Source organism: Chryseobacterium phosphatilyticum, from assembly GCF_002899825.2.
GTDB classification, from domain to species: Bacteria; Bacteroidota; Bacteroidia; order Flavobacteriales; family Weeksellaceae; genus Chryseobacterium; species Chryseobacterium phosphatilyticum.
The window spans coordinates 791,987-907,329 of sequence record NZ_PPED02000002.1 but is presented as its reverse complement, the minus strand read 5'-3'; the positions used below and the strand labels follow the sequence as shown (position 1 = coordinate 907,329).

Here is a 115,343-nt window from a genome sequence, read left to right as displayed (position 1 = left end):
ATTCGTATAATTTGTACTTTTCAATCTTGGTAATAAGGATAGATGCATAACGTGGATTGGTTGCATAGCCCGCTTTTTTCAGACCATATGCCCACGCTCTGTAATCCTTCATATCCAGGTTGAAAAGATTTGCATAGTATTTTCTCGTGGATAAAAATATAGAATGGTCTTCGTAAGACTGTCTTGGATCTTCATACACACGGAAGCATTCATTAGGTGCATCATCTGTATGCTTCATTGTTTTACCGGTCCAGTCTTCTTTACATTTTATACCGAAGTGATTTTTACCTTCAAGCGCGAGTCTGCTCTGTCCGCCTCCGGTTTCCAAAAGTCCCTGAGCTAATGTGATAGAAGCAGGAATTTTATATTTCTCCATTTCTTCTACTGCATATTTAGCAAACTTTTGGATGTATTGATCTTCGGTTGCCCAGGTTTGGGCAGAAAATTTTGATAAAACTAAAAGGCTTATGGATAGGAAAAGTCTTTTCATGTTTTTCAATTTTACTTATATAATTAAATTTCTATTCTGTTTCTCTAAAAGCAGATTAGCCCCTTCAATCCCCTGTAATCCTCCAGTATGAAAGCATAAAACTCTGCTGTTTTCAGGAAAATAATCTTCTTCAATCATCTCAAAAATCCTTTGCATCATTTTCCCTGTATAAATCGGCTCTAAAGGAATGTTGTATTTATCTTTAAAATCATTGATAAAACGTACATTTTCATCATTTATTTTACCATAACCTCCAAAACCTGAATCTATTAGATTAAAATTCCGTTTTAAAGTTAATTCAAATATTTTATTTTCCAGTGAAGCATCGTCAACGACCTTAAATCCTATAACATTCTGATTATCTTCACAAAATTTTGAAATTCCGGCAATGGTTCCTCCAGTTCCTACTGCGGTGCAAAGATAGTCAAAATCTTTTGTTTGCTCATTGAGCATCATTTTTATGCCTTCTACAGCATCTTCATTGGTTCCGCCTTCAGGGACGATCAATGCGTCCGGAAACTCCTGTTGAAGGAATTCTGTCAGTTTTTCTTTGTGACGATACTCTTCCCGGGTGACAAATTTCAGGTTCATCCCGTTTCTTTTTGCAAAAAGTAAAGTAGGATTATCACGCCATTTATTTTGCAGCTCTTCTCCTCTGATGATTCCTAATGTTGGAATCCCAGCTACATTTCCTGCTGCCGAAACTGCTGAGATATGATTGGAGAATGCTCCTCCAAAAGTAATAATGTAAGGGTTTTCGGGATTTGTTTCCAGATAATGATTGACATTGTAAAACAATTTCCAGTATTTATTTCCGGAAATCTGAGGATGAATCAGATCTTCTCTTTTGATAAAGAGTTTTATGTTTTTTCCAATAGGTATTTCCTGTATCGGAATCGTTTCTGTCGGGGGTTGTAATAGCATCTTTTGTTGCTCATATTTATGACTGTAAAATTAACAAAAGATTTATTGGTGGGAGGTATTATAAAACAATGAAGAACTTTTTTATACTATTTTATAATTTTTTAACTACAAATGATACGGATTTACAGAGATCGTATGCGATCATAGTGATAACAATTGTGAAAACAATCTGTGTAATTTGTGTCTGAATTTTAGGTTTTGGCTAAAGCCAGATGGAATGTTTTTTAAATTTAATGGGCTAAAGCCCATTTCTATTGATGTAGCCAAGCCCTATTTAAATTTAATCCAATGTATTTATCATTCATATGTATTTTCGGAAACTCCATAATTTCCTGTTTCTGAGGTAATTCAAATCACGTTCTTTTGTATAAGCTTCCCTTTCGAAAGAGATTCTTTTATAGGCGAGATATCCGTCTTTGAGCTTAAAAAGCCAGTAATAATATTCAATGACGTAGAAAACATAAAAGAAAATAATAAGCATTTCCAGTTGCTGTCGCAAATGAATTTTTTCGTGATTGATCAATACATTATTTTCCTTATCTTCGGGTTTCCTAACAAAGATAAAGGGAAAGAGAGCAATGCCGTTAATTTTTAATCTTTTTAATGGCTTTTGGCATACAATTATCATAGTAACAAATATAAAAAGTTTTTTGACTAGCTTTTAACTTATGGCTCATTATGACATCAAAGAAGGTGAAGACTTTTACTATAATGAACAGGGATACAAGGTTTTTACAGAAAAATTCCATCTGAAAAGAGGGTATTGTTGTAAAAGTGGTTGCAGACACTGTCCTTACGGGTACGATAAAAAGACGGATACATTCATTAAAAATGATAAAAAAATTAAATAAAATGAAAAAATATATTTTTATTTTGTTGGCAGCAGCTACATTGGGATTAACTTCTTGTAGCCCTTTTCAGGTACGTTCAGATTATGCTGAAACTGCCAATTTCAATTCTTATAAAACATACAAAATAAGAATCGATGATCTAAAGTTGAATGATATTGATAAAGACAGAGTTTTGAATGAGTTGTCAAGACAATTGCAAAGCAAAGGACTTCAGTCCGGAGAAAACCCTGATCTTATTGTCAACGTAAAAGCTAATCACAAAAAAATCACAGATATCAATACAACCTCACCATATGGAATGTGGGGATGGGGTGGCCCATTCGGATGGGGAGTTGGTATGAACAGAACATGGACAAGCAATTATAATGAAGGAGCTTTAATTGTTGACCTTATTGACTCCAAAACCAATAAGCTGGTTTGGCAAGGTATAGGAAGCGGAGTTTCTGTAGATTCACCAAAAGCGAAGCAGAGACAGATTCCTGAAATCATGGCTGAGATCATGAAGAATTATCCGCCACAAAGGAAATAGATTTAAATCATTTATTAATATATAGATGCCGGTGCAATGATGTGCCGGCATTTTTGTTTAATGGGTTAAAGCCCATTTCTATTGGTATTGTCATTGATACTCTGCATGTTTAATGACCTTATCATTTATATTGATGCAATGCATTTAAAAATTAATGATAATGTCATTTTTTATTCATAAAAATATAGTAATCTTGCTTGAAATTATATTAATATGAAAAAAATTATTCTATTCTCTGTCTTTGCGGGACTTGCACACGCTCAGGCACCTGCAGGATACTACAATGCAGCCAACGGATTAAGTGGAGCTCCATTAAAAACTGCTTTAAGCTCTATCATTTCCAGTGGTCATCAGGATAAAGGATATAACGGACTATGGACAGCCTATAAAACGACAGATATTGACAAGGATTACGAAAATGACGGTTCAATTCTTGACATCTATTCAGAAAAACCTGTGGGAGCTGATCCTTATAAATATACCCCCGGATCTAATCAATGTGGCACATATTCTACGGAAGGAAATTGCTATAACAGGGAGCATGTGATTCCTCAAAGTTTGTTTAATCAGTCCTCTCCTATGGTTGCAGATATCCATTTCATCAGAGCAACTGATGGAAAAGTAAACGGAATGAGAAGCAACTATCCTTACGGAAAAGTGGGGAGTGCAACATTTACATCTAAAAACGGCTCCAAGCTTGGCAGTTCATCCTCGTCAGGATATTCCGGGACTGTTTTTGAGCCAATTGACGAGTTTAAAGGAGATGTAGCCCGAATGATTTTTTATTTTGTAACCCGCTACGAGAGCAAACTTTCTTCTTTTGCTTCGGGAAATATGTTAGGAAGCTCAGCATTTCCGGGATTACAAACCTGGGAGTTGAATACTCTTCTGGCATGGCATAATCAGGATCCTGTTTCTCAGGCAGAAATCAAAAGAAATAATGCTTCTTACACTTATCAGGGCAATAGAAATCCGTTTATTGATAATCCTGCCTATGTTAATCAAATATGGGGATCTCAACAGCCAACTGGTGATGCTCAGGCTCCGACAACAGCTACCGGCTTAAATGTAAGTGGAAAAACAGCCAACAGTATTTCCCTTTCATGGAATGCATCTACTGATAATGTAGGGGTTACTTCATATACCATTTACATGAACGGAAGTTTGAAAACTACTGCAAATACAACTTCAGCAACAGTTTCAGGATTGAGCCCTTCTACAACTTATAATTTTTATGTTGTTGCTAAAGATGCAGCCGGAAATTCTTCTTCTAACAGCGCAACAGTTTCAGGAACAACTAATGCGGGAACAACCACTCCGTCAACAGATTGTGCCAGTGAAAACTTTGAAACCATCCCGACAAGCAGTGTTTCTAATTACACCACCAGAACATGGACAAATAATGGAATTTCATGGAATGCCACGGATGCAAGAACAGATCAGACGATCAATGCAAAAGCCATTACTGTAAGAAACGGATCTTTAACTTCCGGAAGTTCAGGCAACGGTATCGGTTCTTTAACTGTAACAACACAGCTTAAATTTTCAGGAACTAACGGTACTTTTGACGTGAAAGTAAACGGTACTACAGTGGGAACAATCCCTTACAGTACTTCAGTAGCTACTACAACGATCAATAATATCAATATTTCAGGAAATGTAACAGTATCTCTAGTTAATACTTCAGCAAGCAACAGAGTAGCGATTGATGACCTGACATGGACGTGCTATTCAGGAGGAGCTGCCAGGCAAGCTCAAGCCATTGCCTCAGAAACGGCAACCCCGAATTTTAAAATCTCTCCCAACCCGGTTACAAATCAGGAAATAACAGTAAAAGGTGATATTCAGAACGTGAAAAAAGCGGAGATCTATACTCTGCAGGGAAAAGTAATGCAAACGATTCACCAGCCTTTTAAGAACGGAAATTCGATCAGAACTCAAAATCTTGGTCAGGGTGTTTATATCTTAAAACTGGATGGTGTTACTATGCAGTTTTTGGCTAAGTAAATCAAGAATATAATGAAATATAAAAAAGCTGGTCCTGAAAACAGAGACCAGCTTTTTTATATAAAGATTCATTGAGAGATTAATAACACTACTGAAGCATAGATGAACTATCAACATAACTTCGAATAGAATCATACTGCATTCATTTTCAATTTTCAACTATCCATTTTCAATTTACATCCTCTCTTTTTCTTTAATAATTTTTGACCAATCGGCAAACATTTTAGTGATGGTATTGGTATTGGTCAGACTAAAGAAGAACATTCCGATCAAAACAGTAAACCAGCAATAAATGAGTTTCACAGCATTTTTGTCTGTGATAAAATAAAGGATAAAAATGGTAAGAACTCCTACGAAAAAAGTAAACATCAAAGTATAAAGCAATACATGGATGATATACATATTAATTTTCAGCTTTCTGAAAACCCATCCTATTAATGAAACAGGTATTAAACATAGTAGCGGAAGAAACATAGCCATGAAAATAATCATTTCAGGATGTTCGGTCACTTCTCTTTCAAGGCCAAAAAAAGTATTAAAACTGAACTCCATCATATTGTTTTTCACTGTTTGCTATTTCCAGTAAAGTTTTGTCCTTATACCCTAATATTCCCGCCAATAATACATTGGGAAACTCATGGATTCCGATGTTGTAAAGATTGACGCTGTCATTAAAGAACTCTCTTCTGTCTGCTATTTTATTTTCAAGCTCAGAAACTCTTTTTTGTAGTTCCAGAAAGTTGTTGTTGGATTTCAAATCCGGATAGTTTTCTGAAACAGCAAAAAATGAAGACAAAGCCTTTGATGTCTCATTGGCTATTTCTGTTCTTTTATCTGAATTGGTAGCCGAATTATAGGATGTTCTAAGCTCTGTAAGACGGGTCAGTACATTTTCTTCGTAATTCATGAAATGTTTGGCAACGTTGACCAGATTGGGAATTTCATCAGCCCTCTGCTTTAGAACAACATCAATATTACCGTAGGCTTTTTCAACATTGAATTTCAGCATCACCAGTTTATTGTATAAGCTGATCAAAAAACTGATGATGGATACTCCCAGTACTATAAGTATTATAATTGCAACAGTCTGATTCATTATTGTATGAGTATATAGGTTATAATTAAAAGAATAATTGAACAAATAAACAAAAATGACCTCAGCAATGGCTGATATTTGTTCCACACATCAATTCCTGATGATGAGGTGATTCCCAATACTTTGTGATGATTATCTCTTCTGATAAACGGAACTCCGTTTCTGGCATCTGCATATCCTACCAAAAGCATTTTCTGGCCGTCCTTTAAGAGGGTTTCTTTGTACCTTTTGCTATTATTACTGCTGATATTGGTTTCCCCGAGAAGAACCAGTTCAATTCCGTCAGGTTCCACTTCTATAGTTCCTGTATTATCTTTTATCAGAAAGGGATTGCATTTTGTTTCCCGGTGAATGGTTGTATAGCTTACATCTCCTTCTGAATCCCTGTCAATATCTTCAATGGTATAATAATATCCGATACATGTTTCGTTCATTACCGGTGAAGATAAAGCGGTATTCATCACCAGAATGCCTTCCACTTCTACCAGTCCTTTGGCGATAGATTGTATTTTTGAGGTGGGAAGAGAAGCTTGTAGTTTCAGAAAACGTTTTGCAGATGTAGGTTTCAGGATAAGCAGCGCAACAATGGCAAAAATTCCCAGTGGAAGAAAAACAAAAATCCGTTCAGCATAGCTGTCGTAATTGGTATAAAAATCTGAAAGATATTCATGGAACGGCATTTTTTCTTTAAAGATCAGCCACAGGACAAAGTAGAGACAACAGAATGCAACGATTCCGATAATAAAAAATAATATTTTTCTGTTGTTTCTCATTGATTAATCCTGGTTATTAATCTTATGTTTTGTTTATCCAGATGTCTCAAATTACATTTTATTTTACTCATTAAATAACTTCAAATTGTTCTTTTCCTTCCGGAATATAAAATGAAATATCCAGCATCAGTTCTTCTCTGGTTTTAGGATCCACCAGATATAATGCGGAATCTCCGTTTAATCGTCTCAGAACCGCTGCTTTATCATGGGCATAGTATATCATCACGACATCCTGAGGCAAAGGCTGCACCTGCATTCCGGCATTGAATTCCTGCAGGAGTTCTTTAAATCTTCCTTCTGATTCTCCGGTTGAAAGATACATTGATTTTGCCATATTTTCTTCTCTGGCTGCAATCATCTTTTTATAGTCTTCATATCTCCCGCTCTGAATCTGTCTGATAATTTTATTGTAAGCCAGCTCAAGCTTTTCTCTGATATCTTTAACATCTTTAAGATTTCTTCCTTTCTGCCATGCATTTAGCATGTAAGGAACTTCTGCTTTAAAGGTTGCATTATGTCTGATAACCGGTAGTTTCTGATCTTCCACCGGTTTTGATTGATACTCGCCAAACTGACTGTCAAAAACGAAGTTATTGGTTACATCAAACAATTTTACATTAAACTTTAATTCGGCTTCTTTATCCAATTCGGTTTTCCCGGCTATGGGAAGGATTGAAGCTGTTACCGTTTGTTCTCCACTTTCAAGGATAGTATAGTTGATGGGAATCATCGTGGAAACCTGATGGATAATATTCATATGAATCACAGGATAATCATTCACACGGATCTCCAGCATACATGCGGAAGCACTGAAGTCGATGACGTAATAAGGTTGCTGCATAGCGGTTTTATAAGGTGTTTTTCTTAATGTAAAAGAGTCTTTTTAAGTTTAGTTTAGCTTAAAGAAATTTTATCCAGATCCGGATATCCAGATCCTTTCAGCAGATCTTTCCATTCTTTACTTTTAAAAACAAACAGGTTGCAGCGATATTCATCCGGTTTATTGTCTATCTGGGTTTCACAGTAGTAATAGACGACATCATTGTTTTTCCAGATGGCTATTTCCTGTTTCAGTTTATTGGGCGTCTGAATGATTTCATTGTCTTTTACTTCAGATTCAAAACTTTCATGTTGTGTTTCAAATATAGGTTTCTGAAGGGTTTGGTTTAAATTCTCAAAAAGAGCTTTCTTTTCATTCTCTGTATAAATATCGAGCTGATACATTCCAAGCTCATCATCTTTTTCATTGGCAAGCGGACCTATTTCATGATCTACTTTACCGAAATGCAAAAGTACTTTATTGGTGTTTTTACTGTTCTTTCCATCTAAACTTATTCCGTTAAAATGCAGTATTTTTTCTGTGGAAAATGCCAGTCTCTCATTTCCGATTAAAGTAATTTCATCGGTCTGAACGGTATCTTTGGTCGTTAATCCTCCGGATTTTAAGATATCATTAATATTCTGCCCCATGGTAAGAGATGCCAGGTTAAAGGGGCCTGTTTGCGTATCATTTCTGACCTCAGCCTGCGGGGCTCCGTTTTTTCCTTGCTGACCACATGATGAGAGTCCTAAGCACATGGTTGATATGATTACATATTTCAAATTTTTCATAGCATTATTTTTCATGAGTGGTTATAAAACTTTGTAACACTGTTTCGCGATCTTCCATATTTCCATAATGCATTCCTGTTTTCACAAAATACAAATTGGTTTCAACGCCTTTTGTTTCCTTCTGACCGATAGTGACTTTACTTTTAATTTGTTCTAATAAAATGTCAAAACCGTCCTTAGTAGCCTTCCAGTAATATCCGGAATAAGGCCATGCATTATCCGCTTCTGAGATTACTTTAGGTTCACCATATTTTTTCTTAAGCACAGTCATCAGAGCTTCACTTTCTTTGAAATTTTTGGTCACAATAAAATATCCCTGAAGTAGATTATCATTCTGATTATTAACAAGAAATCCGATCTCACTTTTGAGAAACTTTTTTTCCTTGGGATAATCTAATACAAACTGGACCTCTCCATATTTGTACTGATCTACCTTATACGTATTGTAATAAGGATACCCTGTCGTCTGTTCAAGATCAGTTTGTTTTGTTGTATTTTTAATCATCAACTCATTCGTTACCTCCATTTTCAGATCAGACAACTCTATTCTGGACTGGGAGTTGCAACAATTAAACAATAGTAATGTACTTATCAGTATTATATTTTTCATATTATCCTTCTTGAATGAATGGTATTTGTGCGGATATTCCTGTCAGTTTTTCTAATTTTTTAATCACATCAAATTCAGGAATTATCTCGTAGGTTTTATCAAAATCAACCAATTCCATTTTGCGGTCAGTTTCTAAAAATCCTTTTTTGATATACAATCCAACACTGGCTTTTACTACCACCGTTGCTATCAGCCCGTCAAATTTCACTTCCGGTCTGTAATATAATGTTTTTTGTGTACTGCTTTTCTGATCATAGACTAAATTCTGGCCAAAAGTAGCAGTAGCCTTTCCGGTTGCTTTTAATTTTCCTTCCGCGTAAGCCTCTGCAATGATGACTACAAATTTCGCCTTTACTTCAATACCTGCATCCAATTCGAGACCAATCTTGGTTGTTAACTTCCCATCTCCTCCGCCTGCATCAGAATTGGTATTAAAATTCAGCTTGGTTTGTCCGGAAATAGTTCCGAAAACTTTTAAATCCATGTACATATTTAAAGTGATCGGATGGTCGTCATCTGCCAGCCATGCCCTTACTTCATTCAGCACTTGTTTCGCTGCAAGATTGGCTGTACCACCACTCACTACTCCTACTCCTGCCTGTATGAGCATATCAAGCAGATCAATCGTAAGGTCTATACCAATCAGAGGATCTGCTTTAAAATACAGTTCCATAGCTGTTCCAATCGTTGGTAGCGGTTTTTTATTTTTCTGCCCTCTTTCCAATTGCCATTCTCCTCCAAAGCAAAAATTAGGAGGTTTCATTTCAATGGTTAGTGGAAGTTTACTGCTAAAACTCTTCTTTCTGATCTTCCCTTTGGTTTGGTCTGTAACTCCTTTTGAAAATTCTTTCAATGAGCTGAATACCTTGTAGAACCATTTTATTTTATCTTCGAACTTAAAAGTAGCATCAAAATGGCCATTATATTTATCACTGGCTACCCTGTCCCAATTGGCTTCCATGGTTACTCCAAAGTCTACAGCTGTTTCCTTATTTCTTTTTTCATTTCCGATTTTACCTGCTTTGCTCTGCATTTCCTGGTGTTTCTTGGGAGACAGATTCTGCCATTTAACACTCAGCTCATTGCTTAAATTCAGAAAAAAGTGAAAATCCCATTTGATATCGGGAAAAACATTCATTAAAACTGTTGTTTTTCCTGTATTGCTGTAAAATCTGCAACTATGAGCATGGAGATGGATTTTGTTTGGGGTGGTCCACTCCGGCCAGATATACTGTAAAGGTAGTGCATTAAATCTCGACAAATCTGAATATACCTGATAATTAAAAGACGGAGGGGCAAATTTTCTTTCTTTATCTCCTGCATCAATTACCTGCCCTATATCTACCAGTCTTATTTCCTTAGCATGAAGTGCTTTATTTCTGAAACATGCCTTGGTGTCAAAATCCGTTACTTCAATGGTAACATTTCTTTTGGTCGTAGCAGTGGGACCAATGGTATGGTAAATGATGGTATTGGCATCGTGAGGGAAATAATCAAAATAAATATCTACCCTACGGTTATTTTTATAATCTTTTTCGTCTTTGTATTTGATATTATCAGCTCCTTTTTTATCATCGGTAGGGTTTACTTCTCCTTTCCCCAGAGATTTAATTCTTTTAGGATCCAATCCTCCATCCGTAAAAAACTTCTTTACAATATCCGACCTTTTCTGGGAAAGAGTTTTATTATACTCCATTTTACCAATGACACAGGCGTACCCGTCTACTGTAATGGTAGAATGCTGATGTTCCAGTAAAAAACGAAGGATATTATTCAATTTTGTTTCTCCGTCCCCTTCAATAATTGCAGAATTGAATTCATAAAAAATGGTAGCATGGATGGTTTCCTTTGCCGCCGTATTTTTCACTCCTTTTCCGTTATCAAAAACAGTAATGGGCTTTTTAACCTCTCCATCTTTATCAAAAGTGACATCGGTAATTTTGATCATTTCAAATTTACATGGTTCATATCTTTCGAGATTTTTGTCGGGCATGTATACTTTGGTTGGAACTACATTCTGAGGCTGTTTCGGAGCCTGAGCTACCAATTGATTTTTGATTCTTAAAAACCGGGCGTGAATATCATCATTGTTATCGTCTACAATGTATTTCCCTTTGGAATCTTTTACTTTTACATATAGTTCTTCAACATCTTTAATGTCTTTGATTGCACTTTTCCATTGGGAAGTATTCTGGATTTTAACATTAATTTCCCCGTCATTTACTTCCACGTCATTTAATGTTCTCAACAGAAGATCATCATTTGATCCTCCTCCATGTCTTATTCTTCTGTATATTTCTATTTTCAGATCTTTTCTACCATTCAGGCCTTCTGTTCCCAGATAAAGATAAATAATATGTCCATAACTGAAATAGTACTCTTTTCGTACGTCTTTTCCGCCTTCTGTTGTACTCCATTTGGAATCTACAATTCTTGGTGGGCAGAATCCGAAAATATATTTTCCTACTTTGTTGACGGTATCAGGCTTTCCCCCTAAACTTGCCTCTACATAATAGCTAAGAATTCCACATTCTTTTTTGGTAAATTTATATTCAAAAACATAGCCTGCCGGCCTTCTCAGCTGCTCTATGATTGTTTTTCTTGAAGATTTTTGTCTGATCCAAACGACTTCTTTTTTCTTGTCTGCATCAGGAGTTCCGGGATACCATTCTGAAACGGTAAAACGGATGGGTTTTCCAGGTTCTACTCCAATAACATCCCCATTAGTGGCTACCACTTTTGCATTGTCAGCTCTCGGAGCAATATCTATTTTCTTTATTCCTTTATTGGCCATACAATCATTGTTTAAAAATCATCTGATGAGTCTTCATCATTTTTCTCTTCTTTACGCATCTCTTCAGCATCTACTAAAGGATTGATCTGTTGTTGTACCTCAGGATTGGCATTTTTGAAATTTTGCTGACTGGCTTCCGTTCTTTGCCCATGGTCTATAATTTCAATACAAGGGCTTCCTGCAACCGCGCAAATTGCTTTGCTATCTTCAACAATGATAAATCCACCGTTACTTAACTGTACTTTATCATAAAAATTCTGCCATTCTGTAACCATAATTTTACAAGGCGGTGGTGGCCCTCCGTTTTTTGTACAGTTACCGAACGTATTTTTTTCAAATGTGGCACCTCCTATTTCTTTCGTTGTAACGATCAGTTTTTTAGAGGCATCCTTATCATTGGCATATTCTTTCTGATGGGTTAGTACTTTGAGCTTATCCGGAGCTTGTCCGAACTGGCATTTGCAAATCGCGCCCTGTACTACAATATGTTTTTCTGCCATGGTTAGAATTCTGTTTTTTTTATGGGGTACAGGCTAAAACATAAGTTTGAAGCCAATACTGAAAGTTTATCTCTTAATTTAATTTTCATTTGGTTTGTTTTTTATTCAGATATTGTCGCAATAGAAACAGATATCTTCTTTTCTTCTCTTAATCTGATACTGCTTTCCAGATACATAGATGCGGGGAAGATTGTTTTTTCATCAAGGTAGTATCGCATTCTGAACTCACCATCATGGTTTATTACCGGATCATCATCGTCAATAATCATTGAGAAAGGTGCACCGTTCATAAAATCAGATACTGATCTTTCTTCATGCAATTTTCCGGTTCCGTCTATCCGGATCAGATCATGATCATCTTTGAGAGGGTCAAGCTCCAGTTTTATTTTATATTTTGGTTCTATCGGATTATCTGTGATCGGAAAGCTTTCAATTTCTTCTGTGTTAAAATTCTCTCCAAATTTTTGATAAATCCCATAGAATAATGTTCTGATGAAATAATCATTTTTAAGATAAAGATTAAGCGTTTCGGGAGCTTCCAGTACTTTTTCGATCTGTCTGCAATAGCGATCTACAGTTTCACCTTCGAATTCCTTATATATTTCTTCTTTTACTCCAGGCCACCTCTCCTTAAACACTGAAAGATTTTCTACGGTTTTAAATTTCCCCTGTTCATCGGTACTGATCAGCAAAGGATATAAAACTTTTGAGGTCTGATAGGCCAGCATATCTGCAATTTCATTCACTTCCTCTTCATTCAGGTACAGTTTGGAAATTCTGTCTATTTCAAAATAATGAAGTCCATTTTCACTCCGGATCCAACGCACGGATGCTTCATATTTCAGTTCGTTGTGGTGGTCTCCGTTTTCGATATTGATTACCGCTCCGTATTTTCTATATATTTTGGCAGGATTAAAGATCAGACTGTTAGTCCGCCCCAACGGTACTTTTTTATTCTGATCAGCCACCGCAGCTCTCGGGATGAAAATCTCCTTTTGTCCGGTCAGCTCAATCAGCACCATATCCCTTACACTGCAAAGATTATTGTGAAATAACTTCAAAGCATCTTTATCTATTCCATAAAGGGTAGCAATGCTTTTTAGGGTATCATTTTTCTTAACGGTATGTATATTGAATTTCTGCATAATTATCCTGCTTCACAACACATTGATTATATTTTTAATGTACCACCCTTTTTCTGTCTGATCTGGGATCCATTCCTATGGCATATCGGTCAGCAGACCAATGGAGGTATTTATTTCTTAAATCTCTGAGATCTTTCTGTTCTGCCAGTTCTCTTACATAGTTAGGGCTGGTTTTATTATTGTTATATTTTTTATCTAGATCGGCCACCCATTTGAAATCATAAGGTCTTCCATTTTTAAAAACATATTCCCTTAGTTTTTTTTCAACCCGAACCAGAAGCGTGTCTTTAGAAAAATCATAAGTCTTCTTTACTTTCGTCATGGATATCTGCTCACATTTCTCATTATTTGCTTTTTCTGTCATAAATGTGAGAGGAATATAGCTGTAAGTATGCAATAATTCTCTGACTCCCTTTAATGCAAAGTATGCATTCCCTCCAATGTAGGAGAGTTGATTTCTGTTATACCATCCTTCAGCAACCAGTCTGTCTTCAAGAGGTTTAAGATCCCTTTTATCGGTCCAGTCCGTTTCTATTTCTCTCACCCATTCTGTTTCGGATAAATAACTTCCTCCAATGTCTGAATGCACTCCCGGAAATGTTTTTTCTTCCCCATAAAAAACAGGAACCTGCTTTTTTCCTTTTGCATCTGTATCGTAAGCTACATTGGTCAAGTCAAAATTTTCCCTGTGTTCATCAGTTGCGATAAAGTGTACGATCTTCTTAGCTGAGGTTATATCATCAAGATGTAGCTCTTCTATATCATTACTAAAGTTAGGTTTTGCAGAAAAATTGGGGTGATATGATGATACGGTATCATAAATTCCCAAAAAACGAACCACAATTCGATCTACAGTAATTCCAGCCTCCATTAGCTTTAATCCCAAATGCCCTCTTGCAGGCAATTGGGTGATAGGTACTTCTTTTCCGTCATCATCACTGTAAAAGGTAACGCTTACTTTTCTTTTGGTATAGGTTTTCTTGTTGGCCGCATATTTTCTTTTATTAATTTCATAAACAAAGTTTCGGGCGGCAGCGGCTCCTCTGCTGAATCCAAAGACATCAAGTATCAGAGTTCGTACAGTATTCTTATTGCCTAGATTCTTAATTATATTTTTTGTCAACTCTTCACACCCCTTTCTTACTTTTCCACGAACTCCCGTATCTCCACTTCCAAAAGCAAAACCTCCATTAGTATCAGATTGGTAGTTTTCAGTTCCTATTCCCTCAATATAAATTGCGTAATCAGCTTTACAACATTCAGACATTCGTGCTATATTACTCCAACCATTATCATAACTGGTATCCTTCTTTTCACTGATCTGTCTTTGTTTCCATGTTTTAATGCCATTCTTCTTATAAATTTCAGTGTTATTTTCTCTCTCCTTAGTATTTATTTTATTATTTAAAGTACCATCGAAGAAAAGTCCAAAAATAGCATCAATTGATTCCTCCGTTTTTTCTTCAGGACTATAATTCCCAAAAATCACATTTGACATAAGCTTTTATTTATGTTATCTAACAGATTTGACGTACTTAGCCATCTGCTTTACAGGAAACTTATTATTATTTTGTTCTATATATACTTCCGGATCACTGCCGTTACTAACATCTATTACAATGTCAGTATTGATTTCTTTATTAAGCTGTTCAAAGGTTTTAAACATATCTGTTTTCTCAAAATCTAATGGAAGGAATGTACCATTAGAAATTTTACTGGTCTGTTTTATGTATTCAGGATTACCTGTAAATACAATCTGTGAGCTCTCTTTTTTTCCATCTTTATTCTTCCATTGAAAATAGAATAAATAGGGTACCGCTCTTTTTGCATATGGTAAACTCGGGGCTGAATTATCTTGCAGTGTACTTTCACGCTCTCCGTTGGCCATATAAAAATTTCTTTTTTCGAGAGTACTTCCGGCCGGTAAAATAAGTTTAGGACTCCAGTTCAGTTTTTCTCTGAATGTTTCATACAGTGTTGGATCTGGATAACCTTCTTCTTTTATTTTTTGGGTAATAGCAGGATTTACAATTCCCGGGTCATTGAGGATATCTTCTCTATAATTAGGTTCAAATACATATTTAAACTTATCATAAGCTTCTGCCTGCGTAATTTTTATTTCTTTTCCCTGAAAATGCCCTACTTCCACCTGATGTCCATCTCCATATAACCAAAGTATCAATTTGCCTTTTGGTCCCAGGCCAATGATAAAAGTATCGTAGGTTCCTTTTTTTAAGGAATCAAAATAAGTCTTACTGAACCCTTCATTAAATAATTGGGTAATTTTCTTGGTATCCAGCTCCCAATGGCCTGCATAGAATTTGTTTTCCGCCAAAGAATACCAGGTGAATTCTAAGGTATGAGGAACTTTTACAAGGTTATCAGTTCCACCGCCATATTTGCCGGGCTCTCCCCAGCCTCCGCCGGCAATTCCCCAGATATCAGAAAAAGGATACTGATAATCATCGGCGATCAATTCTCCGTAATAAGCCTGCATCGGGTATTCATTAGGAGCAGATAACGTTCCGGTCCATTTATATTTTTCTTCCATTTTTTTGTTTTGACAACTGATTAATGAGAAACTGCATACAATGAAAAGAATGAAGGTTTTCAATTTATTTATTCCCATGAGACATTATTTTTTTATTACTCGATAAAATAAGATTTTCTCTCTGTGCTTCCACATTTATTTTTTTCGCAATCTTTTCTACCTTTTTCCCAACGTTTAAGTGATAGGAATCTTTAACGGTAACCTGAATATTAGTCGCAGTTTTTCTGATCGCCATCTTAGAATAGTTTTGATTTTTCAGCACTATTGAATTCCACGATTTTTCCGCTCTGCATGGTCATATTTTCCAGTTCGCTGAACATGGATATTTCTCCTGCAATTTCATGAGAAGTCTCGGATTGTCTTTTAAACTCCTTTTCTACCATTTCGGTTCTGGTGTCCGAAGATTCCCTGATATCACCGGAAGCGGTTTGTACAATATCCTGTCCTGCCGTAGAAATAATATCATCATTGGCATTGCTCGTAATACTATTTCCTGCCCCGATTGAAATTTCTTTTCCGGCTGTAATATTGATATTTTCACCGGCATTTAATGTAAAATTCTTTGGGGCTTTCATATCAATATTTCCTTTACCATCCATGAAATACACATTTCCGCTTGGGTCAAGAATTTTTACACTTCCTTCCTCATCATTCATTAAAATCCTGATTCCACTTCGGGTTTGTATCGACTTTAAATGGTTATTAATGCCTCCTCCCAAAGCAACTCCTCCATGGAACATTCCTCCCATGACAAAAGGCCTGTCCGGATGGCTATGAACAAAGTTGACCATGACCTGATCCCCCACTTCAGGAATAGCTACATAACCTCTGTTCTGGGTAATCTGGTCTGTTCCTCCCGCGTCAGGGCTCATCATTCGGATAAAATGAGTGGTATCATTAGTTTGCCAATCGAATCTCACCTGAATTCTGCCTTGCTTCTCCGGGTCTGTATTTGAAATTACAGTTGCTGTCTGAGGTTCGGCTTTAGGAACGATAAATTCCGGTTTTGGAAGAAATCCTGTATCTGCTGCGATTCCTACAAAGCTTCCATGATAGTGACCTATGGTGTCGATCTCATGTTCTGATTCGGTGATCATGATTCTTGTGAAATAAGACGTCTCATTGGAATCCGGTTTACGCATTTGCATATCTACCACGCAACCTGGGTGAAGAAAAGGAACGGTTGTATTTCCTGAAACAGAAAAAACATTTACGGCCTCACTTCCTGATGCACTTTTCTGTGAATACTCCACATCAAGATGGGTCGAAGCTTTCATTGGAGCGACCTGTAGTGCTGGTGTTTTATAAATAGAATCGTTATGGCTATAGGCTGTTTTGGCAAGATCACCCACATGTTTGATAGGTGTTGATCCCGAAGTTAGCTTTTCGTTTTTGTTACTGTTGTAGCCATAGAATTGTGGTCTGGTGTGTACTGCTTTCAATTCAACCTTGATATCATTGGCACTACTTCCGTAAGTTAATATGATCGGTTTATTCTGAGGAGGAAGCTTTCCGAAATGCAAAACTTCGCCATCGTAATAAAACTGTTCACCATATGCTTCTGCCATTCTTGCCAGATAGTTATAATGGGTTTCATCATACTGACTGCTGTAAATGATCTGTGAAAAATTATTGGCATCAATTCTAATATCAAAACGGCTTTTATCAATTCCTTGTTTGATAACTTCTTCTGCGATAATTCCCATGTTTACGGGCTGATTTCCCCCAAAACTTTGAATATGAGGAGCTCCGTCAAGGAGGACTGTCGGGCTGTTTCCGGTGAGTACGATATTTCCCAGACTCATTTTTTCCTGACTGAATCCTACGCCGGTAATCACCCCAACGAAAGTTCTTTCGGGACTGTTGTCTACATCTTTATACGAAATAATGGCTGTTAGCCGTTTTCCCAGAAATTTATTGGCATCTTCCAATGAATGAGTCTGCCTGTCTCCCAAGGTATCGTGAGCCAATGTAAGCGTAAACTCGTGATGGCGTCTTGTACTTTGTTTAAGTTTAAAATGTTTATAGTATTTGATTATCTTTCCCTCTATGACAAGAGAGAGTTTTACCAACCGGTTGATTCCGGTATGATGATTTTCAGATATACCGTCTGCATTTTGCGTCGGACGAAAAGTCCCTGCATTATTTCCAGGTATGATTGACATATTGTGTAGTGATTTGTTAAGGTTTTTAATTTTTTAACGGATTTTAAACAAATAAAATTCCGGCAGAATCCGGCAGAATCTGGCTGTACAACAGGTAAAAAAAGACCGTCTTATGAGGACAGTCTTTTTATAATGTACTACAAAAGACTTAACTCATTGGCCAAAGTCCTTCATAGAATGAATTTCCATAACTAATGCTCTCGGCACTTACCACAAAACTGATCAGCATATTGTTGCTGTCTAATGCATCAAAATCTACTTCATGCTGGATCACATATCCGTTTTCCCATTTTAAAGTAATTAATGTTCCCTCCTCATGAGACTTGTTGAAATTAATTTCTCCGGTTGTAGGCTTGTATTTGCTGTTTAGTAAACTCTCTAAGACATCAGATTTTTCTGTTGCCTCAATGGTTACTTTAATAAGAGCATTTGACGGATCAGATGCTACACGTCCTGAAACGTCTGTAGCTCTTGATACGCTGTAATTAAGCTTTAATAATTTTTGTCCTTCACCTCCATTGAATTTTAAGATTCCTCTTGAATTTCCTGCCATATTCTTAAATTTTATTCTTTACTATTTGTTCCTTCCTGTAGGAATTATACAAACAAAGATAGACTTCATGTTCTAAACTGAAAAGTTTTTAAGCAAGAGTTTCGGAAATTGTAGTAATTCTACGACTTTTTAAATTCGGACATTGTTGTCAAAATTATAACTATCTCTTTTTTTTATCAAGTGTGCAAAAAAACATGTTTATAGACATAATACCCTATGATGATGACAAGGTTAACGATGAGCAAGACCATCAGCACTGATCCATATTTTCTTTTCCTGTCTATAAAACTTAGTGCAAGAATAAAGAAAAAAAGCAATATTGTATACACTGCCGGATACATCTGAAATGCTTCAGAAAACCTCCCTTCAAGTACAAGAACAACAGCCCTCTGCGCACCACATCCGGGACATTCTACGCCCAGAAATCTTTTACTGGGACAAGTCAGCATGAAGTCTTCAATATTCATTTTTGAAACTATTCGAATAATTCTTATAACTACGTTGAAATCTTTGCTCTTGTATATTGATGAGGGAAGAAGCACTCTTCATTCATTTCAAACGATCCCTGAACGGCAATATAAGGGTTTCTTAAAATCTCTCTGGCGATAAAAACAAGATCCGCATCTCCGTTTTGAAGAATTTCTTCAGCCTGATCAACCTGGGTGATAAGACCTACGGCACCTGTTTTCACAGAAGCCTGATTCTTTATCTGAGATGAAAAAGGAACCTGATAGCCATCAAAAACAGGAATCTTTGCTCCATGAATATTTCCACCACTGGAAACATCTACAAGATCAACATCATGTTCTTTCAGAACTTTTGCCAGAGCCACGCTACTTTCAATATCCCAGCCGCTTTCTGCATATTCGGTTCCGGAAATACGTACAAAGAGCGCTGTATTTTCGTTCAATACTTCATTGACAGCATCAACAATCTCGATTAAAAATCGTATTCTGTTTTCAAAACTACCCCCATATTCATCCGTTCTGATGTTGGAAAGTGGTGATAGAAACTGGTGAATCAAATACCCGTGCGCTCCATGAATTTCAATGATATCAAATCCTGCTTTAACCGCTCTTTTGGCCGCTTCTTTAAAATTCTGAACCTGCTTTTTTACCTCATCAGCACTCAAAGCATGCGGAATTCTTTCTGACGGGTGATAGGGAATGGAGCTTGGCGCAATGGTTTCCCAACCTTCTTCGATTGAAATTTGTTTATTATTCCAGGTAGAGCCTTTTCTACCTGCATGAGCCAGCTGAATACCTATTTTACTGTCAGAGTTTTCATGCACAAAGTTGACAATGCGCTGTAATTTTTCAGCCTGTTCATCACTCCAGATTCCCATGCAATGCTTGGTTATTCTTCCCCTCGGTTCTACCCCTGTTGCCTCTACTACAATCAGACCTGTTCCTCCCTGTGCCCTGCTTCCGTAATGAACAAAATGAAAGTCATTGGCTATTCCGTTTTCACATGAATACATGCACATAGGAGACATTACCCATCGGTTTTTAAGCTCTATATTTCTGAATTTTATTGGTGTATATAACATTTTTATTATTTTAAAAATTGGAATTTCCGGGAAGAAGAATAAATATTGCCCAACTCATTAAAAAGAACTACTTTTACGCCCCTTTTTTAGTCGACAATATATGAAAAAAGACATACAGATCAGTTACGAATATTTTAAAAATAGCAGCGAACTGAGCGATATAGAGAAAAAATTATTTGAAAGAGCCAAAGAAGCTCGCGAGATGGCATATGCCCCTTACTCTCAGTTTCTGGTAGGATGTTCTGTTTTGTTGGAAAACGGAGAAATCTATTCCGGAAACAATCAGGAAAATGCGGCGTATCCATCCGGTCTTTGTGCAGAGAGAACTACCCTTTTCTGGGTGGCAGCGAATTTTCCGAATGTGAAAATAAAAAAGATTTTTGTAGTGGGTGGTCCTAAAGAATTCCACGAAAGCAATCCTCCGATTCCTCCATGTGGAGCGTGTCGTCAAAGCTTAATAGAATACGAAACCAAGCAAAATGAAAACATAGACCTTTATTTCTCCAGCATGAATGAAGAAGTGGTGAAGGTTCATGCCGTGAAGGATTTGTTACCTTTTTATTTTGACTCCACCTTTTTGTAAAAATGAAAAAGCAAATTTCATGAACAAATAACTAGTGGTTTTATCATAACCACAGAATTTCTGTTTTGATATGGGATCAGCTATTGATCTTACGAATTTGTATTGATAATATTTAGTTTAGAACCTGTAGTAATGAATGCCACAGGTTTTTTTATTGGTGTTGGAAAAAACGCAAAGGCCTAATAAATAACAAGCGATTTTAAAACACAATAAAATCAAAGGTTTTTGTAAGAATTTTTATAGCCACTAATTCACGAATGATTTTATTTGTGTATTAGTGGCAAACACATAAAAACTCCCTATACTTTCTATTTATGGAATCTCCCAAATCTGCGAGAAAATAAAAAAACAGGCTTTACTGACTAAAAATAAATAACCAATTTGGATTACATAAAAAAGGTTGTCTTATTTCTAAAACAACCTCTTTACTTTTTTATATCACCGGTTAATCTTTATTTTCCTCCTCTTCATCATCTTCATATTGCTCCAGATAGTAGCTGAAAGTGAAATCTTCTACTTCTTCTTCCGCATCTTCCAACGTTGTAAGAAGGTCTTCAAAAATTTCTAACTGATCTACCGTCATATTAACAAATTCGATGTGGATTGGCATTTCCAGATCTCCGGTAATGGTATCAAAAAGCGCATCAAGATTATCTCCAAAATGTTCAGGAAGCTGAATTTTTTCCTTTAACTGGGCGTAAAAATCTTCATAATCGCCTATGTCTGTAAAATCTATATATATTGTCTTCATATCTTTCTTATTTCTTTTTAATTCTTGTTGTGGTCATTGCGAGGAACGTAGTGACGAAGCAATCTCAAAAAAACATCCATAATATTTTCGATGTCACTAGCCAAGTCCTCCATTCAGGATTCATGGCATTAATCAAATCTAACTTCTTTTGTCTTGAACCTGCTTTAATCTGTTTTTCCCTGGCTATTGCATCTCCTATTTCCTGAAAAGCCTCCCAATATATAAGTTTATACAAATTATATCTGGATGTAAAGCTTTTTGGAAAATGTGATTCTTTATGTTGCTGAACTCGTTTTGGCAGGTTTGAAGTAACTCCGGTATAAAGAGTTGTGTGGTTTTTATTCGTCATGATATAAATAAAACCTGCTTTTATTTGTTTTACAACATATTTAAAGATTGCTTCGTCACTACTGAACTACATTCGCAGACCTCAGTCTGTTCGCAATGATATTACTGTTTTTCAAAACTCTTATAATGGTTTTTGGTAAGATAAACCTCTCCGTTTCTGGTAAAAATAATTCTGTCTGCCTGCCTGCTTCCGCAATGGTAATTAACATCTGCTTCAAAATACTTTTCTCCATTTGGCAGTCTTCCTTCACGGTTTCCAAACCTATCTCCTCCAATAGCCTTTCCCGGGAGTACATCACAAAGATTTCCTTTTGAAGGATTCCAGCCTTGTCTTCTGGCTTCATTTTTTGTGATATAATAATCCGGTAACCTATAATTTTGTTTTACATAATTGATGACCGTTCTTTCTTCTGTCAGGATCTCAATACTCCCCTGATCTGCTGGGTTTCCGGTATCGGCTGAAGCATTTCCGTAATTTACATTTTCTGTTTGTGCACCCTTGGAATGGTCTTTTTTACCTGCAATAAAATTATTGTAAATGTACATTACAGACATTCCGAAAAGAAGCCCTAAACAGATGAAGAATACGGATCTTATTTTACCATTCATAGCAATATTTTCTTTGATGTAACAATGTCTCAGGAATGTAACAATTATGGATTGATGACCTGATACATTGCAGATTATCTATTTATCTTAGTTTCTCCACTCTTCAGGAATATCACAAACTGGAATAGGTTCCATTTTATGTTTTGCGGCTTTATGCATTCTGTCAAAAATCAGGAAAACTTCTTTGTCTCGGCCTTCATAATCTTCAGCTGTTTTGGTACCGTATTCTTTCTGAATCTTTTCAAGTTCAGGATAAGTCGCTCCAATCTGTTGTTCATCAGTTCTGTCTACATCCCAAAGTCCGTCCGTAGGAATAGCTTCCTGAATACTTTTGATCAGGTTTAATCCTTTCGCCAGGGTATAGACTTCAGTTTTATAAAGATCTGCAATCGGGGAAACATCTACTCCACCATCTCCATATTTTGTATAGAATCCGATTCCGAAATCTTCTACTTTATTTCCTGTTCCACATACCAGAAGACCGTTAAGCTGCCCGTAATAGTATAGGGTAAGCATTCTTAAACGAGATCTTGTATTGGCAAAAGCCAGTTTTTCGTTAGGATATAAATCATCCTGCACGTTAAATGTTTTATATAATTCTTCAAAAGCTGGTGTAAGATCTACAGACATGATTTCAACATTGGGAAATTTTGATTTCAGATCATTCATATGGTCTTTTGCACGGTCTACCTGATCCACTTTCTGACGAATCGGCATTTCGATAAGCAGGGTTTTCAATCCTGTCATAGCGGCCAATGTGGAAACTACTCCTGAATCTACTCCTCCTGAAACGCCTATTACGTAACCGTTAACTCTGGCTTTTGTTGCATAATCTTTTAACCAGCTTACAATATGATCTATTACTTTTTGTGTCTGCATTATTTATATTTTTAATCTATACCAAATTCTTTAGGGTATTTCACAACCCCTCTTATATTTTTTAATCCGTCTTTTACAAGCTCAATGGCCATTCCATTTTCTTCAGGAATTTCAAACGGAAAAGAAATCCCAAAATTACTTGTTTTTTCGTAACCAAACTTAGGATAATATTTTTCATGCCCAAGAAGGATCACAGATTGATATCCTAATTCCCTGGCTATCTGATGCCCATGAAGGATAAGTTGCCCTCCAATTCCCTTATTCTGGAATTCTGGTTTTACAGAAACAGGTGCTAAAGCCAATGATCCGAAAGATTCTGATCCATCTTCAATAGTAATTTTTGTAAACAGAATGTGACCTGCAACGTCTCCATCATTGTCTTCTGCCACTAATGATAATTCAGGAATGAACGCTTTGGAAGTTCTCAATTTTTCTACCAAAAACTGTTCGTGATGATCGCTATGTTCCATATTCCTGAATGCTTCTTCTATAATTTGAAACACTTTTTCGTGGTCTTTTTCTTCTTCTTGTCGGATTTTCATAAATATCAGATATATTTTTCACGTTTCAATTCATACCAAAAACATGATACTCCGGAGTCTTCAAACTCTCCCGTATTTTCAAAGCCTAGCTTTCTCAACATATGGTTGGATCCTGTATTTCCGGTATCTGCATAAGCATAAATAGTATCGGCTTTCAATTTATTAAAACCATAATCCAGAGCAGCTTTTGCGGTTTCCATAGCATATCCTTTACCCCAGAATTCGGGAATAAAACGGTAGCCCAGATCCAGGGTATTTACATGTCCGTTGATAGGCTGTCTTAATAACTTAAGACCACTCCACCCAATCATTAGTCCACTTTCTTTTTCAATGACGGCAAGCCTTCCCACTCCATTTTCTTCATATTGTTTCTGAATCATTTTGATGGTTTCTTTTGATTCATCAAGACTTGTTACCGGTTTGCCCAGATATTTCATGACGTCAGGATCGGAGTCCATCAGAAACATTCTTTCACAATCGGTATCCTCAAGTTTTCTTAAAATCAATCTTTCTGTTTCAAGTATCATAGTATTGTTTATTCTTCAGTTCCAAAAATCGTAATATCTGTTTTTGTTCCTTTTTTAATATCGGATTCCTTCATTTTATTTCCGCCAACATTCAGCGTTTGTAAAGCCGGGTTTCCGGAAATATCTATTTTTTGGATTTTATTGTGCTCTATATTCAGTTTTTTTAAATTTTTAAGCTGGGTGAAATCAATGGTTTTTAATTGATTTAAAGATAAGGTTAATTGCTCAATCCTAGGAGTAGCCTTCATTGAAATCGTTGCCAGAATGTTGTTATCTAAATATAATGAAGTCAGGTTTCTCAGATTTTCTGCTTTAAAAGAAGACATTTTGCATCCTGTACATGAAAATAATTCCAGCTTATCAAGATTTCCAATATTTATATCCGGAATCGTATTATCATCAAGTAAAACCATTTTAACATTTTTAAAAAGCCTTACATCCTCAGTAGAAGTAATTCCTTTTTGCACCAGAAATAAATTGGTAACCATTCCTGCCTCCATGGGTTCCAGGGTTCCGCTTTTATTAAGGTCAAAGTTTTCGAGAACTGCCTTTTCAAAATTTTTGTCTTTAAACTCAACCTTTTGACCGAAGAAAAAAGAAAATCCTGCAATAAGGCAAAGGGCTGTAAATATTTTCATTTTCATCTTAATTTGTCCTTTTAATTTTTATTTTTGTAACCTTAAATTCCATGTAAAAATAATGAAGATTTTTAGATTTATTGCGCTTTCTTCTGTTTTAGTTCTGGGACTAAACTCTTGTAAAAAAGACCCCAACAATCAATGGAAGGTAGAGATAAAAAATACTGCCGAAAAAGTTGATATAACTGATATTTCCAAAGAATTCTACAATCCCGGTATTCCGTTGGAGCAATTTAAAGCTCAATTTCCGTGGTTCCAGGGAACGGTTTCTGATGAAGATTTCAGTAAAAGAAGAATAGATGCAGAGGAAATAAAAATCTACAAAGAAGCCATCGGTAAAATTGATCAGGCTAAATTACAAAGTGAGCTACAGGGACTGTTCTCACACATTAAATATTATTTCCCTCAGTTTAAAAGTCCGAAAATATATCTGTTTTCATCAGCTTTGCAAATGGTACAGGATCCTATCATTTATGACCCGAAAGGAAATTTCCTGTTTATAGACATCACGGGGTTTATGGGAGATGGTAATCCTCATTACAAGGGATTGGAGCTTTATTTCCAGAAGTCAATGAATCCGCAGAATATTGTTCCGAAAGTTTCACAACTTTTTGCTGAGAATATCGTTACAGAATCTCCTGATCACCAGAAATTTATTGATCAGATCATTCTCAACGGAAAAGTAATGATTCTACAGGACGCCTTCCTTCCCGACTTTCCCGACTACCTGAAAATGAATTACACCCAAAAGCAATACGACTGGGCTAAATCCAATGAAGCCAACATCTGGAACTATTTTGTGGAAAGCAATTTGATTTTCGGAGATGATCCAAGATTGGGAGAGCGTTTTATTGCCCCGGGGCCATTTTCAAAATTTTATACTGAAATTGATAATGAATCGTCCCCACAAATTGGAATTTTTACGGGATGGCAAATCTGCAAAGCCTACCTGAAAGAGAAGCCTGAAACGAAACTAACTGATTTTCTGAAAATGGATGCGACCAACATCTTTAATCAATCCGGGTATAAACCTGTAACAAAGTAGACAACATCACATACCTATAAAAGACCTTTTGTATTGCAAGGGGTCTTTTTTATTTTCAACACAAATCAACATGCACATGGAAAATTTAATTAGTATTCGAAACTTAAATTACGGATTTACCAGTGATAAACTTATCCTAAAAAACATTGATCTTTCTGTCCCAAAAGGAAGTATTTTTGGTTTTCTGGGAGCTAACGGAGCCGGAAAATCAACTACTATGAAAATGCTGATTGGCAGTATTCCTGATGATCATAATTCTATTCAGATTTTTGAAAAAGATTTATCAGACCTATACCCGGAAGGGTTTCAAAAAATCGGAAGTCTGATAGATACTGCTGCATTTTATGACCATCTATCAGGATGGGATAACCTGATTATCATCTCAAGACTCAGAAACTTACCTGAATCGGAATGTGAAAGGGTATTGCATCTGGTGGATCTTTGGGAAAACAGAAAAATGAAAATGAAAAAATATTCCCTTGGAATGAAGCAAAGACTCTCAATAGCAATGACGATGCTTGGAAATCCCGATCTTTTGATTCTCGATGAGCCCGTAAACGGTCTAGACCCCAATGGAATGCTGGAAATGCGGGAATTATTAATCAAGCTTAACAAGGAACAAGGGGTTACTATTTTTATTTCGAGCCACCTGCTTCAGGAAATTGAAAAAATGATTACTCATCTTGCTATTATTTCTCATGGTGAAATACGTTTTACGGGAAGTATACAAGATCTTAACGAACTCTACAGATACAACCATATCCGAATTGGAATCATGAATGCAACTCGGTTTATTGCTGAAGTTCCTGAGAATTATTCTCCTAAAATTATCAATGACCACACCATAGAAATCACTGCAGAGTCTAAAGAAAATATTGCAGATCTTATCAAAAAGCTGGTTTTGGCTCAAGCCGAAATCTTTGAGGTAAAAAATAATGCGGGTCTTGAAGATTGGTTTATGGAAATAACAAAAAACTAAACACAGATGAAAAAATTATTAACCGCCATCGGTACAGAATGGCTAAAAACAAAAGGGTTGGGATTGACCTATATTGCCATTGTCCTTGGAACTCTAATCCCTTTTCTGAGCTTCATTCCTGGGTTTTTCAAAAAAAGTCTCATTATAGAAGGGACACTTAAGTATTCAATATTTGAAGATGCTATCGGTGGAGATGCCATCAAGTATTTTACATTTTTTATTTTACTGTTATTTGTCATTATTACAGCCAACAGAATAGCGCAAACCGATCATAAAAATAACGGTTGGCAACTGATGGAAACACAGCCGGTAAGCAGATTTCAATTGTATTTATCAAAATATATTATCCTGATATTTTTGTGTTTTATATGTATTGCTTCTTATTTTGGGTTCAATATCATTTTAGCCTTAGCAGATTATTATATACATCCCGATCCTGCCAAGCTCATGACTTTTGATATCATGTGGATGGTTGAGACCTTTATTAGAATTCTGATCACCATTTTAGGAATTGCAGCCCTTCAACTTTGTATTTCGGTTGCTTTTCAAGGCTTCATCTGGTCATTTCTCATTGGCTCACTGGGGCTGGCTTCCAATATCACTTCTCTTATACAGAAGCAGGCTTATTTTTTTAATCCATATAGTTCTCTGTATACGTTTTGGAATGCTCCTGAAATAAAAAACCTGAACAGCTTTATTTCTCATTCTGAATACATGAGCCTTTTCTGGATGGTCATATTTCTTGTTCTGGGCTATTTCTGGTACAGTAAAAAAGGATTTAAAAATGCATTCCTTAAAAATAAAAAGCAGATTTTTATCTCAGCTGCTGCCTTAATTATTGGCTCCGGATTGCTTTATATTTTCCAAAAGCCCAGATCATATCACAGCGATGGAACCGGAGTTGTTATCAAAGGAAAGCTGGAAACTGATCTCAAAATAGATTCTGTACGAATTTATTCCAAAGATTTTCACAAAAAAATTGGAGCCACAGTAGTCAAAAATAACACTTTCAACTGGCTGACCACACAGGCGCTTCCATTGGATGAATATATTCTGGAAATCGGAAATAAAAAAATAAATTTCATTATGGCCAGTGGGGACTGGTTCAATTTTGATCTCAAACTGAATAGTGTAAAGCTGGTATCTTACGTACAATCCAATAGAAAAGCTGATCAGGTCTACAAAAACAATGAAGCTTCTTTTGGATATGAATTCCAGTATGCATTGGAAAAACAAAATTATAATAATGATCCGGCCAAATTTTATGATCTCGCAGAATCTGACTGGAAAGAAAACAAAAGGATTCTCAATGTATTTGCCGATCCTGAAAACAATGCACTTTCAGAGGATTACAAAAGATATAAAAGAGAACTTATGTCTATTGAATATCTGAATGAGATCAATAATTATAGAAAAATGACTTCACTGACTGATTCAAAATTTGCCCCACCTGCATCTTTCCTTAAAGAATTAAATGAAAACATTCAGAAGCCAGGCCTTCTTTTAAGCAAAAATGATAATTACCTTCAATATAAACTGGATCAGTTATTGTCTGACAAAGACCAGATTTCCAATCCGGATAGTATTCTATTTGTAAAAATCGATCAGATGCCTGCAGGAATTTCCAAAGATCAGCTATTGTCAAAACATTTAACAAAGTCCATAGAGTTACAAACGGACAGTATTGCAAGAAACAAACTTTTTAATGCTGAAATCGGTAAAGTAAGTAATATTGATTACAAAAAAGCTCTTTACTCAAAACTTGACGAAATCAATAGGTCTCAGAAGGGTTCTGTATTTCCCGATATTGCTCTTCTTAATGATAAAGGGGTCATCCAAAAACTTTCAAAATATAAAGGCAAATATGTGATAATAGACTTCTGGGCAACCTGGTGTGGCCCGTGTAAACAGATTCGCCCTGTATTTGAGTCGAGAAGTTACCAATACAGACATTATGATAATATTCAGTTTATTTCTATCAGTCTGGACGAAGAACAATCCAAATGGACCAATTATTTAAAAACAAAAACGTCTAACATACCACAGTTCTGGCTTATGAATGCAGAGCAGTTTATGAATAAATACAAAATACAGTCTATCCCAAGATTTATTATTATTGATCCTGAAGGCAAAATTTTTAACTTTAATACACCATTTCCTGATGAAGATAATTTCGTAGAAATTTTAGATAAGCTCAAGAAGTATTAACTTTGCTGAAAATTTTAAATTGATATGAGAAAAACTCAGATTACGATAGATGTAGAGCTGGATGAAAACCACGTTCCTGAAAACATTACATGGAATGCTCAGGACGGAGGTATTGAAAAGGAAGAAACTAAAGCAACAATGATCTCTGTGTGGGATGATAAGGCTATGGAAGCGTTAAGAATTGATCTTTGGACAAAAGAAATGCCGGTAGATCAGATGAAGATGTTTATCCACCAGATCTTAATCTCTTTAGGAAGTACTTACCAGAGAGCAACAGGTGAGGAAGATGTAGCACAGTGGATGGAAGAAATTGCAGAGGAATTTGCGGTGAAATCAGCCATAAAATAAAATGTAAAACAATTTGAAAATGGAGTAATTTGAGAATTTGAAAATGAAGGAGCCATTTTTATTATGCTTGCAATTCTATTTTCAAATTATTTTATTTTCAAATTATCAAATTATATAAATATGAATTTTAATACAAAAGTAATTCACGGAGGGCAGCATCATGAATCTGCAACGGGTTCTGTCAATGTTCCTGTATTTTTAACCTCTACATTTGCACAAAAAAGTCCCGGAGTACATTCCGGATACGAATATTCAAGAGCTGCCAATCCTACAAGACAGGCATTGGAAGATTCTTTGGCAAGCATTGAAAACGGAGCGAGAGGCTTGGCTTTCGGTTCCGGTCTTGCAGCCATTGACTGTGTTCTGAAGTTACTAAATCCAGGTGATGAGGTCGTTGCTGTAGATGACCTTTATGGAGGTACCTACAGAATGTTTACCAGACTTTTTGAAAAATATCAGTTGAAATTTACATTCGTGAATTTTGATGATGTTGCTAAAATTGCTGACGTTATTACTGATAAAACGAAACTGATCTGGGTGGAAACTCCAACCAATCCGTTGATGAAATTAGTAGACATCAAGGCAGTAGTAGACATTGCTAAAGGAAAGGATATTCTGGTAGCAGTAGATAATACTTTTGCTACACCCTATATTCAGAGACCTATTGATTTAGGAGCTGATATCGTAATGCACTCTGCTACAAAATATCTTGGAGGTCACTCCGATGTTATTGCGGGAGCCCTTATTGCTAAAGATGCTGAATTGGGAGAAAAACTTCACTTTATTCAATTTGCAAGTGGTGGTATTTTAGGACCACACGATTCTTACCTTGTATTAAGAGGAATCAAAACGTTGGCATTGAGAATGCAAAGACATTCTGACAACGGTCTTGCAGTAGCAAAGTATCTTGAAACTCACCCAGCAGTTGATAAAGTCATTTATCCTGGATTAGAGTCTCATCCTCAATATGAACTGGCAAAATCTCAAATGAAGGAATCAGGAGGAATGGTATCATTCACTTTCAAATCCGGAAAAAAAGAAGATGCCATCAAATTTCTGGAGAAAGTAAGAGTATTCACATTGGCTGAATCTTTAGGAGGTGTGGAATCATTAGCAAATCATCCTGCATTGATGACTCACGCTTCTATTCCAGCAGAAAAACGTGCTGAACTGGGAATCACGGATGACCTGGTTCGTTTAAGCGTTGGAATTGAAGATGCAGAAGATCTTATTGCAGATTTAGAGAAAGCTTTTTCTTAACAAAATAAATTAATGAGAAGGGATTGAATAAAAATATTCCTTCTCATTTTATTTTACACCACCACATTATTATGAGAGATATACGAAAAGTAATCATTTCCGATTTGCCACAACTCGCAAGTTTATTTGACCAATACAGAGTTTTTTATCATAAAGAATCAGATATTCCTGCCGCAGAAAATTTCATCCGGGAAAGAATTGAAAACAAAGATTCTGAAATTTTTATTGCCGAAGAAGATGGTATATTAACGGGTTTTGTACAACTCTACCCTATCTTTTCTTCCACAAGAATGCAGCGATACTGGTTACTGAATGATTTATATGTCAACGAAAATCATAGAGGAAAAGGGTTTTCTAAAGTACTCATCGAAGAATCGAAGGACTTGTGCAGATCTTCCAAAGCCTGCGGAATTTTATTGGAAACAGGAAAAGGTAATGATATCGGAAATCAGTTGTATCCCGCTTGCGGATTTGAACTTTACGATTCCGTGAATTTTTATGAATGGAGCAATTCCTAAGTATCCTCAAACAAATACTAACTTATAACTCAAAAACAATATGTCAGATTTTCAAAAATACATTCAAAGATATTTAGATCAGATTCCAGCAGGAGATTGGTTGGCAGAACTAAAAAAGTCGGGAGAAAAAACCTTAGGTATTTATTCTAATCTTACAGAGGAACAATCACGTTTCGCCTATGCTGAAGGAAAATGGACACTGAAAGAACTTTTGCTTCACTTATCAGACTGTGAAAGGGTTTTTCAATACAGAATGCTTGCTTTTGCAAGAGGTGATAAAAACAATCTTCCGGGGTTTGATGAAAATGAATATGCTGAAAAATCATTCGCTGACAAAAGAACTTTAGAATCATTAATTGAAGAATATACACTGGTAAGAAAATCTACTCAGATTTTTGCTGAAACACTAACTCCTTCCGCTTTACAAACAACAGGTATCGCCAACGGAAATGAAGTTTCTGTAGAAACAATAGGAAAGTTGATCGTGGGCCACAATTATCATCACCTGAATATTATTGAGGAGAGATATTTATCCAAATTGGGATGGATGTAAATATAATTTTTTTAAATAGGCTGAAGTCCATCTCTATTGATGAAATGCACTTTTCATATTTAATATGAGACAAAATAAATCAAACATCAATTGGAACGGGCTTTAGCCCGTTTTTCAATAAACAAATCTTCTATTGGCTTTAGCCAAAACCTAAAAATACTTCAACATCCTATTTCATTTACAGGTTAATTTTTTGTCTAAAAAACCTAGATTTTCTACCTTTAACGACTGATTTGAATTCGAAACAATTATGGAGCATATTATAGAAGTCTTACAATCCGGTGGAACCATACTCTATCCTACTGATACAATTTGGGGGATTGGTTGTGATGCCACCAATATAGAGGCTGTCAATAAAATTTTTGACATTAAAAAAAGGGAAAAGAATAAGTCTATGATTATTCTGGTAGAGTCTGAAAAGAGACTTCAGGATTTGGTAGATGTTCCTGAAATGGCCTGGGAAATTATTGATCTGAGTGAAAAACCGGTGACTATTGTATACGATAATCCAAGAGGCCTTCCTAAAGAATTACTTGCTGAGGACGGAAGTATTGGGATCAGATTGGTAAAGAATGATTTTTGTAAAAAATTAATTACCAAGCTCAATAAGCCTTTGGTATCGACATCGGCCAACTTCAGTGGTGATAAAAGTCCTTTGAAATTTTCAGATATTTCTCCGGAAATGATCAAACTTGTAGATTATGCTGTAGAAGAAGACAGAGAAAAAGTTTCAAAATATTCAGGTTCTTCTGTGATTAAAATATGGGCTGACAACAGAATAAAAGTTCTTAGAGAATAATAAAATTCTGTTTTACCTGATTTATTTTTGAAGTCTTGCCAGTACATATCGGCAGGATTTCTTTTTTTAGTTTTATCTTTGCAAAACTTCAATTCATAAAATACATGCTATGAACCATCAAAAATTTGCTCAAACATGGGTAAATGCCTGGAACTCTCATGATTTGGAAGATATACTTTCACATTATTCTGAAGATATTGAAATTACGACACCGATGATCGTAATGGCTACCGGAGGCAAAGAAAGTTCATTAAAAGGAAAAGGTGCTGTCTGTGAATATTGGAAAAAGGCATTAGAAAAATTTCCGGATCTTCATTTCGATCTGATTCATGTAACAGCTGGGGTTGATTCTGTAGCATTATTTTATAAGTCTATTATGAACAAGCATGCTGTTGAAGTGATGTTCTTTAATGAAGAAGGACAAATTAATAAAATGTATGCCCATTATGATTAATGAGCAACATTGGTAGAAATTGACGCTATTATAAACGATGAAAATTAATCTGACTCAAAATAAAAATTTAAAACTTTTTAAAATAATTTCTGCAGCTGCAGAAAGGAATAATCAATCTGTATACATCGTTGGGGGTTATGTGAGAGATCTTTTGATGAAAAGAAAAGCTTCTACAGATATTGACTTTGTCACGGAACAAAGTGGTATTGAGCTTGCTCAAAATGTGGCTCAGGATATTGATCCTAAGCTGAAGGTTTCCGTATTCAAGACCTATGGAACGGCAATGATCAAATATAAAGATCTTGAGCTGGAGTTCGTAGGGGCAAGAAAAGAAAGTTATACCGAAAACAGTAGAAAACCTGAAGTAGAAGGTGGAACTTTGGAAGATGACCAGAAAAGAAGAGACTTTACCATCAATGCGATGGCTATTTCTTTAAATAAGGGTAATTTTGGCGAACTGATCGATCCGTTTAATGGCATTGAAGATCTTGAAAAAGAAATCTTAAGAACACCATTAGAGCCGGCACAAACTTATTCTGATGATCCTTTAAGAATGATGAGGGCGGTACGCTTTGCTTCCACTTTAAAATTCAATATTGAGGAAAATTCTCTGAATGCAATCAAACAGGAAGCAGAAAGAATTAAGATTGTTTCTATGGAAAGAATCATGGTAGAGTTTAATAAAATCATGCTTTCTGAAAAACCTTCTGTAGGATTCAAATTAATGGAACAAACCGGACTTCTAAAACTTATTATTCCTGAACTCATAGAGTTGAAAGGAGTAGAGGAAGTGGAAGGACAAACTCACAAAGATAACTTCTACCATACTCTGGAAGTTGTCGATAATATCTCTGAGAATACAGACAATCTTTGGCTGCGTTGGGCTGCATTACTTCATGATATCGGAAAAGCTCCTACTAAAAGATTTGTTGAAGGAACAGGCTGGACATTCCATGGGCATGAATTTTTAGGTTCAAAAATGGTAAAAACTCTTTTCCAAAGACTTAAATTGCCATTAGGAACTGACATGAAATATGTACAGAAAATGGTAAAGCTTTCATCCCGTCCTATTGCCTTAATTACCGATGATGCTTCGGATTCTGCATTGAGAAGACTTCTATTTGATGCCGGGGAAAATCTTGAAGAACTTTTTACACTTTGCAAGGCAGATATTACAACCAAAAATTCTAAAAAGCAGGAGAAATTTAAAAGAAATTTTGAATATGTGGCCGTTAAGATCAAAGAAGTGGAAGAAAAAGATCAGGTGAGAAACTTCCAGCCTCCTATCACAGGAGAAGAGATCATGGAAATGTTTAATCTAAAACCAGGCCGTGAGATTGGGATTCTAAAAGAAAAGGTAAAAGAGGCCATTCTTGAAGGCGAAATTCCTAATGAAAAAGAAGAAGCTACAAAATTTGTAATTGCTGAAGCTGAAAAACTAGGACTCGTAATACAATAGAATTAACACAAATAATAGTTTCGGCGGGATTTCATCCCGCCGAAATTATTTATGTCCTGATTACAAAATACTGAAAACAAAGCCGGCCGGTTTCTTCGAAACCGGCCGGAAAAAAACACAAATGATGAAAAAAATAAAAAATTATATAATGTACGCCGAAGCGTAATTTTTAATTTTTATAGAAACCGTTGGTACCGATTCCTGCATTAAAATTTGCCAATAAATTTCCTCCTGCAGTATCATAAACATACACTTTACTAGCTGTTGAGAAGCTTGCGTCAGAAGCATAAATTTTGTTATCAATGACATCAAATCCATATACATTACCAAATAAGGATAAAAGAGGTACATTGGGAACAACAGTAGAGTTCATACTCATTTTAAATACTGCTTTACTCCCTGTAAGAAGGTAGAATGTATCATTATCAGCTCTCAGCTTCAATCCCTGAGGAATTCCTGTAATAGTTGTTGTTGTATAAGTTCCCGCTGCAGAATTTATCTTATAGATATAAGAATCTGCATCATCAGAAGCCAGCACATATGCAATTCCATTATAAGAAATAAGATCTCTTATAATTCCTTTGCTCGGAAGAGTAATCGTTTGATCTGCTGTATTTGTAGACGGCTTAACTACCGTAACTGTATAACCCGTTGGATACGCAGCATATGGTGCTGTTGTAGCATACCCAACACCATCTGTCTGAACAATAATATTTCCTTCAGCAGCTACTATTTTTTCCGCATAACGAGGAAAATTAACACTGGTTACAAAAGCATTGTCTGAAACATTATAGACATTCACTTTTCTTACATTAGGAACTGTCGCAAAGTTGTTGTTGGTCACATAATATTTATCTCCTGAAAAAGCAATATATCTTGCATTATCAAGATTGGCAGTTACTGTCGCTGTCTTTTTGAAATTAGTACGATTAACGATATCAATCTTATTCGGAATGTTAGAAACCAAATAAGCGCGGTCTCCATTTAATCCTATACTTTGAAGGACTTTTCCAAGTTCTTCCTTATTGGTATTGGTATAGATATTATTATATCCGTATGTCAAAGTATTACTTAAAAAAGAAACATCTGCCGTTGGTGTTGTGAAACCTCCTTCATTAGCAATAAGGACTCCTTTTTCATAACTTGTAGGAAGATTTGTTTCTGTACCTAAGTCAATATCATTACTACAGGAAACACTGAAAAGTAATGCTGATAGTAATGCAAGGGGTAAAATTTTTCTGATATTCATATGCAATTAATTTATTTTAAAAGTTAATGTTTAAATTTATACTATAATTTCTTCCAGGAAGTGGATAATACCTCATAGTATAATAAGTTTTGTTAAAAATATTACTTATTTTAAAACCTAACGTATAATTTCTAAGAAATGTTGCTCTAATCCCGGTATTCATGACAAAATAAGCGTCTAAAGCCTGGTCTTTGATTTCATTAGAGTCTGTATAGGTCAGCCCGTTAAACATTCCTTGCACATATACTTTCACAAAATCATATTGATAGTCGATCCCCCCCACAAATTTATGGAAAGGCACATACATCAGTTGTTTTTGAATATCAAGATCTGTAGACCTGGTATAAGAATATCCCAGATTTGATTTCAAAAAGTGTTTTCCAAATCTTTTCTCATACTCAACCTGAGCTTCTACACCATAAGCTTCTACTTTATTGGTATTTGAGGCAGCATAGTACCACGCAGAAGTCGGAAGCCATCTGATCATATCTCTGATATCCATGTAATAAGGAGTAACGGATAGCGTAATATCTTTTACTTTAAATTGGTTCCTCAACTCCAGCTGATAGGAAGTTTCAGGTAATAGATCTTTATTTCCTCCCGGTTGCCAATATAAATCATTAAATGTTGGAGCTTTAAAGTTCCTCGAAACACTTAGTCCTACATGATACCACTGTGTGGCATTCCATTTTCCTGAAAAAGAAAATAAAAGCGGTGAGCTGATTTCTTCTACAAAATCCTTTCGTATTCCAGCTTCAAAGCGCAAATCTTTCGCAGCAAAATAGCGTATTAACCCGGCTACATAACCAGCATTTCTACGAACATCTCCAAGCATTGAAGTTCCTTCCCCATTTCCTTTATTCAACTGGTATTCTCCAATAATATTAAAGTTCCATTTTGGAGTAAGAAAATAATTAAAATCATTTTTCACAATATAGTTCTTTCCTACACCTCCACTGGTTTCCGGACCGTCAATATTACCATAATATTGAAAATTTTCTTCCGTATAGGCAGCTTTGAATGAATTGGTAAACCGTGTTGTATTCCAATCCCAGGAAACTAAGCTTCTGACATTTTGAGTTCCATATTTTGTACCCTTTTCTGTTTCAAAGAAAACCGGATAATGCTGCATCCCGTTAAAAAACTCTGAAATCCATGAAATCTGATGGTGGGGAGCTATTTTATATGCAGCAGATACATTAAAGTTAGTGTTATAATATTTCCCACTGTTATTGGTATACTTTCTTCCATCTTTCAGTTCAACCTTATAATCATTCTCACTTAAAGAATGATTTCCTGAAGCCTGAAAGCTCAATTTTTCGTTACTATATGAGCCTTTAATCAGGTTATTATAAGTATTAAAAGAAGCCACTTCAGAAAATAAAGAGCCATGAAACCCTTTATTAAAATCAAGATTATTATTAAGGTGAATACTCCCGCCAATAGCACCGGAGCCATAGATAACACTTCCGCCGCCAGCTTTTACCCCAATCTGGTCATATCCCAATAAGGCAATATTGTTGATATCTCCCTGTCCTAAAAAAGCAGAATTGATATTAATTCCGTTCCAGACAAAAGCAGTCTGTTGGGCAGTAGTTCCCCTAAAAGAAGGTGAAGAAACTGCACCACGTCCATTTTCCTTAATATAAACAGGAGACTGAAATCTTAGCAGTTCTGAAAGATTGGTTGAATTTTTCTCTGCCTCTTCAGTAGTAATGGTCTTTACAGGATGAAAAAGCTTGACTTTATTGATCTGACTGTCGAAGACATAAATAGTATCAATAGCTTTCTCTTGTGCAAAAAGAAAACAACCATAAGATGAAAAAAGCAGTACTAAAGATCTTTTTATACTCATACTCTTTTACTTTTCCTCCGAAAGCAATATGTTTTGGATTATAAATCTGGCAGGTCTCCTGACTTTCGCTTTCTGCACCTTCCCGTTTCTACACAGTGGCTTTTTACAGAAATTTTTATTGCGATTTACAGTTGCGGGGACAGTCCGGGAGTTACACCCGATTCCCTTTTCATTCCAATATACTGGAAACCAAATTTTTTGCAAAGATAGCTTTTTAAATGTATTGAACAAAAGGAAGAGGTAATGTAGAGATAACAGTTCAAATTTACAATAATATAGGACTACTTCTCTATAAAATAAACAGCTGCCTTCAATACTGAAAGCAGCTGTTTATTACAATATAAATGGTATTACATTATTTCCCGATAGCTTCTGTAATTGGGTTTCCAACATTTCCACTTGGGAATTGGATTTTCAATAGAGAAGATACCGTAGGTGCAATATCTGTCATATGATAAGCCTTATTACTTTCTCCATGCTGGATTCCCCATCCCATAAAGATCAATGGAATATGTGAATCATAAGAATTCCATACGCTGTGGGTCGTTCCCGTTTTTGAATATGGTGGTAGCATAGAGTCGTGAGAAATCAATTGAATATCACCGCTTCTTTGTCTGTTGATTCCATTGATAATTCTTTGTTTGATGGGCTCCGGAATGCTCGATTCCTGAACTTTATCCACAGAAACAGCATATAAAACAGTAGGATCTTTTTCAAGTTCTTTAACTGTAAAGTTTCTTACATCATCCAGTTCAAGCTTACTGTCTGCCAACACCTTTCTGTCAAAATAAATCTGATAGTTATCAATAGCATTGATCAGTTTATCTGCTCCGAACTTATCCTTCAATTTTTGGTTAAGATCCTTTTCTGCTCCTTCACCAAAGAAACCTGTTGTTATTTTATGTTCTTTAAGAAAACCTACCGAATGTGCTCCCCCATGATCAGCTGAAAGGAAAACGGTATATTCTCCTTTTCCTACTTTTGAATCAAGATACTTGAAGAATTCTGCCAAATCCTGATCCAGTCTGATATATACATCCTCTACCTCAATAGAGTTCGGTCCGAATTTATGTCCCGCATAATCCGTAGAAGCAAGGTTAATTGCCAGGAAGTCGGTAATATTGTCTCCGCCCAGTTTTTCACCCTCAACAGAAGCTTCCGCAAGCTTTAAGGTCAATGTATTTCCAAAAGGGGTATAACGAATGTTGTCTTTTTTAGTCTTATAATCCTGGGCCAGATTGCTATAAGGGAAAGTAGGTGTTTTGGAACTTCCCAGTAATCCTTCCCAAGGAGAATTATCCGGTGCACTTTCCGTATATTGATTAATTGGAAGTAAAGTATTCCAGCCATTAGCCACTAATTTTTCAGGCAGATTCTGAGAGTTGAATGATTTTACCCATTGAGGAAGATCATTCATATACCATGTACTGGTTATAAAGTTTCCGGTACTGTCATCAAACCAGAAAGCTCCGTTTGGCGTATGTCCTGCAGGAAGTATAGAAGCACGGTCTTTCAAAGATACCCCTATTACCTTTCCCTGGAAATTGGTAGCCAATCTCAATTCATCGGTTACAGTTGTAGACCAAAGGTTTTTGGGAGAATGGCTTCCTGTTCTGGTATTCGTTGTTCCCACCGGCTGAACAGATTCGTCTGCCGTACAATATACTCCTTTACCTGTTTCTTTATCCGTCCAGTCATTTCCGGCAATTCCATGGATTGCAGGTACTGATCCTGTATAAATACATGTATGTCCCAACGCCGTAATGGTAGGAACATAAGGAATGTGCACGTTATTTAAAGAATATCCGGTATTCAACAGCCTTTTAAATCCATCATTTCCATATTTACCGTAAAAACGATATAAATAGTCCCAACGCATCTGATCTACTACCAGACCAACGACCAATTTTGGTCTTTCCAATTGAGTATTCTTCTGTGCATTGATTGTAACTACGGACAGGAAAGTAGCTGCCGCAATTGAAATGTTCCTAAGCATCCAAGTAAAATTTTATTGATCACAAATTTAAGTGTTTTGAAAGTTTTGGCATATGAAATTTTATTTAATTTTGATATTTTACAAATTATCAACTGATTCTATTATGATTTTAGGGGTATATTGGTATTTTAAATTTCCGGAAAATTTATACCATTTCAAGTTTTTCAAGTTCTATGAAGGACATGGAGGCCATGCCGATAACGATGCTGAGCTGATAGCGAAAGTCCGGATTAATAATACCGATCATTTCATCCAAAAATTAGAGGATCTTAAATCAGAGTTTAAAAGAACCTTTTTACATCTGAGTATCGACGGCAATCAGTTTGTCATCAGTATAGGAGATCATCAGCTTTTCGATTATCATTTTCAGTTTGCCCTGAAAATAGAAGAATTATTAATTCGCGAAAATGCAAAGTTGCTGGATCAATGTACCCCTTTTAACATCCAGTTGGCTAAAAGTTATCTTCCTGAAAGGGAAGAATTCAAAAAAATCGATTATCATTTCATTCAGATAGTAGGTTCAGACTTCAAAAAAAATAACGCAGAGGTCCTTTCAATCAGAATTGATTGTAATCTGCCTTTAATCTCGAAAAAAGATTTCCTTCGGAACCTCGCTTCAATTTGCAAAGAAGAAAATATCAAGGTTTTCCATTATAACGATTATGACTTCAAGGATCAGTGCAATCTGATGTTATTTTTCACCAATGGCAGACAGTGCAAAGATAGCATCCAAACTATCGACATTAATTCGTTCGGAAATAAAGTAAGACATCTTACACAAAAATACACACTCCACTTTGGCCATTTTGGAGGCATGAAATACTATCCTTTGAACGGACCTTATATTGAGCTGGTGGAAGATGAGAACTATATTTAAGTTAATATTAAGCAATATTTTAACCCAATACTATGATTAAATTTAAATATGTAATTCTGTATGTAAAAGATGTGGAACAATCTATGAATTTCTATAAAAACACTTTTGAAGCCGAAATAAAATTCATTACCCCTGAAAAAGATTACGGAGAACTATCAACGGGGGAGACCAGCCTTTCCTTTGCTTCTATCAATCTGGCATCATCAAACATAAAAGCAGGGTTTGTGCACTCCAAGTCAGGAGAAAAACCTTTCGGAATAGAATTAGGCTTTACCACTGATAATGTTGAAGAATTGGTTGAAAAAGCAATCAAAAACGGAGCTACTTTATATGAAGATATTGCCGTAAAACCCTGGGGCCAAAAAACGGCATATATCAAAGACCCCAACAATTATCTGGTCGAAATCTGTACTGAAATACAATAGCATATATGGAAATAAAAAAACTACAAAAACTCACGTCTAACCCTTCTCTCAATTGGGGACACAATGGATATAATACTGACAGGATCTATACAGTCTCTTCTATTGAATTCTCCGGGTCTTTTGAATTTGTAATCAAAGAAAAACCTTTGTCTTATACCAAATTATGGAAAACCAACCATGAAGACCTCAAAGATCTGAATAACATTATTGAAAAAGGACACTCGTTTGGTGCCTACGTTGATGATAACCTTATTGGATGGATTATCTGTGAACAAAGGGTATGGAACAACAGCTTTTATATTGAAAACATTCTGGTTGATGAAAAATACAGAAGACAGGGAGCCGGTATATTTCTGATTAAAAATGCGATAAAAGAAGCAAGACATTTAAACTGTAGGGTTATTGAGCTTGAAACTCAGAATACCAACTACCCCGCCATACAATTCTACAGAAGAATGGGATTTAATATTACAGGGATCAATACAAGATTGTACAAAAATTCTGAAGAAATTGCATTATTTATGACATTGGATATGGAATAAAAAATGGCTTAAATATTCAAAATACCTCCAAAATTAAAACACTTGTAGGTGTCTTAATAATTTTATATCTTAGTAATCAACAAATTAAAACAAATTACTATGAAAAATTTAAAAAGATTAAAAAGAAGCCAGCTTGTTTTAATAAGCGGAGGTGATACACCGTACGCATTATGTGACCTTGATGGTAATTGTCCTCCAACAGCCGGCTCATACTATTGCAGTGATGGTACTTGTTACAGAGTTACAGGTGGCGGCGGAGGTATAGGCTGTAATGAACCATTACGCCTCTGTCAGGAATGGGAAACAGGATGTGGATGCGTCTACATGTAAAATGATTAAATTTTTTAGATAAGTAAAGAGCGGTTTTCTACCGCTTTTTCCCTATTTGTCCCGTAGTGCCCAATCTAAAAAATGCTGTAATCTGTTGTAATTTTACTAATTTCGTATAATCCAAAAACTTGATGATTACTATACTCCTTGCTCAAGATAATAGCCATTGTACTTTGGCCTGTCCTAAAGCTAAAAAAAATTATCTGATCCATGGAAAACCTTCTTAAATACATCCGGTCTCTAGCTCTTTTTTCTGATGAAAGCTGGGTGTTATTACAACCTGTTCTTTCTAAAAGATCATACAAAAAAAATGAATTGATGGTAAAAGAGGGAGAGGTTTGTTCTTCCTTATTCTACATTGACAAGGGCTTTTGCAAAAGCTTTTATGAAATAGAGGGCATTCAAAAAAATACAGGATTTTTCTTTGAAGACGAAATCACCACCAATATCAGCAGCTTTGGAAGTGGACAAAAATCAGAATTCAATATTCTAGCTTGTGAACCATTGGACGCTTTTATTTTTGATAAGGAAAAATTATTTGAAACGGCAAAACAGTCTCCTGAAATAGAAGCTCTGGGACGTCATTGTATCCGCCGATTTGCTTTAAAACAGGAAGAGTTTTCCAATCTTTTCAAATTATATACTGCGCAGGAAAGATTAGAATATCTTGAAAATGCATATCCTGAAATACTTCAGCGTGTATCACTTTCCCAGCTTGCCTCATTTCTTGGAGTAGCAAGAGAAACGTTAAGCAGAATCAGAAAACGCAGAGTCTCTCAATAAACCAATATAACCATAAAAATCTATTATAAAATGAAAACACTGATCTGGCAGGGAATAACATATCAGTCTCTAGAATATTTTACGCTCCGGGAGCATGAAAACTATACTGTGGAATCAAAAATTATAGGGTGTTATCAGAACCAAATATATTCAGTAGATTACAAGCTCATCATCGATAAAGAATGGAATATTCTGGAATTTCAGATTGAATCAGAGATCAATACCGTAAAAAGCAAGATGGCTGGAAGAAAGCTTTATGATGAATGGGAAATCAATAATGTAATCAATGAAGATTTTAAAAATTTTAAATTTATAGATATTTCATTAACTCCTTTTACCAATACATTACCAGTCAATAATTTACAATTACCCGAAAATACGTCAAGGAAAATAGATGTTATTTATATTGATATTCTGAACCAACATATTAAACCTGTACAACAACAGTATACCCGAAAAAACATCAATGAATATCTTTATGAAAATCTTCAAAATGATTTTAAAGCCAATGTTCTGGTTGACCAAAAAGGGCTGGTAACCTATTATCCGGAACTATTTAAAAAAATCGCTGAATTGTAACAATAGGCTGTCCCTTAGTATTGGGACAGCCATTCCTCTGAAAAAATAAATGCTAATATGATAAAATGTGTTTTTTTATAAAGCTCTGTCCAGATGCACATAGCCACCATCCACATGGATAAGCTGGCCTGTTGTATGACTGGACTTATCCGAAAGTAAAAAGGCCACCATATTGGCTATTTCTTCGGTTTTAGTCATTCTTTTTTCAAAGGGAATTTTATCTGTTATTGTTTTAAGCTTTGCCTGTGGGTCATCAAAAGTATTGATCCATTTCTCATATAAGGGTGTGTAGGCTTCCGAAGCAATGACAGCATTTACACGAATCCGATAAGGCAATAGTTCTACAGCCCATTCTCTGGTTAATGCATTTCTTCCTCCATTGGCTGCAGCATACCCGGAGGTTCCTCCCTGCCCTGTTTCTGCTGTTTTGCTTCCAATATTAACTATATTTCCTCTGCTAAGTTTCAGAGCCGGCAGAGCATATTGAGCCAAAAGATAATAATGAACAAGGTTTTTATGTAAGGACTGCATGAATGTTTCATAGCTTCCATGTTCCAATCCGGTTCCATCATTTTCGCCGGCGTTATTCACAAGACCATTAATCCTGTTAAATTTTGTCATGACCTCATCAATCACTTTTCTACATTCTTCAGGTTCAGTAAGTTCAGCTACTACATGATGAGCAGTAAGATTTTCTGAAGCCAGAATATTGATCAGTTCCTGATTATCCGTAGCATTTCTGCCTACAATAACAGGAATAGCCTTTTCTCTTGCCAATACTTTTACAATACCTTCTCCAATGCCTTTGGCACCACCGCTTACTATTATGATTTTATTTTCGAGTTGTAAATCCATAGGTTATAAATTATAAACATGAACAGCATTTCTTTCAAGAATCTGGTGTTGCTCTTCTTTGCTAAATTGTTGAATATAATCTTTTACAAATTGTAGCCATTCAGAATAATTGGTATTCAAAAGCATGACCGGCCAATCACTTCCAAACAAAACTCTGGATGTTCCAAAATATTTAAATATGACATCCAGATAAGGTTTCAGCATTTCTTTTGACCATTTTCCCCGTTCGGTTTCAGTGACTAATCCGGAAAGCTTACAATACACATTCTCTGATTGTGCCAATGCAGAAATATTTTTTTTCCAGCCATCAATCTCCAGATTTTTCACATCCGGTTTTCCCAGATGATCCAGAATCAGTTTCTGATCCTGAAGTTGCCGTACAAAGCGAATTGCTTCATCCATTTGAGAATGATAAATTAAAATATCATATGCATATCCATGAAGCTGCAATTTTTTGACAGCCTTTACAAATTGAGGATGAGTAAGAAAGCCCTGAGGTTCAGTCTGAACAATATGCCGCCAACCCTTCATTTTAGGATTTTCTTTAAATGTCTGTAATTGATCTTCAAAATTATCACTCAAAAAATCAATCCAACCTACTATTCCAAGGATTTCAGGATATTTTTCTGCCAGTTCCAGTAAAAATTGTGTTTCCTCTAAACTTTGATCTGCCTGAACCGCTACTATTCCTGAGATAGTATTATCCACCAATATTCGTTCAATATCTGAAGGTAGAAAATCCTTTCGGATGGCAGACATGCTATTATCAATCCAGGAATCCCGAATCTCATCATATTTCCAAAAATGTACGTGTGCATCAATCATTTATTACAAACTAAAAATTTTATCCATAATGATCCACTTTTCTCCCGGCTGAGAATGGGGTAATGCCTGTTGATATTTCCACATTAAAGTTTCCCAATCCTTGACTTCAGGATTCGCTTCGTCGGCTTTTGCTTTCATTACAAAGGAAAAATTATCATCAACTTCCATGATCATAAAAAGGCGATTTCCTGTCCGGTAAATTTCCATATTCAAAACTCCTGAAGCCTTTATACTGCTCAGAACTTCCGGCCATACTTTCTTGTGATATTCTTCGTATTCACGAATCAGATGTTTGTCATCTTTAAGATCCAAAGCCAGTGCATATTTTTTCATAAAGGATAGGCTTTTACATTCTGCTTACTAGTTCCCAGTCCTTCAATACCTAATTCTACCACATCACCTGGCTGCAAATACCATGCTTCCGGTTTTTGCCCCATCCCGACTCCGGCTGGAGTACCTGTAGAGATAATATCTCCCGGTAATAAGGTCATAAACTGACTGATGTAACTGACAATATAAGCTACATCAAAAATAAAGTTGGATGTGTTTCCGTTTTGCATCATTTTATCATTGACCTTTAGCCAAAGGTTGAGATTATTAACATCTTCGATTTCATCTTTTGTAATAATAAAAGGCCCTATGGGTGCGAAAGTGTCAGCACTTTTCCCTTTTACCCACTGTCCGTTTCTTTCAATCTGAAAAGCTCTTTCACTATAGTCATTGTGCAAGGCATAACCCGCAATGTGGTCAAAAGCATTTTCACGCTCCACATAGCTTGCCTTTTTCCCGATTATAATGGCCAGCTCTACTTCCCAATCTGTTTTTGTACTGTTTTTGGGAATGATCACATCATCATTCGGACCTGCTATTGCTGAAGTTGCTTTAAAAAATAAAATAGGTTCTGTAGGGATAGGCATATTGGTTTCTGCAGCATGATCTTTATAATTAAGTCCGATACAAACAATCTTTGACGGCCTCGCCAGGGGCGCTCCTAATCTTACCTTCTTATCAATTTCAGGAAGCCCTCCTGCTGCAATTTTTTGTTTTAATTCTTCTATAGCAGTACCGGAGAAAAAATTTTCATTATACTCATCAACGAGATGAGAAACATCATAATATTTTTCATTTATAATAACCCCCGGCTTCTCCTGGCCCTCTGTTCCGTATCTTATTAATTTCATATCAATTTATTGGTTTAATTTCTTAAATTATTGTATCCTCATTTTAATTATTTAAAGTCGTAAAGCCTCCATCAATCGGATAATCACATCCTGTAATAAAAGACGCTTCATCACTACATAAATATAATGCTAATGCAGCAATTTCTTTTGGAGAAGCCATTCTTCCAATCGGTTGTGTTTTAGAAAGATTCTGAAACATCTCTTCTACCCTTTCCGGATAATTTTTCTGTAAAAATCCGTCTACAAAAGGGGTATGCACTCTTGCAGGAGAAATAGAATTACACCGGATATTATCATGAATGTAATCTTTGGCTACGCTCATCGTCATCGCTTTTACTGCTCCTTTTGCCGTACTGTAGGCAAATCTGTCAGGAATCCCTACTAAAGCTGCGATAGAGGCCAGGTTAAGTATGACTCCGTTCCCTGATTCTTTCAAATGTAGAATAGCTGCATGCAGACAATTGTATACCCCTTTTATATTCACAGAAACTATTTTGTCAAAATCCTCTTCAGAAGTTGTGTCGGCTTTCCCCACATGAGCTATGCCTGCATTGTTTACAAGGATATGCAAAGCTCCGATATGGGTAAATATACTTTTTACCTGCTGATGATCAGACACGTCACAAGAATGAATATAAGCTTTTCCACCGCTTGTCTTTATACTGGATAAAACCTCATCACCATTCGCTTCATTGACTTCCAAAATGTGAACTTCTGCCCCCTGCTCGGCAAACAATTCGGAAATGGCTTTTCCTATTCCACTTCCGCCTCCGGTAACAACTGCTTTTTTATTTTTTAATGAAAACATTCTATCTATTTTTAATTATAAACTCACTCCTTTTCTCCAGGGAATAAAATCATCCTGATTTAGCATAACTGCTTTTGGTAATATTCTTCCGCTTGCTGCTTCTATACAATAGTTCAATATATCTTCTCCCATTTCTGCAATTGTTTTTTCACCTGCTATGATTGGCCCGGTATCAATATCAATAATATCAGACATTCTTACTGCTAATGCTGAATTGGTGGCCACTTTTATAGTGGGACAGACCGGATTCCCTGTGGGAGTTCCCAATCCTGTAGTAAATAATATTAAAGTGGCTCCAGCAGCAGCTTTTCCGGTCGTTGCTTCTACATCATTTCCCGGAGTACATACCAGACTCAGTCCGGATTGAGTTGCTTTTTCAGTATAATCCAGAACATCGGCAACAGGAGAATATCCTCCTTTTCTGGCTGCCCCCAAAGATTTTATGGCATCTGTAATCAGGCCATCTTTAATATTTCCGGGTGAAGGATTCATATAAAAACCTGATCCAGCCTGATGAGCAAGCGCATCATAATCTGTCATCAATCTGATAAATTTTTCTGCAGTTTCTCTATTAACTGATCTGTCTATTATTTCCTGCTCAGCACCACAAAGTTCAGGGAATTCTGCCAGCAAAACCTTTCCTCCAAGACTTACCAGTAAATCTGCAGTATATCCCACCGCCGGATTGGCAGAAATCCCGCTAAAGCCATCACTTCCACCACATTTTACACCTAATACCAGCTTATCCAAGCCTGCAGGCTTACGTTCCATCTTATTCATTTCAATCAATCTGATAAAAGTATCATGAATAGCTTGTTTAATTAAAATCTCTTCACTTTGCGCTCCTTGTTGTTCAAATACCAAAAAAGGTTTATCAAAATCAGGGTTTCTTTCCTGAATATCTTTTTTTAAATACTCTACCTGAAGATGCTGACAGCCGAGACTTAAAACAGTAACTCCTGCTACATTCGGATGATCTGCATAGGCCGCCAGTAATTTACTCAACAAAGCAGAATCCTGTCTTGTACCTCCGCAACCTCCGGTGTGATTCAAAAATTTAATTCCATCAATATTTTTAAAAATTCTCTTTTTAGTTTCTATCACCGGAGCTAAAGAAATATCCTCTAATTTTTCTCCTTTCTGAAAAGCTTGCAGCAAATGATGGGTATATTCTTTATACTTATCTCCTGCTGCATATCCCAGTTCATTATGAAGTGCTTCTTTAATGATGTCAAGATTTCTGTTTTCACAAAAAACAGTTGGTATAAAAAGCCAGTAATTAGCAGTTCCTACTTCTCCGTTGCTTCGATGATATCCTTCAAATGTTCTATTTTTAAATTTAGAAGAATCCGGAGCTTTCCAATGATAGTCAACCCTCCTGTAAGTATAGGATTCTGCAGCATGTTTTGTATTTTCTACAGTCATTCGTTCTCCTTTTTTCACCTCCACTTGTGTCTTTCCTACTAATACTCCGTACATCAAAATATCGCTTCCCAAGGGAAGATCCTGTATAAAAAATTTATGTTTGGCTGGTATCTTTTCCAAAACCATATATTCTTGTTCTTCAAACAATACTTTCTCACTAATGCTTATATCCTGCAATGCAACCAGAACATTATCTTTCGGGTTAATTTTTAAAACTTTATTTTTCATGGTTTTTTTGAATATTTTCTGAAGATTCATCAACAGGTTTCCAGCCGGACATCCCGAATGCAAACACGACTACAAAACAGATCAAGGGTACAATATAACCATATTGTATATTTTGCGTAAGATCAGAAATATAGCCCAGTCCCAATGGTAAAACAGCTCCGCCTACAATAGACATGACGATAAGTGAGGAAGCTATTTTGGTATCTTTTCCCAAGCCTGAAATCCCCAGAGAGAAAATAGTAGGAAACATAATAGACATAAAAAAAGCAACTCCTATTAATGCATAAATGGTAATATTTCCTGCCCCAAATATGGCAACTAAAGTCAATAGTAAGCTTAGTACAGCATATATCATCAGTAATTTATTGGGTTTCATGAACTTCATAAAAAAGGTTCCTGCAAAACGTCCCACCATAAAAGCCAGCCCTGCCAATCCTGAATAAAATGCAGCATTCTTTTCTGTAATTCCTGCTGAAACAACGATGAAACGAATAAAAAAGCTAAGTACACAAACCTGTGCTCCGACGTAAAAAAACTGAGCAACAACAGCCCATCTTAAATGCTTATGTTTCCAGACATTGGAAATTGTGGATGTATGGCCATCATCTTCATGTTTTATATCCGGTAATCTGGTAAAAACAAACGATAACATGACCACTATAATGATTATTCCTAATATAAGATAAGGTCCTTTTACGCTGGCAGATTCCTGAGTAATATACATTTCCAAATCCTGTGTAGAAAGAGCCTTGATCTGCGCATCTGTAAATGATTGCTCGTTCAATATGTATTTCCCTCCTATAATAGGCGCTATAAATGCTGCAAGCCCATTGAAAGATTGTGAGAAATTAAGTCTGCGTGTCGCAGTTTCAGATGGCCCCAATATGGTTACATAAGGATTAGCCGCAGTTTCTAAAAATGTAAGCCCACAAGCAATAATAAAGAGAGCCCCTAAAAAGAAAATATACATTCTTGTATTAGCGGCAGGAATGAAAAGTAAAGCTCCCAAAGCAAAAAGGCACAACCCCAATATAATTCCGCTTTTGTAGCCGTACTTTCTCATGATAATTCCTGCTGGAATCGCCATCAGAAAATAAGCTATAAATATAGAAAAATCAACAAGAGAAGATTCCAGGTCGGTCAATTGAAATGCTTTCCGCAAATGAGGTATAAGCACAGGATCCAAATTATGGACAAAGCCCCAGAAGAAGAAAAGACTGGTTACCAAAACAAGAGGAAAGAAATAATTTTTTCTTTCTGATGGAATGGGTGCAGATGGTTTGGATGTTACATTTTGCATAGTCTGATCATAGATTAATTATTTTTCACCATGAATGTTCCAACATAAGTTATTTTATGTTAAGTTATTGTAATATAAACAAGTGATGGCTTCTTGCTCCATGAGCTCCAATCACTAATGACTGCTCAATATCAGCTGTTTTGGAAGGCCCTGAAATAAAGCAGGAAAAACCTTCTTCTACGGGTATGATTTTATAAGCGTCATGTAATAACGGTACAATTTGATTAGCTTGCAGAATCACAAATAAATGCTGGATAATAAAAGGTAAAACTCTGTAACTCATCCGACTCTCCGTAATCCAGACTGCTGCATTTTCTGCAACACCTATATTTCCTTCTATTACTGCGACCTCAACATCTTCCAAGCAATGTGGATCATCAGTTTCTTTATTTGCTGTTTCTTTCTTCAAGTTTTTGATATTAAAAATAACTCTCTTATCCTGATCAATATTTTCTTGAATGTATGTAAGCACTTCTGTCAAATCTTTTATGAATGTTACCTGTGAACCATTATTTTGAGCAGCTAAAACGAAGCTTTCCAAAAGATTTTCAGTATTAGAAATAAAGGATAAATCAAGCGGCAGTTCGTTTCCTTTTGGTTTTGCTTTTGCAATTCGGGATAAAATCTCTTCTCTACTTTTCATCTTTTCTATTTTTCTGGTACCATTCTTTAAAACTTTCCTCTGCTATTTCTGGCATTTCTCTCTGTTTATACCAGGGATTTATCTTACTTTTAAGTAAAAATGGAGTGTAACGATATCCCAATTTTGCAGTACGTTTTAGCATCTCGTATCTTTTTGCATTGCTTAATGCTCTGGCCATCATTTTCATGGAAAAACTTTTTACAGGTTTTGCCAATCCAGAAGCTATAATTTCTTGTCTTAATTCATATAACTGATTGTGCAGATCAATTTTTACCGGACATACATTTGTACAGGAACCACAGAGCGTAGAAGCAAATGGCAGATCTTTATAATCGTTCATATTCCGTATTGGATTCAGGATTGATCCAATAGGTCCTGCAATAGCTGTATGATAGCTATGCCCTCCGCTACGGCGGTATACTGGGCAAGTATTGAAACAGGCTCCACAACGGATACATTTTAATGAATTTCTGTACTTTTCTTTACCCAAATGCTCTGATCTTCCATTATCCACAATGATAACATGCATTTCCTGACCTGATCTGGGTTTTCTAAAATGACTGGAATATGTTGTTATAGACTGCCCGGTTCCACTTCTTGCAAGTAAGCGAAGAAAAACACCTAAATGTTCACGTTTGGGAATTACCTTTTCCAATCCCATACAAGCGATATGAACCTTAGCCAGATGAGCACCCATATCTGCATTTCCTTCATTGGTACAGACTACAAATTCACCCGTTTCCGCTACCGCAAAATTGACTCCCGTTAAGGCTGCCCGACTTTGTAAAAACTTCTTTCTTAGATCCTGACGGGCTATTTCAGTTAATTGTTGAGGGTCTGAAAGTCCTTTGGGGGCATTGAGATGATCATGAAATATATCACCTATCTCTTCTTTCTTTTTATGAATACAAGGCAATACAATATGGCTCGGGGGTTCTTTAGCCAGTTGAACAATTCTTTCTCCTAGATCAGTATCAGTTACTTCGATTCCATTCTTCTCCAGATATTCATTCAAATGACATTCTTCGGTAAGCATTGATTTGCTCTTGACCATACATTGCACCTGATGATTATTAAGAATAGACAATACAATTTTATTATGCTCTTCAGCATCTTCAGCCCAATGTATCTGTACACCATTGGCTAAAGCATTTCTCTCAAATTCTATTAAATAGCCATCCAGATTGGAGAGAACATTGAGCTTTATCCTGGACGCAGTTTCTCTTAACTTTTCCCAATCGGATAGTTGATGACTCTGCTTGTCTCTCTTCTCACGGACAAACCATAATGTTTTATTATGCCAGTCTACACGACTTTCATCCTTATTAAATTGTTTTGCTAAAGAAGCATGGTTTTCCATTTTCATTGATCCTGATTTTCACGATTCAAAATTTCAGCAATGTGAATCACTTTCACGCTGCTTTTTTCTCTATTCGCTATGCCATCCAAATGCATAAGACAAGACATATCACAACCGGTTATAAATTCTGCATCGTTTTTTATATGATCTGCTAAACGATCTTTTCCCATTTTTGAAGAAACGGCTTCTTCCGTAATACAGAAAGTTCCCCCAAAACCACAACATTCATCTTTCTTCTCGAGTGGAATAAGCTCAATTCCTTTAACCAGTCTTAATAATTGCTCCGGCTTTGAAAAGTGACAGGCTGTTAACTCAGACATTCCGGAAAGATGCAAGCCTCTCTGACCATGGCAGCTTTGATGAAAACCTACTTTATGAGGAAAAGAGGCCTTCAAGTTTTCAACTTTTAGTACATCTGTAAGGAATTCTGTCAGTTCATATATATTTTTTTGAATTTGTAAAGCCTGATTCTTTTCAATATCATTTTCTCCTTTCAAATGTTGTTTTATATGGAGAACACAACTCCCTGAAGGAGCTACTATTATATCAAAGTTTCTGAATTGCTGAATAAAGTTCTTATTGGTACCACAAGTGAGATGCTCATATCCGGCGTTAGCCATCGGTTGCCCGCAACATGTTTGTCCCAAAGGATATACAACATCCACGTTCATTTTTTTTAACAAAGTGAACGTAGCTATTCCTACTTTCGGATATAACACATCAATATAACATGGTATAAATAAGCCAACTTTCATATCAATTCGATAATGTTTTAATTTTTTTTTTACATTCTATCCATCCAAATTAGACTTTCTTTTGAAAATAAAATTCCATCATTTTATCCAATGATTAAGTTATTCTATCCAAAAAAATTATATTTTTATCTTTTAAATGATGAAATAACTAAGTATTGAAACCTCAGTTTCTTAAAATATCGTCCCATACTTTACATTCTTTCAATGCCAGAAAGGATACTGTACCTGATGTGAACAATAAATGGCATTATCATATAGTGCTGGAGCTGATTTATTTCAGAAAAGGCTCCGGGACGCAGTATGTAGGAAATACAATTGAACGTTTCAAAGAAGGAGATGTGGTGTTAATCGGAAAAAACCTTCCCCACTACTGGCAATTTGATTCTAAATATTTTGAAAATTCAAGGAAGAATAAAGTAGAAGTATTTGTCGTTCATTTTGATGAAAACTTCTGTGGTAATGATTTTTTAAAGCTTCCTGAAAATCAGGAATTAAAAAAAATGCTTATTTTGAGCTCCCGGGGACTTCAAATCAAAGGAAAAACCAGGGAAAAACTGACTCAATTACTTCCCGAGGTGATCAACACTACGGGGACAGTAAAAATCATTAAATTGCTGGAAGCTTTATCATACATTAGCACTTCTGCAGAATATAATTTTTTGGCTTCATCTCATTTTAATTATCAGTTTAATGAGGATGAAAAAAGACGGATTCAGGAAATCTATAACTATACATTGTCCAGATATACTGAAAAAATTACCTTAGAAGAAATCTCTGCAATTGCAAACCTAAGCCCCAATTCATTTTGCAAATTTTTTAAATTTAAAACCGGGAAAACCTATACTCAATTTGTGAATGAGATAAGAATAGGTGACGCTTGTCAAAAGTTAATAGAAAATCAAATGTCTGTAAAAGAGATTTGTTTTGCCTGTGGCTTTAATAACTTTACCAGCTTTCATGAATGTTTTAAAAATATTACAGGCAAAAGCCCTTTGAAATACCAGCAATTGTATAAAAAGTAAATAAAGACACCCATTTCAAGTAATAAATATCCTTTTACAAATGTTATTATAGTATGAAAACACTCTTATTACTGATCTCTTTCTCGTTCTTCTTTATTAATGTTTCAGCACAAAACAACGGGACATTTTTCGAAACCTCTGATCATGTCAAAATAAAATATAAAATATCCGGAAAAGGAGAAGCTTGTATTTACGTTCCGGGAGGCCCCGGACAGGGGTATCCTTCATTTGAGCTAATGGGAGGAAGCAACCTGGAAGAAAAGCTAAAAATGATTTACATGGATCAGCGGGGATCCGGGGAATCAGGAACTTCAGAAAATTATCATCTGGATAAAATGGTTCAGGATATTGAAGAGCTGAGGCAACATTTGAAATTGAATAAAGTATTCTTAATAGCTCATTCTTTTGGGGGAATTATCGCCGTTACTTATTCAAGAAAGTACCCACAATATACCAAAGGGCTTATTCTTTCGAATGTCACTCTCCACTTTCTCAATAATGAATCAGTAAAAGAACAGATTGAATATGGAAACAGCCTTTTGCAACAAAAAAACAAAATCGTGCCCAAAGACAGCCTTTCGGCAGAACTTTCAAAAATAAGTACTGCACTAAGAAAGAAAAGAATAGGGTATAAGTTTCTTACAGACGATATTGAAACGATCAAGCAATCGGATAAAATTGATTCCCTGCATCCCAGGATTATCGACTTTGGAATGGCGGTGATCTCCAAACCTAAAGAATATCCTGAATACTATACTGATTACGCTCCCTTAACAAAAGATATTCATGTTCCTGTACTTATAATCACAGGTAAAAAGGACAAAGCAGTAGGTACTCAACATTACAAAACATTTCAGTTTCCTGATCAGAAAGTCGTTTCCATTGATGGAGGACATCTGCTATATTATGAGAAAAACAAGGAGTTTGTGAAAGCAGTTGAAGATTTTGTTCGTAGAATACAATAAGTTATTGTCTTTTATCAGCTCGTCGCGGCCAAAGGCCGCGACGAGCTGATATAAAAAGAACCGCGCCTTTCAGGCGCGGTTCTTTTTATATAAAGTCTAATGAATTAGAATTTCAAATCTCCGTTCACTTCTCTTACTGCATTCGCAGCTTCAGAGAATTTCAATTGCTCTTCAGCAGTTAAAGTAACGTTTACGATTTTTTCTACTCCATTGGCTCCGATAATAGCTGGAACACCTAAGCAGATATCGTTTTGACCATATTCTCCTTCAAGCATTAAAGAACAAGGGATCATTTTTTTCTGATCACATGCAATCGCCTGAACCATTACAGAAACAGCTGCTCCCGGTGCATACCATGCTGAAGTCCCTAGTAATTTAGTAAGTGTTGCCCCACCTACTTTAGTTTCTTCGATTACATATTTTTGTTGCTCATCATCTAAAAACTCTGTTACAGGAACTCCGTTTCTTGTTGCTTTACTTAATAATGGAAGCATTCCCGTATCACTGTGAGCAGCGATTACCATTCCGTCAACATCAGAAATTGGAGATTCTAATGCTTCAGCCAATCTGTATTTGAATCTTGCAGAGTCTAATGCACCACCCATTCCGATGATTTTGTGCTTAGGAAGACCTGAAGTTTTGTGAACAAGATACGCCATTGTATCCATTGGATTAGAAACCACGATGATGATTACTTCCGGAGAGTGTTTTACTAAGTTTTGAGTAACGTCTTTTACAATACCTGCGTTGATACCAATCAACTCTTCTCTTGTCATTCCAGGTTTTCTTGGAATCCCTGAAGTAATTACTGCTACATGAGAACCTGCAGTTTTACTGTAATCTCCTGTTGTTCCGGTAATTTTTGTATCGAATCCGTTAAGAGATGCTGTTTGCATCAAATCCATTGCTTTACCTTCAGCAAACCCTTCTTTAATATCTACTAAAACTACTTCTGAACAGAAGTTCTTCATTGCGATGTATTCTGCACAGCTTGCTCCTACAGCGCCTGCTCCTACTACAGTTACTTTCATATTGTTACTTTTTAAAATTATTTTTTATGAGTTAAGTTTTAATTTGAAACTCCCCAAATTTAACAATTCCTGAAAATATGCGCAATTTTTCAGGAATTTAATTAGAATTAAAATAAATTAGTTGACGTTCAGTAAAAATGTATAGAGTTTTTTCGCTCCTGAAAGCACTTGCGGGTAGTTTTCTTCCGCAACATCAGTGTCCAGTACCTCCTTAAAATTCTTCCACATCGGTCCTGTATTTTCTTGATAGCATCCGAAAAAGTTAAAAGTAACCTCCTCAAAACCTTCCGTTTTTGAAAGCTGCTTGGCAATAACATTTCCTCCCAGCGTAGACCCCTCAATAACATACATTGCACCCAACGCCTCGTGTTCATTGTCAAACGCAAGGGAATGAGAAGCTGTCTGGTTTTCCAAAGAAAGACTTTGAAGATCTTTTTCAATAAGAGGAAGTTTCTTTCTGTTATCCAGCTGAAGTTTTTCAGCATATTTATCAGAAAGACTGTTGAATATTTTATCTTCGCTGTGAAGAAGCATCAGATAGTTGGTATGGATGATTTTTTTATAGTCTTCCAGCGTGAAAGTTTTATTAAAAATTTTTTCAGAATTAAAAAGCTTCTCCGCTGCATCGTGATAGTCTGCTGTATTTTGTTTAAGATATTCTGATACCATAATAACGTTTTAAAAGTTTCTCAAATGTAAGGCTTTTTGAACGTTAAAATGAAAGAAGTTCCCTCATTATTACTCTCATAATCCACATTTCCTCCTATTCTTTTCATGATCCTATGAACAATGGACAACCCCACTCCGTTGCCTTTAAATTTCTTGGCATTATCCATTCTGTTAAAAATTTTAAACATTTTATGCTTTTCCTCTTCAGGAATTCCTATTCCGTTGTCTGAAATTCTGTAAGTAATGGTTTGTCCATCTTCCGTACCTTCAATCTGCACTTTAGGTTGCTCTTTATGGGAAGAATATTTTACTGCATTATTGATGATATTCAAAAACACCTGATGAAGCATTGTTTTATCCGCCAATACATCCGGACATTCTTTGATAATAATCTCGCTCTTCGGACTTCCGTAGGTCATTTTTGCATTCTCAGAGATCTTTTGAATGGTATGAGCCGTTTTTAGCTTTTCAAGTTCTATTTCACTATGCTTGGCACGGCTTAGCTGCAATACATCCTGCATCATTTCCGCCATATTATCGATTTCCTCAATGATGGTATTGATCTTCGTTTTACTCTTTTCGGAACCATCCGTAAGATTACTCAGCAACATCTGAGCATTCAGTTTCATCACCGTTAAAGGAGTTCCCAGATCATGAGAAATCGTATAAGAAAAACTATCCAGTTCCTCGTTTACTTTTTTAAGCTCATCATTAAGCCTTTTAATCGCATTATAGTTTTTATGGGAAGTTTCAAGAATCAAGTCCCGGATTGCCTGTACGGCGCTTATATTTCTGGAATTCCACCTTTTGGAATGGCCTTTAATATTCTCAGTAAAAATTCTGAAAGAAGTTCTTGGCGAGACCATTTGTTTATTTTCTCCGTTTTGAGAGAATACGCTTATATTTTTTTCAGGATTACCTGCCCAGTTAATATGCTCATCAAATTCTTTTCTGAACCAGATCAGCATTTCATGTTTTTCACGCTCAATAAAATAGATAATGATTCCTGCCACACTTTCGGACAATCCTAATTCTTCACCGTAATCTTTAAGAAAACTTCGGCTGATATAAATGCGCTCTCTGGTATTTTCCAATGCCCATTGTACGATTTTAGAAATACTTTCCGGGGTTGGTGTTGTACCTTCCATCACAATACTTTCATCCGAAACAATCGCAAGACCATCAGATTCCGGCAATTGTTTAATTTCAGATTTATTTTCAACCAGAGAATCGAATAAATTATTATGTTTTAAGAATTCCGTTTTCATCTGAGATAATTTCTCATTCAGCTCCAGACGATAATGAAGTTCACTTTTAGATTTAAAAGAAGAATAAGCATTGGCTGCCAATGTGGTAAAAATCCCGGCCTGTACCCTGTCTTCAAGATCAATATGCTTAGGTAGGGTATTCTGGCAGGTAACCAATCCCCAAAGATGATCATCAATGATAATGGAAACACTGAAGCTGGAAGATACCCCTGCATTTTTAAGATATTGCATATGAACAGGTGACATCCCTCTGGAACCAGAAAAAGTAAGGTTGACTGGGTCCTTTGTCTTACTTAACAATGGAACTGCCTCTGCATCTACGTTACTGAATATTCTTTTTCTTTTCTTAAGATAAAGCTCTCTCGCCTGCTTGGGGATGTCTGACTCAGGATAATGAAGACCTAAAAAACTCTCCATATCCTCCTTCTTTCTTTCTGCAATCACTTTCCCGGAACCATCCATCATAAATTTATAAACCATCATCCGATCATAGTTTACCACTCGTGAAAGTGTCTCCAACAAATGATTCCAAAGATCCTGCTGGTTATCTATGATATAAAAATTGTCATATTTATTGGAAATCCGTTTATCAGGATTTACCAGGACTTTTTCAAATTCAAGGAAAATATAAGATCCGTTTTTAAAAACGGAAAAATGATATTCTTCTCCATCAATAAAAATTTTGTCAAAATAGGTTTCATTTTCTCTTCTGGTAAACCTTTCCAATGAAGTATAAATATCCGAATCGATAATACTCCGAAAACTTTCCGGAAAGTCCGTAAGCTCCCTGCCGAATAGTTTTTCTACAGTATCGATTTTAAAAATATCCGAAATATTCCTGCTGAAAAAAGTAATGGAACGGGATTCCGCATCAATGCCAATCAAATAACCAAAACTTTGTATATACCCGGGAATATGGATGGGCTCTTCATGGCATTCTACAAAATTCATATTTCTCTTCAGTCTATCAATCAAAGATAGCTTTTTTTTGATCAGATTTCTATTTTGTGGTACTTTAATTATTAAAGTCCTGTCGATGCATATTCCACTGATACATTTCACAAAATAATAAGTTAAAACATTCTCTATTTCTCACCCATTTTACTGTGATATTTTAAAATATACGAAAAAAAATCAGATAATGAAAGCCTTTCTATATTAACCATGATTCATAACATGAAATACATAATATCAGGTTAATTAATTATGATTTTATAACAAATTTTTCTAAATTTATATCACCAAATAATGAATATGAAAAGAATTTCATTGAATTATTCACAATAATTTCAATATAAATTTAAATTCAAATAATACTATTATGAAAAAGTTCCCATTAATTTTATTTTCTTTGATTCTCTCCGTAGGAATATGGAATCCATCAGAAGCATGTACGCGGGTCGTATACAAAGGACCGCAAAATACAGTTATTACAGCCCGTTCTATGGACTGGCGCGATGAGATCCCTGCTAACCTGTGGGTTTTTCCAAAGGGAATAGACCGTACAGGACAAACAGGTCCCAAATCTGTAAAATGGACTTCTAAATACGGAAGTCTGATCAGTTCCTCATGGGACATTGCTTCAGCTGACGGAATGAACGAAAAAGGTCTGGTTGCCAATCTGCTTTGGCTAGGAGAATCACAATATCCGAAATATGATCCTAAAGGAAGTAAAAAAGGACTTGCTATTTCATTATGGGCACAATACTATCTTGATAATTTTGCTACCGTGAAAGAGGCCGTAGAGTTTTCAAGAAAAGAACCATTCGTAGTTGTCAGTGATTATATTCCCGGAACCGAAAGATTTACAACAATTCATCTGTCAATTTCGGACGCTTCAGGAGATAATGCTGTATTTGAATACATCAATGGAAAACTGGTAATTCATCATGATCCTTCATACACCGTAATGACCAACTCTCCTGTTTTCGAAGAGCAACTTGCATTGAATAACTATTGGAAAGGAATTCCCGGAACTGTTATGCTTCCTGGAACCAACCGAGCCGCAGACCGCTTTGTAAGAGCATCATACTATATCAATGCTATCCCGCAAACAGCAGATACGCGCACCGCTGTAGCCAGCGTATTCAGTGTGATCAGAAACTGCTCTGTACCTTATGGAATTACCTCCGCAACAGAACCTAATATTTCTTCTACAAGATGGCGTTCTGTTTCAGATCAAAAAAATCTGGTATATTACTTCGAAACGGTTTTTACCCCCAACACATTTTGGGTAGACCTAAAAGATTTTGATTTAAGCGCTAAAGGAAAGGTGATGAAACTCGATCTGAGCAATACCCGTACTTATAACGGAAAATCAAATCCGGATTTTAAAGAATCCACACCATTCAAATTCTTAGGCTTAAACTAAGACATCAACCGTAAAAGTTTTTGAAAATCCCAGGCACTTAAGTTATTTTTTTAAGCGACAGGAGAAGTATGGATTAATGTTGATGATTTTATAAGCATTCCTGTTCTATGGGCAGACGTTGCAGGTCACACAAAGCTTTTACAGTAAAATAAAATTCAAAGTATTAAAAAATAAACAAAAAGATATGGCCTTTTTTTCATTCAAAAAGAGAAGCCTTTTTCTCTGCATCCTTTTTTGCTGGTTATCAGCACATGCACAGAATCAGGACTCTCTTCAAACTCAACCTGCTCAACAGGAAGAAGATAACATTAAATATCCTCAATTGCAGATCAAAGGACTTTTTCAGGCTCGTTATCTGGTAGGGATGAGTAAAGATGTTGACGTCAACGGACTTCATCATGCCGATGGCTCCGGAACCAGCAATAATTTCATGCTTAAATATATGAGGGTTCAGGTTCGTGCACAAATCAGCAAACGTACCGAAGTAGTGGTTTTGGCTAACCTCGCAGATTTTAAAAATGATCCTAAAAGCAGGGTTCTTGAAAATGCATATTTAAAATACACTTTCAGTCCCAAGTTGGCATTGACTGTTGGACAGTTCAGACCCTGGTTCGGGATTGAAGAAACCTATCCTATTGACATTATTAAATCTTTAGACTGGTCCAATCAATATACGGAATTTGGTAAACTGGGCTGGACAAGTTTCCAGATCGGAATGTCTGCCACAGGACAACTTCAATTGGGAGAAGTACCCTTTCAATATGCCGTTTCTGTAGTCAACGGAAACGGGAAAAATCAGATCAATGACAACGACAATGGAAAACAATATTCTACCCGTCTGGTTTTCGGATTATCTAAAAAATATAATTTCAATGTCGGTCTCAATGGCGGAATTGGAGAAGTATTCAGCAAAAAGGTATATGCATTAGGTGTTGATCTGAGTTCACTCATTCATTTTGATCCCAAATGGAGTCTTGATATGCAACTGGAAGCCAAGCAGGCCACCAATCATGTTCTCTATAATTCCATTGATCCGGAAATACGACCTTCCAATCCCGATCAATATCTGGTGCGCGGCGTATACTTTCTTCCGAATTTACGATATGAAATTAACCATAAAAACCTGAGTGCCTTCGAGCTTTCCTGCCGATATGAATATCTTGATACCAACTTCAGAATGGCATCCAACCCAAGACAAACCATTACTCCCATGTTCGGGCTGGAATTCCTGAAAAATTACGGCGCAAGAATTCAGCTGGGAGTACAATTTGACCGATATAAACATCAGGTAGAAAATACATCACAATACAACAATAATCTATTCATTGTACAAGTGCAGAGTAGATTTTAACAGAATAAACAGAAAGTATTATGAAAGAAATTAATATTAAAAATGTAGCGATCACATTTGTCGTTGCATTAATTATATGGTTCATCCCTGCTCCGGAGGGCGTTGCCGAAAATGCCTGGCACTTGTTTGCCATTTTTGCAGCAACCATTTTAGGAATTATTTTAAAAGCAGCTCCTATGGGCACTATGTGTATGATGGCTATTGGATTTACAGCTCTGACACAGGTTGTTGCTCCGGGGGATGCAGGAAAATCAATTACAAAAGCCCTTTCTGGATTTGGAGATAAGGTTATCTGGCTGATCGGAATCTCGTTCTTTATTGCCAGAGGATTTATCAAAACAGGTCTTGGAAACCGTATTGCTTTTTTGTTCATCAGAGTCTTTGGTAAAAGTTCCCTGGGGCTGGCATATGGATTAGGGTTGGCAGATGTATGTCTTGCTCCGGCCATTCCAAGTAATACAGCCCGAGGTGGAGGAATCATCTACCCTATTATGAAATCTATGGCGATCAGCTTTGACTCGGTTCCTGAAAAACCTGAAACGCACAGGAAATTAGGTTCTTTTTTAACGCTGAACAGCTATTATATGAACCTTATCGCTTCTTCCATGTTCCTGACAGGAACTGCGAGTAACCCGATGTGCCAGAAGTTTGCTGCTAACCTTGGCATTGATATTACCTGGATGTCCTGGGCAGCTGCCGGTTTCATTCCCGGAGCCGTTGCCTTCTTCGTCGTTCCTTTGGTTTTATACAAATTATATCCGCCTGAATTGAAAAAAACAGGTGATGCACCCAAAATGGCTGCTCAGAAATTAAAAGAAATGGGTCCTATTTCCAGAAATGAATGGTTGATGCTACTGGCATTTTTTATCCTTCTGGCTCTTTGGATATTTGGAGGTGCCCTTTCTATCGATGCCACGACTACAGCATTTATTGGATTAACTTTATTATTGTTAACCTCTGTATTGACGTGGGAAGATGTAAAAGGAGAAAAAGGTGCATGGGACACCATCGTCTGGTTTGCCGTTCTGGTGATGATGGCTAGTTCTTTAAACGAACTGGGCTTTATCGGCTGGTTCAGTAACCTTATCAAAGTACAAATCGGTGGTCTGAGCTGGCAGGTCGCTTTTCCGGTTATTATTGTAGTCTATTTTTTCAGTCATTATATTTTTGCAAGTGCAACGGCTCACGTAGCTGCCATGTATGCAGCATTGCTGGGGGTAGGAGTTTCTCTAGGAATTCCTCCAATGCTACTGGCAATGATGTTAGGTTTCATGGGATCTATTTATGGAGTTCTTACCCACTACGGACATGGTCCTGCACCTGTATTCTTCGGAAGCGGATATGTTGATCTCAAAGCCTGGTGGCTCAGGGGCCTTGAAATCGGGATTGTATTATTAATTATCTACATGGTTGTAGGAGGATTATGGATGAAAGTTTTAGGATATTATTAATTATTAAATCAAATCTATGTTATCAACATTGTCAAGAAAAATGCTGATGTGTCTTACGGGACTCTTTTTAGGATTCTTCCTTCTGATTCACTTTCTGGGAAATCTCCAGTTATTTTTACCGCAGGAACAGGCACATCTGCAGTTCAACGCCTATTCTCACTTTTTATCAGGAAATATTATCATTAAGATCGTGTCTTATGTTTTGTATGCCAGTATTATTCTGCATGCGGTAGATGGCCTAATAATTACTTTAAAAAACAGAAAATCAGGAGGAAGCTATCAGAATGACAGACGGGGAAGAGCCAGCCAATGGGCTTCCCGTAATATGGGAATTCTGGGAACATTAATTTTAATCTTCCTCGTAATCCACTTCCAGAATTTCTGGTATATCTATAAGTTCGGAAATCCGCCATTGGATGAAAACGGAAATAAAGATTTATACATTCTTGTCGTAACGGTGTTCAAAGAATGGTGGTATGTTCTCATTTATGTCATCTCAATGATTGCATTATGCTACCATATGATCCACGGAATACACAGTGCGGTAAGAACCCTGGGATTGTACCATCCAAAGTTTGTAAAATGGGTTAAAATAACAGGGATTGCCTATTCCGTCATTATCAGTATAGGTTTTGCCCTTATGCCCGTTTATGTCTTCTTTACTTATCATTAAACAGAGCTCATCATGATTTTAGACTCAAAAATACCACAAGGCCCATTGGAACAAAAATGGGACAATTATAAAAAGAAAGCGAAACTGGTTAACCCTGCGAATCGTAAAAAACTGGATGTCATTGTCGTAGGAACAGGTCTGGCGGGAAGCTCAATTGCCGCTTCATTGGGTGAAATGGGATACAATGTCAAATCCTTTTGTTTTCAGGACAGCCCCAGAAGAGCCCATTCCGTAGCCGCGCAAGGTGGAGTAAACGCCGCTAAAAATTATAAAAATGATGGTGACAGTGTCTACAGAATGTTTGTAGATACGCTAAAAGGTGGAGATTTCAGAGCTCGAGAAGCTAATGTGTATCGTATGGCCGAATGTTCTTTAAACCTTATCGACCAGTCGGTAGCGCAAGGAGTTCCTTTCGGACGTGAATACGGAGGTTACCTCAACAACCGTTCATTCGGGGGTGTTCAGGTGAGCCGGACATTTTACGCAAGAGGACAAACCGGTCAGCAATTGCTTTTGGGAGCTTATCAGGCATTAATGAGACAGGTTGGAAAAGGTTCTGTACAGCTTTTTTCAAGACATGAAATGTTGGATCTGGTTGTTATTGACGGCAAAGCCAGAGGAATTATTGTAAGGAATCTGGACACCGGAGAAATTGAAAGACATGCCGCACATGCTGTCATTCTGGCGACAGGAGGTTATGGTAAAATCTATTACCTTTCTACCTTAGCCATGGGATGTAATGGTTCCGCAATCTGGAGAGCACATAAGAAAGGAGCATTAATGGCTTCACCCAGCTGGATTCAGGTACACCCCACTTCCCTTCCTCAATCCGGAGATTATCAGTCCAAATTAACATTAATGTCCGAATCATTGCGTAATGACGGAAGAATTTGGGTCCCCCTGAAAAATGAGGACAACAGACTCCCGAACGACATTCCTGAAAGTGAAAGAGATTATTACCTTGAAAGAAGATATCCTGCTTTTGGAAATCTGGCACCAAGAGATATTTCTTCCCGTGCTGCCAAAGAAAGAATTGATGCTGGTTTCGGGGTCGGACCTTTAAAAAATGCAGTATATCTTGACTTTTCAAAAGCCATTAAGGAGCAAGGCAAAGAAAAGATCAAAGAGAAATATGGAAATTTATTCGACATGTATCTTAAAATTACAGGATATGATGCGTATAAAGAGCCGATGATGATCTCTCCTTCTGCACATTTTTCAATGGGAGGACTTTGGGTTGATTATGAACTCATGACTACCGTTCCGGGATTGTTTGCATTGGGAGAAGCCAATTTTGCAGATCACGGTGCTAATAGATTAGGGGCTAATTCTCTTCTTCAGGCATCTGTTGACGGGTACTTTATTGCTCCCTATACGATCGCGAATTATCTGGCAGATGAAATTCACACAGCTAAAATTTCACCGGATGCCCCGGAATTTGAAGAGGCTGAACATGCCGTTAAAAATCAGATTCAGGAATTAATCAATATCAAAGGAACAAAAACAGTAGATCATTTCCATAAAACATTAGGCAAACTACTCTATGATTACTGCGGACTCGCAAGAAATGAGACAGGATTGAAATATGCCATCCAGGAGATCAGAAAGTTAAAAGAAGAGTTCTACAGAGAGGTAAGGGTTTCCGGACAGGGAGACAGCATGAATTCCGAACTTGAAAAGGCCGGCCGGGTTGCTGATTATTTTGAAATCGGAGAACTGATGTGCTATGATGCTTTAACGCGTAATGAATCCTGTGGTGCTCACTTTCGCGAAGAATTTCAAACACCGGATGGTGAAGCCCTGAGAAATGATGCAGAGTATCAGTTTATCTCCGCATGGGCATGGACGGGGGAAAATGGCGACCCTGAACTGATCAGGGAGCCTTTAACCTTTGAAGAAATACAGCCAACAGTAAGAAGTTACAAATAAAAAACAAAAATTATGGATTTACACCTTAAGATATGGAGACAGGAAGATAGAAAAAGTGAGGGAAAACTAGTCAGTTATGACCTTAAAGGGTTAAATTCCCACATGTCTTTTCTGGAAATGTTAGATACCTTAAATGAAAAGCTGATTACCAAAGGCGATGAACCGGTTGAATTTGATCACGATTGTCGTGAAGGAATTTGTGGACAATGCGGCATGATGATTAATGGTATTGCCCATGGCCCTTTACAACATACAACGACTTGCCAGCTTCACTTAAGAACCTTTAAGGATGGAGAAACGATTTTGATAGAACCCTTCCGTGCTGAAGCTTTTCCGGTAAAAAAAGATTTAAAGGTAGATCGTTCTGCTTTTGACAGAATTATTTCTTCAGGAGGATTTGTATCTATAAATACAGGCCAGGCACCTGATGCTACAGCAATTCCGGTTAATCATCAAACTGCCGAGGAAGCTTTTGATTCGGCAGCGTGCATCGGATGTGGAGCGTGTGTTGCAACTTGTAAAAATGGAAGTGCTGCTTTATTTACCTCAGCTAAAATCACTCATATGGTACTTCTTCCCCAGGGAAAAGAAGAAAGAAGCAAACGGGTACTGGATATGGTTGCCCAAATGGATACCGAATTATTCGGGCACTGTTCTAATACGGAGGCCTGCGAAGTAGAATGTCCGCAAGGAATTTCTGTGCTCAATATCGCCAGAATGAATTTTGAATATAACAGGGCTTTATTTTTAAGGAAGAAATAATTAGGTCAACAAAACTGAGAAAACAAAGAATAATAGTGTCTAAAGGCAAATTCGCGTATCTGCAAATTTGCCTTTTTACATTTTATAACTTTTCCGTTCTTCTATTCATTCATTATCGCCACAACTCTTGCCGGTGCTGCAGATCCACCCACAATTTTCAGGGGAAATACACACACTTTAAATCCTGAAGGAGGTAATGAACGAAGATTCGTAAGCTGTTCAATGTGTAAATATTCTTTTTCTATTCCCACACGATGAGCTTCCCAAAAATATTCAGGGTCATTGAGTTCTTTTGCTTTTTTAGCCATATATTTTAAAGGAAGATCCCATCCCCATTGATCAATTCCCATGACCTTTACGCCCTGATCGATCAGCCATTCTGTAGCTTCACGACTCATTCCGGTTCCTTTTTCCACAAAATCCGAAGTTCCCATCAACTGATCACGGTCAGTTCTTATGAGAATAATAGTTCCTGTCTGAATGGTAATCCCATTTTTATCAAGGTCTTTTTTAAGATCGTCAACAGTAATGGCTACAAAATCTTCTTTGTGACTGCAATCAATGACAATACCATCTCCGTAGCACCATTCCAGAGGAATCTGATCGATGGTCTTGGCTGGCTTCCCCTCAACGACCGGACCGTAATGCCAGGGAGCATCAATATGAGTGGTAGCATGAAGTCCCATATTTTTAATGGTATCATCCGCCCAGCCCGTCCAGTTTTTAGGAAAGAGCTTTGAAGGTAGTTTTACAGCTAATCGAATTAACCAATGTGATTTCTTATGGGGCTTATGCTTGATTTTTACTCTCATAAACCATGGATCTCCTGCATTATACTGAATCGGTTTTGATAAATCGATGATTGTTGTTTTCATATAGTAATAAAGTTAGAGGAAGGAAACAAAGATAGTGAATAAGCTTCAACACATTTCACTTTCCCGGAACCTAAAACATCTTCGGGATCATAATTTTCTTAGGATCATTCTCATCATACATAATCTCTATAGCTCCTGTTTTGGGAACAGAAGATAGATTCAAAAGGCTTACAATTTTTTTATAAACAGCAATGTGTACATTTCCTCTAAAATCTTTGAAACTTACCTGAAACATCAGTTCAGGTTGATCGTTAACCGTAAGGCCGGTTTGGCTTACACTGAGAATATTTGCCTCGGCATTTCTTCCTGCAAACAGAATACGTTCTTCTTTGTTATTCTTAAAAAACTTCCCGACAATCAACTGGAAAACCAGTACATAAATAAGGGTCATCACTCCACTAAAAATAATAGGATGCATAAATGTAAGAAACTGCCAGCCAAAATTATTAGATTCCCTTATATAAAAATAATAATATAACCCCATGATATATGCAAGTAGCAAGACTACAAATATACTTCTCAAAATGAGTCCGGATGTATTAAAGGCTACTTTCTGATCACTCAATATAAAGTAGGGTTCTTGTGAGATATTGGGATTGAGTAATACTTTCACTTTATTCCCGGGATCAAATCTTTTTTCCTGGGGTTTTGTATCGTGAAACATCATTTCATGCTCAATCATGGCATTCCTGAGGTTAGGAAATGAAAGCACAATCTGAATAACATTCATATTGGATTCGGGAACATATTTTATGAGCTTAAAACCAGTAATAGTTGCCTCTCTTGGAATTCCATTTCTGAGAATGGAATACATGGTGTTTCTCTGTTTAAAGGTTTTAACAAAAAGATTGTTCACAAAGAAAACAATGATATATCCCCATATTAACAAAGAAAAACCGAGGTATCCATAGCTGACAGCTAATGAATTTCTCGGTTCTGCTGTGCCCTCTTCCGTCATCAGATAAATGAAAATCGGAAACGGAACACAGAAAAAGAAAAGGAAAGCTCCCCAAAAAATGATCATAAATTTCATAACTCTTATTTTGCAGTGCGTGATAAAGTTATGACATTATTGTGGAAAGGATTCTTTGTTATACTTCTTTTTCGAAATAAAGTCTGTAATATTTTCCTTTATCATCTTCTCCGGTTTCAATTTTCTGTCTGTCACCGTGGATATAGATGTGGAAGTTTTTATCTAATTTAATAATGCTCTTAAAATGTCTCTGAGTCTTTTTCACTGCTGCTTCACTGATTGGAAATTCTTCAGCAATATTGACCTGCATATCCTGCTCATAATCTGTTTTGAAGTTAACAAAACTTTCAATGACATGCTCATCACCTAAAACTTCATGAGCAAAATCATCCAACTTAAATTCTTCTTTTTCCTTGAAGAAGTTGATCGATTTATTAAGGAAATCAGCCTGATCTGCTTTAGATACCTCAAACTCCTGTGGCAATTGCTTCGTGATATAATCTTTATACACCATTAAAGCTTCCTGTGTATGAAAATACTCATCATCACGTTGTTTTACCTTTAGGAAATCTTCAAACCAGTAGTACATATCTCCGTTTTTGTTGTTGTCAACCACAGAAAGTACATAACCGGTATCCTTATCATTATTATAGATTAAAGCTGCTTTATCAATTTTAGATAAACCGATTCCCTGATCTTTTTCAATGTCAAATGTTTCCTCTGAAGGATTAATTTTAAGGAAAGACTCTCTTTTTTCCGTTTTAAAAATACCTATCTTATCTACTCTGTCAGGGCGATCACTTTCATCCTCAAAAAGGACAATAAACAATTCTCCACTCTGAACTCTGGGATTTTCTGCCGCTTCAAAAAGATGTTTTGCAATATTTTCAGATTCCCATATAAATTTGGACTTATCATCAAAAATTTCAGAAACCGCATTGTAAACAGGATTATTCACCAGATACGTGTCGCTGTAAAAATGAAAAGTTTCTTCTGATTTGAATGACCCTAAAAAGTAATCTTCAAGCAATTCTGCCATTCCTTCTTCCAGCTTCAACTCCTCCTGGGAAAGCGTTAAGGAATCTCCATTGATCTTATTTCCGACTCTGTGTACTATTATTTTTGAAAACATCTTCTGAATATTTGGACTGCAAAGATATTCATTCTATTCTTTATGCGAAACTTAAAAATAATGTTGATTGTATAGAATTTTTAACTATAAAAGACACAAAAGTTTTATTTTCAAACCCTTTAATTCACAAAATAAAAGTGCATAAGTATCATACTATTTTGTGAAATGAACTTCCTTTTATCATTCCGGAGGAATCTAAACATAGTATATTTTAAAACATTTAAGAATAAATTAAATGTCTGAAAGCTTTTGTGATTTTTGACTTCGTCAAAATAACATTCATAGACAGAAAGGAGATAATTTTATACTGTACCTACTTTCCCACTTTGATAAAAACCTTATCATTTTGACAAGGTTTTTCGTTTTAAAAACATAACATCAAAAACACAAAAATCTAAAAATCAATACATTAAATCCATTTCATTTGCAGCGGAATACGATTGGCATCATGATTTGAAAACATAGAAAATGGACTTAAAAACATTAAACAGAATAGACAAACTAAGAAGATTAAAAAGCAGAGGGCCAAAGACGCCATCATGGCTGAAGCCTTATCACCTGTTATTTTTTGCCTTTTTGGTGGTTTTCATCTTTGGTGCATTGATGAAAGTTTTGGAACTCAACCATAATTAAAATATTATACTATGAATTATTTACAAGCCGTACAGGAAATCAATGATGTCGTTCCTGATTTTGAAAGTGAAGTAAAAGAAATTAAAATTCAAAATTCTTACAGTATCATCCGGACATTTACGGAACGTATTAAAAATATGATCCGCCAGAATGACAGAAATTTACTATTCAGAAGTTTACAGAAAATGGACAAAATTTACACGGATGGAGACACTGTATTAAAAAATGCTATTGAAACAACTTTCATCTATTCTTTGGACAATAGTACTGCCTTTTGTAGTGAAGAATACAGAAAAGTGATTTTTAGTCACATTTCTTCTAATCTTCAGAAAGTTTATTCAAGACAAATTTACAGTCACGGTATATAAAGCTTTTATTACATTTTTAATCACTTTCATTACAAAGTGTTTAAATTAAACAAAAATTAAAATAACTCACAATCAATAGATTATGAAAAACAAAATCAGAAGAATTTCAGATTGGAAAACTTGGAAAAACACGACAAACAGACACAATTCAGAGATATTACTCACTCACGTTGCAGTGATTGTTGCTGTATTTATTTTTGCTGCCTGCCTATAAATTTTGGTATACATTTCGCTGCATTAAAAAGTGTTTGAAAAATTCTTAATTATGATGAAAGTAAAAATGCAAACTATTAATCAAAAAATAGCTGTTGAATACTTAAAATTTTTCTATCCCAGACTTCGCAATGAAATCACACAGTTATCTGTTCAGGATAACTTTGCAGGAATCATGCAGGCTACCGTTAATTATCTGAAAGGTCTGTTACAAGAAGCAAAAATCAACATTATCGCACATCACATTAAATTAATGGATGCACTTTATACGAATGGAAATTCTTATGTAAGAACAATGATTGAAAATATTTTTGTAAGATCGTTCGAGAGCTTTAAAAAGCATGCTAAGATTCAGCATTGGAAACTCCTTTATCAGTATATGCCTGTAAGCTTCCAGATTATTTATAATGAGCAGCAGAAACAGGATCAAATATACTTTGGAAAATAATAAGTAAAGTCAAAAAGACGAAACTGCAACTTTGCAACTTCGTCTTTTTGTTTTTTACCCGATATAAAGGATCAGCGGAGTCAGAAAACAAGTCCTGACGAATCTTACCTGAATACCTATCGGGAATTTTATAAAGAACCAACCTGGAAAAATATAGATCTTGATCTGAAAAAAACTTCCTGAACGGGGCTGATTTTAATCTTTATATGATTGGAGGTAGTGGGGTTACCGCAGCACAGTCTTTCAAAGGATATGAAGCTTTCGTAAATCATGTTTCAAAAGGAACATTTTCAAAAAGCCAGCCGGGAGTTCCGATTTTCTGTACGCATTCTTATTTAAATGACAATTCTCCGGTAAAAACTTCATTTAAATTTGATATTAAAAATCCACCGGTTTATGTAAAACTGGTGAAAGAAAATATAGTCACCAGTGGTCAAATAAAAAATGCAGATATTAAACTGTATTTCTACTCCAGGAAAAGCAAGACCAATACCATTACCCATCCTAGCATTCGTTTTGTGATCAACGAAACAACAACAAATGGGGTAAGCAGCAATGGAGATCATTTTACTTATATCACTACCACAGAGCCAATTGTACTTCAAAATGCGGGGCTCAATACCAATATGACCCTTCCTAATCAACCCTTATCCGACCGGCATGGAGTCTGCAAGCCGAGAGGGCAGCATCCATATGAGTTTGTGACGACCAGAACGGAAGATGTAGAATACACGATCACTCCAAGCGATAAGTACAAATATATTGTGATCAATTAAAGATCACCGTAATTTTTGATATAATTAACCGAAATTCCCGGACCTGATCCGGGAATTTTATTTTTACTGAGCTTTCTTAACAAATACTTTTTCAATAACCTGAAGCTCTTTTTTATTGAGCTTTGACGTCTTTTCAAGCTTTGCCAGAAAGGCAGATACCTCTTCCTGAGTTGCCGGTGACCCAAGGTTTTCTCCTTTAGCATTAAAAGAATCAGCCAATACTTCTCCTTTTGGATTTAAAATCAACCAGAAAGGAAGCCCGGCATTTTCCCCATGAAATTTATTCATCAACTCCTGTCCTCCGGGATTTTCAAGCGCTTTCTTCTCTCCTCTTTCCTGAACATCTATATAAGCAGTGACAAAGCTTTTCGCAAAAATAGGTTGGGTTTCAGGAAGATTCATATTCTTTTCCATCATTTTACACCATTTGCACCACGAAGCATGAAACATCAGCAAAACATTTTTCTTACCTGCTTTAGCTTCCGTTAATGCCTTATTGATGACTACATCAGCTTTTTCCTGAGCCATGCCCAATTGGAAAAACAATAAAGTGGCTACCACAATGATTTTAGAATATTTCATTTGAATTTTATTTTTTTATTCTACACGAATGTAGACATTTTCTTTAATTTAGTAAAAGATAAAAACTCATCAATTCATTTAATTGTTAAATTTTTCACGAGCAGAAAAATGATTGAAATAAAGAAATATTCAAACCAGGAAGGACATCCTGAACCAAGAAGAGTGATTAAATACACCCTATTCTGGTGTCAAAGCGGAACGGCAGAAATTCTGATTGACGAACATCATTTTGTGTTGAAAACCCATCAAACGATTACCGTCACCTCAGGACAATACCATCAATTGATCTCTGTAAACGGCGAACTGACCGTGCTTGAATTTACTCTTGATTTTTTCAGCAAAAGTGACAGTGATATTGAACTTATTTTTCACAACGGACTTTTCTGCCATTTTGGAATGAACGAAAAGATCACTCTCAGGAATGCCTCTTTTTTTTCAGAAATACTTAACCGTATTGAAAAAGAAGTCCATGAAAAACCTTATCAATATTTAATTTCCACCCATTCTATGGTTGAGTTGTTATTGGTAGAAATCAACCGCAGTAAAATTGCAAACGGTGATGAAATATGGAAACCGGATGCCCTATTTTTAAAGTTTCTGGAAAGCGTAAGGCAGCATTTTTCCGATAATTATCCGGTTTCAAGATTCGCAGATCTGTTAGGAACTACCGAAGCTAAATTGAATGAGGTATCAAAACTTCATACTCAAAAGACGGCACAAAATGTGATTTACAGCCTCATCATTTCCGAAGCCAAACGGCTTCTACTTTATGAAAAATTAAGTGTAAAAGAAATTGCTTACCAATTGGGTTTCAACGATCCTTTTTACTTTTCCAACTTTTTCAAAAAACATACTTCCGTTTCTCCGAAAGACTATCAAAAAACGGTAAGAAAAATTTAGATTTCAGTATAGAAGGATACATTACTGATCCATTTACTTCCCGATTAATTCATTGAAATTCATTTTCAATTCTCAATTTTCAACTTTCAATTTTCAATTTGTTATAAATCTTCTATGCTTTTTCCGGAATTGTCTATTCTTCAGACCCTGCTTTTCACTGAACTTTGTCCCTGTCATTGAAAACAAAATTATAGGTATGAAAACAAAACAAGACATCGCCGTTTTCTTAGTAAGAATAGCTTTGGCAGCCGGATTTTTATCCGCTGTAGCCAGCAGATCAGGCCTTTGGGGAGCCCATTCATCCGGGTGGCAAAAATTTGTACAGTACACCGCTGAAACCAATTCATTCTTACCTTCTTCATTTGCTCCTGTACTCGCTATCTTCTCCACATTGGCAGAACTGTCTTTGGGCATTTTGCTTCTTTTAGGATACAAAGTGAGACTCATTGCACTTCTCGCTTCTGTTCTTACTTTATTTTTTGCCATTGCAATGGCTGTTTCTTTCGGCTGTAAAGAACCACTGGATTATTCGGTTTTTGTTTTCAGCGCCGGAGCATTTTTACTGAGCACTTTCCCCCGGCATCAGTGGACTATTGAACAAATATTACATCAAAACAACCATTAAAAATCATCATTATGAACACCAACATCCACGATTATATCGTAAAAACAGAACAAAAAGAATGGCAACCTTTAATTGAAAAAGGAATTCATTACGAAGGTATTTTTGTACAATCATTAAAATTTGATCCTGAAAAAAACAGATCTACCACTATTCTTCTGAAGTTTGAACCCGGAGCAAGCTATCCATATCACAATCACCCCGCCGGTGAAGAGCTTTTTATCATGGAAGGTGATGCTTTCATAGCAGGCGCAAGACTGGAAAAAGGAGATTATTTGTATACTCCACCTGGCTTCAGGCATTCCGTGAAATCTGAGAATGGATGTATCATTTTTTTTATGATTCCGGAAGAAGTGGAAATTCTTTGAGAGCATCATCTCATTTGATAAAAATAAAAAGTCACCGTACAATTTGATTTACGGTGACTTTCTACAAGAATGTCATATTTTATATCATTCATATACGATTTTCCACTGGTGTTCTTCTCAAAGTGATAAACGTTTTTTTCTTTCGTATAATATCAATAATTAACTGAACGGAGAAAGTAAGGAAAATATAAAGTACAATAAGTATCATGACATATCCTATTCCATGTTGCCTGTATCCGAATATCCCCTTACCCCATGATATCAAAATCCATTGAATCATATACATTGAAGTCAGGTTTTTGCTGCAATATTGTAACAATCTCATGAATCTGTTTTCTTTACCATTTGAGGTCATGCTAAAAATAATCCATAAGAAAATCAATGTCCACCCTGCAAAATAAATAACGCCTCCAGGTCCCATATGGTAAAAGCCATTGTAGTTGTACTCACCATACACAAAAACAAGTGGCGCCCCGACTGCAACGAATAATAATCCTACATACAGCATATTTTTAAATAGCTGTTTGCTATTGTAATTAAGCTCCTGAAACCATTTTCCGAAAAACATTCCAATAATAATAAAAGACATCCACGGAAAAACAGGAAAATAAACATAAGCCGGATAATCAGTATTAAAAAGAAGATCAAGGATATAATTAATAACCGGAACATCTGAATGAATCCCATTTACTTCTCTTGCCACCAATGCTACCAGCAAGCCAACAGCAAGAATAATATACTTATTTTTGATATATTCCCTGATAAATCCTACAAAAAGTAAAGACATTCCGGCAAGCTGCAAAATATCCCCCAATTGTACGAGATAGACATATTGTTGTTCGATGGGAGCATGCCATCCGTATTTTTGAATAAAATTATCCGGAGCAAAACCAAAAATTACAGGAATCATAAATTTCATGAAATTCATGAAAAGCCCTGCAAATACAAGCGTACCACCTCGTTTTAATGCACTGCCGAGGCTTTGATGGCTAGAGGTCATAAAGGTGATCCCCATGCAGATCAAAAAAATAGAGGTTCCCCGTCCAAGGAAAACGATAAAGCTCCCTATGGCTGTTTCAGATTGAGATTTTACATTCGCATAGATAAGCACGGTATGAATGATGATCATACCTATAACACTCATACCTTTTATTAAATCCAAAGTTAGGATTCTTTTATTGTATTGTTCCATGGTTTTAATTATGATTAGGAAAAACTGAAATTATACGTATTATTTTACACTTGTTTTTATTTATTCTAAACAAAAACAAATATACAAATATAAAACACATAACAACATTTCATGATAAACTTTCTTGAATTCCTGTTAATTATTGCTTTAATCATAATATTCCAAAATAGAAAAATGAGAAGCAAATACATGAAATACTCTTTAACCTTACATTTCTTGTCTTCGTCATCATTGAATCAAACTTTTCTTGTCACAAGTCATTTTTAAATTTTTACCTAAAAAGAAGCAAAAGCAATAATTTAATCTTGCAATTGCACACAAACAGATTTATTTTAAAACAGAATGCAAAATAAAATTAACACATGGTAATTATTTCACTACAATTCAATTTATTTCTCATTATAATCACAATTTTAATATATATTTGTAAACAATAAACAACTATAACGAATAAATTAATAATTTATAATTCAGCAAAAAAAATCAACAATTATAAAAAAAAACTATTTCAGATTCCTATATACAGGAATGATTGCATTATCTGTTATTTCCTGTGCAAGAACAGACAATAATGATATTTTAGAAAAGGAAAAACCCATCAGTTCCAAGAATATCTCAGAAAAAGAATTATTGGCAAAAGGATGGATGGTTGTGAAAGAAATTGACTTAACTCCAGGGCTTAAAGAGAATCTTAACAAACCAAAGTTCACAAAATATACGGGACAACTAGAAACTAAAGTTCCTTTTACGGCAGAACATTTATTTCAACTGGGATGGGATTCTGACAGCAGCGATGATGGAAAGGAACTGGCAAAAGCCCTCAAATTATCGACCGGCCCTATTGGTGATATGGATCTTTATGGTGTTGTTTTCACTCCAACAGTAGCCATAAACACCACTCCTAAAAAAGAAAAACAATGGTATAAAGCCAATACCGTTGTTATGCTGGGGATCCCACAAGTTGACACTACTCCTACAGAAATAACAATACCTGATGAATCATATACAACTGAAGTTGTAAATTCCAGTAATGAAGACAGTGAAGTTACTGTAACATATTCGTACAAATCGGGATATAAGACAAGCTGGTATGTAAAAGCTTCAGCTTCTACTAAAGTAGGTGCTACTTTTGACATAAGCATCCCTCTCATTCTTGATGCAAAAGTAAATACAGAAATAACTGTTGCAGGAGAAGGTGGCTATGGAAAAGATGACACTCAGGAAAAAACCCTGACCAGTACTTATAAAACAAGAGTACCCGCTAATAGCAAAAAAATGATCACAGTCCTTACAAAGATTTAAGGTTCAAAAGTGAATTACAAGGCTCCGATAAGTATAAAAGGTCCGACTCTTCTATGTGCATATGATTGGAAGTATAATGTAATGCAAGGGGACATTACCCAAATTTTAAGAAGAGATCCTTCCAGACCCATAGATGAAATTGGAACTGCTACCGCAATCGCCAATACAAGTGTTAAAATACTTGAATCTCCTGCTACAAAACTATAATACAATATAGTGTTGAAGTAAGGAATAGATCCAATTTCACTTCTAATAGCTGCACATGTATAGAAACAAAAATCCCCAGGATCACTTGGGGATTTTATACTTGTCCTGATTATCTGGCTAATTCTGGCGGACGCATCTTATATTTGTAACTATTCAAACTCTTTAGAAAGGCTACAAGATCGAAGACTTCGTCATCCGTTAAATTAAGCTTCTCAATCATATCTGATTTATGAGGAAACTTAGGATCATTTACCTGATCTCCTTTCGGCGTTTCTCTACCCATTCCGGCATTGTACATCATGACAATATTGGCCAGCTCAGGAAAAAGCCCATTATGCATATAAGGTTTATTCTCTGAAACTTCTCTGAGTGTAGGTGTTTTAAATTTCCCTACATCTTCATTTTTTTGGGTCACCACATACCTGCCAGGATCCTCATATTTTCTTCCGTAATAAGTAAGTCCCAGATTGTGAAATTTCTGATCTGAAAAATAAGGAGTATTATGACAATTGATACAATTTGCTTTCGTACGGAATAAATGGAGGCCATTTAGCTCCGCATCATTTAAAGCATCTTTTTTTCCGGAAACAAATTTATCAAATTTTGATGGGGGGCTGATCAAAGAGCGCTCAAATGTTGCTATAGCTTTGGTTATTTTCTCTTCCGTAACATCTCCATTCCCAAAAGCTTTCTCAAAAAATGGTTTATATCCTTTAATTTTTTTAATATTTTTAGTGGCCAGAGCCATGTGGAAATTCATTTCCACCGGATTTTCAATAGGTCCTTTTACCTGCTCTTCCAATGTTGCGGCACGCCCGTCCCAAAAGAATGTTTTAGCATACCCTATATTCACCAAAGTAGGAGCATTCCTGACTCCCGTCTGACGATCATGTCCGAAAGAAACCCTGCTTCCGTCTGACCATCCGATTTCAGGATTATGACAATTGGCACACGAGATTTGTCCACTTTTTGAAAGCCTCGGATCAAAGAAAAGCATTTTCCCCAATTCCATTTTATCTTCGGAATACGGATTATCATCAGGAAAAATCATTTTTGATAAAGGTCCGATATCCTGAAACCCTTCTTTTGCTTCCGCAAATAAATGGGGTGCCGGCCATTTGGACTGATCTCCACTGCTGTACAATGTACGCAACTCTTCTATGGTATATCCCGTGGGATCACCAGAAGTATAACTCAATAAACATACTGCTCCAATAATCGCTAAAAAAGCGAGATATCTGTCTTTCATTTTTTTTAGTAATAAACATTCAACCCTACAGAGGCTATCTGATTGGCTTTTCCATTATAATCTGCTGCATTTTTATACCTACTGTTCATTAACCAAACCTGGGTAAAAGTACCAAATAACTCATACCTTATTTTATTTTTGTCAAAAATATAACTTGCATTAAAATTCAATCCTATTTTAGGGGTAGCATCGTAAGCAAAATCAGGCTGGGCAATCTTCGTTACAAAGATATTCTCTTTTGAGCTTTGATAAGGCTGATAATCGAATTCTTTTTCCAACGGAAGATAAAGACTTTGTGTAATCCCTACAGACAATTTATGAGAAGGCATCAGTGCAAATTCTTTTTCAGCCCCGAGACGATAATTAAAATAAGAAAGCTTTCGATCCATGACTACTGATAAATCTTTTACATGATTTTTTCCATAATCTGCATCCAAAAGAACTTTAAATGCCTCATTTTTATGATTAAACCAAACGACACTGTTTTGCCAGGTAAGGTTTTGTTGTGCCAGGCGATAGGTTCTGTATTCCAAAGGATAGTTGTAATTGGTATCCAGCTGATCCCGATACGTCACTAAAGAAGCCCATTTTTTCCCATTATAGTTTCCTAAAAAATTCAGGTAGAAACTATGCAGGTCCGTTTTCAATCCGGAATATTTTATATAGTCTCTGTGCCAGGTAAATTTAGCATCCTGGTATTCAAAAACCTTATAAAAACGTTCAATAACATTTTTATAATCATATCCCGCGGAAAAATGAGTATTCGTATTATTGAATGCATATTCTCCACCCCAGATATATCCTCCCACTTTATACTCGGAAGTTCTGAATTGAGTATTTCCTATGTACTGGTTACCATATCCTTCATTATACCGGATATAAATGCTGTCATTGGCTGGAACATTTCCCCCGACACTCACAAACAATATATCATTATTCTTATAATTGTTTATATAGCTCAGCTTACCGAACACTGAATGCTGCCTCCATTTTAATCCCAGTTTGGCAAAAGCTCTGTACTGGTAATTGTCTACTTTTGGCCTTGGATCAGCATTTTGCCGGTAGGATTTAGCATATTTCCCTTCTCCTCCGATCTGAATGATAACAGGTTTTATAGGATTATAAGCCATCTGCCCATTGATAAAGTAACTCTGTTTCTGCCATCTTCCTGAACGGGGTGCCCAGTAATAGGAAGGATTGTAAATGAATGAAGAGTTGGTGGTTCTTTCATCATTCAGAATATAAGGAACTTCTTCTTCGGTTGTCTTGTCAGCCTGAAGTTTCCCTGAAAGAGCTATTTTATCACTAAGCTTATAAACACCCTGAGATTGAAAGGTAAAACTTCCGGTTTCTACCGGAGTCTGAACCCTTTTAAAGTTCTGTTTTGTATTGGAATACTGAAAACTTGTCTGAGAAAAATCCAAAGGTTGAAAAAAAGAAATATAGGGATCATTTAGCCTGATATTCTTCTCTACTGAACTGATGGTAATACTGTCTAAATGAGTCGCCTGAGCATGGAAGAACTGGCTGCTTACTACAGCTAGTCCCAACAAACCATATTGGAAAATTTTTACTGTTTTCTTTTTTTTAATTTGCATATCCTCTAGGGTTCGCTTTAATCGTTACAAAATCATTGGCAGAATTATTGGTATCCTGCAATACAACACGGCCATTGATAACTTCCTTCGTTTTACGAATTACAGAAAGCCCCGTAAAGGTAGCTTCTGCCAACCCGTCTTTATTAACGATGAAAGTTCTTGACGCATCAATATCAGAAGGAAAGTCTTTAGGTACTTTCTGTTCCTTATCTGTAATGTCAATACCATCAATAATATATTTCTTAGGAATTTGTAAAAATAATGTTCCGTTCGGATCTTTAGGAGCCGCTACTTTTTTCCAGCTTGCCACTTCGGCATCTGTAGCTCGCAGAATCCCAACCCCCAACATAGAAGTAACGTTAAGCACCAAATCATTGGATGCAATACTCCAGTATGAAACCAGCATATCAGGAACCATAATATTCTGAATATCCCATGCAAAAGGCTTTTTACCAATACTGGTATTATAGGTTCCCATATAGGTCTCAAAATCAGCCTGGCTCAAATCAATTGTTTTGCTTGGATCCTGTATGGCAATAGATTTTCCATTGATATCATCATAAGGAGCTTTGTGATTAACTGCCGTTTGAGCTATGACAATACTTTTGCCCGGCAGAATAGGATATTGACTGCCATTACCCGGGATTTTAATCAGTATATTGGAATATACAAAATCTGTATTGGCCGTAGTTCCGCCACCGGCTGTCAAACTCCAGTCATATTGTCCGCCAGGCAGGGTAAAATTAGTAACATTGTTATTCACATTACCTTCAAGAAATACCAGATGTAAACCATCCGCATAAATAGTCTGATCTGAATTGTTATGAACTTCAATAAACTGATCTCTGATATTAGCACCAACATTCTTGTCTGAACCCGCATAATAATATTGTTTGATGACAAGATCACCAAGATTTCCACTGGAAATCCTTACCAGAGTAGAAGAGATATTGGCATTAACTGTTACTTTTTCCTGCAGACCTCCGAAATGTACAGTTTCATAGCTTGTTGTTTCACCAATTTCCTGTTCATATTCACTTTTCTTCAATTGTAGCTCTGCCTGTACATTATAGCTTCCGGGAAGTACGGCGGTCAGTTTAAGATCTCCATTGGCATCTGTTTTTCCGGTAATTTTATCTCCTGTCGCTTTATTTTCAAGTGTAATCGCAACATTGGCTACTCCTTTATCCGCCACCTGAGGGTACTTCGAAGCATCATATTTAATGTTAACGGTAAATGGTACAGGTTTAATTTCATTGTTTTTGCCAAAATCATCATCTCTGTTACATCCTGTAAAGCTGAGAATGGGGATGATCAACAATAGTATTATTCGTTTCATTGTTTTATTTTTATTCTTGTATTAAAATTTGTATGAAATATTAGCTCCAAACGAAGTAGAAGTAAAGTTGCCATATACAGCGCCTCTTTCATCATATGCTTTTAAGTTGAAAACATTACTCACATATACAGAAAGCCTGAAACCACTTAAGAAATCCTTTGTTACCCTCAAATGAACATTATGCAGAGTTTTATTATACAGTCCTGAAAGTTTTTCAGCATCGGGTTTTAAAAATAAACTTTGATATTTCGGGTTTGTTCTGTCATTTTCAGGAATCATTTGCAATTCTCCATCATGTTTAAGATATCCTATCGGGTAAATATCATTAGCTCCTGTCAACATTCTGTCTGAAAGAAAATGATCCGTTCTGAGGCCGATAATCAATCCTGCATTTGCAAGATGATAGTCAAAGCTAAAGCTCGCTCTTGCCATGGAGCTTTTATTTCTGGAATCATTATAAATTCCATACTGGAAGTCCTTGTCCATAATTTCCGGTGCTTTGAATTTGTAAAGACCTTCATCCTTTTTACCGGAAGTTTCTACATAACTGGCATTGAAACCAATGACAAGATTAAGAGCTTCTATTTTCTTAAAGCTTGCCATTAATTCTAATCCTTTATCAGTAGATTCAAAGCCATTGACGATCCTGTTCTGGAGATAGTTAAACTTATCGGTTCCTACAATTTCAAAAGCAGGAATCTGTGTTCCTGAAATATTGACCTCCACCTTTGCTTTATCCATTATTTTAGGAACACTCATCGTTGTAAAACCATCAAATAATCTATTATAATAAGCGGTAAGATTAAAGGTTGCAAAAGGGAATCTGTAATCAACTCCAATTTCCGTTTTCCAGCTTCGTGAAGGTTTCAGATCAGAATTATCTCCCGGCGTAACTACGGTTTGCATGATGGCTGCGGAATAATATCCAGGTAAGCGGTAATCTCCTAACAGAAAATCAAAATATCTCGGTGATGTATATAGCTGATTAAGTGAAGGTGCTTTGGAGGTTAATCCTATTCCCCCTCTTACTGAAAATTTTCCCATCTGATAAGAGGTATTTACCCTGGGTGAAAATGTGGAATAAGAATTCTGAAGATCATAACGAAGACCTAAATTAGCTCTGAAAACATGCTTATTAGCAAAACTCTTCGTAATATTATCCTGAATATAAAATGCATATTGTTTACTTGAAAATACATTATCACGGTAATTAAAATCTCTCATTCCGTTGGATCCCTGTCCGGCGGTATTTATTGTTGTAAACTGTCCTGCTGTCCCATATCTTCCCTTTCCAAGATTATCTCCATACCGGAAGTTAATCCCCATGCTATACATATGTGCCCATTTAGAAGAGGTCACTTTACCTCCCGTGATACTAAGATTGGAATAAATATTCAGAGGTTTTCCATCAGCAAAAGCCTGGTTTTCATAACTGGGTGGTGTATACGGAGCATAATAAACATCATTCCCTGTAGCATTTCCATAAGGTCGTGCTCCCTGATTCAACCAATATCTGCGTTCTGTAAGTTGTGTGGCATAGCTGATCCCGATATCTGCACTGATTGATCTGAAAAAAAGTTTTCTATTCTTCTGACCAAAATTATAAGTGATGTTATTTCCTAATGAGAAACTTTTATTATCAATATTGATAACCATTCCATTGATATCATCGGGGTCTTTCTTTCCCTTACTGCTGTTGGTAGAAAATGAAGCAGAAAGTTTATTCCGGAATCCATTTTTACCACTTGACCAAAGAAGATTAACATTCGTTCTGTCATAACCTACCAGATTGGTTCTGGGATCAGAAAGTGAATTCATATAGTCTACAGAAGCATTTAAAGCATTATTCTGATTGATTTTGAACCCCTTGGTAAGTCCCACCTGATACGTTCCTTCCCTGAGAGAAGCATCCAATCGTAAGGGAGAAGGTCTTGCGGTTGTAGTCACTTTAATAAGGCCAGAGGTTAAATCTCCGTATTTGGCATCAGGAACACCTTGTACAACTTCTATACTTTCGATGCTTTCTGTTGGAATTTCTCTTAAGTCAACTCCATAATTGGGTTGTCCCGGAGTTAAATTTCCTCCACGGGTTGAAGTACTGAAATTGATTCCAAACGGACTGCTGTTGGCAGAATCATAGCTCTGCATATTTTCGTTATTGGATAAAGCGATATCATTCACCATTAATTGTACTCCAAATGCCCTGTTTCCAAAATCATCTCCACCGGGAATATTTCCGGAACTGGTAACAGAAGATCCGCTCGCCGTTCTGAAAACAATATTTTTAAACCGGGTATTGTCAAATTGTTGTACGTATTGACCGGGTAATTGCTGCAATACATCCCCGATAGAAAAAGATTGCAGATTTTGAAGGGCTTCCTGCTGAATTGCAATTTCAGAGAATTGCTTCTTTCTTGCCGTAAGCTGCACCCCTTCAATTCTTATCTCTGATCTTTTATGTGGAAATTCTTCAAGAGGAATAAATTTCAATTCAAGCTTTTCACCATCATTTATAACGATAGTTTCTTTTCTATCATTGGTATTATAAAAAGTAATCTGACATTTTCCTGTAAGAGAGGTAATATTGCCTTTTACTTCCATCAATTTACAATCCTTAATTCCATCCTGGAGGAGCTCAGCCCTCCTAAGCTTTCCATTGTGGAAAAATTCCATAGTTTGTGCAGACATGAATCCGCCTGCTGTTAGAAAAACAACACCTGCCAGTAACGATACTTTCACCCTTAGAATATTTAGATCGCAAAATTAATTATAATTATTCTAAATAAAAAAAAGATTTTTAAAATTATTTTAGTTATTATTTCTTAAAATAAATGAAAGTAAACATACAATTCCCCAAATAAAGAATAAATTTGATAATGGAAATTACCAACCCCATAGGTTGTAATTGTATTCTTGGATTTCAAAAAAAACGTTTTATTAATTTAGGAAGGAATTCCTCACCTGGTTTTAAACTATTTTAAGTTCCGGTAAAAAAAATTCCCTTCGCTAGCGCTCAGGGAATTCTTTATTTGTATTCAGAAATGATTATTCCTTAATAATTTTAGATTGATATTGATGTGTTCCATCATTGATTGAAATAATATAAATACCTGTTTTCAGCTTTTGTGCCTGCGCATTGATCTTATTATTTATTTCGTTTAAAGATCCTTTTACGGAAATAATCAATTTCCCTGTTATATCATACAATGCTGCTATCAGATTTCCTTTTGGATTTTTAATAGTAATAATCATCTTTTCTCCATTTTTTAAAGGATTCGGAGAGATGGCAAAATTATTATTTCTATCATCAACCTCATTTACTGCCAGATTCTCGGCCGGATATACCAATATTTTTTGACCGTTATACCCTACTGCATATACTTTCTGAGCATTGGAAGGAAAATCCACATATGTTTTTGCCAATGTTGTATCACCTGTTCCAACAATGGAAACACTGATCATTTGGTTGTTGGCATCATAAGTTTCAAATGCTACTGTGTTCACCCACTTCGTATTGTCTACTAATAAAAATTGTCCCTGAGCATTCGTTGTAATCTGAGCTCCAACTCCTGTCACTCCTGCAACAGGAAGAAGGTTTTTAAATGCATTTAAACTGTTTGCAGAAAGATAATTAATCACTGGTGATACAGGCTTTGCATATCCTTTAGATAAAATATATGATTTCACATCATCAATCATGCTTTGTGTGATGGTAAGCTGAGCCGTTGAGTAATCTGAAATGATTCCGTCAATAGGTATCAAAAAACCTGTATTCGTAAAGAAATCAATAAGATTTTCCTGCACTGCATCACATGTATTTTTTACAAAGTTCATGACCAATTGTCCTTGCGTAAGTTGCGACTCATCAGTATTTCTTACTTTTTCAGCAACGATTGCAAACCAGTGTGCGTAATCTACTCCTGTCACCGGAGCAGGTGGATTTTGTGTACTTTCATCAGACATATCTGTATCAAAATCAAGTCTTGGGGCTCCTTTGGAAGCGCCTGCCAATTGATAATACAATTCTAATTGCCAGAAAGGAATCAAACTTCTGAAATTTCCATCACGCGAATTCACATAATCTGTTCTGAACTGATCCATAATATTTTTTCCATTAATCTGTGTCTGGATAATAATTTCTCCAAATCTGTTTCCTGCCACTTTAGGAAAAGCACTTTTATCTGCTACTTCTCCTTCAAGCCTTGTAAATCTGTTGCTTCCTGCAGGGGAATACAAATTATAATACGCCCATAATGAATACAGATTATTAGTAATTTCTGTAGTTCCGATCCATTTTAACCCCGGTCTTATCTGATTGACGTGACCTAATTCGTGCCCCACTCCCCAGATATCCATCCCGCTTGCTGAAGCTGAATTTGAAAGTCCCCAGGTAAGATCTAAATGAGCACCCATACCTCCTGCAAACCAACCTCCGGTAGATTCTGTATATACTAACTGTCTGTTCTTTATATTTTTATTAAATGTAAAGAAACCCATCATCTCTCTTTCTGACTTTGTGATAGCATCATATTTATCAATCAAAGGCTGAGGATTTGAAAAATGAAAGCCACTTACCGCAAATTTATCAATTACCAGCTTTGTGTAATAGCCTTCAATATCAATTTTGGGATATACATCATTGGTAAGTATTTCCGTCCATTCAGAAGATGATGTTCCTTTTTTATAGATTCCATTTACTATTCCTCCTGTTATATTTACAGAAACTGGAGCTGCACTTACATCATCTGTATAATAAGAAATATATCCCAGTCCGGCGTTGCTAATGTTCAGAATATTGATTCCATTTTTCAATTCATAAGATTTTTCAGGAGAAGAACCTTCTGTAGCAAAGTCTCTTATTTTTAAATACACTCCATTGGCTGTTGTAATGTCTTTAGCAAAAACAATAACAGTCGTATTTGGCTGAAAAGCAATTCCGGTAGGGTTTTCATAATGATTATAGTTTCCTACTTTATATTGTACATTAATGGTATTGAGTGTTTTATATGCTGAAACAGTCTGAACCCGGTATTTTTTATGATAAGTATTATTAAATAGACATTGAGCTAAACCTTTAATAAATGGAGAAGCAATCGCATTGATATCCTGCTGGGTAACATTGGGTTTCAATGTACTGAAAACAGGATCATCAAAAATATTGGAATATGCTGAAAAATTTAAACTATTTGGATTTGTCTGGAAAAATTCCATTTCAGCACAACTCGCAAAATTATTTTTACCGTCAAGAACTTCAATTTTAATATTTAAAGGAGTAATTACTGAGGGGAAAACTACTGTTTTTATCGTATTGATCTGTCCGAAGTTATACGTTGAAATATCAATATAATTTGGATTTGAAATGGTATTATAACTTATCTTCACATTTCCGAAAAGTCCGTTTGGACCATCCTGTCTTGACGTATATCTTAAGTAATTAATAGCAGTCTGTCCGTCAAATCTATAAACTAAAGAAATCGGGAAAGTAGCAGCTGTTGCACTCCAATTACTGTGGTACAAAGTATTTGTATCACCGTCGAAAGATTTCTCAATATTTTCTCCCGGTTGAAAACTGGAAGCAGAAGACCCTGCAACTTGTGGCAGAACCTGAATATCATTATAAGATGAAAACTCACTTACAGGAAGAGTACACTCTGCTGTTACGGGATCTACCTGTTCAGAAGAATAGAACTCCATTTCTGCACAACTCGAAAAATTATTTTGAGCACTTAAAACATCTACTTTTATTACGGCTGGTTTGATAATAGATGTTGGTAAATCAATTGTTTTGGCGGTATTATCAGCCGCCCAGGTAATCACTCCTGCAATATCAGTGAAAACCGAAGGGTTTGCCTGTGTGGAATAAGAAATTTTCACACTTGTCCAGATTCCGTTGAGTCCGGTAGGTCTTGGTTTATACACCAACCTGTTAACACTTTTTACCCGATTTGAGAAATAAAAGCTTAACTGGTCAGGCATCGCCGTACTCAAATTATATCTTGAATGGTAAAGGGTATTGATATTATTATCAATAGTTCTATTGGCTTCCTCACCAGATTGCGCTGGTTGTAACGAACTCACAAATGCCACAGGCATCTTATATTGTGCAAAGAGTATTTGCACCCATAAAAACAATAAAAAAGTAAGATAATTTTTTTTCATAATATACTGTAATTAAAAATCAATGATTAGTGAATTAAAATACAAAATTATCTTTTTAAAATATATGAGAGGTGGGAAATTATCAAAAAAAGAAAAAAACTACAAAATTTAACACAAAAAATCCTCAAGTATAAACCTGAGGATTCAATTTATTTAAAAAAATCTATTATTATTTTACTTCTTCGAAATCTGCATCCTGTACATCATCCGCTGCTCCGGCATTACCTCCAGGGTTTTGAGCTCCTGCATCAGCACCTGGCTGTTGACCCGCTGCGTACAATTCTTCAGAAGCTGCCATCCATGCTGCATCTAATGCTTCAGTTTTAGCTTTTACATCATCAGCATTTTTAGCTTCGAAAGCTGTTTTCAATTCTCCGTGAGCTGCTTCTATTGCTGCTTTTTTATCAGCAGAAAGTTTTTCACCGAATTCTTTCAACTGCTTTTCAGTCTGGAAGATTAACCCATCTGCTTTGTTGAAAATCTCAACTTCTTCTTTTTTCTTAGCATCCGCTGCAGAATTTTCCTGAGCTTCTTTCTTCATTCTTTCGATTTCTTCGTCAGAAAGGCCTGAAGAAGCCTGGATTTTGATAGTCTGCTCTTTACCAGTTCCTTTATCTTTAGCAGATACACTTAAGATACCGTTAGCGTCAATATCGAAAGTTACTTCGATTTGAGGAACTCCTCTTGGCGCTGGTGGAATATCTGCAAGATCGAATCTACCAATCTCTTTATTATCGTTGAACATTGATCTTTCTCCTTGTCCTACTCTGATGCTTACAGCCGGTTGGTTGTCAGAAGCTGTAGAGAATACTTCAGATTTTTTAGTCGGGATAGTCGTATTCGCTTCAATTAATTTTGTGAATACAGAACCCATTGTTTCGATACCTAAAGAAAGCGGTGTAACGTCAAGAAGTAATACGTCTTTTACATCTCCTGTTAATACTCCTCCCTGAATAGCAGCACCAATAGCTACAACCTCATCCGGGTTAACTCCTTTAGATGGTTTTTTACCGAAGAATTTCTCAACTTCTTCCTGAATGATAGGGATTCTTGTAGAACCACCTACAAGGATTACCTCATCAATATCAGAAGTTGATAAACCTGCATCTTTTAATGCTTTAGCAACCGGCTCCATAGATCTTCTTACAAGATCAGCAGATAATTGCTCGAATTTAGCTTTAGTTAAAGTCTTCACTAAGTGTTTAGGACCTGTAGCTGTAGCCGTGATATAAGGTAAGTTGATCTCAGTCTGTGGAGAAGAAGATAATTCAATTTTTGCTTTCTCAGCAGCTTCTTTCAATCTTTGAAGAGCGATTGCATCTGATTTTAAATCTACACCTTCTTCAGCTTTGAATTCGTCAGCCATCCAGTTGATGATCACATCATCAAAGTCATCACCTCCTAAGTGAGTATCACCGTTTGTAGACAATACTTCAAATACACCGTCTCCTAAATCAAGGATGGAGATATCGAAAGTACCACCTCCAAGGTCGTATACTGCGATTTTCTGATCTTTATGATTTTTATCTAAACCGTAAGCTAGCGCTGCAGCTGTAGGTTCGTTGATAATTCTTTCTACTTTAAGACCTGCAATCTCACCAGCTTCTTTAGTCGCTTGTCTTTGTGCATCATTGAAGTAAGCAGGAACAGTGATTACCGCTCTTGTTACCTCTTGTCCAAGATAATCTTCAGCAGTTTTCTTCATTTTCTGAAGTGTCATTGCAGAAATTTCCTGTGGAGTATATTCTCTATCGTCAATTTTTACTTTTACGGTATCGTTTGGTCCGGCAACCACTTTATAAGGTACTCTTGTGATTTCAGAAGCATCATCTTTAAAGTGTGTTCCAATAAATCTTTTGATAGAGTAAACAGTCTTTGTTGGATTCGTTACAGCCTGTCTTTTTGCAGGATCACCTACTTTTCTTTCACCATCTTCTGTGAAAGCTACAATTGAAGGAGTTGTTCTTTTACCTTCTGCATTCGGGATAACAACAGGGTCTTTACCCTCCATTACAGCAACACAAGAGTTGGTTGTTCCTAAGTCAATTCCAATTATTTTACTCATAATATTTTATATTTTTTTCTAATTTCTAATTTAATTTACACTCTCAATTTCTCAATATCTATACCATTCAAAGATTTGTGACAAAATGACACAATAAAAATAAAAACCCTCACTGTACAGGGTTTTATTCAAATTAATATGGAAATATTTTCTGGCAGACTTCTTTACGGAAGCAGATTTGGCTCATTTATTTTCCATATCTTTAGGAAAACATACACATCACATGAAAAAAATCGGTTTAGCCATTATCTGCTGTCTTTTTCTATGTTTAGGAAAGGCACAAAACAAGAAAATACTTCCGCTTATTATTATTTCGACACAAAATACAGCACTTGTATATACGACAAATACTGAAAATCAACTTTCCCAATTATATTTTGGGCCCGTTTTAAAATCGACTGCCGACTACTCCATGATAAGGGCCAGTTCCTTACCGGCAATTACCACACAAGGAGCGACTACTGTTCGGGAACCTGCATTAGGTGTATTGCATGCCGACAAAAACCCTTCATTGGAACTTCAATACCTTAATCATACTGCAAAAAATGAAGAAAATATACAATCTACTGAGATTCAGCTTAAGGATCCTCAATATCCATTTTATGTGACATTGCATTTTAAAGCCTACCGGAATGAAAATGTCATAGAACAATGGACAGAAATAAAACATCAGGAAAAGAAACCCGTTGTATTGAAATACTATACTTCTGCATTTCTTCAGCTTTCTTCAGAAAACTATTATCTTACCCAATTTTCAGGGGGTTGGGCCAATGAAATGCGCATGCAGGAAAGCCTTCTCCCGGAAAGTATTCATAGTATAGAATCTAAACAAGGTACTCAGGGAACAGCCACTAACCTACCATCCTTTATGCTTTCAGTTGATCATCCGGCCAATGAAGAAAGCGGAAATGTATTGGCAGGAACACTGGCCTGGAGTGGCAACTTTAAATTAGGTTTCGAAAACATGCATTATAATGAAGAAACAGGACGTCTCCTACAAATTTTACCGGGTGTTAACAATTATATCTCCGATTATATTTTGTCTCCCAATACTTCATTTACTACCCCTTCCTTTATTTATACTTATTCTTATTCCGGAAAAGGCCAGGCTTCCAGAAATCTTCATCAATGGGCCAACAATTATGGAATTTACAAAGGAAAAGAAAACAAATCAACCCTACTTAACAATTGGGAGGCTACTTCTTTTAATTTTGATGAAAAGAAACTCATCAGCTTACTGGATGAATCACAAAGTTTAGGCGTTGATGTTTTTCTTTTAGATGATGGCTGGTTCGGAAACAAGTATCCACGAAATAGTGACAATGCCGGTCTGGGAGACTGGGAAGTTAATCACAAAAAACTTCCCAATGGCTTACCATTTTTGGTAAATGAAGCTAAGAAACGTAATGTAAAGTTTGGTATATGGGTAGAACCGGAAATGGTAAACCCTAAAAGTGAATTGTATGAAAAACATCCGGAATGGATTTTAAAACTTCCAAACAGGTCTGAAAATCTTCGAAGATCTCAGCTTGTATTGGATATGTCTAACCCGAATGTACAGGATCATGCTTTCAAGGTAATAGATAATATTCTTCTGCAGAATCCGGGTATTGCTTATATCAAATGGGATTGTAACCGCTATATGACCAATACTTTTTCAAATTATTTGAAAGAGAAACAAAGTAATCTTTATATTGATTATATTTTAGGACTTTATAAAGTGCTGCAAAGGGTACGGCAGAAGTATCCGGATATAGAGCTAATGTGGTGTAGTGGCGGTGGTAGTCGGGCTGAATATGGAGGTTTAAAATATGCCAATGAATTCTGGCCAAGTGACAATACCGACCCTGTACAAAGAATACTGATGCAATATGGGTACTCTCATTTCTTTCCTATGGGAATTCAATGCGCTCATGTAACCAGCTGGGGAAAACAGCCTCTGAAATATAAACTGGACGTAGCTATGAGTGGTAAACTTGGATTTGATATAAGGGTTAATGAGATGAATAGCCAGGAACTGAAACTATCTCAGAATGCTGTGAAAAATTACAAAAACATTCAGGACATTGTCAATACAGGTGAAATGTACCGGTTAATAGCACCTTACAACAATAATCAGGCAGCATGGATGCTCGTTGATCAATCTAAAAATAAAGCAGTACTCTACGCTTATACTCTACATACCCAATATGGGGACTATTTTGATCCTGTATATTGCAAAGGTCTTGACCCTGATAAAAAATACCAGCTGACAGAGCTTAATCTTGAAGATGAAAATAAACCACAGCTTTCCCAAAACGGGAAAATACTTTCTGGGGATTATCTTATGAAGGTGGGCCTGAAATGGTTTTTAAACGGAAGCATAAAAAGTAGTATTATTGAACTAAAATCCGTAAATTAAATCCACTTTAAACGGTACATAAATTTAATCAAAGTTTAACCTAAGAAATAGGGGTAGAAATTGTACGAATTATTATTTTTGATAAAATTATATACATTTAAGAATGTCTTTACACTTTAATCCACGAGATATTACATGGCTTGCTTTCAATGAAAGAGTTTTACAGGAAGCCATGGATGAAAAAGTTCCTTTGCATTTAAGAATACGTTTCCTCGGAATTTTCTCCAACAATCTGGATGAATTCTTCAGAGTACGTGTTGCCGGATTAAAGCGTGCCATGGATTTCAAGGAAAAAGTAATCGCTGAATCTTTCTATCAGCCTCCTTCCAAAATCCTTCAACGAATCAATGAGGTGGTCATGAGACACCAGCTGAATTTTGATAAAACCTGGAAAACAATTCAGACAGAAATGGCTGAACATAAAGTTTTTATTAAAACTGCCAAAAATCTGACCGCAAAACAAAAAGAGTTTGTCAGAAATTATTTTGATGAAGTAGTAGAATCTAATGTGATTCCTATCCTGCTTCATGAAAATACTCCCATGCCCTATATGCGCGACAAAAGCCTCTATCTGGGAGTTGCTATGAGAAAAAAAGACTGGCAGTATTCCAGCAACTACGCCATTATTGAAATTCCTTCCCGTTTTGTAGGTAGGTTCGTATTGCTGCCAACAGAAGATCCTGAAGAGAAAAATGTAATGCTTCTCGAGGATGTCATCACCTTCAACTTACCTCATATTTTCTCTTATTTCGGATATGATGAATTTGCAGCGAATGCTTTTAAAGTAACCAAAGATGCCGAATTGGATCTGGATAATGATATCCGCACCAACTTTGCAGAAAAAATAGAAAAAGGGCTCAAAAACAGAAGAAAAGGGAAGCCTACCCGTTTCGTTTTTGATAAAGATATGGATAAAGCATTACTGGAGCTTCTGATCCGTAAGCTGAACCTGACCAAAAAAGACAGTATCATCCCGGGAGGAAAAATCCATAACTTTAAACATTTCATGGATTTTCCGGATGTTTTTGAAAAGTATGAAAGACCTGTAGAAAGAACCTCGTTTACCCATCAGGCATTTGAACATGGAGAAAGAGTAACGGATGTCATTCTTAAAGAAGATGTACTTCTTACCTTCCCATATCACAAATACAACCCGGTGATCGACCTATTGCGTGAGGCCGCTATGGATCCTGATGTAAAATCGATACAGATCACTGCCTACCGTCTCGCCAGCAGCTCAAAAATTATCAATGCTTTAATTTATGCTGCCAGAAATGGTAAAGAAGTTACTGTCATGCTTGAACTTCAGGCAAGGTTTGATGAAGAATCCAATCTGGAATGGAAAGATATGCTCGAACCGGAAGGAATAACCGTACTTGTCGGAATTCCCAACAAAAAGGTACATGCTAAATTGTGTGTCATCAAAAAAAGAGCTCACAACAAAACGATTCAGTACGGATTTGTAAGTACCGGAAACTTTAACGAAAAAACAGCAAGAATCTACGGGGACCATTTACTTCTTACATCAGACCGGGGTATCATGGCAGACATCAATAAAGTGTTCAATGTACTGAAAAAACCAAAGGAAGATTTCATTTCAGTTTTGAAAACCTGTAAAAATTTACTAGTTTGCCCCCAGTTTATGCGTGAAAAGATTGTTCACCATATTGACAAAGAAATTGAAGAAGCAAAAGCAGGAAGAAAGGCCGAAATTATTGTAAAAGCCAACTCTTTAAGTGATCGGTTATTGATCGAAAAATTATATGATGCCGCAACGGTAGGAGTAACGATACGACTGATTGTGAGGGGAATTTACTGTGCCGTAAATCAAAAGGAATTTAAAGAAAAAATAAAAGCCATCAGTATTGTAGACGAATATCTGGAGCATGCCAGGGTGATGTATTTCTATAACAAAGGTTCAGAGGATATGTATATCTCTTCTGCCGACTGGATGACCAGAAACCTTGACTACAGGATTGAAGCAGCCGCTAAAATCACAGACAAAAATCTAAAAAAGGAATTAAAAGACATTCTTGACATTCAGCTCCGAGATAATGTAAAGGCAAGAATTCTGGATAAAAAACTGAGCAATGAATATATCAGAAATGACAAAAAAGAATGCCGTTCACAAATAGAAACCTATACTTATTTAAAAGCTAAAACCAACAAAAAATGAAGATAGCAGCGATAGACATAGGAAGTAATGCCGCCCGACTTCTTATCAATGAAGTAAAAATAAACAACAGAAAACCCGAATTCATTAAACTTAACCTATTAAGAATTCCTCTGAGGTTGGGAATGGATGTATTCACCATGGGAAAAATAGGCAATGAAAGAGAAAAGATGGTTATTGATTCTATGAAGATCTTCAGTGATCTGATGGAAATATATAAAGTAGACCATTACAGAGCCTGTGCTACAAGTGCCATGCGTGATGCCACCAACGGAAACGATATCATCAAACGCGTTCGGGAAACATCCGGAATTAATATTGAAATCATCTCCGGTGACGAAGAAGCAACTTTAGTTTTTGAAAACCATGTAGCAGAAGGCCTTGACAAAGAATTTGCCTATTTGTATATTGATGTAGGAGGCGGATCTACAGAACTTACGTTCTATGAAAACAACAAAATGGTATACGAAAGGTCTTTCAACATTGGTACCATCCGTCTTCTCAATAATCTGGTGACTTTAGATAACTGGAAAGAGATGAAAGAAGAAATCAAAAATAACATTGTCAGCAAAAAACCAATCGTGGCCATTGGTTCCGGGGGAAATATCAACAAAGTATTTTCCATGAGCAAAACCAAAGATGGAAAACCTATGTCCCTTTCTCACCTCAAAAAAGTGTATAAGGTTTTTAATGAACTTTCGGTAGAAGAAAGGATGACCAAATACTCTCTGAGAGAAGACAGAGCAGATGTATTGGTACCGGCTCTGAGTGTTTTCAACAATGTGATGTCCTGGGCAGATATCAACAGAATCTTTGTTCCGAAAATATCAGTAGCAGACGGTTTGATTCAGAATATCTATAATAAACTGCATCATAAAAAATAAGTTTTTAAAAAATCATAATCTGAAAGCCGGGCAATATTGTCCGGCTTTTATTTTTTCAGGAGCTTTTTCCCGCTTTCCGCTATATCTTTTTCGCCACTCTCCTGCCCTTCAGAAAAAGGATGCCGCTGCAATCGGGGCTAGGAAAATCACCTCCTGTACCACTTTAAACGTCATTGCGAACGAAACAAGCAATCAACTCAAACCCTATAGAATTTTTATTTTAAGTTTTGGCTAAAGCCAATGGATGGGTTATTTATTCCTAAAACGGGCTAAAGCCCGCTCCGTTCCTATTAATGCAAAATAAAAAGGTCTTTGACCTATTTTTTTCACTAACTTTAAAGTAAAACATCGCCGTAACCCGTTATACAACTATCAACAGCTAAACTATGGATACAATTAAAATAATTCTTACCGGTGCTACAGGAATGGTAGGCGAAGGTGTTTTAATGGAATGTCTCGAAAACCCGAATGTTTCGGAAATCCTGAGCGTCAGTAGAAAACCCTCCGGAAAAACCCATCCAAAATTGAAAGAATATCTCATTTCCGACTTTTTATCAATAGACATTCATGATGAAAATCTAAAAGGATTTGATGCTTGTTTCTTTTGTGCAGGAATCAGCAGTGTGGGGATGAATGAAGAAGACTACACCAGAATTACCTATGACACCACCATACATTTTGCCAATGCTGTTTTGAACCAAAATCCGGAAATGGTTTTCAATTATGTTTCAGGGGCAGGCACTGATCGTACAGAAAGCGGAAAAGTAATGTGGGCAAGGGTAAAAGGCAGAACAGAAAATGCTTTAAAGAAAATGGATTTCAAGGCTGCTTACAATTTCCGTCCCGGATTCATGAAACCTGTTGAAGGCCAATTGAATGTAAAATGGTTCTTTAAACCTTTTATTTGGTTTTTTCCTGTTTTGTTACCGTCAAAATCATTAACTTTACACGAAGTGGGTAGAGCAATGGTCAACGCAGTACAAAAAGGATACCCTACCTCCACTTTAGAAATTAGAGATATTAAAAATTTAGCAATATGAGAGACATGTTAAAAAGAATTGTTCTGGTTATTTTTGTACTCTTGGTTCTGACTGCTATTTCAGGATTTTTCTACATGCAGAAACATCCGCTGGAAGGAAGTAAATCCGGAAAGATTTTGAATTTACTGAGTCAGCCCTCAAAATAACCCGATTCTATAAAAACACTTTGATCTGTAGTATTTCGATATCATCTTTTATTTGTAAAACACTATTTTTTAAACATTTCTTAAAATTCCATTAAAATAGTTGCGAAACATAAAGTTCATTTTTGTATTCATCTAATTGAAGTAAAAAATGATCAACAACTATTTTTTAAAAGGGTCTGTCATTGCCGCATTCTTTTTTCAGAGCGGCCTTTTCGGACAGACACTTATCCACTACTGGAATTTTAATGACAATACTTCTGCAGCCTCTATGACTACACCTTCATCTACATTGGTGAATGGTTCATTATTGGCTATTGCCGGCGGTACCAGCGAGATAGATTTTGCAGGGGGTACCGGACAGAATTTTAATATCAGTAATTTCAATGCCAGAAATGGAGATCCTTCCGGAACCCATCTGAGGTTCAACAATCCTATTGGTGGGGCTTTACAATTCAACGTTCCCACAACGGGATATCATAATGTTCTTGTAAAATTTACCACAAGAAGATCCGGGCAAGGAGCAGGCACTCAATCATGGTCCTATTCTACAGACGGAACCACTTTTATTCCTTATCAAACCGTTAACCCGCAGGATGCGAACCCACAATTAATTACTTTTGACTTCTCTACTCTATCCGGAGTTTCCAATAATCCGAATTTTAAATTAAAAGTTGAATTCTCAGCTACAGGAGGGGGAACTGGAGGTAATAACCGTTTTGATAACTTTACAGTAGATGCGGCTTCTACAGGAACAACAGACACAACCCCACCAACGGTTACCTATCTACCTTCTAACAACACAAATAATGCATCAACAACTGTCAATCCAACTATTTCCTTCAATGAAAATGTAAGACTGACAGACAATTCCGCGATTAACGATTCTAATGCACAAAATCTTGTAGAACTCCGTCTTGGAAGCTCTACAGGTACACAAGTTCCCTTTACTACTGCTTTCAGCAACAATATCATCACCATTATCCCAACGTCCGGTTTGCTGCCCGGGCAAACCTATTATCTGGCACTTAAGCCTGATATGATTGAAGACTTTAGTGATAATAGTGTGACTGCCGTTACTTCCAGCACGTTTGCCACTGCCGGAACAACAATTTCTTTAGATAAAAATTTTATTAAAGTCAATGAAAATTCAGGAAATCTGGCATTCAAAATTAATATTGCCAATCCTTCTGCCGCAACTGTAAATCTGGTGGTAAAGCCGGCACCGTTTAGCACGGCAGACCAAAATGATTTTACTTTGACTCATCAAACCATCAATATCACTCCTTCCACAACCAGCTATACTGTCAATATTCCGATTATTGATGATACACTGGAAGAACAACAGGCTGAATATTTTGTGATAAGCCTTGAAAATCCTGTTGGGGCAACTATTTCAGGAGATAATTCATCAACAGTGTATATTGTAGATAATGACAAAGCAACTCCCGTTCCTTCCAACCAGATTCAATTGAATTATATCGGAAGCTTTGATCCTTCGGGAACCAATAACAGCTCCACTGAAATTGTAGTGCATGATCCTGCCACTCAGAGATTATTTACAATCAGTTCCATTACAGATGTTTTTGATATTATCGACTTCAGTAACCCTACCACACCATTGCTAGTTAAAACGGTGAATATGGCTCCCTATGGTGGAATTACAAGTATTGCAGTAAAAAATGGAATTATTGCCGCTGCATCTCCCAATACCAATCCACAACAAAATGGTTCTGTTGTATTTTTTGATATTAACGGTAATTTTCTAAAGCAAGTTACCGTGGGTGCTTTGCCGGATATGATTACCTTCACTCCGGACGGAACGAAAGTCGTTACAGCTAATGAAGGAGAACCTAATGATGCCTACACGGTTGATCCGGAAGGGACCATCAGTATCATCGATATTTCAGGAGGCATTGCCAATCTTGCTCAAACTCATGTGACAACCCTTAATTTCAATAATTTTGACTCTCAGGTAGACGCACTCACTGCCACGGGACTAAGAAAAGTAAGAACCAACAATACGCTTTCCCAGGATTTAGAACCTGAATATGTTACCATTAGTGCAGACAGCCAGAAAGCTTGGGTAACACTTCAGGAAAATAACGCAATAGCCGAGGTCGATCTTGCCACCAAAAGCATTACAGGAATCTGGGGATTGGGTAAAAAAGATATGAGTCTTCCAGGAAATGGTTTTGATGCTTCAGATAATAATGGGGAAGTATTAATTGCCAACTGGCCCGTAAAAGCCTATTATATCCCTGACGCTGTACAAAATTACAAAGTCGGAAATACCAATTATATTATAACAGCCAACGAAGGAGATGAAAAAGATCTTTCGGGATATAGTGAAAGAACAACAGTAGGTGCCAATACCTATACCTTGGATCCTGCTATTTTCCCTCAGTCAGCTGTATTAAAAGCACCTTATAATCTGGGAAGATTCAGAGTTTCATCAGCAACCGGAAATACAGACGGAGACGCGGAATTTGAAGAAATTGCAGCACTGGGAGCCCGTTCATTCTCTATATTTAATGCAGATACCAAACAAAGAGTTTACGACAGTGGAGACCAGTTTGAAAGATATATTGCAGCCAATTACCCTTTGATTTTCAATGCTGATAATGAATCTAATGCCATTAAAAACAGAAGCCGGGCAAAAGGTCCTGAACCGGAAGGTGTGGCATTGGGAACGATTGGTGGACAAACCTATGCTTTTATTACCCTGGAAAGAACAGGTGGAGTGATGGTTTATAATATTACAGATCCGAACAATCCTACTTTTGCAGATTACAAACATTCCCGTACTACCTCTGCGTATGGTGGTGATAATGGGCCGGAAGGAATTATCTATATTGCTCCGGGAAATACTACAACAGGAAAAGGGTATGTTATCGTAGCCAATGAGATCAGTGGTACTTTATCAATGTATGAAGTAGCTCCTTCCCCTACCCTAGGCGTTGGCGAGACAAAAACAGAGCAGGCAACATTCAATGTATTCCCAAATCCGGTAAACAAAGGAAACATTTTATATTTCAACAGAAAGCAGGATTACGAATTGTATGATATATCCGGTAAAATGATCGGAAAAGAGAAAAATGCACTGACCATCAGTACAACCCAGCTATCCACAGGAGTATATCTGGTAAAAACCTCAGAAGGACATTTGAAAAGAGTTATTGTAAAGTAAAATAATACGTTATTTTTAATCTTGAGCTTCGGAAATTCCGGAGCTTTTTTGGTCATCGAATCAGGATTAATTTTATGATGATTTAACTTTTAAATCGTCAATGAGAACTTATTTTATACTTATATTTACCTGCAACCAAAATCAAATTCAAATTCAATATGAAAACTATTAAAACAGCAGGAATCCTGACGATTCTCTTTTTGGGAACCGGTACCGCTTTTTCTCAATCCAGAAAAACAGAATCCATCAACGGTGTAGAAAAAACAGACAACAATAAAAAAATACAGGTAGAAGGGGTAGGCCATAAACTGAATTATACCCTTAACGGAGGTATTGTGGAAGTGGAAGGAGGTGATAATACGGTCGCCATCAAAGGAAGTGCTAAAAAAATATCTGTTTCGGGAACAGGCAATAAAGTATACATCGATAAAGTAGATAAAATAGTTATGGAGGGAGGTGATAATACCATATTCTATAAAACTTCAGGTACCAAAAGCGGAAAACCGGATACTTCACTTACAGGAGTAGGAAATAAAGTAGTAAAGCAATAAGTCTCAGTAGAAATTTAATATGATTACCACTTAAAAATATTCACTATCTCTTAAAGTGTAAACTTATTCCCAAATTCTATAACATCGTGATCAGGATTCAATTTAATTTTATCCCACGAAATGAAAAAAGTTTTTCACATACTATTTCTCCTTCTTTATATGGTCGTTTCTTCAGGATTTACGACCAGTAAGCATGTATATAAAGGAAACTCTAGTGAAATTCATGTCGGTCTGAAAAAGCTTTCTGATTTGGACTGCCCGAAATGCAGTGCCAATAAACAAAAAAATCACAATGGATGCTGGAAGCTGGAAGTTAAAAAAATTTGTAAAGAAGATAACCTGCCACATTCTTACAAAAGCGCTCCGGTTATATTTTTATCAGCATCCATTCCTTAGTATATTTATTTAAGAGAAAAAACAGTGGATAAAATTAATGCTTCTATTGTTAGAATCAGTGATGAAGGAGAAGTTGCTTATTTTGACAATGGAGACAACTAAATAAATTTTTGAGTCAAAATTCATAATTTATATTTCCTTTACGTTTTAGGGTAAGGTCCGGTAGCAATATGTTACCGGATTTTTTTTTCGATGGAATGATTGACAGCTTATTTATGAAGAACTTAAAGAAACCATTCATAGAAAGGACCAGCACTTTGATAAAAACTGAAGTTTTTTTTTTATTTAATTCACCTTTTGCAATCAACTCATTCAGCTTTTGAAGAAAGCAAGGCAATCACTATCAGATAGTATAAAATAAAGGATAATTATAAAAAATAAACGTTCTCTTTTCAAATAAAAAAAATAAATAATTCTAATAATTAACAAATAAAATAAAGCAATATACCTAACAGCATTACAATAATTTAACAAAAAAACAACCATTAATACAGTTTTTTATATTTAATTTTAATAAAACCTAAAAAAATGCAAAAGAAAATTTTCCTCCACCTTTGCATGTTCCTTTTAATTTTTTTTAAGGCCCAGCAAGGAGGGGTAGGGATTGGAAATACATCACCCAACCCTTCAGCGATTCTTGATGTAACTGCAACCAATAAAGGGCTACAGCTCCCGGTTGTCTCATTAACCTCTACCACTGATATTGCTACAATTTCAAATCCTAAAACCGGATTTGTCATCTATAATACAGCGATAGCCGGTTCTGGAATGACAAGTGTCAATAAAGGTTTATATGTTTTCAACGGAACTATCTGGGAAAAAATGTATACAAAAGCAAATATTGTAACAGAGGTTGAAAAAATACCTTTTATCACCCCTGTTTTTGCTGCCAGTAACATTGCTACATCCGCCAGTATAACAGCCGGAACAACGACGAGTCTTACCTTCAATACGCTTTTTAAAAATGTACCGACAGGAGTACAAGGTCCTGCAGGAGCATATACCGGTTATCAGATTCAGGAAAACGGAATGTACGTTATCACTTATACAGCAGATACGAGAAATACCGCCGGAGACGCAGGTGGTAGCTCTGCATTATTTGTACAAAAAAACGGAACGACAGTGTGTACCTATGCCATGGAGAGAGATTACCAGTTTGCAGGACTATCCAGTACCTGTACATTAAGCCTGGTGACCAGTGATATCATAACTTTCAGCGTTCAGTCGAATGGTGCAAATTATCAAATAGCCAATACCAATGTCTCCATTTCTAAAATATTAAACAATTAAATATGATGCTTATGAAAACTAATCTCTTCTGTATGGCTTTTTTTCTGTGTTCTGCACAATTATATTTTGCCCAGTTTGTCATAGGATCTGTTAATGTTTCACCAGGTGCTATTGTAAAATTGGATGCTAATAATAAAGCGCTCAAAATCCCCAATCTGGCGATTACCAATAAAACCAGTACCACCACTCCCATTACCGCACCGGCTTTAGGAGTAATGCTTTATAATACAGCAATGAATATTAATAATGATATCACTCCTTCCATCGCATATTGGGGTAGCGACAATCAATATCATTCTCAGGCAACCTCAACTGCTACTGAAAATATTATTTCTTCTACTAATATACCCATACTGATTTTCTCAGCAACCATAATACAAAAGCCTTACATGGTTTTAGGTACTGCAAGTGGAGGGGCTCCCGTACCCCTTACTTTAAGCCCTCAGGAGGTTCTTGTTGACAAATATTCCGGATGGAGTTTTGCGAACAATCAATATACGGTTCCCGCAACGGGAATATATCTGGTAGAATTTGTGTCTGTGATGTCAAACTCTGCCAATTCAGGAGGAACAAGTACCAACAGGTTATTGGATAACGGTTCTTATGTCGGCTTTATTTCAGGGAGGTTTGTTCTTAATAGAATGTATACAACGTTAATCAATACCAGAAATATTATAGCCAATCATCTTCTAAGCTTTCAATATTCTTATACCGCCGGTAATTACAGAATGGAATCAGGAACTGTTAACATCTATAAATATTAAAATATGGACTCAAAATATAAATTTACATACATCCTTTTGCTTGTTATTTCTTTGACAGCAAAATCCCAGGTTGGAATAGGAACTACAACTCCTGATCCGGGTACAATTTTAGATCTGGCAAGTCCTAATAAAGGATTATTAATTCCCAGAGTGCAATTATCCGGTATTAATGATACTTCCACTGTTCCGGTAACCTCATCTGCTACATCAAGTGATCAGGGAATGCTGGTCTACAATCTTCTGAATGCAGGAACCACTCCCAATAATGTACTTCGGGATACTTTTTATATATGGACCGGTACAGCATGGGAAGCTATTGGGGAAGTTACCGATACCCGAACTGAAATTAATAACCGAAATATTACAGAACTGGTATTTACCGGAAGCCCTACCGCATCGACTGCAGCTTATACTGCTTCCGCATATACCGCATGGACGACTCTGGATTTTGCGACAGAGCGTGTAGATATAGGCAATGTGCATAATGCAGGTACATTTACAATACCCACTACGGGATTGTATTCTTTTTCGGGAATTGTACAGTTGGGCATCTCAACCACTTCGGGAACTGCTAAAACCTTCGCTGCCCAAATTATCAATACGACCACCGGTACTGTATTGGCAACTTCCTATTTTGGTACAGGTGGCGGTGGTAACGGAGGAAGTATGCCTTTGTTCTGGATGGGAAATCTTACCGCAGGAACACAAGTTCAAATTCAATATAGGATGCGGGATACCGCCAATAGTAATCTGAGCGTGAATGTGACTTCTAATATTTCGTTGAGAAATCATTTTAATTAAAATAAAACAGACTGTTCTTTTGCAACAATTTGTTGATCGCATATTTTCATTATCTTAATAAGAAAAAAAGACAGGCCTTATAAAAAAGCCTGTCTTTTTAAAAATATCTCAGATATAATTTTATTCTACGTTCACTACCTTTTCAATTTCGGGAGCATGTTGTTTGATCGTATTTTCAACACCTAATTTTAAGGTTGAGAAATTCAAAGAACACCCCGAGCAGTTACCTAAAAGTTTTACAAAAACCTGATTATCTTTCACATCAATAAGCTCAATATCACCTCCGTCTTTATTCAAAAACGGTCTGATGCTTTCCAGAGCTTCCATTACTCTTGTTACAGTATCTTCGTGTGTTATGTTTGTTTCCATATTTTTTCAGTTCAATTCGGTTTTTTCAAATGTAATTTGAAATATTATTATTTTGCTTTTGGCGAACATCCGGCCATTGTTGAAATCTTTACGGCTTCAGTCGGAGGAAGGTTTTTATTTCTTTCAACTAAACTTTCAACCATCTTTCTTGCAGTTTCAGTATAGATTTCTGCAATCTTAGAATTCTCCTGAAGTGCTGCCGGCCTTCCTATATCTCCCGCTTCTCTGATGCTTTGGATCAAAGGAATTTCTCCCAGTACAGGAATCCCTAAATCTTCTGCCAAATATTGTGCTCCCTGATTTCCAAAGATATAATATTTATTGTCAGGAAGTTCTTCCGGTGTAAAATACGCCATATTTTCGATTAATCCAAGAACCGGAATATTAATACTTTCCATCTGGAACATCGCAATCCCTTTTCTTACGTCTGCCAATGCCACATGTTGAGGTGTACTTACAATCACAGCACCCGTTACAGGAACTTCCTGAATAATAGATAAGTGAATATCACCTGTTCCCGGAGGAAGGTCAATCAATAAGAAATCCAATTCACCCCATGCAGCATCTCTGATCATTTGGTTTAATGCTTTTGAAGCCATTGGCCCTCTCCATACCACTGCCTGATTTGATCCGGAGAAATATCCGATAGATAACATTTTTACTCCATAGTTCTCGATAGGCTTCATCAAATTCTTACCATTTACTTCTACAGAAATTGGCTTTTGGCCTTCTGTATCAAACATGGTAGGAACTGAGGGACCATAAATATCTGCATCCAATAATCCTACTTTAAAGCCCATTTTAGCCAACGTCACTGCCATATTTGCAGAAACAGTAGATTTCCCTACTCCTCCTTTACCGGAAGCAATAGCGATAATATTCTGAATTCCGGGAATTTGTTTTCCTTTAATCTGACTTTGCTGAATTTCACTAGGTTCCGGAGAAGCGATTTTAAGTTTTAAATGAATATCTTCTCCAAACTCACTGGCAAAAGCCTGTTTCATGGCAGCCTCAAGTTTTTTCTTTTCATGCATTGCAGGCGAATGAGCAGTCATGTCAATATAAACATCATTACCCATAATCTGAAGATTATTTACCAAATCGTCTACTTCTATTTCTTTAAGGAAATCCTGAACCTTTTCTTTCGTCAACATACTAAATATAAATTGTTCACAAATTTACGTATTTTTTTGATAATTTAGAATCAATAAAATCTATAACGTCAGGTGATAAATAAGATCACTAAAAATCTTATCTATGTATTTTTCACCTTAGCAAACATCAGGTAACCAAAACAAAACTTATGAAAGTCAATAGTTATCCGTCCAAACATGCTGTCCCAAAGGGAATCTTTAGTGTTGGTAAAACCAGATTCAAATGGTATGACCTTGCAGAAGATCCAACCAACGTCTCCACACAAGATATTAATCATGCTAGATTATGTATAGAGAATGCACAGGAAAAATTCCAGGATATCGAAGACTTAGGTTTTGTCATTATGCACCGATGTGGTGAGAATTATCTTCTTCTGGTTTGTACCTGGAGAAGTGAGAATGAATTATGGGAAAGTGTTTACTATAACGGTTCAGGAAAATTTGAGATCTGGGACAGAAACAAAAATCATCTTCCTACCTACTGCGTCTGGGAAATGGGAATCGTTTATCATGAATCACAGGCATGGAAGAGATTTCTGGGAACCACAAGGGAGGACAAGGATAAAAAGCAATATCTGAGTGACCTATTTGAAGGGGAAGTATAGCATTTTTAATAGATTCGCTCTTCCTAAACAGACTGAGGGTCTGAAAAGGTTAATTACTAATTTGGATTCCTACGGAATGACAATGTTTGTATGTATCATGTATTATGTGACGCCAACTTGTTTTTTCATTTCGTAGAAATCTGAGTATCATTTTAGTTTGATAAGATTAATCAATCATTATAACTTTCTTAAAAATGAATATTAGCCGTCGATTGTTCCAAAACTTCTAGTTTTAATTCGCTCTGTTTTTCTCATCAAACTTTACATTTCTATCGGCCCCTTTTACCTTTTTATTCCCAAAAGTATAAGTAGCAGATATGGTAAGTCTTCTTGCATCATAGTAATTGTTGAAAGAATGAGTTCCGGTTGTATAGAAAATTTGCCCTCTGCTTCTTGATTGTTTGAAAATATCCGATACCAATAGATTGACCTGAAGACTTTTTTCCATCAGACTTAGTTTAAGTCCGGCTGTTACATTTCCGGTATACTCCCAGTGTACCATTTCAAAATTTGATGGAAGACGGAACCAGTAATTGAGAATCAACTGAACTGTTTTATTTTTATTGAGAGAAAGATTGTTCTGAAGATCAAAATCATACCCGTTTCCTTTTCTTGAAGCAGCAGCTGTAGCATATACCTGTGTTTTCATATAAGAAAAATCTGCAGAATAATTGGCTTCCCAACGTTTAAAGAAGGTATCCGAATAATTGAGAGTAATTCCCATACTGTTCTGGTTAAAGAAATTTTCAAAAGTACTGATTCTGTTTTCACCTTCAAGATTTACAATCTGGCTGAACCCGTTAAGTGTTCTCTGAAAATAAGCTGAAGCCGAGAGCTTTCCTTTATACACATAGGAAAGTTCAAAATTATGATTGATTGATGGCTTAAGGAAAGGGTTTCCGGTAAAATAAGAATTGATATTGATATACCACCGATACGGATTGATCGCCCGGAACCCGGGTCTGTTGATCCGTTTTGAGTAGTTTAGATTAAAGGTATGATTCTCATTACTTTTATAAGAAATATAAGCTGTAGGAAAAAATTTCCCATAGGAATCTTCCGTTTGTTGTCCTGAAGTCAGAGAATTTCCGCTCACTATAGAATACTCATAGCGGAGTCCTGCTTTTGCCGACCACTTTTCATTAAAAGATCTTTCAAAACTGATATAAGCTGCATAGTTTTTCTCATTATATTTAAATTGATTGCTTTTTATCGGATCAGTTACATAATTTCCATCAATAAGGTTTTGGTAAGATATTTCGGAATTATTATCAAAGTTGGTGAATTTTACTCCTGTCTCTGTTTTAGCAAACGGATAAGGCAAGGTAAGGTCTGCCTGACCGGAGTATATTTTATAATCAACTGTTGACGGTGATTTTACAGTAGACTGCTCTCCAGAATTTCCAATGGTCATAAAATCAATGGCAGATTTTGGAATATTCGAAAAGTAGTTTCCCGTAATACTCAATTTATTTTCTTGTTTCCCAAACTTTACATCATAGTAAGCACTTATCGTTTGTTGGGTCGTTTTTCCTCTGTGCTCCGCATAAGTTGATAGCGTATTGGTATAATTCCCATTTTGAAAATAATCAGAGGTATTTGTAATATCCATATTGGAATGTCCGGATCCGTAGTCATAGATGAATCCCATATTAGATTTTGGATTCACCTGATAATCGAGACTGAAGTTGGCCCCCAATCCATCTCCAAAATCTCTTCTCTCATCTGAACTTTTGAGACCATCAGTGCCTTCTATTCTGTAATTTTCATAAGAATGTTTTTCGTTTTTATTTTGTCTCAGCTTCAGTGAAGAACGCAATTTTTCATTTTGGTAATTGATGGTGACACTGTTTGAGTTTCCTGTAAAGGTTTGTTGCTGAAGCGTTGTTGTAAGACTTCCACTCCACCCAAGGTTTTGATTTTTCTTCAAAACAATATTGATCAATCCGCTGTTTCCCTGTACTTCATATTTTGCGGGAGGGGTGGTAATCACTTCTATTTTTTCAATATTTTCGGATCGGAGACTTTTAAGATAAGTAACAAGCTCGCTCCCCGAGAGATTCAATATTCGTTCGTTAATCATAATGGCTACTCCGCTTTTCCCGGCAATTGAAACTCCGGAGTTATCATCTACTTTTACCAAAGGGGTCGTAGCCATAGCGTCCGCCCCGTCCATCCCCTGTGAAGCAACTGAATTAACCACATTAAAAACCAAACGGTCAGCTTTTCGTTCTATGAGTTTTTTTCTGGCAGTGAGTGTAACACCTTCGATTTGCTTTTCCTTCTTTTTATCAATGAAAAAGTCTTGTTTCAAATCTCCGTTTACCAAAATATCCATGTCGGATACCTCTTCACCATCCTGAATAAGTTTGATGTTATAATTTCCGTTTTCTACAAGTTTAAGAGAATAGTTCCCTTTTTCATCAGAAATAGCAGACAGCTTTTTCTGATTTTTTACTGCTACAACTTCAATATAGGAAGCAGTTTTTCCGTCATGTAATATCTTTCCTGTTATCGTTTGGGAAAATGCAAGCATCGGCAACAGCATCATCACAGCAGCTCCTGTTTTTTTCATTGATTCTAATAGTTTGTAATAAGACAAATCATCTCTCTGCTTTATTACATCTATCTTGTGGTTTTTCGATATATTCGTTGGTATAAAATTTAAATATGAAAAAAAATCTGGTTGCATTTTCTTTGTTTATTACTCAGATTATATGGGCTCAAAACTATTCACAATACGTCAATCCATTCATCGGAACCGGAGGTCACGGACATACTTTTCCGGGAGCTATAGTTCCGTTCGGGATGGTACAGTTATCTCCCGATACCAGAATTGACGGAAGCTGGGACGGATGTAGCGGTTATCATTATTCAGATTCTGTGATCTATGGTTTTTCGCATACTCACCTTAACGGAACCGGAGTTTCAGACTATGGAGATATTATGCTGATGCCCACGATGGGAACTCCAGGTCTTAGCAATAAGGATTATTCTTCAAAATTCTCACATAAAAATGAAAAGGCTACGGCAGGATATTATTCCGTCAAACTAGATAAAAACAATATCGACGTCCGGCTTACCACAACCAAAAGAGTAGGTTATCATGAATACACTTTCAATAATGCCGGAAATGCCAATATTATTTTAGACCTCAACCATAGAGATAAGCTTCTTGAAGGGGAAGTAAAAATAATTGATGATAAAACCATTGAAGTTTTCAGAAGAAGTGAAGCCTGGGCTACCAATCAATATATCTATGCAAGGATAGAATTTTCAAAACCGATGAAAATCTCTAAAAAAGAAGTCAATGGAAAGCAGGAAAGTACTCTTTTCACAGGAACAAAACTCGCTTTGGCTTTCTCAGCTGATGTTAAAAAGGGAGAAAAAATTCATGTTAAAGTTGCACTTTCCCCAACAGGATATGAAGGAGCAGGAAGAAACATACTTTCAGAAGGAAAATCAATACACTTTGAGGAGGTAAAAAAACAGGCAGAAACAGATTGGGATAAAGAGCTGTCAAAAATAGAAGTGAAGTCTGATGATAAAAATAAACTTACTATTTTCTACACGGCCATGTACCATGTTTTCACCCAACCCAATATCAATATGGATGTTGACGGAAGATACAGAGGAAGGGATAATAAGCTCTATACGGCAAAGGATTTCGATTATTATACTGTATTTTCCTTGTGGGATACTTTTAGAGGGGCCCATCCTTTGATGACGTTAATCGACAGAAAAAGAACTGCAGATTTCATCAATACCTTTATCAAACAATATGAACAGGGAGAAAAACTTCCGGTATGGGAACTGGCATCCAATGAGACGGAATGTATGATTGGCTACCATTCCGTTTCTGTAATTGCTGATGCAATGGCCAAAGGAATCAAAGGGTTTGATTATGAAAAAGCTTTTCAGGCTTCTAAAAGCTCTGCTATGCAGGATATTTTCGGTTTAAATGCCTACAAACAGAATAACTACATCAGCATGGATGATGAGTCTGAAAGTGTTTCCAAAACAGTAGAATACGCCTATGATGACTGGTGTATTGCACAAATGGCGAAGATTTTAGGTAAAAAAGAAGATTATGAATATTTCATGAAACGTTCTCAAAGCTGGAAAAATATTTACAATCCTAAAAATGGTTTCATGCAGCCAAGAAAAAATGGCAACTGGTATGAACCTTTTGATCCTAGAGAAGTCAATAACAATTATACTGAAGGAAATTCGTGGCATTACTCCTATTCTGTACAACAGGATATTCCGGGGCTTATTGCAGCTCACGGTGGAAAAGAAAAATTCGAACAGTTTATTGACGCTATTTTCACGGCACCGGATAAAACCACAGGAAGAGAACAAGCTGATATCACAGGATTAATGGGACAGTATGCTCAGGGAAACGAGCCAAGTCACCACATTGCTTACCTCTATAATTTTGTAGATAAACCTGAAAAGACAGATACAAAAATCAAATATATTCTGGATAATTTCTATAAAAATACACCGGACGGGCTGATCGGAAATGAAGACTGTGGTCAGATGAGTGCATGGTATATTTTAAGCTCTATGGGAATTTATTCTGTGACTCCCGGATTACCGGAATGGCAAACCACTACACCTTATTTTGATGAAATTAAAATTCATCTTGAAGACGGGTCTACCAGAACAATTACTAAAAATACAGCAAAGGCAGAACTTAAAAAATTAGGATTCGAAAAGGCAGAACCTGTGAAGGATTTAAAGTACGCTCAACTTATTCCATCTCCGGTGATCGCTGCAGACAGAATTTTTGATTTCTCTACTAAAGTTGAAATTACTCCGTTGAATCCCGGAGATAAAGTATATTATATGACCATCGATGAAAGTGATGCCAACAAAAGAAAAACATTCATCCCGTACAAAGGCATCTTTTCTATCACCAAAAGCACTCAGGTTGCCGCATATACCGAAAGAAAGGGGGAAAAAAGTTCGGTTACTATAGCCAACTTCAATCGAAGACCCAATTATTGGGATATTAATATCCTTTCAAAAGCTACTCCCCAATATACAGCCAACGGAAAAATTGCTCTTATCGACGGAATCAGAGGGGATATCAACTGGAGAAAAGGAGAATGGCAGGGATATCAGGGACAAAATTTTGAATCGGTTATAGACTTTAAGTCTCCTCAGCAAATCACCAATATATCTTCTACATATCTTCAGGATAGCAGAGCATGGATTTTAATGCCTAAAAAAGTGGAATATTATGCTTCTATGAACGGCAAAGATTTTATTCTCTTAAAAACGATTGACAACACCATTGATCCAAAAGATGAAAAAGTTCAGATTAAAGATTTTTCTGCAGATATTCTTCCTACCGAAGCCAGATATATTAAGGTAAAGGCTTACTATTTCGGAAAACTTCCGGAATGGCATCAGGGAGCCGGCGGTGATGCCTATATTTTTATTGATGAAATCTCTGCAAAGTAGCAGATGGGGAAGGAAGCCGGAAGTTTAGGAAAAATCATAAAAGTTGTCGAATTCACATGTTTTAATTAAAAAAGATGGAGATGATTTTTTACGAAATGACTTAAGAACAGATAATCTGGCCGCCTCTTCTCTTCCACTTTCCTATCATAAAAAAATAAAGCCCTTCGATTTTTTTGAAGGGCTTTATTTTGATCAAACTTCAGTAATCTCTGTTACTCCGTACAAATCAAAAACACCGGGATCAATTTTCAGATCAGGTCTGAAAATAATAATTCCTTTAACAAAATGTTTTTTGAGTGCGTTTCCGTTAGTAATCACAAAATCTGCATTTAAAGCAAATCCTTGCAGTTTTATTTCATGGGTTGCAGGATCAGATACATAAAAACATAGAGTCATATCTGTGTCCTGTCCGGAGTGAATAAACACATCATATTTCCCGTTTTCAGGATTGGGCATCAATTCTGTATATTTCAATGACCTTACCAGCTCTTGATTGCTATAATCATGAACCCCCTGGCTGTCAATGACGATCCGAGTTATTCTCTTTTCTCTTCTTTTTTGTATTTGCCTGTTCAGTAACCATACGAATAACCAAATAACTAATAGGGTCAATACAAGAATCAAAATTTTTACTTCTATGATAACCTTCGAACTCAATATAATTATGGACATTATGATCATCAACAACGGGGTCATCACAGCAAACCCTAAGAAAACAATCTTAATAGCTGATGTCCAGTTTTTGGAAATTTTGGAATGAATGCCTGGAAACTGATTTTTTTCTAATGCCATTTTGCTATTGAGTTTTAATGAGTTTTTTCTGACCAGTTTAATTGTTCCGGAAGCTCACTATCTGAAAATTCAATATGGATCACTCTTCTTTTCTTTCCATTGGTCGTTCTGTTTGAACCATGGAGTGTGAGTGGTTTCATCAGCATAATTCCACCTCTTTCCACCTTGCATATATTTTCTGTTTCTACGGTCCAGTCAATCGTTTCCGGTCTGTAAATTCCTTTTGTGTGAGATCCTGGAATGACTTTCAATGCTCCATTATTTTCATCCGTATCATCCAGATGAATCCTGATGGTATAGATATTCTCTAAAATAGTAAGCGGGGGTTGCACTGCAAACTGATTTTGTTTCGTCGTCCAGGGACCAAAACCCTGCAATTCTACCTTCTTATCCACAGAAATTGTCAGATCCTGATGATAAGCCACATACCAATTGGAAGTTTCAGGTTTATCAAAATAAATGCTTTTTACCACAACATATTTTTCTCCAAATACTTCCTTTATGACTCTTTGAATCATATCATTAAAGATAAGACTTTTAATCTCCGGGATTTCTTTTAAAAATTGTCTTATCGCAAAAAGATCTTCAGATTTCCTGAAATTCTCTTTTGAAGTATCTATACCTTCAAGAACATGGATTATTCTTTCAACTTCTTCATCTGAAAAAATTCCATTGATAACAGAAAAGCCATATTCAAGAATATGGCTTTTATATAATTCTAAGTTTTTAACACTCATAATTGGGGTTAAATTTTATCTAAGGGTTCGGTTAATTGTCCCTCCCATTTCGATACTGCAGAAGTTGCCAAGGTATTTCCTAATACGTTTGTCATACTTCTTCCCATATCACAGAAGTGATCAATTGGCAGAATTAAAGCAATACCTTCCGGCGGAATTCCGAACATGGAACATGTCGCAACAATAATGACCAATGAAGCTCTCGGAACCCCTGCAATTCCTTTTGAAGTAAGCATCAATACCAAAAGCATCGTGATCTGTTGTCCCAGTGTCATTTCAATACCATAGATCTGAGCAATAAAAATAGAAGCAAATGTCATATACATCATACTTCCATCCAGATTGAAAGAATATCCTAAAGGCAGAATAAAAGATACTACTCTGCTGTTACACCCAAATTTTTCAAGCTCTTCCACTAATTTCGGGAATACAGCTTCTGAACTGGTTGTAGAGAAAGCAATCAGCAACGGTTCTTTAATTCTTCTCAACAAATCAAAAAGACGGTTTCCAAGGATCAGGTAACCTACCAGCAAAAGAACTAGCCAAAGAACTCCTAATGCAAAAAAGAAATCTCTAAGATAAATGGCATACACTTTAAATATTTCAAAGCCATTCGTTGCTACTACTGCTGCAATTGCTCCTAAAACACCCAGTGGCGCAAACCACATGATGTATCCTACCATTTTAAGAATGGCGTGAGCAATGATATCAAAAAGTTTCACAACCGGCTGTGCGTACTCTTCACCAAGGTTAGCTAAAGCAACCCCAAACATAATGGCAAATACTACAATCTGCAAAACTTCATTGGTTGCAAAAGCCTCAAATAAACTTTTAGGAATCATGTGCTTTACAAAATCTTCCATAGAAAAACTTTTGCTGCTTTTAAGAAGCTCATCAGCAGAAGCTACATCCTGAATTGGTAATTTCGTTACATGTCCCGGCTCAAGCCAGTTCACCAACATTAATCCAATAAAAAGTGAAACCAACGAGGCAGAAATAAACCAAAGCATGGCTTTTGTTCCTACTCTTCCAATCATTTTGATGTCACTCATTTTAGCAATTCCCACTACCAGAGTGGTGAAAACCAAAGGTGCAATAATCATCTGTACCAACCTGATGAAAACAGTTCCCAACAATTTTATATTCTTGGAAAAAGGTTCTGCACTTTCCGGATATTTCACGTGTACTATGCCTCCGATACCTACTCCCAGAACAAGGGCAATGACAATCGCTATAAAAAGTTTATTTTGTCCTTTCATATATATAGTTCAATTTGCGCAAATATAATGGTTTTTGAATTGACAGAAGATTTTCTTCAAATTGGGTTGAATCTGATCGTAAGTTTTTGAAACATAAAAATTAAATCCTTGATTTAGAAAATATTGTAAAAAAATTAAAAAACATTTATTGAATTTTTATTCCTTTGGTATAAATTTTATTATTACATTTGATTGTATAACAACATTAATAAATATACAATATGAAAAAAACTATCGCAATGGCTGCCTTAGCTGTAGCTGTATCTTTCGGAGCGGTTTCTTGTAAAAAGAAAATTTCTGATGCCGACCTTCAGACTCAGGCTACAACTGTAGTAACTTCTAATCCCGGTGCTTCTGTTGAAGTAAAAGAAGGTGTAGCTCACTTAAGCGGAACTTTTGCTGATCAACAGTCTAAGGATGCAATGATTGCAAAATTAAAAGCAATCAACGGAGTAAAAGACGTTATGGATATGTCTACTATAGCTGCAGCACCTGCACCAGTTGAAACTACTTCTGCTGTAGATCCTGCTGTTCAGAAAAAAGTTCAGGATGCCGTAAAAGATTTCCCTACCGTAAAAGTAGAAGTTGTGAACGGACAACTTACCCTTACTGGAAATGTTTCTGGTCAACAAGCAAGAAAAATCAAAGAATCTGTAGATGCTTTGAAAATCGGAAAGTATAACAATAACTTAATTGTAAAATAATTTAAGATGAGCTTACAAGATAAATATTCAAGCGTAGTTTCTGCTGCACAATCTGCAGGAATTTCAAATCTTCAGGTTCAGGAGCAGGACGGAATCCTTTATGTTTCCGGAAATGCTTCCAATACAGCAGCTAAAGATGCAGTATGGAATGCTTTAGGAGCTATTGACTCTACGTATTCTGCTTCAGATATCAATATCGATGTACAGGTTGCAGGTCTTGCTTCAGGAGCTTCTTTAACAGTAGCTACTGATGAATCTAACCTTAACATCAGACAAGAGCCTTCTACGGAAGCTGCTGTTGTAGGAAAAGCTGCAAAAGGTTCATCTGTTACTTTAATTGAACAAACTTCTGATGACTGGTGGAAAGTGAAAACTGCTGAAGGTCAGGAAGGATATGCTTATTCAAGATATTTGAAAGCATAATTTTGTAGAAAATATAATTTTCAAGAAATATTTCAAAAGAAACATCCCTATGTTGGGATGTTTTTTTATTTTTAGCGCTTTGAAAAAGGACTCAATGAAGAAAATCTTATTATTATGGACATTGATATTCACTGCCTTTATTTTGCATGCTCAGCAATTCCATATTGACGGCAAAGTATCAGACTTTGAAAAACAACCTGTTGAAAATGCTACGGTCTATCTGTTGAAAGAAAAAGATTCTTCAATTGTCAATTATACTGCAACTAACAAAGAAGGTAAATTTTCACTTAAAACAGATCATATCAATGAACCTTCGTTCCTGAGAATTGATGCAGAAAAATTATCGCCCTATTCAAAAAAGTTTGAAAAAATCACACAATCATTATCTTTAGAAGATATTCAACTTCAAAAAAATAGGATCAACACTATTGATGAGGTAAAAATTACAGTTTCTCCGGTTAAAATAAAAAAGGATACCATAGAATTTAATGCCGCCTCTATCAAGGTGCGTCCTGACAGTAAAATTGAAGAATTGCTGAAACAGATACCCGGTGTCGAAATCAGCAATGAAGGTAAAATAACGGCTAATGGAAAAGAGGTTGACCAAATTATGATCAACGGAAAGCCGTTCTTTGATAAAGATGGTAAAATTGCACTTCAGAATCTTCCGGCGGATATTATCAAAAATATTCAGTTTACCACCACCAAGACAAAAGAGGAAGAACTGAGTGGAAAAACGCCCAAATCTCAAAAAACAACAGTCAACTTTAATATTGATGAAAAGAAGAATAAAGGCTTTCTTTCCAGGCTTACTGTTGGGTATGGTTCTGATAAACGCTACGAGGCAAGCGGACTTGTAAGCTATTTTAAAGGAGATACTAAAATCAGTCTATTGGCTTCTTCAAACAATATCAACTCACAAGGATTTTCCCGTGATGAGGTTTTTGATAGTATGGGAAGTGGCAGAAATTCCTGGGTGGGTTCCGGTGGATCCGGAAACAGCCAAAGCAGTGGTACAAAAGGAATACAACGTTCCTC

The 115,343-nt window shown here is 36.3% G+C and carries 111 protein-coding genes and 1 riboswitch (2 of these 112 running past the window's edge); of the genes, 52 read left to right on the top strand and 59 right to left on the bottom strand.

Translation table 11 applies throughout. The annotated features are described in order from the left end of the window. The 3 genes from C1631_RS11260 to C1631_RS24365 form a co-directional block, all read right to left on the bottom strand. On the bottom strand, positions 1-490 hold the 5' end (the start) of the coding sequence (locus tag C1631_RS11260) for a glucosaminidase domain-containing protein (protein WP_109712162.1). Its footprint begins 569 nt before the window's first position; the window shows 490 of its 1,059 coding nt (coding positions 1-490); its start codon is at positions 488-490; its stop codon lies beyond the left edge, outside the window. 15 nt (positions 491-505) lie between these two features. Beyond that, positions 506-1,414 carry a 1-aminocyclopropane-1-carboxylate deaminase/D-cysteine desulfhydrase gene (locus tag C1631_RS11255; protein WP_109712160.1) on the bottom strand — a complete coding sequence of 303 codons (909 nt, stop codon included), beginning with the start codon at positions 1,412-1,414 and terminating at the stop codon, positions 506-508. A gap of 301 nt (positions 1,415-1,715) precedes the next feature. Then, on the bottom strand, positions 1,716-2,042 hold the full coding sequence (locus C1631_RS24365; RefSeq protein ID WP_109712158.1) for a hypothetical protein: 327 nt from the start codon (positions 2,040-2,042) through the stop codon (positions 1,716-1,718). Positions 2,043-2,082: 40 nt separating this feature from the next. Between C1631_RS24365 and C1631_RS11245 the strand changes: the two genes are divergently transcribed. The 3 genes from C1631_RS11245 to C1631_RS11235 all read left to right on the top strand — a co-directional run bounded on the left by C1631_RS11245 (position 2,083) and on the right by C1631_RS11235 (position 4,801). Beyond that, the gene (locus C1631_RS11245; RefSeq protein ID WP_103249576.1) at positions 2,083-2,265 is read left to right on the top strand and encodes a C1orf53 family protein; all 183 of its coding nucleotides are present in this window, start codon (positions 2,083-2,085) and stop codon (positions 2,263-2,265) included. A gap of 1 nt (position 2,266) precedes the next feature. Beyond that, positions 2,267-2,794 (top strand): DUF4136 domain-containing protein, encoded by a 528-nt coding sequence (locus C1631_RS11240; RefSeq protein ID WP_103249578.1) that lies wholly within the window; start codon positions 2,267-2,269, stop codon positions 2,792-2,794. Positions 2,795-3,007: 213 nt separating this feature from the next. Continuing rightward, positions 3,008-4,801: an endonuclease gene (locus tag C1631_RS11235; protein WP_109712156.1), complete on the top strand. Its 1,794-nt coding sequence runs from the start codon at positions 3,008-3,010 to the stop codon at positions 4,799-4,801. Positions 4,802-4,975: 174 nt separating this feature from the next. Here the strand turns inward: C1631_RS11235 and C1631_RS11230 are convergent, their stop codons facing one another. From C1631_RS11230 to namA, 16 genes are all read right to left on the bottom strand, one after another. After that, positions 4,976-5,356, bottom strand: a complete 381-nt coding sequence (locus C1631_RS11230; protein WP_103248100.1) for a hypothetical protein — start codon at positions 5,354-5,356, stop codon at positions 4,976-4,978. Then, on the bottom strand, positions 5,337-5,897 hold the full coding sequence (locus tag C1631_RS11225) for a LemA family protein (RefSeq protein ID WP_109712154.1): 561 nt from the start codon (positions 5,895-5,897) through the stop codon (positions 5,337-5,339). The genes C1631_RS11230 and C1631_RS11225 overlap by 20 nt, the downstream gene beginning before the upstream one ends. Beyond that, the gene (locus C1631_RS11220; protein ID WP_123966663.1) at positions 5,897-6,670 is read right to left on the bottom strand and encodes an Asp23/Gls24 family envelope stress response protein; all 774 of its coding nucleotides are present in this window, start codon (positions 6,668-6,670) and stop codon (positions 5,897-5,899) included. The genes C1631_RS11225 and C1631_RS11220 overlap by 1 nt, the downstream gene beginning before the upstream one ends. Positions 6,671-6,740: 70 nt before the next feature. Beyond that, a complete protein-coding gene (locus C1631_RS11215; RefSeq protein ID WP_103248103.1) occupies positions 6,741-7,511 on the bottom strand; it encodes a hypothetical protein in 771 nt (256 codons plus the stop codon). A 53-nt stretch (positions 7,512-7,564) separates the two neighbouring features. Then, positions 7,565-8,281: a hypothetical protein gene (locus tag C1631_RS11210; RefSeq protein WP_123966661.1), complete on the bottom strand. Its 717-nt coding sequence runs from the start codon at positions 8,279-8,281 to the stop codon at positions 7,565-7,567. Positions 8,282-8,285: 4 nt separating this feature from the next. After that, positions 8,286-8,891 (bottom strand): hypothetical protein, encoded by a 606-nt coding sequence (locus C1631_RS11205; protein WP_123966659.1) that lies wholly within the window; start codon positions 8,889-8,891, stop codon positions 8,286-8,288. Between the two features lies 1 nt (position 8,892). Further along, complete coding sequence (locus C1631_RS11200; protein ID WP_109712151.1) at positions 8,893-11,685, bottom strand: OmpA family protein; 2,793 nt, start codon at positions 11,683-11,685, stop codon at positions 8,893-8,895. 11 nt (positions 11,686-11,696) lie between these two features. Beyond that, the gene (locus tag C1631_RS11195; protein WP_103248107.1) at positions 11,697-12,185 is read right to left on the bottom strand and encodes a DUF4280 domain-containing protein; all 489 of its coding nucleotides are present in this window, start codon (positions 12,183-12,185) and stop codon (positions 11,697-11,699) included. Between the two features lie 101 nt (positions 12,186-12,286). Next, complete coding sequence (locus tag C1631_RS11190) at positions 12,287-13,330, bottom strand: LysM peptidoglycan-binding domain-containing protein (protein ID WP_103248108.1); 1,044 nt, start codon at positions 13,328-13,330, stop codon at positions 12,287-12,289. Between the two features lie 34 nt (positions 13,331-13,364). Next, complete coding sequence (locus tag C1631_RS11185) at positions 13,365-14,828, bottom strand: T6SS phospholipase effector Tle1-like catalytic domain-containing protein (protein WP_103248109.1); 1,464 nt, start codon at positions 14,826-14,828, stop codon at positions 13,365-13,367. Positions 14,829-14,843: 15 nt separating this feature from the next. Beyond that, a complete protein-coding gene (locus C1631_RS11180) occupies positions 14,844-15,881 on the bottom strand; it encodes a DUF2931 family protein (RefSeq protein ID WP_228441172.1) in 1,038 nt (345 codons plus the stop codon). Positions 15,882-15,945: 64 nt separating this feature from the next. After that, on the bottom strand, positions 15,946-16,116 hold the full coding sequence (locus tag C1631_RS24035) for a hypothetical protein (protein WP_165828276.1): 171 nt from the start codon (positions 16,114-16,116) through the stop codon (positions 15,946-15,948). A gap of 1 nt (position 16,117) precedes the next feature. Continuing rightward, positions 16,118-18,046: a type VI secretion system Vgr family protein gene (locus tag C1631_RS11175; RefSeq protein ID WP_109712147.1), complete on the bottom strand. Its 1,929-nt coding sequence runs from the start codon at positions 18,044-18,046 to the stop codon at positions 16,118-16,120. Positions 18,047-18,194: 148 nt separating this feature from the next. Next, the gene (tssD, locus tag C1631_RS11170) at positions 18,195-18,599 is read right to left on the bottom strand and encodes a type VI secretion system tube protein TssD (RefSeq protein WP_027374496.1); all 405 of its coding nucleotides are present in this window, start codon (positions 18,597-18,599) and stop codon (positions 18,195-18,197) included. 176 nt (positions 18,600-18,775) lie between these two features. Further along, positions 18,776-19,066, bottom strand: coding sequence for a DUF2752 domain-containing protein (locus tag C1631_RS11165; protein ID WP_109712145.1), 291 nt, complete (start codon positions 19,064-19,066; stop codon positions 18,776-18,778). A 29-nt stretch (positions 19,067-19,095) separates the two neighbouring features. Further along, positions 19,096-20,148, bottom strand: a complete 1,053-nt coding sequence (gene namA, locus C1631_RS11160; protein WP_109712143.1) for an NADPH dehydrogenase NamA — start codon at positions 20,146-20,148, stop codon at positions 19,096-19,098. A 100-nt stretch (positions 20,149-20,248) separates the two neighbouring features. On the opposite strand from namA, the gene C1631_RS11155 reads away from it, so the two are divergent. Continuing rightward, positions 20,249-20,731, top strand: a complete 483-nt coding sequence (locus C1631_RS11155; RefSeq protein ID WP_109712141.1) for a cytidine deaminase — start codon at positions 20,249-20,251, stop codon at positions 20,729-20,731. A 445-nt stretch (positions 20,732-21,176) separates the two neighbouring features. Here the strand turns inward: C1631_RS11155 and C1631_RS11150 are convergent, their stop codons facing one another. From C1631_RS11150 to C1631_RS11120, 7 genes are all read right to left on the bottom strand, one after another. Further along, entirely contained in the window at positions 21,177-21,482 is a 306-nt protein-coding gene (locus C1631_RS11150; protein WP_109712139.1) for a barstar family protein, read from the bottom strand. Between the two features lie 64 nt (positions 21,483-21,546). Then, complete coding sequence (locus tag C1631_RS11145) at positions 21,547-21,831, bottom strand: GIY-YIG nuclease family protein (RefSeq protein ID WP_262510204.1); 285 nt, start codon at positions 21,829-21,831, stop codon at positions 21,547-21,549. A gap of 101 nt (positions 21,832-21,932) precedes the next feature. Next, positions 21,933-22,439 carry a ribonuclease domain-containing protein gene (locus tag C1631_RS11140; protein ID WP_228441169.1) on the bottom strand — a complete coding sequence of 169 codons (507 nt, stop codon included), beginning with the start codon at positions 22,437-22,439 and terminating at the stop codon, positions 21,933-21,935. 87 nt (positions 22,440-22,526) lie between these two features. Further along, positions 22,527-23,318, bottom strand: a complete 792-nt coding sequence (gene nadE / locus C1631_RS11135) for an NAD(+) synthase (RefSeq protein WP_109712137.1) — start codon at positions 23,316-23,318, stop codon at positions 22,527-22,529. A gap of 11 nt (positions 23,319-23,329) precedes the next feature. Beyond that, the gene (locus tag C1631_RS11130; protein WP_103248672.1) at positions 23,330-23,860 is read right to left on the bottom strand and encodes a GNAT family N-acetyltransferase; all 531 of its coding nucleotides are present in this window, start codon (positions 23,858-23,860) and stop codon (positions 23,330-23,332) included. A 5-nt stretch (positions 23,861-23,865) separates the two neighbouring features. After that, positions 23,866-24,387 carry a GNAT family N-acetyltransferase gene (locus C1631_RS11125; protein ID WP_103248671.1) on the bottom strand — a complete coding sequence of 174 codons (522 nt, stop codon included), beginning with the start codon at positions 24,385-24,387 and terminating at the stop codon, positions 23,866-23,868. Positions 24,388-24,395: 8 nt separating this feature from the next. Beyond that, positions 24,396-25,025 (bottom strand): leucine-rich repeat domain-containing protein, encoded by a 630-nt coding sequence (locus C1631_RS11120; protein ID WP_228441166.1) that lies wholly within the window; start codon positions 25,023-25,025, stop codon positions 24,396-24,398. Positions 25,026-25,086: 61 nt separating this feature from the next. Between C1631_RS11120 and gldB the strand changes: the two genes are divergently transcribed. From gldB to C1631_RS11070, 10 genes are all read left to right on the top strand, one after another. After that, complete coding sequence (gene gldB / locus C1631_RS11115; protein WP_109712135.1) at positions 25,087-26,070, top strand: gliding motility lipoprotein GldB; 984 nt, start codon at positions 25,087-25,089, stop codon at positions 26,068-26,070. 76 nt (positions 26,071-26,146) lie between these two features. Beyond that, positions 26,147-27,049, top strand: a complete 903-nt coding sequence (locus C1631_RS11110; protein WP_109712133.1) for an ABC transporter ATP-binding protein — start codon at positions 26,147-26,149, stop codon at positions 27,047-27,049. Positions 27,050-27,055: 6 nt separating this feature from the next. After that, positions 27,056-29,257 carry a thioredoxin-like domain-containing protein gene (locus C1631_RS11105; RefSeq protein ID WP_109712131.1) on the top strand — a complete coding sequence of 734 codons (2,202 nt, stop codon included), beginning with the start codon at positions 27,056-27,058 and terminating at the stop codon, positions 29,255-29,257. A gap of 24 nt (positions 29,258-29,281) precedes the next feature. Further along, positions 29,282-29,605 (top strand): gliding motility protein GldC, encoded by a 324-nt coding sequence (gldC, locus tag C1631_RS11100; RefSeq protein ID WP_103249309.1) that lies wholly within the window; start codon positions 29,282-29,284, stop codon positions 29,603-29,605. Positions 29,606-29,725: 120 nt separating this feature from the next. Further along, positions 29,726-30,865 (top strand): cystathionine gamma-synthase, encoded by a 1,140-nt coding sequence (locus C1631_RS11095; protein ID WP_109712371.1) that lies wholly within the window; start codon positions 29,726-29,728, stop codon positions 30,863-30,865. A 71-nt stretch (positions 30,866-30,936) separates the two neighbouring features. Further along, complete coding sequence (locus C1631_RS11090; RefSeq protein ID WP_109712129.1) at positions 30,937-31,383, top strand: GNAT family N-acetyltransferase; 447 nt, start codon at positions 30,937-30,939, stop codon at positions 31,381-31,383. Between the two features lie 40 nt (positions 31,384-31,423). Continuing rightward, complete coding sequence (locus C1631_RS11085) at positions 31,424-31,936, top strand: DinB family protein (RefSeq protein ID WP_109712127.1); 513 nt, start codon at positions 31,424-31,426, stop codon at positions 31,934-31,936. 250 nt (positions 31,937-32,186) lie between these two features. After that, positions 32,187-32,735, top strand: coding sequence for an L-threonylcarbamoyladenylate synthase (locus tag C1631_RS11080; protein ID WP_109712125.1), 549 nt, complete (start codon positions 32,187-32,189; stop codon positions 32,733-32,735). A gap of 109 nt (positions 32,736-32,844) precedes the next feature. Then, a complete protein-coding gene (locus tag C1631_RS11075; RefSeq protein ID WP_103249562.1) occupies positions 32,845-33,189 on the top strand; it encodes a nuclear transport factor 2 family protein in 345 nt (114 codons plus the stop codon). Between the two features lie 37 nt (positions 33,190-33,226). Continuing rightward, entirely contained in the window at positions 33,227-34,648 is a 1,422-nt protein-coding gene (locus tag C1631_RS11070; RefSeq protein ID WP_103249561.1) for a CCA tRNA nucleotidyltransferase, read from the top strand. 169 nt (positions 34,649-34,817) lie between these two features. On the opposite strand, the gene C1631_RS11065 is transcribed toward C1631_RS11070, so the two are convergent. The 3 genes from C1631_RS11065 to pafA all read right to left on the bottom strand — a co-directional run bounded on the left by C1631_RS11065 (position 34,818) and on the right by pafA (position 39,748). Further along, complete coding sequence (locus C1631_RS11065) at positions 34,818-35,897, bottom strand: DUF5074 domain-containing protein (RefSeq protein ID WP_109712123.1); 1,080 nt, start codon at positions 35,895-35,897, stop codon at positions 34,818-34,820. A 16-nt stretch (positions 35,898-35,913) separates the two neighbouring features. After that, positions 35,914-37,752: a TonB-dependent receptor plug domain-containing protein gene (locus C1631_RS11060; protein WP_109712121.1), complete on the bottom strand. Its 1,839-nt coding sequence runs from the start codon at positions 37,750-37,752 to the stop codon at positions 35,914-35,916. 31 nt (positions 37,753-37,783) lie between these two features. Beyond that, positions 37,784-37,961: riboswitch (cobalamin riboswitch) on the bottom strand. 146 nt (positions 37,962-38,107) lie between these two features. Then, positions 38,108-39,748, bottom strand: coding sequence for an alkaline phosphatase PafA (pafA, locus tag C1631_RS11055; protein WP_109712119.1), 1,641 nt, complete (start codon positions 39,746-39,748; stop codon positions 38,108-38,110). 52 nt (positions 39,749-39,800) lie between these two features. Between pafA and C1631_RS11050 the strand changes: the two genes are divergently transcribed. The 5 genes from C1631_RS11050 to C1631_RS11025 all read left to right on the top strand — a co-directional run bounded on the left by C1631_RS11050 (position 39,801) and on the right by C1631_RS11025 (position 43,284). Beyond that, positions 39,801-40,625, top strand: coding sequence for a hypothetical protein (locus C1631_RS11050; protein WP_103248285.1), 825 nt, complete (start codon positions 39,801-39,803; stop codon positions 40,623-40,625). A gap of 32 nt (positions 40,626-40,657) precedes the next feature. After that, on the top strand, positions 40,658-41,050 hold the full coding sequence (locus tag C1631_RS11045; RefSeq protein WP_103248286.1) for a VOC family protein: 393 nt from the start codon (positions 40,658-40,660) through the stop codon (positions 41,048-41,050). A gap of 5 nt (positions 41,051-41,055) precedes the next feature. Beyond that, entirely contained in the window at positions 41,056-41,592 is a 537-nt protein-coding gene (locus tag C1631_RS11040; RefSeq protein ID WP_103248287.1) for a GNAT family N-acetyltransferase, read from the top strand. 540 nt (positions 41,593-42,132) lie between these two features. Beyond that, positions 42,133-42,705 carry a Crp/Fnr family transcriptional regulator gene (locus C1631_RS11030; protein ID WP_109712117.1) on the top strand — a complete coding sequence of 191 codons (573 nt, stop codon included), beginning with the start codon at positions 42,133-42,135 and terminating at the stop codon, positions 42,703-42,705. Between the two features lie 30 nt (positions 42,706-42,735). After that, on the top strand, positions 42,736-43,284 hold the full coding sequence (locus C1631_RS11025) for a putative glycolipid-binding domain-containing protein (RefSeq protein WP_103248290.1): 549 nt from the start codon (positions 42,736-42,738) through the stop codon (positions 43,282-43,284). Positions 43,285-43,359: 75 nt separating this feature from the next. Here C1631_RS11025 and C1631_RS11020 read toward each other — a convergent pair whose 3' ends face one another. The 10 genes from C1631_RS11020 to C1631_RS10975 form a co-directional block, all read right to left on the bottom strand. Further along, complete coding sequence (locus C1631_RS11020; RefSeq protein ID WP_109712115.1) at positions 43,360-44,139, bottom strand: L-fucose dehydrogenase; 780 nt, start codon at positions 44,137-44,139, stop codon at positions 43,360-43,362. 3 nt (positions 44,140-44,142) lie between these two features. Next, a complete protein-coding gene (locus tag C1631_RS11015; protein ID WP_103248292.1) occupies positions 44,143-44,964 on the bottom strand; it encodes an amidohydrolase family protein in 822 nt (273 codons plus the stop codon). Between the two features lie 3 nt (positions 44,965-44,967). After that, positions 44,968-45,297: an L-rhamnose mutarotase gene (locus C1631_RS11010; RefSeq protein ID WP_103248293.1), complete on the bottom strand. Its 330-nt coding sequence runs from the start codon at positions 45,295-45,297 to the stop codon at positions 44,968-44,970. After that, positions 45,294-46,145, bottom strand: coding sequence for a fumarylacetoacetate hydrolase family protein (locus C1631_RS11005; RefSeq protein ID WP_103248294.1), 852 nt, complete (start codon positions 46,143-46,145; stop codon positions 45,294-45,296). The genes C1631_RS11010 and C1631_RS11005 overlap by 4 nt, the downstream gene beginning before the upstream one ends. A gap of 43 nt (positions 46,146-46,188) precedes the next feature. Continuing rightward, positions 46,189-46,953, bottom strand: coding sequence for an SDR family NAD(P)-dependent oxidoreductase (locus C1631_RS11000; protein ID WP_109712113.1), 765 nt, complete (start codon positions 46,951-46,953; stop codon positions 46,189-46,191). A 15-nt stretch (positions 46,954-46,968) separates the two neighbouring features. Further along, positions 46,969-48,606, bottom strand: a complete 1,638-nt coding sequence (locus tag C1631_RS10995; protein WP_109712369.1) for a UxaA family hydrolase — start codon at positions 48,604-48,606, stop codon at positions 46,969-46,971. Next, on the bottom strand, positions 48,596-49,906 hold the full coding sequence (fucP, locus tag C1631_RS10990) for an L-fucose:H+ symporter permease (RefSeq protein ID WP_109712111.1): 1,311 nt from the start codon (positions 49,904-49,906) through the stop codon (positions 48,596-48,598). The genes C1631_RS10995 and fucP overlap by 11 nt, the downstream gene beginning before the upstream one ends. A gap of 64 nt (positions 49,907-49,970) precedes the next feature. After that, positions 49,971-50,549, bottom strand: coding sequence for a LutC/YkgG family protein (locus C1631_RS10985; RefSeq protein WP_109712109.1), 579 nt, complete (start codon positions 50,547-50,549; stop codon positions 49,971-49,973). Further along, on the bottom strand, positions 50,539-51,909 hold the full coding sequence (locus C1631_RS10980; protein ID WP_103249064.1) for a lactate utilization protein B: 1,371 nt from the start codon (positions 51,907-51,909) through the stop codon (positions 50,539-50,541). The genes C1631_RS10985 and C1631_RS10980 overlap by 11 nt, the downstream gene beginning before the upstream one ends. 2 nt (positions 51,910-51,911) lie before the next feature. Then, positions 51,912-52,664, bottom strand: a complete 753-nt coding sequence (locus C1631_RS10975; RefSeq protein ID WP_109712107.1) for a (Fe-S)-binding protein — start codon at positions 52,662-52,664, stop codon at positions 51,912-51,914. A 155-nt stretch (positions 52,665-52,819) separates the two neighbouring features. Between C1631_RS10975 and C1631_RS10970 the strand changes: the two genes are divergently transcribed. Then, the gene (locus C1631_RS10970; RefSeq protein WP_103249062.1) at positions 52,820-53,686 is read left to right on the top strand and encodes an AraC family transcriptional regulator; all 867 of its coding nucleotides are present in this window, start codon (positions 52,820-52,822) and stop codon (positions 53,684-53,686) included. A 53-nt stretch (positions 53,687-53,739) separates the two neighbouring features. Continuing rightward, positions 53,740-54,651: an alpha/beta fold hydrolase gene (locus tag C1631_RS10965; protein WP_109712105.1), complete on the top strand. Its 912-nt coding sequence runs from the start codon at positions 53,740-53,742 to the stop codon at positions 54,649-54,651. Between the two features lie 104 nt (positions 54,652-54,755). Here the strand turns inward: C1631_RS10965 and C1631_RS10960 are convergent, their stop codons facing one another. The 3 genes from C1631_RS10960 to C1631_RS10950 form a co-directional block, all read right to left on the bottom strand. Continuing rightward, positions 54,756-55,682, bottom strand: a complete 927-nt coding sequence (locus C1631_RS10960; protein WP_109712103.1) for a malate dehydrogenase — start codon at positions 55,680-55,682, stop codon at positions 54,756-54,758. A gap of 117 nt (positions 55,683-55,799) precedes the next feature. Further along, positions 55,800-56,351 (bottom strand): biliverdin-producing heme oxygenase, encoded by a 552-nt coding sequence (locus tag C1631_RS10955; protein ID WP_103247642.1) that lies wholly within the window; start codon positions 56,349-56,351, stop codon positions 55,800-55,802. Positions 56,352-56,371: 20 nt separating this feature from the next. Continuing rightward, complete coding sequence (locus tag C1631_RS10950; RefSeq protein WP_228441163.1) at positions 56,372-58,594, bottom strand: ATP-binding protein; 2,223 nt, start codon at positions 58,592-58,594, stop codon at positions 56,372-56,374. Positions 58,595-58,940: 346 nt separating this feature from the next. Between C1631_RS10950 and C1631_RS10945 the strand changes: the two genes are divergently transcribed. The 6 genes from C1631_RS10945 (at position 58,941) to C1631_RS10920 (ending at position 66,156) form a co-directional block, all read left to right on the top strand. Then, on the top strand, positions 58,941-59,990 hold the full coding sequence (locus C1631_RS10945) for a linear amide C-N hydrolase (RefSeq protein ID WP_109712099.1): 1,050 nt from the start codon (positions 58,941-58,943) through the stop codon (positions 59,988-59,990). Between the two features lie 184 nt (positions 59,991-60,174). Continuing rightward, positions 60,175-61,341 (top strand): porin, encoded by a 1,167-nt coding sequence (locus C1631_RS10940; protein ID WP_103247650.1) that lies wholly within the window; start codon positions 60,175-60,177, stop codon positions 61,339-61,341. Positions 61,342-61,361: 20 nt separating this feature from the next. Beyond that, positions 61,362-62,792 (top strand): anion permease, encoded by a 1,431-nt coding sequence (locus tag C1631_RS10935; protein WP_109712097.1) that lies wholly within the window; start codon positions 61,362-61,364, stop codon positions 62,790-62,792. Between the two features lie 16 nt (positions 62,793-62,808). Continuing rightward, positions 62,809-63,465: a succinate dehydrogenase cytochrome b subunit gene (locus C1631_RS10930; protein WP_103247645.1), complete on the top strand. Its 657-nt coding sequence runs from the start codon at positions 62,809-62,811 to the stop codon at positions 63,463-63,465. 12 nt (positions 63,466-63,477) lie between these two features. Continuing rightward, complete coding sequence (locus tag C1631_RS10925; RefSeq protein WP_109712095.1) at positions 63,478-65,394, top strand: fumarate reductase/succinate dehydrogenase flavoprotein subunit; 1,917 nt, start codon at positions 63,478-63,480, stop codon at positions 65,392-65,394. A 12-nt stretch (positions 65,395-65,406) separates the two neighbouring features. Continuing rightward, positions 65,407-66,156: a succinate dehydrogenase/fumarate reductase iron-sulfur subunit gene (locus C1631_RS10920; protein ID WP_103247646.1), complete on the top strand. Its 750-nt coding sequence runs from the start codon at positions 65,407-65,409 to the stop codon at positions 66,154-66,156. Between the two features lie 101 nt (positions 66,157-66,257). Here C1631_RS10920 and C1631_RS10915 read toward each other — a convergent pair whose 3' ends face one another. The 3 genes from C1631_RS10915 to C1631_RS10905 all read right to left on the bottom strand — a co-directional run bounded on the left by C1631_RS10915 (position 66,258) and on the right by C1631_RS10905 (position 69,136). Then, complete coding sequence (locus tag C1631_RS10915) at positions 66,258-67,031, bottom strand: cyclase family protein (RefSeq protein WP_109712093.1); 774 nt, start codon at positions 67,029-67,031, stop codon at positions 66,258-66,260. Between the two features lie 70 nt (positions 67,032-67,101). After that, positions 67,102-68,064, bottom strand: coding sequence for a hypothetical protein (locus C1631_RS10910; RefSeq protein ID WP_103247648.1), 963 nt, complete (start codon positions 68,062-68,064; stop codon positions 67,102-67,104). Between the two features lie 58 nt (positions 68,065-68,122). Further along, positions 68,123-69,136: a nucleoid-associated protein gene (locus C1631_RS10905; RefSeq protein ID WP_109712091.1), complete on the bottom strand. Its 1,014-nt coding sequence runs from the start codon at positions 69,134-69,136 to the stop codon at positions 68,123-68,125. Positions 69,137-69,604: 468 nt separating this feature from the next. Here C1631_RS10905 and C1631_RS24030 point away from each other — a divergent pair, with 468 nt between their 5' ends. The 4 genes from C1631_RS24030 to C1631_RS10890 all read left to right on the top strand — a co-directional run bounded on the left by C1631_RS24030 (position 69,605) and on the right by C1631_RS10890 (position 71,574). Then, positions 69,605-69,769, top strand: a complete 165-nt coding sequence (locus C1631_RS24030; RefSeq protein ID WP_165828275.1) for a hypothetical protein — start codon at positions 69,605-69,607, stop codon at positions 69,767-69,769. An 11-nt stretch (positions 69,770-69,780) separates the two neighbouring features. Next, the gene (locus tag C1631_RS10900) at positions 69,781-70,137 is read left to right on the top strand and encodes a DUF7674 family protein (RefSeq protein ID WP_103248516.1); all 357 of its coding nucleotides are present in this window, start codon (positions 69,781-69,783) and stop codon (positions 70,135-70,137) included. Positions 70,138-70,402: 265 nt separating this feature from the next. Continuing rightward, positions 70,403-70,798, top strand: coding sequence for a DUF7674 family protein (locus C1631_RS10895; RefSeq protein WP_103248522.1), 396 nt, complete (start codon positions 70,403-70,405; stop codon positions 70,796-70,798). A 206-nt stretch (positions 70,799-71,004) separates the two neighbouring features. After that, complete coding sequence (locus C1631_RS10890; RefSeq protein WP_103248517.1) at positions 71,005-71,574, top strand: hypothetical protein; 570 nt, start codon at positions 71,005-71,007, stop codon at positions 71,572-71,574. 63 nt (positions 71,575-71,637) lie between these two features. Here the strand turns inward: C1631_RS10890 and C1631_RS10885 are convergent, their stop codons facing one another. Continuing rightward, positions 71,638-72,156 carry a thioredoxin family protein gene (locus tag C1631_RS10885; protein ID WP_103248518.1) on the bottom strand — a complete coding sequence of 173 codons (519 nt, stop codon included), beginning with the start codon at positions 72,154-72,156 and terminating at the stop codon, positions 71,638-71,640. A 108-nt stretch (positions 72,157-72,264) separates the two neighbouring features. On the opposite strand from C1631_RS10885, the gene C1631_RS10880 reads away from it, so the two are divergent. From C1631_RS10880 to C1631_RS10870, 3 genes are all read left to right on the top strand, one after another. Next, positions 72,265-73,056, top strand: a complete 792-nt coding sequence (locus C1631_RS10880) for a helix-turn-helix domain-containing protein (RefSeq protein WP_109712367.1) — start codon at positions 72,265-72,267, stop codon at positions 73,054-73,056. 196 nt (positions 73,057-73,252) lie between these two features. Beyond that, positions 73,253-73,681, top strand: coding sequence for a DoxX family membrane protein (locus C1631_RS10875; protein ID WP_103248519.1), 429 nt, complete (start codon positions 73,253-73,255; stop codon positions 73,679-73,681). Between the two features lie 11 nt (positions 73,682-73,692). Beyond that, positions 73,693-74,046 carry a cupin domain-containing protein gene (locus C1631_RS10870; protein ID WP_103248520.1) on the top strand — a complete coding sequence of 118 codons (354 nt, stop codon included), beginning with the start codon at positions 73,693-73,695 and terminating at the stop codon, positions 74,044-74,046. Positions 74,047-74,134: 88 nt separating this feature from the next. On the opposite strand, the gene C1631_RS10865 is transcribed toward C1631_RS10870, so the two are convergent. Further along, entirely contained in the window at positions 74,135-75,238 is a 1,104-nt protein-coding gene (locus C1631_RS10865; protein WP_103248521.1) for a heparan-alpha-glucosaminide N-acetyltransferase domain-containing protein, read from the bottom strand. A 528-nt stretch (positions 75,239-75,766) separates the two neighbouring features. Here C1631_RS10865 and C1631_RS10860 point away from each other — a divergent pair. Continuing rightward, entirely contained in the window at positions 75,767-76,540 is a 774-nt protein-coding gene (locus C1631_RS10860) for a hypothetical protein (RefSeq protein WP_103249677.1), read from the top strand. Between the two features lie 9 nt (positions 76,541-76,549). Then, entirely contained in the window at positions 76,550-76,747 is a 198-nt protein-coding gene (locus tag C1631_RS23855) for a hypothetical protein (RefSeq protein ID WP_123966656.1), read from the top strand. 109 nt (positions 76,748-76,856) lie between these two features. Here C1631_RS23855 and C1631_RS10855 read toward each other — a convergent pair whose 3' ends face one another. The 6 genes from C1631_RS10855 to dnaK form a co-directional block, all read right to left on the bottom strand. Next, complete coding sequence (locus C1631_RS10855) at positions 76,857-77,996, bottom strand: cytochrome-c peroxidase (RefSeq protein WP_103249678.1); 1,140 nt, start codon at positions 77,994-77,996, stop codon at positions 76,857-76,859. 5 nt (positions 77,997-78,001) lie between these two features. Continuing rightward, positions 78,002-79,594 carry a DUF6850 family outer membrane beta-barrel protein gene (locus C1631_RS10850; RefSeq protein WP_109712089.1) on the bottom strand — a complete coding sequence of 531 codons (1,593 nt, stop codon included), beginning with the start codon at positions 79,592-79,594 and terminating at the stop codon, positions 78,002-78,004. Further along, complete coding sequence (locus C1631_RS10845) at positions 79,584-80,933, bottom strand: DUF4876 domain-containing protein (RefSeq protein ID WP_109712087.1); 1,350 nt, start codon at positions 80,931-80,933, stop codon at positions 79,584-79,586. Before C1631_RS10845 ends, C1631_RS10850 begins: the two co-directional genes overlap by 11 nt. 21 nt (positions 80,934-80,954) lie before the next feature. Beyond that, positions 80,955-83,672, bottom strand: a complete 2,718-nt coding sequence (locus tag C1631_RS10840) for a TonB-dependent receptor plug domain-containing protein (protein WP_228441160.1) — start codon at positions 83,670-83,672, stop codon at positions 80,955-80,957. Positions 83,673-83,978: 306 nt separating this feature from the next. Beyond that, positions 83,979-87,092 carry a M60 family metallopeptidase gene (locus C1631_RS10835; protein ID WP_109712085.1) on the bottom strand — a complete coding sequence of 1,038 codons (3,114 nt, stop codon included), beginning with the start codon at positions 87,090-87,092 and terminating at the stop codon, positions 83,979-83,981. Positions 87,093-87,261: 169 nt separating this feature from the next. Beyond that, positions 87,262-89,157 carry a molecular chaperone DnaK gene (gene dnaK / locus C1631_RS10830; RefSeq protein WP_103248472.1) on the bottom strand — a complete coding sequence of 632 codons (1,896 nt, stop codon included), beginning with the start codon at positions 89,155-89,157 and terminating at the stop codon, positions 87,262-87,264. 223 nt (positions 89,158-89,380) lie between these two features. Here dnaK and C1631_RS10825 point away from each other — a divergent pair, with 223 nt between their 5' ends. From C1631_RS10825 to C1631_RS10775, 11 genes are all read left to right on the top strand, one after another. Next, entirely contained in the window at positions 89,381-91,558 is a 2,178-nt protein-coding gene (locus tag C1631_RS10825; RefSeq protein WP_109712083.1) for an alpha-galactosidase, read from the top strand. Positions 91,559-91,661: 103 nt separating this feature from the next. Beyond that, positions 91,662-93,734, top strand: coding sequence for a polyphosphate kinase 1 (gene ppk1, locus C1631_RS10820; RefSeq protein ID WP_103248214.1), 2,073 nt, complete (start codon positions 91,662-91,664; stop codon positions 93,732-93,734). Next, positions 93,731-94,615, top strand: a complete 885-nt coding sequence (locus tag C1631_RS10815; RefSeq protein ID WP_103248215.1) for a Ppx/GppA phosphatase family protein — start codon at positions 93,731-93,733, stop codon at positions 94,613-94,615. Before ppk1 ends, C1631_RS10815 begins: the two co-directional genes overlap by 4 nt. A gap of 386 nt (positions 94,616-95,001) precedes the next feature. Beyond that, entirely contained in the window at positions 95,002-95,655 is a 654-nt protein-coding gene (locus C1631_RS10810; RefSeq protein ID WP_103248216.1) for an NAD-dependent epimerase/dehydratase family protein, read from the top strand. Continuing rightward, entirely contained in the window at positions 95,652-95,801 is a 150-nt protein-coding gene (locus C1631_RS24025; protein WP_165828273.1) for a hypothetical protein, read from the top strand. Before C1631_RS10810 ends, C1631_RS24025 begins: the two co-directional genes overlap by 4 nt. Positions 95,802-95,949: 148 nt before the next feature. Then, complete coding sequence (locus C1631_RS10805) at positions 95,950-98,988, top strand: choice-of-anchor I family protein (protein WP_109712081.1); 3,039 nt, start codon at positions 95,950-95,952, stop codon at positions 98,986-98,988. Positions 98,989-99,146: 158 nt separating this feature from the next. Next, positions 99,147-99,539, top strand: a complete 393-nt coding sequence (locus C1631_RS10800) for a DUF3060 domain-containing protein (RefSeq protein ID WP_103248218.1) — start codon at positions 99,147-99,149, stop codon at positions 99,537-99,539. A gap of 120 nt (positions 99,540-99,659) precedes the next feature. Continuing rightward, on the top strand, positions 99,660-99,935 hold the full coding sequence (locus C1631_RS10795; RefSeq protein WP_123966654.1) for an HYC_CC_PP family protein: 276 nt from the start codon (positions 99,660-99,662) through the stop codon (positions 99,933-99,935). Between the two features lie 528 nt (positions 99,936-100,463). Beyond that, positions 100,464-101,225, top strand: coding sequence for a phage tail-like protein (locus C1631_RS10785; protein ID WP_123966652.1), 762 nt, complete (start codon positions 100,464-100,466; stop codon positions 101,223-101,225). Positions 101,226-101,236: 11 nt separating this feature from the next. Continuing rightward, positions 101,237-101,989, top strand: a complete 753-nt coding sequence (locus C1631_RS10780) for a phage tail-like protein (protein ID WP_123966650.1) — start codon at positions 101,237-101,239, stop codon at positions 101,987-101,989. Between the two features lie 3 nt (positions 101,990-101,992). After that, the gene (locus C1631_RS10775) at positions 101,993-102,790 is read left to right on the top strand and encodes a phage tail-like protein (RefSeq protein WP_103248088.1); all 798 of its coding nucleotides are present in this window, start codon (positions 101,993-101,995) and stop codon (positions 102,788-102,790) included. Between the two features lie 120 nt (positions 102,791-102,910). On the opposite strand, the gene C1631_RS10770 is transcribed toward C1631_RS10775, so the two are convergent. Continuing rightward, complete coding sequence (locus C1631_RS10770) at positions 102,911-103,159, bottom strand: NifU family protein (RefSeq protein WP_045500144.1); 249 nt, start codon at positions 103,157-103,159, stop codon at positions 102,911-102,913. A gap of 47 nt (positions 103,160-103,206) precedes the next feature. Continuing rightward, positions 103,207-104,313, bottom strand: coding sequence for an Mrp/NBP35 family ATP-binding protein (locus C1631_RS10765; protein ID WP_103248086.1), 1,107 nt, complete (start codon positions 104,311-104,313; stop codon positions 103,207-103,209). Between the two features lie 149 nt (positions 104,314-104,462). Between C1631_RS10765 and C1631_RS10760 the strand changes: the two genes are divergently transcribed. Further along, positions 104,463-104,918: a hypothetical protein gene (locus C1631_RS10760; protein WP_103248085.1), complete on the top strand. Its 456-nt coding sequence runs from the start codon at positions 104,463-104,465 to the stop codon at positions 104,916-104,918. 232 nt (positions 104,919-105,150) lie between these two features. Here C1631_RS10760 and C1631_RS10755 read toward each other — a convergent pair whose 3' ends face one another. Then, positions 105,151-107,493, bottom strand: coding sequence for an outer membrane beta-barrel family protein (locus tag C1631_RS10755; RefSeq protein WP_165828272.1), 2,343 nt, complete (start codon positions 107,491-107,493; stop codon positions 105,151-105,153). A gap of 95 nt (positions 107,494-107,588) precedes the next feature. Here C1631_RS10755 and C1631_RS10750 point away from each other — a divergent pair, with 95 nt between their 5' ends. Continuing rightward, positions 107,589-110,390 carry a GH92 family glycosyl hydrolase gene (locus tag C1631_RS10750; RefSeq protein WP_109712073.1) on the top strand — a complete coding sequence of 934 codons (2,802 nt, stop codon included), beginning with the start codon at positions 107,589-107,591 and terminating at the stop codon, positions 110,388-110,390. Positions 110,391-110,582: 192 nt separating this feature from the next. On the opposite strand, the gene C1631_RS10745 is transcribed toward C1631_RS10750, so the two are convergent. From C1631_RS10745 to C1631_RS10735, 3 genes are read right to left on the bottom strand one after another with little or no spacing between them, the layout of a single operon-like run. Then, entirely contained in the window at positions 110,583-111,182 is a 600-nt protein-coding gene (locus C1631_RS10745) for a hypothetical protein (RefSeq protein ID WP_109712071.1), read from the bottom strand. A 14-nt stretch (positions 111,183-111,196) separates the two neighbouring features. Continuing rightward, positions 111,197-111,919, bottom strand: coding sequence for a phytanoyl-CoA dioxygenase family protein (locus C1631_RS10740; protein WP_103248233.1), 723 nt, complete (start codon positions 111,917-111,919; stop codon positions 111,197-111,199). An 8-nt stretch (positions 111,920-111,927) separates the two neighbouring features. Beyond that, complete coding sequence (locus C1631_RS10735; RefSeq protein WP_103248232.1) at positions 111,928-113,178, bottom strand: dicarboxylate/amino acid:cation symporter; 1,251 nt, start codon at positions 113,176-113,178, stop codon at positions 111,928-111,930. Between the two features lie 221 nt (positions 113,179-113,399). Between C1631_RS10735 and C1631_RS10730 the strand changes: the two genes are divergently transcribed. From C1631_RS10730 to C1631_RS10720, 3 genes are all read left to right on the top strand, one after another. Continuing rightward, positions 113,400-113,882 carry a BON domain-containing protein gene (locus tag C1631_RS10730; RefSeq protein ID WP_103248231.1) on the top strand — a complete coding sequence of 161 codons (483 nt, stop codon included), beginning with the start codon at positions 113,400-113,402 and terminating at the stop codon, positions 113,880-113,882. Positions 113,883-113,888: 6 nt separating this feature from the next. Beyond that, complete coding sequence (locus tag C1631_RS10725; protein WP_103248230.1) at positions 113,889-114,305, top strand: SH3 domain-containing protein; 417 nt, start codon at positions 113,889-113,891, stop codon at positions 114,303-114,305. A gap of 94 nt (positions 114,306-114,399) precedes the next feature. After that, positions 114,400-115,343, top strand: the beginning of a protein-coding gene (locus tag C1631_RS10720) for a TonB-dependent receptor (RefSeq protein ID WP_109712363.1). 1,795 nt of this gene lie beyond the right edge of the window; 944 of the gene's 2,739 nt are visible here — the first part of the coding sequence; its start codon is at positions 114,400-114,402; its stop codon lies beyond the right edge, outside the window.

Coding starts and splice junctions, on each gene's coding strand:
- gldC (WP_103249309.1), top strand. CDS start 29,282: ATGAGAAAAACTCAGATTACGATAGATGTAGAGCTGGATGAAAACCAC.
- C1631_RS10945 (WP_109712099.1), top strand. CDS start 58,941: ATGAAAAAGTTCCCATTAATTTTATTTTCTTTGATTCTCTCCGTAGGA.
- C1631_RS11070 (WP_103249561.1), top strand. CDS start 33,227: ATGAAAATTAATCTGACTCAAAATAAAAATTTAAAACTTTTTAAAATA.
- C1631_RS11150 (WP_109712139.1), bottom strand. CDS start 21,482: ATGAAGACAATATATATAGATTTTACAGACATAGGCGATTATGAAGAT.
- C1631_RS11200 (WP_109712151.1), bottom strand. CDS start 11,685: ATGGCCAATAAAGGAATAAAGAAAATAGATATTGCTCCGAGAGCTGAC.
- C1631_RS11225 (WP_109712154.1), bottom strand. CDS start 5,897: ATGAATCAGACTGTTGCAATTATAATACTTATAGTACTGGGAGTATCC.
- C1631_RS10805 (WP_109712081.1), top strand. CDS start 95,950: ATGATCAACAACTATTTTTTAAAAGGGTCTGTCATTGCCGCATTCTTT.
- C1631_RS11165 (WP_109712145.1), bottom strand. CDS start 19,066: ATGAATATTGAAGACTTCATGCTGACTTGTCCCAGTAAAAGATTTCTG.
- C1631_RS11130 (WP_103248672.1), bottom strand. CDS start 23,860: ATGAAAATCCGACAAGAAGAAGAAAAAGACCACGAAAAAGTGTTTCAA.
- C1631_RS10730 (WP_103248231.1), top strand. CDS start 113,400: ATGAAAAAAACTATCGCAATGGCTGCCTTAGCTGTAGCTGTATCTTTC.
- nadE (WP_109712137.1), bottom strand. CDS start 23,318: ATGCAGACACAAAAAGTAATAGATCATATTGTAAGCTGGTTAAAAGAT.
- C1631_RS11040 (WP_103248287.1), top strand. CDS start 41,056: ATGGAAATAAAAAAACTACAAAAACTCACGTCTAACCCTTCTCTCAAT.
- gldB (WP_109712135.1), top strand. CDS start 25,087: ATGAAGATTTTTAGATTTATTGCGCTTTCTTCTGTTTTAGTTCTGGGA.
- C1631_RS10845 (WP_109712087.1), bottom strand. CDS start 80,933: ATGAAACGAATAATACTATTGTTGATCATCCCCATTCTCAGCTTTACA.
- C1631_RS10980 (WP_103249064.1), bottom strand. CDS start 51,909: ATGGAAAACCATGCTTCTTTAGCAAAACAATTTAATAAGGATGAAAGT.
- C1631_RS24025 (WP_165828273.1), top strand. CDS start 95,652: ATGAGAGACATGTTAAAAAGAATTGTTCTGGTTATTTTTGTACTCTTG.
- C1631_RS11180 (WP_228441172.1), bottom strand. CDS start 15,881: ATGGAAGAAAAATATAAATGGACCGGAACGTTATCTGCTCCTAATGAA.
- C1631_RS10795 (WP_123966654.1), top strand. CDS start 99,660: ATGAAAAAAGTTTTTCACATACTATTTCTCCTTCTTTATATGGTCGTT.
- C1631_RS11155 (WP_109712141.1), top strand. CDS start 20,249: ATGAAAAAAGACATACAGATCAGTTACGAATATTTTAAAAATAGCAGC.
- ppk1 (WP_103248214.1), top strand. CDS start 91,662: ATGTCTTTACACTTTAATCCACGAGATATTACATGGCTTGCTTTCAAT.
- C1631_RS10810 (WP_103248216.1), top strand. CDS start 95,002: ATGGATACAATTAAAATAATTCTTACCGGTGCTACAGGAATGGTAGGC.
- C1631_RS11000 (WP_109712113.1), bottom strand. CDS start 46,953: ATGTTTTCATTAAAAAATAAAAAAGCAGTTGTTACCGGAGGCGGAAGT.
- C1631_RS10825 (WP_109712083.1), top strand. CDS start 89,381: ATGAAAAAAATCGGTTTAGCCATTATCTGCTGTCTTTTTCTATGTTTA.
- C1631_RS11210 (WP_123966661.1), bottom strand. CDS start 8,281: ATGAAAAATTTGAAATATGTAATCATATCAACCATGTGCTTAGGACTC.
- C1631_RS10880 (WP_109712367.1), top strand. CDS start 72,265: ATGATTGAAATAAAGAAATATTCAAACCAGGAAGGACATCCTGAACCA.
- C1631_RS10780 (WP_123966650.1), top strand. CDS start 101,237: ATGAAAACTAATCTCTTCTGTATGGCTTTTTTTCTGTGTTCTGCACAA.
- C1631_RS11050 (WP_103248285.1), top strand. CDS start 39,801: ATGAAATTTTATTTAATTTTGATATTTTACAAATTATCAACTGATTCT.
- C1631_RS11240 (WP_103249578.1), top strand. CDS start 2,267: ATGAAAAAATATATTTTTATTTTGTTGGCAGCAGCTACATTGGGATTA.
- C1631_RS11215 (WP_103248103.1), bottom strand. CDS start 7,511: ATGCAGCAACCTTATTACGTCATCGACTTCAGTGCTTCCGCATGTATG.
- C1631_RS10860 (WP_103249677.1), top strand. CDS start 75,767: ATGATTGCATTATCTGTTATTTCCTGTGCAAGAACAGACAATAATGAT.
- C1631_RS11075 (WP_103249562.1), top strand. CDS start 32,845: ATGAACCATCAAAAATTTGCTCAAACATGGGTAAATGCCTGGAACTCT.
- C1631_RS10745 (WP_109712071.1), bottom strand. CDS start 111,182: ATGGCATTAGAAAAAAATCAGTTTCCAGGCATTCATTCCAAAATTTCC.
- C1631_RS10900 (WP_103248516.1), top strand. CDS start 69,781: ATGAATTATTTACAAGCCGTACAGGAAATCAATGATGTCGTTCCTGAT.
- C1631_RS11195 (WP_103248107.1), bottom strand. CDS start 12,185: ATGGCAGAAAAACATATTGTAGTACAGGGCGCGATTTGCAAATGCCAG.
- C1631_RS11120 (WP_228441166.1), bottom strand. CDS start 25,025: ATGAAAATATTTACAGCCCTTTGCCTTATTGCAGGATTTTCTTTTTTC.
- C1631_RS10735 (WP_103248232.1), bottom strand. CDS start 113,178: ATGAAAGGACAAAATAAACTTTTTATAGCGATTGTCATTGCCCTTGTT.
- C1631_RS11105 (WP_109712131.1), top strand. CDS start 27,056: ATGAAAAAATTATTAACCGCCATCGGTACAGAATGGCTAAAAACAAAA.
- C1631_RS10955 (WP_103247642.1), bottom strand. CDS start 56,351: ATGGTATCAGAATATCTTAAACAAAATACAGCAGACTATCACGATGCA.
- C1631_RS10870 (WP_103248520.1), top strand. CDS start 73,693: ATGAACACCAACATCCACGATTATATCGTAAAAACAGAACAAAAAGAA.
- C1631_RS10865 (WP_103248521.1), bottom strand. CDS start 75,238: ATGGAACAATACAATAAAAGAATCCTAACTTTGGATTTAATAAAAGGT.
- C1631_RS10765 (WP_103248086.1), bottom strand. CDS start 104,313: ATGTTGACGAAAGAAAAGGTTCAGGATTTCCTTAAAGAAATAGAAGTA.
- C1631_RS24035 (WP_165828276.1), bottom strand. CDS start 16,116: ATGGCGATCAGAAAAACTGCGACTAATATTCAGGTTACCGTTAAAGAT.
- C1631_RS11090 (WP_109712129.1), top strand. CDS start 30,937: ATGAGAGATATACGAAAAGTAATCATTTCCGATTTGCCACAACTCGCA.
- C1631_RS11030 (WP_109712117.1), top strand. CDS start 42,133: ATGGAAAACCTTCTTAAATACATCCGGTCTCTAGCTCTTTTTTCTGAT.
- C1631_RS10750 (WP_109712073.1), top strand. CDS start 107,589: ATGAAAAAAAATCTGGTTGCATTTTCTTTGTTTATTACTCAGATTATA.
- C1631_RS11185 (WP_103248109.1), bottom strand. CDS start 14,828: ATGTCAAATGTGATTTTTGGGAATTATAGTCCTGAAGAAAAAACGGAG.
- C1631_RS11065 (WP_109712123.1), bottom strand. CDS start 35,897: ATGAATATCAGAAAAATTTTACCCCTTGCATTACTATCAGCATTACTT.
- C1631_RS11080 (WP_109712125.1), top strand. CDS start 32,187: ATGGAGCATATTATAGAAGTCTTACAATCCGGTGGAACCATACTCTAT.
- C1631_RS10770 (WP_045500144.1), bottom strand. CDS start 103,159: ATGGAAACAAACATAACACACGAAGATACTGTAACAAGAGTAATGGAA.
- C1631_RS11205 (WP_123966659.1), bottom strand. CDS start 8,891: ATGAAAAATATAATACTGATAAGTACATTACTATTGTTTAATTGTTGC.
- C1631_RS10855 (WP_103249678.1), bottom strand. CDS start 77,996: ATGAAAGACAGATATCTCGCTTTTTTAGCGATTATTGGAGCAGTATGT.
- C1631_RS11255 (WP_109712160.1), bottom strand. CDS start 1,414: ATGCTATTACAACCCCCGACAGAAACGATTCCGATACAGGAAATACCT.
- C1631_RS11110 (WP_109712133.1), top strand. CDS start 26,147: ATGGAAAATTTAATTAGTATTCGAAACTTAAATTACGGATTTACCAGT.
- tssD (WP_027374496.1), bottom strand. CDS start 18,599: ATGGCAGGAAATTCAAGAGGAATCTTAAAATTCAATGGAGGTGAAGGA.
- C1631_RS11125 (WP_103248671.1), bottom strand. CDS start 24,387: ATGATACTTGAAACAGAAAGATTGATTTTAAGAAAACTTGAGGATACC.
- C1631_RS11060 (WP_109712121.1), bottom strand. CDS start 37,752: ATGAGTATAAAAAGATCTTTAGTACTGCTTTTTTCATCTTATGGTTGT.
- C1631_RS11025 (WP_103248290.1), top strand. CDS start 42,736: ATGAAAACACTGATCTGGCAGGGAATAACATATCAGTCTCTAGAATAT.
- C1631_RS11015 (WP_103248292.1), bottom strand. CDS start 44,964: ATGATTGATGCACACGTACATTTTTGGAAATATGATGAGATTCGGGAT.
- C1631_RS10985 (WP_109712109.1), bottom strand. CDS start 50,549: ATGAAAAGTAGAGAAGAGATTTTATCCCGAATTGCAAAAGCAAAACCA.
- C1631_RS10875 (WP_103248519.1), top strand. CDS start 73,253: ATGAAAACAAAACAAGACATCGCCGTTTTCTTAGTAAGAATAGCTTTG.
- C1631_RS10835 (WP_109712085.1), bottom strand. CDS start 87,092: ATGAAAAAAAATTATCTTACTTTTTTATTGTTTTTATGGGTGCAAATA.
- C1631_RS11020 (WP_109712115.1), bottom strand. CDS start 44,139: ATGGATTTACAACTCGAAAATAAAATCATAATAGTAAGCGGTGGTGCC.
- C1631_RS11010 (WP_103248293.1), bottom strand. CDS start 45,297: ATGAAAAAATATGCACTGGCTTTGGATCTTAAAGATGACAAACATCTG.
- namA (WP_109712143.1), bottom strand. CDS start 20,148: ATGTTATATACACCAATAAAATTCAGAAATATAGAGCTTAAAAACCGA.
- dnaK (WP_103248472.1), bottom strand. CDS start 89,157: ATGAGTAAAATAATTGGAATTGACTTAGGAACAACCAACTCTTGTGTT.
- C1631_RS10915 (WP_109712093.1), bottom strand. CDS start 67,031: ATGAAAACAACAATCATCGATTTATCAAAACCGATTCAGTATAATGCA.
- C1631_RS11045 (WP_103248286.1), top strand. CDS start 40,658: ATGATTAAATTTAAATATGTAATTCTGTATGTAAAAGATGTGGAACAA.
- C1631_RS10885 (WP_103248518.1), bottom strand. CDS start 72,156: ATGAAATATTCTAAAATCATTGTGGTAGCCACTTTATTGTTTTTCCAA.
- C1631_RS10815 (WP_103248215.1), top strand. CDS start 93,731: ATGAAGATAGCAGCGATAGACATAGGAAGTAATGCCGCCCGACTTCTT.
- C1631_RS11190 (WP_103248108.1), bottom strand. CDS start 13,330: ATGCAGAAATTCAATATACATACCGTTAAGAAAAATGATACCCTAAAA.
- C1631_RS10995 (WP_109712369.1), bottom strand. CDS start 48,606: ATGAAAAATAAAGTTTTAAAAATTAACCCGAAAGATAATGTTCTGGTT.
- C1631_RS10850 (WP_109712089.1), bottom strand. CDS start 79,594: ATGCAAATTAAAAAAAAGAAAACAGTAAAAATTTTCCAATATGGTTTG.
- C1631_RS10920 (WP_103247646.1), top strand. CDS start 65,407: ATGGATTTACACCTTAAGATATGGAGACAGGAAGATAGAAAAAGTGAG.
- C1631_RS10800 (WP_103248218.1), top strand. CDS start 99,147: ATGAAAACTATTAAAACAGCAGGAATCCTGACGATTCTCTTTTTGGGA.
- C1631_RS10740 (WP_103248233.1), bottom strand. CDS start 111,919: ATGAGTGTTAAAAACTTAGAATTATATAAAAGCCATATTCTTGAATAT.
- C1631_RS10925 (WP_109712095.1), top strand. CDS start 63,478: ATGATTTTAGACTCAAAAATACCACAAGGCCCATTGGAACAAAAATGG.
- C1631_RS11245 (WP_103249576.1), top strand. CDS start 2,083: ATGGCTCATTATGACATCAAAGAAGGTGAAGACTTTTACTATAATGAA.
- C1631_RS10940 (WP_103247650.1), top strand. CDS start 60,175: ATGGCCTTTTTTTCATTCAAAAAGAGAAGCCTTTTTCTCTGCATCCTT.
- C1631_RS10755 (WP_165828272.1), bottom strand. CDS start 107,493: ATGAAAAAAACAGGAGCTGCTGTGATGATGCTGTTGCCGATGCTTGCA.
- C1631_RS10960 (WP_109712103.1), bottom strand. CDS start 55,682: ATGAAAGTAACTGTAGTAGGAGCAGGCGCTGTAGGAGCAAGCTGTGCA.
- C1631_RS11095 (WP_109712371.1), top strand. CDS start 29,726: ATGAATTTTAATACAAAAGTAATTCACGGAGGGCAGCATCATGAATCT.
- C1631_RS10895 (WP_103248522.1), top strand. CDS start 70,403: ATGATGAAAGTAAAAATGCAAACTATTAATCAAAAAATAGCTGTTGAA.
- C1631_RS24365 (WP_109712158.1), bottom strand. CDS start 2,042: ATGATAATTGTATGCCAAAAGCCATTAAAAAGATTAAAAATTAACGGC.
- C1631_RS10975 (WP_109712107.1), bottom strand. CDS start 52,664: ATGAAAGTTGGCTTATTTATACCATGTTATATTGATGTGTTATATCCG.
- C1631_RS10785 (WP_123966652.1), top strand. CDS start 100,464: ATGCAAAAGAAAATTTTCCTCCACCTTTGCATGTTCCTTTTAATTTTT.
- C1631_RS10905 (WP_109712091.1), bottom strand. CDS start 69,136: ATGTTTTCAAAAATAATAGTACACAGAGTCGGAAATAAGATCAATGGA.
- C1631_RS10910 (WP_103247648.1), bottom strand. CDS start 68,064: ATGAAATTTATGATCATTTTTTGGGGAGCTTTCCTTTTCTTTTTCTGT.
- C1631_RS11220 (WP_123966663.1), bottom strand. CDS start 6,670: ATGAGAAACAACAGAAAAATATTATTTTTTATTATCGGAATCGTTGCA.
- C1631_RS10935 (WP_109712097.1), top strand. CDS start 61,362: ATGAAAGAAATTAATATTAAAAATGTAGCGATCACATTTGTCGTTGCA.
- pafA (WP_109712119.1), bottom strand. CDS start 39,748: ATGCTTAGGAACATTTCAATTGCGGCAGCTACTTTCCTGTCCGTAGTT.
- C1631_RS11005 (WP_103248294.1), bottom strand. CDS start 46,145: ATGAAATTAATAAGATACGGAACAGAGGGCCAGGAGAAGCCGGGGGTT.
- C1631_RS11145 (WP_262510204.1), bottom strand. CDS start 21,831: ATGACGAATAAAAACCACACAACTCTTTATACCGGAGTTACTTCAAAC.
- C1631_RS11230 (WP_103248100.1), bottom strand. CDS start 5,356: ATGATGGAGTTCAGTTTTAATACTTTTTTTGGCCTTGAAAGAGAAGTG.
- C1631_RS24030 (WP_165828275.1), top strand. CDS start 69,605: ATGGACTTAAAAACATTAAACAGAATAGACAAACTAAGAAGATTAAAA.
- C1631_RS10965 (WP_109712105.1), top strand. CDS start 53,740: ATGAAAACACTCTTATTACTGATCTCTTTCTCGTTCTTCTTTATTAAT.
- C1631_RS10930 (WP_103247645.1), top strand. CDS start 62,809: ATGTTATCAACATTGTCAAGAAAAATGCTGATGTGTCTTACGGGACTC.
- C1631_RS11175 (WP_109712147.1), bottom strand. CDS start 18,046: ATGTCAATCATACCTGGAAATAATGCAGGGACTTTTCGTCCGACGCAA.
- C1631_RS11235 (WP_109712156.1), top strand. CDS start 3,008: ATGAAAAAAATTATTCTATTCTCTGTCTTTGCGGGACTTGCACACGCT.
- C1631_RS10890 (WP_103248517.1), top strand. CDS start 71,005: ATGATTGGAGGTAGTGGGGTTACCGCAGCACAGTCTTTCAAAGGATAT.
- C1631_RS10725 (WP_103248230.1), top strand. CDS start 113,889: ATGAGCTTACAAGATAAATATTCAAGCGTAGTTTCTGCTGCACAATCT.
- C1631_RS10775 (WP_103248088.1), top strand. CDS start 101,993: ATGGACTCAAAATATAAATTTACATACATCCTTTTGCTTGTTATTTCT.
- fucP (WP_109712111.1), bottom strand. CDS start 49,906: ATGCAAAATGTAACATCCAAACCATCTGCACCCATTCCATCAGAAAGA.
- C1631_RS11140 (WP_228441169.1), bottom strand. CDS start 22,439: ATGAATGGTAAAATAAGATCCGTATTCTTCATCTGTTTAGGGCTTCTT.
- C1631_RS11085 (WP_109712127.1), top strand. CDS start 31,424: ATGTCAGATTTTCAAAAATACATTCAAAGATATTTAGATCAGATTCCA.
- C1631_RS10760 (WP_103248085.1), top strand. CDS start 104,463: ATGAAAGTCAATAGTTATCCGTCCAAACATGCTGTCCCAAAGGGAATC.